The organism is Mobiluncus curtisii ATCC 43063 (assembly GCF_000196535.1).
Lineage (GTDB): Bacteria > Actinomycetota > Actinomycetes > Actinomycetales > Actinomycetaceae > Mobiluncus > Mobiluncus curtisii.
The window spans coordinates 1,953,184-2,068,526 of record NC_014246.1 but is presented as its reverse complement, the minus strand read 5'-3'; the positions used below and the strand labels follow the sequence as shown (position 1 = coordinate 2,068,526).

The 115,343-nt window shown below is 54.4% G+C and carries 99 protein-coding genes, 4 tRNA genes and 1 pseudogene (2 of these 104 only partly in view); 75 read left to right on the top strand and 29 right to left on the bottom strand.

Annotated features, from left to right (window positions below; genetic code table 11):
• Nucleotides 1-2,431, top strand: partial view of a tellurium resistance protein TerC gene (locus HMPREF0573_RS08970; protein WP_236589590.1) — the 3' portion only. It extends 8 nt beyond the left edge of the window; only the last 2,431 of its 2,439 coding nucleotides appear in the window; its start codon lies off the left edge, out of view; the stop codon is at nt 2,429-2,431.
• On the opposite strand, the gene rsmD is transcribed toward HMPREF0573_RS08970, so the two are convergent.
• A complete protein-coding gene (rsmD, locus tag HMPREF0573_RS08965; protein WP_004006665.1) occupies nt 2,403-2,963 on the bottom strand; it encodes a 16S rRNA (guanine(966)-N(2))-methyltransferase RsmD in 561 nt (186 codons plus the stop codon). The genes HMPREF0573_RS08970 and rsmD overlap by 29 nt on opposite strands.
• Nucleotides 2,964-3,001: 38 nt before the next feature.
• Here rsmD and coaD point away from each other — a divergent pair, with 38 nt between their 5' ends.
• The 6 genes from coaD to HMPREF0573_RS08935 are packed head-to-tail and all read left to right on the top strand — an operon-like array spanning nt 3,002 to nt 7,348.
• Complete coding sequence (gene coaD, locus HMPREF0573_RS08960; RefSeq protein WP_004006666.1) at nt 3,002-3,544, top strand: pantetheine-phosphate adenylyltransferase; 543 nt, start codon at nt 3,002-3,004, stop codon at nt 3,542-3,544.
• Nucleotides 3,545-3,552: 8 nt separating this feature from the next.
• The gene (locus HMPREF0573_RS08955) at nt 3,553-4,320 is read left to right on the top strand and encodes a hypothetical protein (RefSeq protein WP_013189624.1); all 768 of its coding nucleotides are present in this window, start codon (nt 3,553-3,555) and stop codon (nt 4,318-4,320) included.
• Nucleotides 4,313-4,954: a YceD family protein gene (locus HMPREF0573_RS08950; protein ID WP_013189623.1), complete on the top strand. Its 642-nt coding sequence runs from the start codon at nt 4,313-4,315 to the stop codon at nt 4,952-4,954. Before HMPREF0573_RS08955 ends, HMPREF0573_RS08950 begins: the two co-directional genes overlap by 8 nt.
• Nucleotides 4,951-5,700, top strand: coding sequence for a ribonuclease III (gene rnc, locus HMPREF0573_RS08945; protein ID WP_013189622.1), 750 nt, complete (start codon nt 4,951-4,953; stop codon nt 5,698-5,700). Before HMPREF0573_RS08950 ends, rnc begins: the two co-directional genes overlap by 4 nt.
• 7 nt (nt 5,701-5,707) lie before the next feature.
• Complete coding sequence (mutM, locus tag HMPREF0573_RS08940; protein ID WP_013189621.1) at nt 5,708-6,673, top strand: bifunctional DNA-formamidopyrimidine glycosylase/DNA-(apurinic or apyrimidinic site) lyase; 966 nt, start codon at nt 5,708-5,710, stop codon at nt 6,671-6,673.
• Between the two features lie 12 nt (nt 6,674-6,685).
• Nucleotides 6,686-7,348, top strand: a complete 663-nt coding sequence (locus HMPREF0573_RS08935) for a response regulator (RefSeq protein WP_004006671.1) — start codon at nt 6,686-6,688, stop codon at nt 7,346-7,348.
• A gap of 38 nt (nt 7,349-7,386) precedes the next feature.
• Here the strand turns inward: HMPREF0573_RS08935 and HMPREF0573_RS08930 are convergent, their stop codons facing one another.
• The 5 genes from HMPREF0573_RS08930 to HMPREF0573_RS08910 all read right to left on the bottom strand — a co-directional run bounded on the left by HMPREF0573_RS08930 (nt 7,387) and on the right by HMPREF0573_RS08910 (nt 15,346).
• Nucleotides 7,387-8,658, bottom strand: a complete 1,272-nt coding sequence (locus HMPREF0573_RS08930; protein WP_004006672.1) for a GAF domain-containing sensor histidine kinase — start codon at nt 8,656-8,658, stop codon at nt 7,387-7,389.
• Between the two features lie 49 nt (nt 8,659-8,707).
• A complete protein-coding gene (gene cydC, locus HMPREF0573_RS08925; protein WP_004006673.1) occupies nt 8,708-10,651 on the bottom strand; it encodes a thiol reductant ABC exporter subunit CydC in 1,944 nt (647 codons plus the stop codon).
• A complete protein-coding gene (cydD, locus tag HMPREF0573_RS08920) occupies nt 10,648-12,441 on the bottom strand; it encodes a thiol reductant ABC exporter subunit CydD (RefSeq protein WP_179943736.1) in 1,794 nt (597 codons plus the stop codon). Before cydD ends, cydC begins: the two co-directional genes overlap by 4 nt.
• A 127-nt stretch (nt 12,442-12,568) precedes the next feature.
• The gene (gene cydB, locus HMPREF0573_RS08915) at nt 12,569-13,723 is read right to left on the bottom strand and encodes a cytochrome d ubiquinol oxidase subunit II (RefSeq protein ID WP_004006675.1); all 1,155 of its coding nucleotides are present in this window, start codon (nt 13,721-13,723) and stop codon (nt 12,569-12,571) included.
• 15 nt (nt 13,724-13,738) lie between these two features.
• Complete coding sequence (locus HMPREF0573_RS08910; protein ID WP_004006676.1) at nt 13,739-15,346, bottom strand: cytochrome ubiquinol oxidase subunit I; 1,608 nt, start codon at nt 15,344-15,346, stop codon at nt 13,739-13,741.
• A gap of 992 nt (nt 15,347-16,338) precedes the next feature.
• On the opposite strand from HMPREF0573_RS08910, the gene HMPREF0573_RS08905 reads away from it, so the two are divergent.
• The 9 genes from HMPREF0573_RS08905 (at nt 16,339) to HMPREF0573_RS08865 (ending at nt 28,527) form a co-directional block, all read left to right on the top strand.
• Nucleotides 16,339-18,147: an Rne/Rng family ribonuclease gene (locus tag HMPREF0573_RS08905; RefSeq protein ID WP_004006678.1), complete on the top strand. Its 1,809-nt coding sequence runs from the start codon at nt 16,339-16,341 to the stop codon at nt 18,145-18,147.
• A gap of 68 nt (nt 18,148-18,215) precedes the next feature.
• Entirely contained in the window at nt 18,216-20,018 is a 1,803-nt protein-coding gene (locus HMPREF0573_RS08900) for an ABC-F family ATP-binding cassette domain-containing protein (protein ID WP_013189618.1), read from the top strand.
• 54 nt (nt 20,019-20,072) lie between these two features.
• Nucleotides 20,073-21,008 (top strand): RNase adapter RapZ, encoded by a 936-nt coding sequence (gene rapZ, locus HMPREF0573_RS08895; protein ID WP_004006680.1) that lies wholly within the window; start codon nt 20,073-20,075, stop codon nt 21,006-21,008.
• 17 nt (nt 21,009-21,025) lie between these two features.
• A complete protein-coding gene (locus HMPREF0573_RS08890) occupies nt 21,026-22,051 on the top strand; it encodes a gluconeogenesis factor YvcK family protein (RefSeq protein ID WP_004010586.1) in 1,026 nt (341 codons plus the stop codon).
• Nucleotides 22,052-22,123: 72 nt separating this feature from the next.
• Nucleotides 22,124-23,104, top strand: coding sequence for a DNA-binding protein WhiA (gene whiA / locus HMPREF0573_RS08885; protein WP_004010587.1), 981 nt, complete (start codon nt 22,124-22,126; stop codon nt 23,102-23,104).
• 73 nt (nt 23,105-23,177) lie between these two features.
• Nucleotides 23,178-25,259 (top strand): excinuclease ABC subunit UvrC, encoded by a 2,082-nt coding sequence (gene uvrC, locus HMPREF0573_RS08880; RefSeq protein WP_013189617.1) that lies wholly within the window; start codon nt 23,178-23,180, stop codon nt 25,257-25,259.
• 3 nt (nt 25,260-25,262) lie between these two features.
• A complete protein-coding gene (locus HMPREF0573_RS08875; protein WP_013189616.1) occupies nt 25,263-26,543 on the top strand; it encodes a methyl-accepting chemotaxis protein in 1,281 nt (426 codons plus the stop codon).
• Nucleotides 26,540-27,721 carry a methyl-accepting chemotaxis protein gene (locus HMPREF0573_RS08870; protein WP_013189615.1) on the top strand — a complete coding sequence of 394 codons (1,182 nt, stop codon included), beginning with the start codon at nt 26,540-26,542 and terminating at the stop codon, nt 27,719-27,721. The genes HMPREF0573_RS08875 and HMPREF0573_RS08870 overlap by 4 nt, the downstream gene beginning before the upstream one ends.
• Nucleotides 27,722-27,738: 17 nt before the next feature.
• Entirely contained in the window at nt 27,739-28,527 is a 789-nt protein-coding gene (locus tag HMPREF0573_RS08865) for an HAD-IIB family hydrolase (protein ID WP_041798085.1), read from the top strand.
• 22 nt (nt 28,528-28,549) lie between these two features.
• Here the strand turns inward: HMPREF0573_RS08865 and HMPREF0573_RS08860 are convergent, their stop codons facing one another.
• The gene (locus tag HMPREF0573_RS08860) at nt 28,550-29,401 is read right to left on the bottom strand and encodes a TrmH family RNA methyltransferase (RefSeq protein WP_004006687.1); all 852 of its coding nucleotides are present in this window, start codon (nt 29,399-29,401) and stop codon (nt 28,550-28,552) included.
• A gap of 203 nt (nt 29,402-29,604) precedes the next feature.
• Between HMPREF0573_RS08860 and HMPREF0573_RS08855 the strand changes: the two genes are divergently transcribed.
• Nucleotides 29,605-30,264 (top strand): hypothetical protein, encoded by a 660-nt coding sequence (locus HMPREF0573_RS08855; protein ID WP_013189613.1) that lies wholly within the window; start codon nt 29,605-29,607, stop codon nt 30,262-30,264.
• A 55-nt stretch (nt 30,265-30,319) separates the two neighbouring features.
• Here the strand turns inward: HMPREF0573_RS08855 and HMPREF0573_RS08850 are convergent, their stop codons facing one another.
• The 3 genes from HMPREF0573_RS08850 to HMPREF0573_RS08840 all read right to left on the bottom strand — a co-directional run bounded on the left by HMPREF0573_RS08850 (nt 30,320) and on the right by HMPREF0573_RS08840 (nt 33,138).
• Nucleotides 30,320-31,366: a quinone-dependent dihydroorotate dehydrogenase gene (locus tag HMPREF0573_RS08850; RefSeq protein WP_013189612.1), complete on the bottom strand. Its 1,047-nt coding sequence runs from the start codon at nt 31,364-31,366 to the stop codon at nt 30,320-30,322.
• 36 nt (nt 31,367-31,402) lie between these two features.
• The gene (locus tag HMPREF0573_RS08845; RefSeq protein WP_004006690.1) at nt 31,403-32,407 is read right to left on the bottom strand and encodes an aldo/keto reductase family protein; all 1,005 of its coding nucleotides are present in this window, start codon (nt 32,405-32,407) and stop codon (nt 31,403-31,405) included.
• A 92-nt stretch (nt 32,408-32,499) separates the two neighbouring features.
• On the bottom strand, nt 32,500-33,138 hold the full coding sequence (locus HMPREF0573_RS08840; protein ID WP_004009679.1) for a DUF3043 domain-containing protein: 639 nt from the start codon (nt 33,136-33,138) through the stop codon (nt 32,500-32,502).
• Nucleotides 33,139-33,221: 83 nt separating this feature from the next.
• Here HMPREF0573_RS08840 and HMPREF0573_RS08835 point away from each other — a divergent pair, with 83 nt between their 5' ends.
• The 6 genes from HMPREF0573_RS08835 to HMPREF0573_RS08810 all read left to right on the top strand — a co-directional run bounded on the left by HMPREF0573_RS08835 (nt 33,222) and on the right by HMPREF0573_RS08810 (nt 38,320).
• The gene (locus HMPREF0573_RS08835; protein ID WP_004006692.1) at nt 33,222-34,595 is read left to right on the top strand and encodes a dipeptidase; all 1,374 of its coding nucleotides are present in this window, start codon (nt 33,222-33,224) and stop codon (nt 34,593-34,595) included.
• A 10-nt stretch (nt 34,596-34,605) separates the two neighbouring features.
• Nucleotides 34,606-35,124 (top strand): hypothetical protein, encoded by a 519-nt coding sequence (locus HMPREF0573_RS08830; RefSeq protein WP_004006693.1) that lies wholly within the window; start codon nt 34,606-34,608, stop codon nt 35,122-35,124.
• A 122-nt stretch (nt 35,125-35,246) separates the two neighbouring features.
• Nucleotides 35,247-35,591: an iron-sulfur cluster insertion protein ErpA gene (erpA, locus tag HMPREF0573_RS08825; RefSeq protein ID WP_004006694.1), complete on the top strand. Its 345-nt coding sequence runs from the start codon at nt 35,247-35,249 to the stop codon at nt 35,589-35,591.
• Between the two features lie 200 nt (nt 35,592-35,791).
• A complete protein-coding gene (locus HMPREF0573_RS08820) occupies nt 35,792-36,676 on the top strand; it encodes an FKBP-type peptidyl-prolyl cis-trans isomerase (RefSeq protein WP_004006695.1) in 885 nt (294 codons plus the stop codon).
• 52 nt (nt 36,677-36,728) lie between these two features.
• Nucleotides 36,729-37,784 carry an FKBP-type peptidyl-prolyl cis-trans isomerase gene (locus HMPREF0573_RS08815; RefSeq protein ID WP_004006696.1) on the top strand — a complete coding sequence of 352 codons (1,056 nt, stop codon included), beginning with the start codon at nt 36,729-36,731 and terminating at the stop codon, nt 37,782-37,784.
• A gap of 131 nt (nt 37,785-37,915) precedes the next feature.
• The gene (locus HMPREF0573_RS08810) at nt 37,916-38,320 is read left to right on the top strand and encodes a response regulator transcription factor (RefSeq protein ID WP_004006697.1); all 405 of its coding nucleotides are present in this window, start codon (nt 37,916-37,918) and stop codon (nt 38,318-38,320) included.
• 5 nt (nt 38,321-38,325) lie between these two features.
• On the opposite strand, the gene HMPREF0573_RS08805 is transcribed toward HMPREF0573_RS08810, so the two are convergent.
• Entirely contained in the window at nt 38,326-38,670 is a 345-nt protein-coding gene (locus HMPREF0573_RS08805; protein WP_004006698.1) for a hypothetical protein, read from the bottom strand.
• A gap of 45 nt (nt 38,671-38,715) precedes the next feature.
• Between HMPREF0573_RS08805 and HMPREF0573_RS08800 the strand changes: the two genes are divergently transcribed.
• From HMPREF0573_RS08800 to HMPREF0573_RS08790, 3 genes are all read left to right on the top strand, one after another.
• Complete coding sequence (locus HMPREF0573_RS08800; RefSeq protein ID WP_004006699.1) at nt 38,716-39,540, top strand: lysophospholipid acyltransferase family protein; 825 nt, start codon at nt 38,716-38,718, stop codon at nt 39,538-39,540.
• Between the two features lie 21 nt (nt 39,541-39,561).
• Nucleotides 39,562-40,761 (top strand): pyrophosphate--fructose-6-phosphate 1-phosphotransferase, encoded by a 1,200-nt coding sequence (locus tag HMPREF0573_RS08795; RefSeq protein ID WP_004010601.1) that lies wholly within the window; start codon nt 39,562-39,564, stop codon nt 40,759-40,761.
• Between the two features lie 100 nt (nt 40,762-40,861).
• A complete protein-coding gene (locus HMPREF0573_RS08790; protein ID WP_013189610.1) occupies nt 40,862-42,256 on the top strand; it encodes a class II 3-deoxy-7-phosphoheptulonate synthase in 1,395 nt (464 codons plus the stop codon).
• An 81-nt stretch (nt 42,257-42,337) separates the two neighbouring features.
• Here the strand turns inward: HMPREF0573_RS08790 and pknB are convergent, their stop codons facing one another.
• Entirely contained in the window at nt 42,338-44,329 is a 1,992-nt protein-coding gene (gene pknB, locus HMPREF0573_RS08785) for a Stk1 family PASTA domain-containing Ser/Thr kinase (RefSeq protein WP_013189609.1), read from the bottom strand.
• A 179-nt stretch (nt 44,330-44,508) separates the two neighbouring features.
• Here pknB and HMPREF0573_RS08780 point away from each other — a divergent pair, with 179 nt between their 5' ends.
• A complete protein-coding gene (locus HMPREF0573_RS08780) occupies nt 44,509-44,880 on the top strand; it encodes an Rv2175c family DNA-binding protein (RefSeq protein WP_004010604.1) in 372 nt (123 codons plus the stop codon).
• A 14-nt stretch (nt 44,881-44,894) separates the two neighbouring features.
• Here the strand turns inward: HMPREF0573_RS08780 and HMPREF0573_RS08775 are convergent, their stop codons facing one another.
• Complete coding sequence (locus tag HMPREF0573_RS08775) at nt 44,895-45,980, bottom strand: polyprenyl synthetase family protein (RefSeq protein WP_013189608.1); 1,086 nt, start codon at nt 45,978-45,980, stop codon at nt 44,895-44,897.
• Between the two features lie 97 nt (nt 45,981-46,077).
• Here HMPREF0573_RS08775 and HMPREF0573_RS08770 point away from each other — a divergent pair, with 97 nt between their 5' ends.
• A complete protein-coding gene (locus HMPREF0573_RS08770; protein WP_013189607.1) occupies nt 46,078-47,769 on the top strand; it encodes an RNA polymerase sigma factor in 1,692 nt (563 codons plus the stop codon).
• A gap of 276 nt (nt 47,770-48,045) precedes the next feature.
• Here HMPREF0573_RS08770 and HMPREF0573_RS08765 read toward each other — a convergent pair whose 3' ends face one another.
• Complete coding sequence (locus HMPREF0573_RS08765) at nt 48,046-48,501, bottom strand: GNAT family N-acetyltransferase (RefSeq protein WP_013189606.1); 456 nt, start codon at nt 48,499-48,501, stop codon at nt 48,046-48,048.
• A gap of 165 nt (nt 48,502-48,666) precedes the next feature.
• On the opposite strand from HMPREF0573_RS08765, the gene HMPREF0573_RS08760 reads away from it, so the two are divergent.
• Together HMPREF0573_RS08760 and HMPREF0573_RS08755 are read left to right on the top strand one after the other, a co-directional pair.
• Nucleotides 48,667-50,778: a DNA gyrase/topoisomerase IV subunit B gene (locus HMPREF0573_RS08760; RefSeq protein WP_004010607.1), complete on the top strand. Its 2,112-nt coding sequence runs from the start codon at nt 48,667-48,669 to the stop codon at nt 50,776-50,778.
• Between the two features lie 89 nt (nt 50,779-50,867).
• Nucleotides 50,868-51,959 carry an N-acetyltransferase gene (locus HMPREF0573_RS08755; RefSeq protein WP_236589595.1) on the top strand — a complete coding sequence of 364 codons (1,092 nt, stop codon included), beginning with the start codon at nt 50,868-50,870 and terminating at the stop codon, nt 51,957-51,959.
• A gap of 81 nt (nt 51,960-52,040) precedes the next feature.
• Here HMPREF0573_RS08755 and HMPREF0573_RS08750 read toward each other — a convergent pair whose 3' ends face one another.
• The gene (locus HMPREF0573_RS08750) at nt 52,041-54,575 is read right to left on the bottom strand and encodes a DNA gyrase/topoisomerase IV subunit A (RefSeq protein WP_013189604.1); all 2,535 of its coding nucleotides are present in this window, start codon (nt 54,573-54,575) and stop codon (nt 52,041-52,043) included.
• Between the two features lie 77 nt (nt 54,576-54,652).
• Between HMPREF0573_RS08750 and HMPREF0573_RS08745 the strand changes: the two genes are divergently transcribed.
• Nucleotides 54,653-55,828 carry an alkaline phosphatase family protein gene (locus HMPREF0573_RS08745; RefSeq protein WP_013189603.1) on the top strand — a complete coding sequence of 392 codons (1,176 nt, stop codon included), beginning with the start codon at nt 54,653-54,655 and terminating at the stop codon, nt 55,826-55,828.
• A gap of 7 nt (nt 55,829-55,835) precedes the next feature.
• Here the strand turns inward: HMPREF0573_RS08745 and sepH are convergent, their stop codons facing one another.
• The gene (gene sepH, locus HMPREF0573_RS08740; RefSeq protein ID WP_004006714.1) at nt 55,836-56,921 is read right to left on the bottom strand and encodes a septation protein SepH; all 1,086 of its coding nucleotides are present in this window, start codon (nt 56,919-56,921) and stop codon (nt 55,836-55,838) included.
• Between the two features lie 139 nt (nt 56,922-57,060).
• Here sepH and HMPREF0573_RS08735 point away from each other — a divergent pair, with 139 nt between their 5' ends.
• The 4 genes and pseudogenes from HMPREF0573_RS08735 to HMPREF0573_RS08720 form a co-directional block, all read left to right on the top strand.
• Nucleotides 57,061-57,366 (top strand): DUF4193 domain-containing protein, encoded by a 306-nt coding sequence (locus tag HMPREF0573_RS08735; protein ID WP_004006715.1) that lies wholly within the window; start codon nt 57,061-57,063, stop codon nt 57,364-57,366.
• Complete coding sequence (locus tag HMPREF0573_RS08730) at nt 57,366-58,076, top strand: DUF3710 domain-containing protein (protein ID WP_013189602.1); 711 nt, start codon at nt 57,366-57,368, stop codon at nt 58,074-58,076. The genes HMPREF0573_RS08735 and HMPREF0573_RS08730 overlap by 1 nt, the downstream gene beginning before the upstream one ends.
• A gap of 26 nt (nt 58,077-58,102) precedes the next feature.
• Entirely contained in the window at nt 58,103-58,360 is a 258-nt protein-coding gene (locus HMPREF0573_RS08725; protein ID WP_004006717.1) for a single stranded DNA-binding domain-containing protein, read from the top strand.
• Nucleotides 58,353-58,970: pseudogene (locus HMPREF0573_RS08720) on the top strand (DUF3159 domain-containing protein); the annotation flags it as partial. The gene HMPREF0573_RS08725 and the pseudogene HMPREF0573_RS08720, both read left to right, overlap by 8 nt.
• Before the next feature lie 12 nt (nt 58,971-58,982).
• Here HMPREF0573_RS08720 and HMPREF0573_RS09675 read toward each other — a convergent pair.
• Both HMPREF0573_RS09675 and HMPREF0573_RS08715 read right to left on the bottom strand, forming a co-directional pair.
• On the bottom strand, nt 58,983-59,792 hold the full coding sequence (locus HMPREF0573_RS09675) for a potassium channel family protein (RefSeq protein WP_004010612.1): 810 nt from the start codon (nt 59,790-59,792) through the stop codon (nt 58,983-58,985).
• Between the two features lie 2 nt (nt 59,793-59,794).
• A complete protein-coding gene (locus HMPREF0573_RS08715; RefSeq protein ID WP_041798081.1) occupies nt 59,795-60,454 on the bottom strand; it encodes a potassium channel family protein in 660 nt (219 codons plus the stop codon).
• A 98-nt stretch (nt 60,455-60,552) separates the two neighbouring features.
• Here HMPREF0573_RS08715 and HMPREF0573_RS08710 point away from each other — a divergent pair, with 98 nt between their 5' ends.
• The 7 genes from HMPREF0573_RS08710 to HMPREF0573_RS08680 all read left to right on the top strand — a co-directional run bounded on the left by HMPREF0573_RS08710 (nt 60,553) and on the right by HMPREF0573_RS08680 (nt 67,935).
• A complete protein-coding gene (locus HMPREF0573_RS08710) occupies nt 60,553-62,409 on the top strand; it encodes a hypothetical protein (RefSeq protein WP_013189600.1) in 1,857 nt (618 codons plus the stop codon).
• On the top strand, nt 62,399-63,913 hold the full coding sequence (locus tag HMPREF0573_RS08705) for a class I SAM-dependent RNA methyltransferase (RefSeq protein ID WP_013189599.1): 1,515 nt from the start codon (nt 62,399-62,401) through the stop codon (nt 63,911-63,913). The genes HMPREF0573_RS08710 and HMPREF0573_RS08705 overlap by 11 nt, the downstream gene beginning before the upstream one ends.
• A gap of 38 nt (nt 63,914-63,951) precedes the next feature.
• Nucleotides 63,952-65,394 carry an ATP-binding protein gene (locus HMPREF0573_RS08700; protein WP_013189598.1) on the top strand — a complete coding sequence of 481 codons (1,443 nt, stop codon included), beginning with the start codon at nt 63,952-63,954 and terminating at the stop codon, nt 65,392-65,394.
• Nucleotides 65,395-65,963: 569 nt separating this feature from the next.
• A complete protein-coding gene (locus tag HMPREF0573_RS08695) occupies nt 65,964-66,509 on the top strand; it encodes a cytidine deaminase family protein (RefSeq protein WP_004006724.1) in 546 nt (181 codons plus the stop codon).
• A gap of 135 nt (nt 66,510-66,644) precedes the next feature.
• Nucleotides 66,645-66,983, top strand: a complete 339-nt coding sequence (locus tag HMPREF0573_RS10150; RefSeq protein WP_338041981.1) for a CD1845 family protein — start codon at nt 66,645-66,647, stop codon at nt 66,981-66,983.
• Nucleotides 66,984-67,069: 86 nt separating this feature from the next.
• The gene (locus HMPREF0573_RS09995) at nt 67,070-67,432 is read left to right on the top strand and encodes a DUF7010 family protein (RefSeq protein ID WP_013189596.1); all 363 of its coding nucleotides are present in this window, start codon (nt 67,070-67,072) and stop codon (nt 67,430-67,432) included.
• Between the two features lie 299 nt (nt 67,433-67,731).
• Nucleotides 67,732-67,935 (top strand): hypothetical protein, encoded by a 204-nt coding sequence (locus HMPREF0573_RS08680; RefSeq protein ID WP_004006728.1) that lies wholly within the window; start codon nt 67,732-67,734, stop codon nt 67,933-67,935.
• Nucleotides 67,936-68,217: 282 nt separating this feature from the next.
• On the opposite strand, the gene istB is transcribed toward HMPREF0573_RS08680, so the two are convergent.
• Both istB and istA read right to left on the bottom strand, forming a co-directional pair.
• Nucleotides 68,218-68,970, bottom strand: coding sequence for an IS21-like element helper ATPase IstB (gene istB, locus HMPREF0573_RS08675; protein ID WP_013189595.1), 753 nt, complete (start codon nt 68,968-68,970; stop codon nt 68,218-68,220).
• A gap of 3 nt (nt 68,971-68,973) precedes the next feature.
• On the bottom strand, nt 68,974-70,176 hold the full coding sequence (istA, locus tag HMPREF0573_RS08670; protein WP_081458848.1) for an IS21 family transposase: 1,203 nt from the start codon (nt 70,174-70,176) through the stop codon (nt 68,974-68,976).
• A gap of 76 nt (nt 70,177-70,252) precedes the next feature.
• On the opposite strand from istA, the gene HMPREF0573_RS08665 reads away from it, so the two are divergent.
• The 3 genes from HMPREF0573_RS08665 to dxs all read left to right on the top strand — a co-directional run bounded on the left by HMPREF0573_RS08665 (nt 70,253) and on the right by dxs (nt 76,230).
• Nucleotides 70,253-70,822 (top strand): GNAT family N-acetyltransferase, encoded by a 570-nt coding sequence (locus tag HMPREF0573_RS08665; protein ID WP_013189593.1) that lies wholly within the window; start codon nt 70,253-70,255, stop codon nt 70,820-70,822.
• Between the two features lie 574 nt (nt 70,823-71,396).
• Entirely contained in the window at nt 71,397-74,081 is a 2,685-nt protein-coding gene (gene acnA, locus HMPREF0573_RS08660) for an aconitate hydratase AcnA (RefSeq protein WP_041798075.1), read from the top strand.
• Between the two features lie 181 nt (nt 74,082-74,262).
• A complete protein-coding gene (gene dxs, locus HMPREF0573_RS08655; RefSeq protein ID WP_414018032.1) occupies nt 74,263-76,230 on the top strand; it encodes a 1-deoxy-D-xylulose-5-phosphate synthase in 1,968 nt (655 codons plus the stop codon).
• Here dxs and HMPREF0573_RS08650 read toward each other — a convergent pair.
• The 6 genes from HMPREF0573_RS08650 to HMPREF0573_RS08625 form a co-directional block, all read right to left on the bottom strand.
• Nucleotides 76,214-77,452: an HRDC domain-containing protein gene (locus tag HMPREF0573_RS08650; RefSeq protein WP_236589597.1), complete on the bottom strand. Its 1,239-nt coding sequence runs from the start codon at nt 77,450-77,452 to the stop codon at nt 76,214-76,216. The two genes, dxs and HMPREF0573_RS08650, sit on opposite strands and share 17 nt — an antisense overlap.
• A 104-nt stretch (nt 77,453-77,556) precedes the next feature.
• Nucleotides 77,557-78,132: a DUF3000 domain-containing protein gene (locus HMPREF0573_RS08645; RefSeq protein ID WP_004010623.1), complete on the bottom strand. Its 576-nt coding sequence runs from the start codon at nt 78,130-78,132 to the stop codon at nt 77,557-77,559.
• Between the two features lie 86 nt (nt 78,133-78,218).
• Nucleotides 78,219-80,363, bottom strand: a complete 2,145-nt coding sequence (gene glgX, locus HMPREF0573_RS08640; RefSeq protein WP_004010624.1) for a glycogen debranching protein GlgX — start codon at nt 80,361-80,363, stop codon at nt 78,219-78,221.
• 52 nt (nt 80,364-80,415) lie between these two features.
• Nucleotides 80,416-81,507 carry an SGNH/GDSL hydrolase family protein gene (locus tag HMPREF0573_RS08635; RefSeq protein WP_013189585.1) on the bottom strand — a complete coding sequence of 364 codons (1,092 nt, stop codon included), beginning with the start codon at nt 81,505-81,507 and terminating at the stop codon, nt 80,416-80,418.
• Nucleotides 81,508-81,797: 290 nt separating this feature from the next.
• A complete protein-coding gene (locus HMPREF0573_RS08630) occupies nt 81,798-81,995 on the bottom strand; it encodes a hypothetical protein (RefSeq protein WP_370446365.1) in 198 nt (65 codons plus the stop codon).
• A 37-nt stretch (nt 81,996-82,032) separates the two neighbouring features.
• On the bottom strand, nt 82,033-82,314 hold the full coding sequence (locus HMPREF0573_RS08625) for a hypothetical protein (RefSeq protein WP_013189584.1): 282 nt from the start codon (nt 82,312-82,314) through the stop codon (nt 82,033-82,035).
• A 313-nt stretch (nt 82,315-82,627) separates the two neighbouring features.
• On the opposite strand from HMPREF0573_RS08625, the gene HMPREF0573_RS09660 reads away from it, so the two are divergent.
• From HMPREF0573_RS09660 to HMPREF0573_RS09655, 4 genes are all read left to right on the top strand, one after another.
• The gene (locus tag HMPREF0573_RS09660; protein WP_013189583.1) at nt 82,628-82,858 is read left to right on the top strand and encodes a hypothetical protein; all 231 of its coding nucleotides are present in this window, start codon (nt 82,628-82,630) and stop codon (nt 82,856-82,858) included.
• Between the two features lie 53 nt (nt 82,859-82,911).
• Nucleotides 82,912-83,049 (top strand): hypothetical protein, encoded by a 138-nt coding sequence (locus tag HMPREF0573_RS09795; protein WP_013189582.1) that lies wholly within the window; start codon nt 82,912-82,914, stop codon nt 83,047-83,049.
• Nucleotides 83,050-83,120: 71 nt separating this feature from the next.
• The gene (locus HMPREF0573_RS08620; protein WP_013189581.1) at nt 83,121-83,396 is read left to right on the top strand and encodes a hypothetical protein; all 276 of its coding nucleotides are present in this window, start codon (nt 83,121-83,123) and stop codon (nt 83,394-83,396) included.
• Nucleotides 83,397-83,421: 25 nt separating this feature from the next.
• Entirely contained in the window at nt 83,422-83,652 is a 231-nt protein-coding gene (locus HMPREF0573_RS09655) for a helix-turn-helix transcriptional regulator (RefSeq protein WP_013189580.1), read from the top strand.
• A 312-nt stretch (nt 83,653-83,964) separates the two neighbouring features.
• Here the strand turns inward: HMPREF0573_RS09655 and HMPREF0573_RS08610 are convergent.
• Nucleotides 83,965-84,039: transfer RNA gene (locus HMPREF0573_RS08610), tRNA-Val, on the bottom strand.
• Nucleotides 84,040-84,281: 242 nt separating this feature from the next.
• On the opposite strand from HMPREF0573_RS08610, the gene HMPREF0573_RS08605 reads away from it, so the two are divergent.
• The 20 genes from HMPREF0573_RS08605 (at nt 84,282) to HMPREF0573_RS08510 (ending at nt 103,120) form a co-directional block, all read left to right on the top strand.
• Nucleotides 84,282-85,280 (top strand): LacI family DNA-binding transcriptional regulator, encoded by a 999-nt coding sequence (locus HMPREF0573_RS08605; RefSeq protein ID WP_013189579.1) that lies wholly within the window; start codon nt 84,282-84,284, stop codon nt 85,278-85,280.
• Between the two features lie 85 nt (nt 85,281-85,365).
• Nucleotides 85,366-85,438 (top strand) — tRNA-Gly (locus HMPREF0573_RS08600).
• A 128-nt stretch (nt 85,439-85,566) separates the two neighbouring features.
• Nucleotides 85,567-85,637: transfer RNA gene (locus tag HMPREF0573_RS08595), tRNA-Cys, on the top strand.
• Between the two features lie 4 nt (nt 85,638-85,641).
• Nucleotides 85,642-85,718, top strand: a tRNA-Val gene (locus HMPREF0573_RS08590).
• Between the two features lie 311 nt (nt 85,719-86,029).
• Complete coding sequence (thrS, locus tag HMPREF0573_RS08585; protein WP_013189578.1) at nt 86,030-88,039, top strand: threonine--tRNA ligase; 2,010 nt, start codon at nt 86,030-86,032, stop codon at nt 88,037-88,039.
• Between the two features lies 1 nt (nt 88,040).
• Nucleotides 88,041-88,598: an HIT family protein gene (locus HMPREF0573_RS08580; RefSeq protein WP_004006749.1), complete on the top strand. Its 558-nt coding sequence runs from the start codon at nt 88,041-88,043 to the stop codon at nt 88,596-88,598.
• Nucleotides 88,599-88,641: 43 nt separating this feature from the next.
• Nucleotides 88,642-89,115 carry a Cys-tRNA(Pro) deacylase gene (gene ybaK / locus HMPREF0573_RS08575; RefSeq protein ID WP_004006750.1) on the top strand — a complete coding sequence of 158 codons (474 nt, stop codon included), beginning with the start codon at nt 88,642-88,644 and terminating at the stop codon, nt 89,113-89,115.
• Nucleotides 89,116-89,173: 58 nt separating this feature from the next.
• Nucleotides 89,174-90,073 carry a pyridoxal 5'-phosphate synthase lyase subunit PdxS gene (gene pdxS / locus HMPREF0573_RS08570; protein ID WP_004006751.1) on the top strand — a complete coding sequence of 300 codons (900 nt, stop codon included), beginning with the start codon at nt 89,174-89,176 and terminating at the stop codon, nt 90,071-90,073.
• 59 nt (nt 90,074-90,132) lie between these two features.
• Nucleotides 90,133-90,759, top strand: a complete 627-nt coding sequence (gene pdxT, locus HMPREF0573_RS08565; RefSeq protein ID WP_004006752.1) for a pyridoxal 5'-phosphate synthase glutaminase subunit PdxT — start codon at nt 90,133-90,135, stop codon at nt 90,757-90,759.
• A 23-nt stretch (nt 90,760-90,782) separates the two neighbouring features.
• Entirely contained in the window at nt 90,783-91,424 is a 642-nt protein-coding gene (locus HMPREF0573_RS08560) for an NUDIX hydrolase (protein ID WP_013189577.1), read from the top strand.
• Between the two features lie 157 nt (nt 91,425-91,581).
• A complete protein-coding gene (locus HMPREF0573_RS08555) occupies nt 91,582-93,021 on the top strand; it encodes an L-serine ammonia-lyase (protein ID WP_013189576.1) in 1,440 nt (479 codons plus the stop codon).
• 149 nt (nt 93,022-93,170) lie between these two features.
• Nucleotides 93,171-93,929 (top strand): YebC/PmpR family DNA-binding transcriptional regulator, encoded by a 759-nt coding sequence (locus tag HMPREF0573_RS08550; protein WP_004006755.1) that lies wholly within the window; start codon nt 93,171-93,173, stop codon nt 93,927-93,929.
• 11 nt (nt 93,930-93,940) lie between these two features.
• The gene (gene ruvC, locus HMPREF0573_RS08545; RefSeq protein WP_013189575.1) at nt 93,941-94,582 is read left to right on the top strand and encodes a crossover junction endodeoxyribonuclease RuvC; all 642 of its coding nucleotides are present in this window, start codon (nt 93,941-93,943) and stop codon (nt 94,580-94,582) included.
• 36 nt (nt 94,583-94,618) lie between these two features.
• Nucleotides 94,619-95,203: a Holliday junction branch migration protein RuvA gene (gene ruvA, locus HMPREF0573_RS08540; protein WP_004006757.1), complete on the top strand. Its 585-nt coding sequence runs from the start codon at nt 94,619-94,621 to the stop codon at nt 95,201-95,203.
• A complete protein-coding gene (gene ruvB / locus HMPREF0573_RS08535; RefSeq protein WP_004006758.1) occupies nt 95,196-96,233 on the top strand; it encodes a Holliday junction branch migration DNA helicase RuvB in 1,038 nt (345 codons plus the stop codon). Before ruvA ends, ruvB begins: the two co-directional genes overlap by 8 nt.
• A 72-nt stretch (nt 96,234-96,305) precedes the next feature.
• Complete coding sequence (locus HMPREF0573_RS08530; RefSeq protein ID WP_236589599.1) at nt 96,306-96,776, top strand: preprotein translocase subunit YajC; 471 nt, start codon at nt 96,306-96,308, stop codon at nt 96,774-96,776.
• Between the two features lie 51 nt (nt 96,777-96,827).
• Nucleotides 96,828-98,993 carry a protein translocase subunit SecD gene (gene secD, locus HMPREF0573_RS08525; protein ID WP_013189574.1) on the top strand — a complete coding sequence of 722 codons (2,166 nt, stop codon included), beginning with the start codon at nt 96,828-96,830 and terminating at the stop codon, nt 98,991-98,993.
• Nucleotides 98,990-100,105 carry a protein translocase subunit SecF gene (gene secF, locus HMPREF0573_RS08520; protein ID WP_013189573.1) on the top strand — a complete coding sequence of 372 codons (1,116 nt, stop codon included), beginning with the start codon at nt 98,990-98,992 and terminating at the stop codon, nt 100,103-100,105. The genes secD and secF overlap by 4 nt, the downstream gene beginning before the upstream one ends.
• Nucleotides 100,102-100,647: an adenine phosphoribosyltransferase gene (locus HMPREF0573_RS08515; RefSeq protein ID WP_004006762.1), complete on the top strand. Its 546-nt coding sequence runs from the start codon at nt 100,102-100,104 to the stop codon at nt 100,645-100,647. The genes secF and HMPREF0573_RS08515 overlap by 4 nt, the downstream gene beginning before the upstream one ends.
• A gap of 133 nt (nt 100,648-100,780) precedes the next feature.
• Nucleotides 100,781-103,120, top strand: coding sequence for a RelA/SpoT family protein (locus HMPREF0573_RS08510; RefSeq protein ID WP_013189572.1), 2,340 nt, complete (start codon nt 100,781-100,783; stop codon nt 103,118-103,120).
• 60 nt (nt 103,121-103,180) lie between these two features.
• On the opposite strand, the gene HMPREF0573_RS08505 is transcribed toward HMPREF0573_RS08510, so the two are convergent.
• Nucleotides 103,181-104,695: a DUF349 domain-containing protein gene (locus tag HMPREF0573_RS08505; RefSeq protein WP_004010647.1), complete on the bottom strand. Its 1,515-nt coding sequence runs from the start codon at nt 104,693-104,695 to the stop codon at nt 103,181-103,183.
• A gap of 150 nt (nt 104,696-104,845) precedes the next feature.
• Here HMPREF0573_RS08505 and HMPREF0573_RS08500 point away from each other — a divergent pair, with 150 nt between their 5' ends.
• The 6 genes from HMPREF0573_RS08500 to HMPREF0573_RS08475 all read left to right on the top strand — a co-directional run bounded on the left by HMPREF0573_RS08500 (nt 104,846) and on the right by HMPREF0573_RS08475 (nt 113,133).
• Nucleotides 104,846-105,556, top strand: a complete 711-nt coding sequence (locus HMPREF0573_RS08500; protein WP_004006765.1) for an MBL fold metallo-hydrolase — start codon at nt 104,846-104,848, stop codon at nt 105,554-105,556.
• Between the two features lie 19 nt (nt 105,557-105,575).
• The gene (gene hisS / locus HMPREF0573_RS08495) at nt 105,576-106,895 is read left to right on the top strand and encodes a histidine--tRNA ligase (protein WP_004006766.1); all 1,320 of its coding nucleotides are present in this window, start codon (nt 105,576-105,578) and stop codon (nt 106,893-106,895) included.
• Nucleotides 106,888-108,585, top strand: coding sequence for a dynamin family protein (locus HMPREF0573_RS08490; RefSeq protein WP_013189571.1), 1,698 nt, complete (start codon nt 106,888-106,890; stop codon nt 108,583-108,585). Before hisS ends, HMPREF0573_RS08490 begins: the two co-directional genes overlap by 8 nt.
• A complete protein-coding gene (locus HMPREF0573_RS08485) occupies nt 108,585-110,456 on the top strand; it encodes a GTPase family protein (protein WP_236589601.1) in 1,872 nt (623 codons plus the stop codon). Before HMPREF0573_RS08490 ends, HMPREF0573_RS08485 begins: the two co-directional genes overlap by 1 nt.
• A 142-nt stretch (nt 110,457-110,598) precedes the next feature.
• On the top strand, nt 110,599-112,398 hold the full coding sequence (gene aspS / locus HMPREF0573_RS08480; protein ID WP_041798072.1) for an aspartate--tRNA ligase: 1,800 nt from the start codon (nt 110,599-110,601) through the stop codon (nt 112,396-112,398).
• A 111-nt stretch (nt 112,399-112,509) separates the two neighbouring features.
• Complete coding sequence (locus HMPREF0573_RS08475; protein ID WP_004009611.1) at nt 112,510-113,133, top strand: L-threonylcarbamoyladenylate synthase; 624 nt, start codon at nt 112,510-112,512, stop codon at nt 113,131-113,133.
• Between the two features lie 3 nt (nt 113,134-113,136).
• On the opposite strand, the gene HMPREF0573_RS08470 is transcribed toward HMPREF0573_RS08475, so the two are convergent.
• Nucleotides 113,137-115,343, bottom strand: the 3' portion of a protein-coding gene (locus tag HMPREF0573_RS08470; RefSeq protein ID WP_236589603.1) for an MMPL family transporter. The gene runs 136 nt beyond the window's last position; only the last 2,207 of its 2,343 coding nucleotides appear in the window; the start codon falls outside the window, past its right edge; it ends in the stop codon at nt 113,137-113,139.

The following is a 115,343-nucleotide window of genomic DNA, read 5'->3' as shown; positions in this document are numbered from 1 at the left end:
ATGGTGGCGGCGTCTGGGAGCATTTGTCGCGATGCTAGCAGTAACGCTGGCAGTACTACTTCCGCAGGCTAGCGCGATGACCGAGGTCGTGCACGAACCACAATTTCCCACCGCGAGGTGGACACAAAACGCTGACGTTATCCTTCCTTCTCCGGATGCCCCCGGCGTGTTGTTTTTAGGGATGAGCGGTCTGAAACCCAGCGATCTTGATTTACAGGGCAATCAACTGGGTCAAATGCTGGTTCCGTTCACATTTTCGGCACTGAGTACCAGGTCTTTTCGGATTTATACCTGCCCCACTGAGGGATGGATGCAACTGCGTGCCCGTGGCGATGTCGCGGACGAAGAAGGACGTCGACTGGCGCAAACTGTGGGGGCGCAGTGCTTGGGGATGAAACTGGTGAAGAGTGACGGTACGACCGCGGAAACCCCAGCGCAGATAACTCCCGCCGCCCCGTCCTTGCCCAAAACTACAGCGGTCACCTATGCACAGTTCAAAGGTCGTACGGAAAACATCACCTGGCCCGCGCGCGGGATTTTTGCTCCGGATGCGTGGGCAGTAGGAAGAAATGCGGGAATTCCGCTGGCGAATCACCGCGGTCAGGTCGCGCATTGGCAACCTTTGCCGGTAATCCCTGAAATGGAGCGGATTAATCCCTCCGCGCTGGATTCTCTCTATAACGAGCGTACCGGGGCTGGTGCCCGAGCTGCCTTTGACGCCAAAGCGCAACAGCCTGTTCCGCCGCTGGGCAAGCCCCTAAAGAACCGGACAGCCCTGGCATCCGCCTGGCAAGAACTTCTCGCTGCTGCCCCCAGCGATGTCGTGGTGGATTTGGATACCGTTGACACCGCCGTTCTGAACCAGAACACTTACGACACGGCAAAGACCCTATCCTTACAGCAACTTTCTGCCATCTTGAGCGCAAATCAGAGTGCAGCGCATCCTCGACCGGTGGTTATTGCTTCTTTGGGAGATTTTGAAGGAGCCAGGTCGCTGCAGCTGCTAGCCGCACAGACTCCGGGATTGGCGCTGACGGATGGGAAACCATCCGCGACCCCGAGGAAAGGATTGACTGAAACCACCGGTGTGCTCTATACCTCCACGACTCATGCTCTCGGCTTAGCAACCCTTGCCGACGTACGCGGTTTAGTGTTCAATGCGCGTGCCTATGTGGAACCCAAGATGGTCCCACCGGCAAATATAATCCTTCCCGAGCTGAGCGTCACCCCGGTCGCCGGCGTCGCTAAGGCTTGTGCCATGATTACTGAACAGCAGCGCCATGCTACCTCCGCCCTGCGAGCCAATTCGCCGTGGTATCAGGTGTTTCACCTGTTTTCCTACCTCGCTATGGGGGCGCTGCTAATTTGGGCTTTCGCTTCGTCTGGCACGCGACGCTTGGCGAACAACTGGTGGGTGGTGCGGCTCCTGGGTCTTGTCGCTTTCGCGATGCTTCCAGCTGCGCTGATCCTGAACTGGATTCCGTGGTGGAACTTGCCTGGTACCGACTCGGCGGTCGGATCAGTCGGGATATCCCTGGCTTTGACCGCGGTGATTACGGCGGTTTTGGTGGCTTCTCTGTGGCGTAACTCTCACGCGGTGGCTATCCTAGCGGGGATTTCGTGTTTCATTTTAGCGCTGGACATCATGCTGGGATCTGCCCACCAACGCAACGGATTCATGGGCTCTCTGGTGCTCAGTTCGCGGCGTTACTACGGTATCTCTAATCGCACCTACATCATCCTCATTGCCGGAGCTTTGCTGGCATTGCTGCCGGTACTGCAACGTTTCTGGGGTCAGCGTCGAGCTGGATGGATTACAGCAGGGCTCGGTGTCGCGGTTCTTTTAGTCGATGCTTTACCCGGTTGGGGCGCCGATTTTGGGGGACCTCCGGGAATTATTCTGGCTTTCGGGATTGTCGCCCTGATGGCTGCGGGGGTGCCGCCACGCTGGTGGCACGCTGGTTTATGGGTGGTGTCTACTCTGGCGGTGATGGGGATTATCGGCTGGTTCTCCCGCGGCTCAGACAGCCATATTGGGAATTTTTGGTCCAATTTGGGCAGCAGCGAAAGCCGGGAGCTAATTGCCGGAAAAGTCCGTGACGTGCTGCGTTCCTTTGTGAACAATCTGGGGGTCGTTATCCTTTTGGTGCTGGTGGTCGCGGTATTAGCGACGACTTTGGTGATTGTGAAACGCCGCCAGGTGTCCTGGCCGCGGTGGGTGTCTTCTTGGAATCAGCTCACCGACCAGCCCGCGCTGCGCGTAGTGGCTTTAGGTATCTTACTGGGCATGGCGGTGGCGGTGCCTATCAACGATTCCGGGATGATGATTGTAAAAGAAGCCATCTATCTGGTGCTGCCGCCCCTTGGTGCCATCATTGCGCAGGGTGCCGCTCAACTGAACCTCAGCTCGACACCCTCTGCAAATAAGTAACCAGGGTATCGCCGTAGTTTTTGGCGGCATAGGCTTGCAGTCCCGAAGGAATTTCAGGAGCAGGAAACTTTTTTGACGTCTCCAAGACCATGATTCCTTCCGGGCTGAGATGCGCGGTCAGACCTGCCAGAATCTCGCAGAGCACATAAGGCGCCAAAGCATAGGGGGGGTCCAAAAAAATGAGGTCAAAACAATCCGTCGGCTTCAGCTCCGAAACGAACTTGGCAGCGTCTTTCACCAGGACGCGCACGCGGTCGCGGTAGCGCAGGGCGTCGATGTTCGCGCGCAACACTTTGGCTGCAGACCCGGCGGCATCTACGAAAACCGCAGACGCCCCGCCGCGGGACAGCGCCTCCAAACCGAGAGCTCCTGAACCAGCAAACAAATCCAAAACGGTGGCACCTTGTGGGAACCCCGAACAAAGCAGGTGAGAGAACATCGCTTCGCGCACCCGCTCCGAAGTGGGACGGGTCCCCGACTTCGGGACATTCAGGCGCAAGCCCCCTTTTTCGCCAGCAACAATTCGTGTCACAGACCACAGCCTAGTCGAATTGCCGGTAATCTGGATACGTGACTCAAGCGCTTTGCCCCGGAACTTTTGATCCCTTCACCTATGGGCACCTCGATATGGTGAAGCAATGTTTAGCTTTTGCCGATGTCGTGGTAATCGGAATTGCTAATAACTCAAAGAAAACTCCACTGCTTTCAGTGGAGAAACGTATCGAACTGGCGCAGACCACTATCCGGGAAGCTAAACTCGAGACGCGTGTCAATGTAGAGACCGTGGAGGGACTGTTAGCTGATTTCTGTAAAGAACATCAGATTGACGTCATCGCGAAAGGGCTGCGCACGTCCCAGGACTTTGATTACGAAAATCCAATGAGTCAGATGAATCGCCAAATCGGAGCTCCGCCGACCGTATTCGTGGGCTGCAAACCAGCGCTGATTCACGTCTCAAGTTCTATGGTTAAAGAAGTCGCCAGTTACGGGGCTGATGTCTATACGATGGTATGTGCGGATACTGCGCGGGCTCTGTATGAGGCTTACCAAGTCAGCCCGCCAAACCGGGATAATAATGTCATTGCAGCCCGTTTCGACAAACACAACAGCTAGGGAGAAAAATGAGCGAGGAAAACAGGGACGACGAGATGAAGGAATCGGCGGATTTACCTACCGCAACAGAGGACAGCGTGGACGAAACCGCTGCCGAGCAGGTAACCTCTGAGACTCTCGGCGAGGAGGTGGACTCAGCAACGCCGGAACAGAGCGATAAAGCAGAAATCGTGGAGCCGGAAGCCCTAACCTCGGAACAAATGGTGGCGGCACTGAACGCTCAGGACTATAAAGGCTCGGAGCTGATGGATGTATTAGCCCAGATAGAAGCCTTAATTTCACAAGCGCGCTCCCTGCCGATGAGTTCATCCGTGCTGGTCAATAAGGCTCAGGCACTCTCCTTGGTGGAATCGGCGCGCGAAGCCATGCCGGCAGATATCCGTATTGCAAACCAGATTGTAGCTGGAGCCAATGCGGTCATCGCCCGTGCCCAAGAGGAGGCAGAGGAAGCCTTGACGCAAGCCAATTCCACTTCTGAACGTATCCAAGCCGATGCCCATGCTCGTGCCGATGAATTGGTCAATCAGGAACGTATCGTCGTTATGGCCAAGGAACGTGCCGAGATGATTATCGAGACCGCGACCCAACAGGCTACTGACCTAGCGGCGGGAGCGGATCGCTATTGTGAGGAAAAGCTGACGGTGCTGGAAGAAACCCTCGACAAGCTAAAGGAACAGTCCGCCGCGGGGCGGAGAGTCTTAAGTGAACGCGCGCGCTTCAACCCCGACGATTTGCCCCACCTGGAAGGGGAGAACGCGGAGGTTAAAAATGACTAGCAGCGTCACAGCGCGTGATGCCGGTAAGCCCTCCGCTCGGTCCACCGGTACGCAGACCGGGTCTGGCTACTGCATCGGTTTAACCTCTCTGCTGGGCAATCCCGGAAAGACGCTGGAACTGCACGATTACCTGTTGCCGTTGCCAAGCACGTGGACGAATGGAGTCGTGGCTTTGCGGGAGCCCGAAGGTAGTTTCGAGGTCAGCTTGCAGTCCCTGCACGAGGGGATATTGGTCAGCTTGCAGGGGACGGTGCCGACCGATGCCCAATGCTCGCGCTGTTTGGACCCGGTTCCAAGTACAGTAGAGGTTAACGAAACGCAGATGTTTTTCTTTCCCGGAGCGCGCGAAGCTGCCCGCCGGGAGGGAGACGAGGAATGGGAAGACATCCTTGAAGTGAGTGCCGAAGACGAGGTGGACCTCGAACCGGTGCTGCGGGACGCTCTGGTGCTAGGCATGGAGACTCTGCCATTGTGCCGACCCGACTGTCAAGGATTGTGCCCGGATTGCGGAGAAAAATTTGAGAATTTGCCCGCCGATCACCATCACGAAGTTTTGGACCCGCGGTGGGCGGCGTTGGGAGATTTAGCGAAAGAGCTGCGCGCCCAGGAAACTGGAGGGGACGAAGCCTCGTGAATCAGTCCCCACGAAACACAGACAAAATTGGCGAACCGGGTCAATCTCGAGCCACCCTAGAACGTTTACTGGCGGACTGGGGACAACCGGTCGATACAGAACTTTTGGTGGTCGCGATGACGCACCGGTCCTTTGCCCACGAACATGGGAAAACTGGCTCAACCGGCACGAATGAACGGTTGGAATTCCTAGGGGATGCGGTGCTACAGATTGTGGTCACCGAATACCTGTTCCGTAACTTCCCCGATGTTCCCGAAGGGGAGTTGGCTCCGATGCGGGCCGCCACCGTCAGTCAAACCCCACTGGCGGAAGTTGCACGACGACTGCATCTGGGCGATTACATCTTGCTGGGAATCGGTGAGGACCGACAGGGAGGTCGAGAAAAGGACTCCATCCTGTCCGACACTTTAGAGGCTCTGATTGGTGCGTCCTACCTCACCTCAGGGTTGGAATCGACGCGCGTCACTATCGAGCGTCACCTCCGCCGATACTTGCGCAACGCGCCGCGCCGGGCGGTCGGGATGGATTGGAAGACCCATCTGAGCGAGTTCGCGGCCGCTAATTCTCTGGGTGAACCGGAGTACGTGGTGCAGGGGAGTGGACCGGACCATGCTCGGGTATTTACTGCTCAAATTCGTATAGCCGGTGAAGTGCTGGGCGAAGGTCAGGGAACCTCCAAGAAATCCGCTGAGCACAGCGCAGCCGAGGCAGCTTTCGAAATTTTGCAAGACCGTTTCGGGGAATAGATAGCATATGCCGGAGCTTCCCGAAGTGGAGACAATTCGCCGTAATCTGGAGCAAACCGTGGTGGGTGCGCGGGTTCTCGGTGCCAGCGACCCCACCCATGAGCGTACTTTGCGCAATCAGCAGGGGGGAATCACAGGGTTGCGCGCAGGACTGGTGGGGGCGCGTCTGGGCGCGGCAGTACGACGCGGAAAGTTTTTGTGGTTTCCTTTGCTAGGGGATACCCCCAGGGAAAAAGGTCCGCTTGCCCTCGTGATGCACCTGGGTATGTCGGGACAGCTGCGAGTGGAATCTAGGGGCGCGACTTTGCACCGTAAAGAGGCAGCCGCGTCACCACAAGCCGCTCCGCAGCATTCGAGAGAGACTCGACTTTTGCCTCATGAACGCCTTCGCTTCACTCTCGACAATGAGAAAGACCTGGTATTTTGCGACCAGCGCACCTTTGGTCATGTCGAACTCCGACCGTTGCAACCCACCGCGGATGGTGCTCCCGGAGGGATGGGTGCCCCGGAACCGCTGCTACCGCAGGGCGTGGAACATATTGCCCGCGATGTGCTCGATCCGTGCCGAGATACAACAGATTTCGTGAAAAAAACTCATGCCAGCACGCGAGCAATCAAAACCAAGTTGTTGGATCAGAGCATTGTCTCCGGTATCGGAAACATTTATGCAGATGAAGGCTTATTTGCTGCCCGGATACATCCCGCTGCTCCCGGTCGGTCGCTCAGCGATAGGAAACTGCGGAAATTGCTAGGTGCCGTGGCGGCGGTGATGGAACAGGCGTTGGTCTTTGGGGGTACTTCATTTGACCGCTTATACGTGAATTCTTGGGGCAATCCAGGCGAATTCGCAAAAGAATTGCAGGTTTACGGACGGGGTGGACAAAGTTGCCACCGCTGCGGGACACGGCTCGATAAGATGATTATTGACGGTCGCTCCAGCGTGTTTTGTCCACGCTGCCAGCGAAAGCGTTAGGAAGGACCAGAGATGACTGAGCTGTCGGAAATTCGCGTCATGATTGTCGACGATCACGAGATTGTACGCCGTGGCATCGCTGAGATCGTGGATAGGGCTGCGGATTTACAGGTCGTCGCCGAAGCCGGCTCAGTTGCCGAGGCCCTCTCGAGAGCCGAGTTGGCAAACCCTAATGTGGTTTTGGTGGACTTGCAGCTGCCCGATGGCACCGGCATTGATTTGATTCGACAACTGCGAGTGATGACACCAAACGCGCGCATGATTGTGTTGACCTCCTTTGATGATGACGAGGCCCTGGCAGAATCCTTGGAAGTTGGGGCGGCTGCTTATTTGTTGAAGACTGTGGCAGGGGTGGAAATCACTAACGTTATCAAAGCAGTAGCGGCAGGCAGAACTCTGCTTGATGAACGCACCGTGACACGCACCAGCGCTAATCGCAGCGGTCCTACCGAACACTTGACCCCTACCGAAAAGAAAATTCTGGGATTAATCGGCGATGGTCTGTCTAATCGAGAAATCGGGGACACTTTGGGAGTGGCTGAAAAGACCGTGAAAAACCACATTACCGCACTGCTGTCGAAGATGGGTCTGCAGCGGCGCACTCAGGTGGCAGCGTGGGTGGCTTCGCAGCGCTCTGCCGAGTGGCGCAAGAATTCTCCGCGTGCCGAACTGTAACCACCACAGCAGTTGACCAGGGGGTACCTCTCGCGTAGCTACTCAAGCGGAATGCACCAGGTCAGAAGGGTTCCGCTGGCTCCGTCAGGGCGTTTTCCGATGCGCATCATCCCCAGGTGAATCGTGGCGCGGGCGGTCATGTTGGCTAAGCCTGAATGGTGATCAATCCTGGAATCAAGCCCGCACCCGTCATCCTGAATCTCTACTCGCAGCATCCCATTGGTCTGGGTGGGCAGGGGAACGCTTGCTTCATTGAGGGCGCAGCGAGGCGGAACCAACCCCGGATTAAACCAAATATCGACTTCCAGACGTACCTCAGTAGCATGAGCGTGCCGAGCCACATTCGTCAGTCCCTCTCGTACTACCGCAAGAACATCAGAGATGAGAGAATCCGGTAACCTGTGGCGCAGCCGTTCCTCCATCCTTTCCATATTGTCCAGAGTGCAAACTTCATTATCTAGGCGCACAATGAGTGACGGGGCAAAGCCGAGGGAGCGGCGAGACAGCGAAGCCTCCATTCGCAACCCACCCAAAAGTTCCGGTTCGGCAGTGTCTTGATCTTTCAGTTCACTGACAATCCGACGGATTTCCCCTACCGAGTCGCCCACTGAATGCAGCGCTTCATCCAGAGTCGTGCGAATTGTCTGTGCCGTGAGTTCCCGATCGCTGAGGTCTTCCTTTAGCGCTTCGAGATGCAGAGAAGTCGCGAACAATTGTTGGATAGCCAGGTCATGCAGGTCGCGGGCAATGCGCTGGCGTTCTTCCAACAGCTCCGCACGATCCTCGGACTGTCGCACGCCGGACAAGCGCAACGCTAGGGTAGCTTGGGCCGCAAAATTCTCGGCGGAGCGCAAATCCGGGACGGTAAATTCGGGGCTGCCGGGATTGCGAAATAGGATAATCACACCGCTGGCAGCACCGCGCTCGCTCATCGGGGCATAGAGAGCCGGACCAAAAATGGACAGTTCCGGAATTCGCAGTAAGTTGGCGCGCTCCATAGATTCCACGATAATGCCAACATTGTTGCGGATGACCGACTGGGCGCGTCCTTCGGGAGGAAATTCCAAACCAATCATCTGTGCGGCTGCCTCGCCGTCAGCAATTTCACAGATGTATTTTCCGCCCAAGCTGGGCAGCACAATCAAGGTCGTATCAGCCTCCGCCACCCGACGCACGGAGGAAGCAATGAGAGCCAGTGCTTCCTCCTCATCGGTATCTTCCAACAGAGCCGTGGTGATGCTTTGGCTCATGCGGTTCCATCGCTGTAAAGTTTCAAGCTCCAAGTTCAGTGCATTAATTTTTTCACGCAAAACAGCATGACTTTCCCCTAAATATTTATTGACCTTGGGGCTGACTCGCTCAGACGTAGCTCTTCTCCTGTTCTAGGTTCCAACGGTAAGTGGGGTTAGTCTCGACCAAACTAGCGTGTGTTCCCCGCGCGGTGATGCGGGTCACCTCGTCATTTTCGCTATCCAGCTTACCGAGCACAATAACTTCATCGGCTTTGTCCAGGGCGCTGAGCCGGTGAGTGACCAACAGCACACCACGTTCCCCACTCTTGCCGGTAGACAGCAGGTCGGAGACAAGCTGGTCAGCCATAGCCCCGTCCAGATGCTCGCCGGGCTCGTCCAGGGCAAGGAGTTGCGCTGGGGTCGCCAAAGCTCGTGCCAACAGGATGCGTCGGCGCTCCCCGCCGCTCAACGCTGCCCCGTCCATGCCGAGTAGAGTGTCCAGACCATCTGGGGCAGCCTGCAGCCACTGACCCATCCCGGCCTCTTGCAACAGCTTTTCCGCTTCTAGGGTTCCTACATTGGCTCGTGCTACCCGAATGTTTTCCAGGGCGGTAGTGGCAAAAATATGGGCGTCCTCTGCGGTCATCACGATTTTTTCACTCACGATGGACCGCGGCAGCGCGGTGATGTCGATTCCTCCCAGTGTCAGGCTGCCACCTCGGGGGGGAATCAAGCCTGCCAAAGTATAAAGCAGTGTGGATTTGCCAATTCCAGAGCGCCCGACAATTGCCAAAGCCTTGCCGGGGCATAGGTCCAGGTCAATCCCGCTGGCAATAATCGGTCCGCCGGGCCACCCAATCTCCAGGTCTTTTGCCACCAGATGAGCCTCAACTTCGGTGACGGGTGAGATTTCCGCGTGGTGCCCTTCCTCGTTGAAGACTGCCTTCGGGGCAGCATTGCTGTTCGGGGCGGCGTCCGCGGCGTAAATCTGTTTCAGGGCTGTCTCGACATAGTCCGCTCCACCCATCAAATCCACCAGCCGGGTCGCGGCGGCACCGGAGGACACCAGCTGTACCGCAGCGGCAGCCAGTTGGGAGGTTCCTTCAAAGGCTGCCAGGGGAGCCAGCACTAAAATCGCCAGGTTTACGTCCCACAGTTGACCGCTGACGACCAGGGGAGTGCCAATCAGGAAACCGCACAGGACTGCCGCGCCCATCGAAATATTGTCAATAAAGGCGGCGATTGCAGAAGGACGGGCAGCCTTGTCTTTAAGCTTTTGGATGACTTGTTCCACCTGGTTCAGGTGGTCTTGTGCGGCTTGCAAGCGTCCGGAAACCGCCAACTCGCTGGCATTCATCAGCAGGTTTTGGGCGCTGGCAGTCAGCTCTATCTGAGCCTGCTGGGAGGCTAACTCGGCGATACGTGCCGAACGAATCGTCAGGAGGGGTCCCACCACGCCAGCCATCAGCAGGCAGATTAGCAGCGTGAGCGCCGCCAGGGGAGCCAGGAACCAGAATAATATAACGGTGGCGATGGCAGTGATAGCGGTAACCATTCCGGGGAGGACAGACTTCACCACGAAGTCTCCGACCGAATCGACATCGCCTCCGGTACGCGCCAAGATTTCTCCGCGTCGCAAAGCCGCGATGTTCTTTGCCGGGCGACCAGCCAAAATGCGGTAAACCGTGTGGCGCAAATCAGCGACTCCCAACAGGGCGACCTTGTGAGACGCTAGGCGCTCCAGATAGCGAAAGAGTGCCCTGCCAATCCCAAAGAAACGTACCGCTACGGCTGCGACCGCCAAATCCATCCACAGAGCGTCAATCTGGGCAGCACGGGCAATGAGCCAAGCCGCCACGACCGACAGCCCGATGGCGCAGACTAACGTCGAAACACCCAAGAGAATAGCCAGAGCCATATTGGCACGATTCAAGCGCATCATTCTGTAGGTCAGGCGCAGGTTACGCAGCTCCTCGCGAGAAATAAATGCGGTATTTGGCATGGCAGAGCTGGCGGACTCAGCAGCAGATTCCATAAACTCGGCGGGAAAAGTTGACTTGTTGCTACTCATGCGCGCACCTCGTTATCAGCAAAATCAAGATTCAAAATGAGTGGGGGCAAATCCTCACGCCCATCCGGTTTGCGTTTGTGTGCTCGGACCTTCGGCTTTGCCGCAGCTGCTGCCTGGGCTTCCTGTTCCACCTCAGCTGCGGTGAAGGGTCTGGTGTCTACCGGAATGGACACATCGGCTACGTTCAGCACTGCTTGACGGTGGGCAATGACAACTACGGTTTTACCTTGGGACTTTAGGGTTTTAATTCCAGCGATTACCTGGGTTTCCAGGTTCGCATCGAGGTGCGCGGTCGGCTCGTCCAAGACGATGAGCTGCGCCTGTTGAGTCAGTGCATGGGTCAGTGCCAAGCGTTGCCGCTGACCGACGGACAGACCCAAGCCACCAGCGCCAAGCTGGGTCAACCAGCCTTGTGACAACCCCTGTACCACCTCGTCAAAGTGCGTGATGCGACTGGCTTCCACTAGGGCGGGACTGGGCTCGGTTCCGGACTCGCCTAAGTTTTCTAACACTGTGCCGGGCAGGATAGCAGGATTTTGAGGAACCCAAGCACACTGCTCCCACCACGAGGCGAGGTCGATTTCGGGCAGTGGTACACTCCCCGCAGGTCCGCTCACCGTCAGTTCCCCCTGGTCGATGGTTTGCAGCCCTAGTATGCTCATAGCAGTGGTCGTTTTCCCGGAACCGCTGGCACCGGTCAGAGCATAAATTTTCCCCGGTTCGAGGTTGGCAGTCAGACTGGAAGGAGCCCACATTCCGCGGGCTTTCACCCCTACGTCATGCAGCTGGATAGTGGCTTTGGTCAGGTCAGGAGCCGCGATATGTCCGGTTTTGGGCAACGGTTCTTCCAAGATAGCAAAAGCGGCTTCCGCGGCGGTAACCCCATCAGAGGAGGCATGGAACTGTTTGCCCACTTCCCGCAGCGGGCTAAACACCTCCGGTGTCAGCATAATGACCAGCAGTCCGGTGAACAGGTCAAGTTGGTTATTCAACAAGCGAATTCCTACTTCGACCGCTACCAGTGCTACACACAGTGTGGTCAAGAATTCCAGGGCACCGCCACTCATAAACGCGACACGTAAAGTCTGCATGGTGGAACGGGAATATTCGTATCCGACTCGTTTTACCTGCTTGGCAGGATCTTGTTCGCGACCCAATGATTTCAGAGTAGCCAGACCAGCCAAGAGATCCACCAGCTGACCGCCCATGCGTTTCATGGAAGCCAAACGTTTATCAGAGTATTCCTGGGTCAAAATCCCGATGAGAATCATGAACAGGGGGATGAGTGGGATAGTTGCCAGTACGAAAATGGCACTAATCCAGTCGAGGTAAACGATTACCAACAATGTCAGGGGAGTAACTGTCACCGAGAGTAAAAGCTGGGGGAGAAAAAAGACAAAGTAGGCGTCGAGATCTTTCAAGGCGCGTACGACTGTGGTGACGGTGTCTTGACCGTGTTGGGTTTGCCAGCGGGGACCGAGCTTCGTGGCATGAGTCAGGACTTTTTGCCGGATTTCCCGGATCGCGCCCGTCGCTGCTCGGTGCGCAAACCACTGTCGAATCAGCAGGGACAAGCCCCTGCCCAAAAGGACTAAGACCAACACGCCGAGGGTGGGAACGATGAAAGACAGAGGCTGATGTTCCATGATGACCGGGGTCGCGGCTTTGGAGATAAGCCAATCTTGCGCGATGATGAAAACTGCTGAGAGAAAACCGAAAACGGTGATAAAGATAATGTATCCGCGGGCGGTTTTGGCGTACTTCAGCAGTCGGGGATCCAGGGGTTTCACCCCCTCAGCTTTCCATATTTTAGAGAAAATCTCCACAGCGAGCTCAGCTAAAAATCCCTGATAAAACTGGTGCGGGCGGGTCACCGTGGTGACCCGCCCGTAACGGTTTAGACCGTCGTCGCTTTATTTAGCCAACCAGGAAGTTCGCGCCTTCGCGAATCTTGCCGGGCTCCAGACCGCCCGCAGGCGCCACGCTGATACGAGCGCGGAACATGTAGACCGACCAGATAGTGTAGCCCAACACGATTGGAACCAGGATGATGGCCGCTACGGTCATCACAATCTGGGTACTGGGAGAAGCCGCAGACTGAGCAATAGTCAGCGAGTATGCCGGATCAATCGAGGACTTCATCACGTTGGGGAAGAGCATGGCGAACACCCAGGCAACGCTCATTGCAATCGCAACGGAGTTGAAAGTGAAAGCCTTAGCCGAAGCGCCCTTGAACGCGAAGAGCAGGCTGACGATGAGGCAGACTGCAGCGACAACCAGGAACACCAGGGCGAAGAGGAAACCAGCGCCCTTGAACGCGAAAGTGCCCCACACCGCAAAGACCGCGGTTAGGACGGTCGAAACCAGACCCAACTTCGGGGCAAGCGCGACTGCGCGTTCCTGTACCGCTCCGTCGGTCTTCAGAGCCAAGAAGTTGGCACCTTGGACCAAGGACAGGGAGGCAATCACCAAACCACCGAGAATTGCGAAGCCAGAACCGCCAATCAGCAAGCTCACCAGCTGGCTGAAGGGGAATTCGCCCAAACCAATGAAGGAGTGAATCTGAGACATACCGGCGTTAGCGATGTCGACGTTCTCAGGACCAACCTCGGTGAACGGAGTCTTGGGATCTGCCACGATAATCTTCATGCCAGCGACCAGGTTGCCAAAGGCTACGCCCAGCAGAACCGGAACCAGCCAAGCTGCGATGGTCTGGATAGTATCCCAAGTGCCACGCCACTGCAGCGTGTCCACCTTGTTACGCCATTCAATAGCCGCAATACGACCAATCAAGCACAGCAGAACCAAGAACAAAGCGATGTACATACCGGAGAACATCACGGCGTACCATTCGGGGGATGAAGCGAAAGTCGCACCACCAGCGGTGAGCAGCCACACTTCGTTGCCGTCCCAGTGCGGACCGATGGCGCGAACCATCTGACCACGCTCGTCATCGGTCTTACCGATGATGCGCAGCAACATGCCCGTGCCCAAGCCGTAGCCTTCGAGGACGAGATAACCAGCCCACAGAACCGCTACGAGGATAAACCAAAGGATTTGCAGAAAAGTCATTGTCTGAATTCCTCCTTAGTAAGCGAACGACAAGTCTTGAGAGGCAGCGTTCGGACCACCATCGGAGGCCGGGGTGTTGATGCCCTCTTTGGAGTAACGAACCATGAGCTTGAACCAGATGATACCGAGCACCAGGTAAACCAAAGTGAACAGAATCAGCGAAATCAAGAACTCAAGCGGGTTGACTACACCAGACAAACCATCGCCAGTCAGCATGAATACGCCGGCAGCGTCGGTCTTAACCGCGAGGTCTGAACCAAAAGCGTCCTGGTTCGGGTACACGATGAAGGGCTGACGACCAAACTCGGTCATAATCCAGCCGAAGGATGCCGACAGGAACGGCATCGGCAGCGTAATCAGGGCGAGATTCTTCAGACCCTTAGAGGTCGAAACCTTGCCACCGCGAGTCTGGTACAGACCAACCAGTGCCAAGACTGCGCAGAACAGCCCCAAGCCCATCATCAAGCGGAAGGACCAGAATACCAAGAGCAGGGAAGGCGAGTAAGGCGCCCAGCTGTAAACACCGGTTTCACCCTTAATCCCGGAGGTGTTAGCGGTGTCGATATTCGGAGCCTTATCACCGAACTTGTCCGCGGCGTTCTCCAACATGGTCTGGGTACGCTCGGAAGAGTCAGCCATACCAGCGATAGAACGGGAGAACGAGTTGTGTGCCACGAAACCGAGCAGACCCGGAATCTTACCGACACCGACCTCGGTCAACGGCCAAGTACCGTCGTCGTTCTTTTGGATGTCCTGCGGGCAATCCGAGAAGGCTAGCAGCGCCAGTGCGCCGGATTCACCGGCACACAGACCCTCAGCGGCAGCCATCTTGGCAGGCTGGTAGTAAACCAGGTGCTGACCTTGCAGGTGACCCGAAGCGATGGTCAAAACACCGGAGACCAACATGATGGTCATGCCCCAGCGGGCAATCGGACGCCAGACTTCGCGAGCTTCGGTATCGCCGATACCGCCAGCGTTGGCGGCGCGAACCATCCACCACAAAGAAATGCCAGCCACGATGGTGGAGGCCAGCAAAATAGAAGAAGTTACTACGTGGAACACCGCGAGCCACATGGTGGAGTTGGTAACAACCTGGAAGAACGCGGTAGCGCCATTCAAGGTTGCACGACCGGTAGCCGGGTCAAAGACTGCCCCTACCGGGCGCTGCATCCAGGAGTTAGCGCCGATAATCCACAACATAGAAGTGTTGACGCCGACCATTACCAGCCAAGACACGACAACGTGAGCTTTCTTGGAGATCTTGCCCCAACCGAAAATCCACACTCCGAGGAACGTGGACTCCATAAAGAACGAGAGCAGAGCCTCAAAAGCCAGAGGAGCGCCGAAGATATCACCGACGAAGCGGGAGTACTCGGACCAGCCCATGCCGAATTGGAATTCCTGCACGATACCGGTTGCAACGCCCAGGGCAAAGTTAACAATAAACAGCCTTCCAAAGAACCGTGTCGCCTTTAGCCAGTATTCCTTGCCGGTGCGGTACCACAGTGTTTCCATCAGTGCTACCAGCAAGGACATGCCAATGGTGAACGGAACCAGGATGAAGTGGTAGACGGTTGTGATACCGAACTGCCACCGCGCCAAGTCGAGGCTTTCAAGCCCCATTGAGACGACGGTCACCTTTTCCGCCTTTCAGTAGAATTTATAGAAATTGCATGAGGACCAGATTTACTTCGTGGTCACGCAGCGTAATCGCCAAGTGAACCTGAGCCATCTCTTAAATCTACCCTAAAATTTTACCAACTTGTACATTTCGGACCTGCGCAGAAGTTTTTTTCTGGGCAAAATTCTCACGGTGCGATAGGATGTCGGACAGAGATAGGAATGTCTTGAGCAGCCCAAGTCGGCGACTCGGAACTTTTTGTGGACGCAGTCTCACGGTTTCATTAGTCCGGTTTATCCCGTCTCTCTCTAGACTTTCCACCGTTTGGTGATGACTGATAACTAAATAGACCGGCAGGTTGCTGGCTGGTCTCTGCAGGAGCTTTATAGTGAATAAGACAACAGAATCTGATGCTAATACGGTTGCTAAAAAAACTTCCCGTAATTCTGGTGCGGCACGCGCGCGTACTCGGGTCTCCGCAGCCAAAGATACGAAAGACGAGACTTTCCAAAAAGTTAATTCCTCAGCCAGCAAGGCAGTAAAGGATTCCAATCCGACTTTCTCTGCTTCGCAAGCGTTGTCTGCCGCCAGTGCGCCCAGTGCCGGGGTAGCTCTGCCTGCTGCCAGTTTGCTTTTCCAGGCCCCGGACCTGTCCAGCTTTGCGCCGGCAGCACCAGCCGAAGAAAAACCCGCTCGTAATTCCCGCTCTAAACAAGGCAGTGGCAGTGGCGCCACAGCTGAGTCGGAAAGCCACGGTCGAAAGAAGTCTGCGGCTACAAAGAATGAATCGGCATCGAGCTCTCGGACTAACTCCAGAACTTCCAGTCGCAAAAAACCTTCGGCGAACGATACCCCAGAGGGAGCTAACTCTCCCGCCGACCGGAAAGACACGACTTCAGAGGACGAGAACAGTACGACGCGTCGGCGCCGTCGCCGGACTCGTTCCGATAGTGGGGAGAACGAGGAAGTCAAGGCTCTCGACGGCTCCACCCGGTTGGAAGCAAAACGGATTCGCCGGAAGGCGGGACGAAAGGAGAGTCGTAAACGGACTCCCATCACGGAAGCGGAATTCCTGGCTCGCCGAGAAAACGTGAAGCGCGAGATGGTCGTGCGCGAACGAGACAATCTGAACCAGATTGCGGTTTTAGAGGACGGCTTACTGGTCGAACATTATGTTTCGCGCCATACCCAAGAGACTGCCGTGGGTAACGTTTACTTGGGCAAGGTACAAAACGTGCTGTCCTCGATGGAGGCGGCTTTCGTAGACATTGGTAAGGGTCGCAACGCGGTCCTCTATGCCGGGGAAGTAAACTGGGACGCCGCCGGTTTGAATGCTAAGACTGGGCGTATTGAGGAAGCCCTCAATCCTGGTGACCTGGTTTTGGTACAGGTCACCAAGGATCCGATTGGTCATAAGGGTGCCCGTTTGACGTCACAAATTACCCTGGCTGGTCGTCACCTAGTGTTGGTGCCCAGCGGTGCGATGACCGGTATTTCACGCAAATTGCCTGAGGAGGAACGTAAACGTCTGAAGGCTCTGCTGAAAACTATGATTCCGGCTGGGTACGGAGTGATTGTGCGGACTGCTGCGGAGGGCGCCACGGAAGAACAGCTGCGTGCCGATGTGGAGCGTCTCACTCGGATTTGGGAAGAAATCGAGACGAAACAGCGCAAGACCCGCAACGGACCGGTCCTGCTGCACGGAGAACCCGAACTGGCAGTGCGGGTCGTGCGTGACATATTTAATGAGGACTTCCGCTCCCTGACCATTCAGGGTGACAACGCATGGAAGACCATTTCCAAGTATGTGCGCGATTTGTCCCCAGAATTAAAGGACCGCCTGAAGCATTGGGAAGGCGAGGACGACATTTTTGCTGCCCATCGTATTGATGAACAGCTCGCAAAAGGCTTTGAACGCAAAGTATGGCTGCCCAGTGGCGGCTATCTCATTATCGATAGAACCGAAGCAATGACGGTCATTGATGTGAACACCGGGCGCTATATCGGGGCGGGAGGCACCCTGGAAGAAACCGTCACCAAGAACAACTTGGAGGCCGCCGAAGAAATCGTGCGTCAGCTGCGGCTGCGAGATATCGGTGGCATCGTGGTCATCGACTTTGTGGACATGGTTATCGAATCGAACCGGGATTTGGTACTGCGCCGCCTGGTGGAATGCTTGGGTCGTGATCGGACTCGTCACCAGGTCACCGAAGTGACCTCCCTGGGTCTGATTCAGATGACCCGCAAACGGGTCGGGCAGGGGCTGGTGGAAGCCTTTTCGACCCAGTGTGAATGCTGTGATGGGCGTGGCTTCATCGTCCACGATGTGCCGGTTGAGAACAATGGGCAAGCCCCGGAAGACGTGGTGTCACATTCCTCTGCCCGACGCGGTTCGGCGTCTGGGACCAGCTCGAAACGTGGTCGGTCCCGAGCGAAATCCGTGAAGGAAACAAATCCGGAAGTGCGTCAGACTATGGCGGCTATCGCTACCGCAGCTCATGCCTCTGAGGAACATGAGTCATCCGCAACCGCCTCGGAATCGCACTCGTCGCGAACTACGGAACCGAAACTTTTGACATCATCGACGGAAAGACCTTCCCTGGAAAAGGCTGCGGAAGAACCCTCCTTAGAAAGGGCCACCGAGAAACCCGCTTTGGATGGTGCACAAGCGCGCCTAGAACTGACTGAAGCCGAGACTCCCACGGAGAATACTGCGCCGCGTCGTCGTCACCGGAGGGCTGCTTCTACCGGGGTCATCAATACGGATTCCACGGACGCCGATATTGTGGTCTCACAAGGGTAGTTTCCCGGTTTTTTCGCAGTTGGTCCGGTTCCACAGAGGGGTACCGGCAGTTTTGAGAGTGAGGCGTCTTGGGTAACCTTTTGGGTGGGCAAAACCTGCATGTGGAATACCCGGACAAGCTGCTGCTGGACGATGTCACGGTGGGAGTTTCCGCTGGGGATCGTATCGGAATCGTTGGTCGCAACGGAGATGGCAAATCAACGCTGCTGCGGGTGCTGTTTGGAGCCCAACAGCCACATTCCGGGCTCGTTACCCGGCGCAACGGGCTGCGGGTGGCTCTGTTGGGACAAGAGGATGTTTTAAGCGGCTCCGACACTGTGGAAACTGTGCTGTTGGCAGGCTCCAAACACCACGAAGTCCTCAGTGACCCGCGCATTCGCGAAGTGCTGGACGGGCTGCTGCCCGCTATCGCATGGGAATCGCCGGTGGAAGCCCTGAGCGGAGGACAGCGGCGACGTCTCGCCCTGGCCAAACTCCTGATTGGCGATTGGGACGTCATCGGGCTGGACGAGCCCACGAACCACCTGGATATGGAAGGCGTAGCGTGGCTGGCGCACCACCTCAATCGCCGCTGGTCCACGCGGGAGGGTGCCCTGCTGCTGGTGACGCACGACCGGTGGTTTCTCGATGCGGTGTCGCGCGATACTTGGGAAGTTCACGACGGTAGGGTGGAGCCCTTTGAAGGAGGCTACGCGGCATATATTTTGGCTCGCGTGGAACGTGATCGCCAGGCCGCCCTCGCTGCCGAAAAGCGTCAAAACCTGTTACGCAAAGAACTGGCGTGGCTGCGGCGCGGAGCTCCGGCGCGAACTTCCAAACCGAAGTTTCGCATCGATGCCGCCAACGCTCTCATCGAAGATGTCCCGCCGGTGCGCGACACGGTGCAGCTGGTGAAACTGGCCACCGGCAGGCTCGGCAAAATCGTCGTGGACCTGGTGGACGTGGATTTTTCCTACGACGGGTCGGACGATTCACGCCCGGTTTTACGCGATGTGACGTGGCGGGTGGCGCCGGGAGAGCGCGCCGGAATCTTGGGAGCTAATGGGGCGGGAAAGTCAACCCTGCTGGGTTTGCTGGCAGGGGAGCTCACCCCGACTCGGGGACGGCGCCGCGAAGGTAAAACCGTCCAGATTGGCATCTTGGACCAAGAGTTTCGGGCACTGCGTGAAATCGCGGAGTACCGTGTCTATCAGGTACTGGGCAAGCTCAAAGGTTCTTTCGAAGTTGAGGGCAAGGAACTCAGCCCCGCCCAGATGCTGGAACGTTTGGGATTCAATTCCTCTCAGCTACAAGCCAAAGTGGGGGCGTTGAGCGGAGGACAGAAACGACGTCTGCAAATCCTGCTGTTACTGCTGGAAGAACCGAATGTGATGATTCTGGACGAGCCCACCAACGATATTGATACGGATACTCTGACCGCTTTGGAAGACTTGTTGGATGCCTGGTCAGGAACGTTGCTGGTGGTCTCCCATGACCGCTATCTCATCGAACGCATTACCGATAATCAATACGCCGTTATTGACCACGGGTTGCGCCACCTTCCCGGAGGCGTGGACGAATATTTGGAGCTGGCAGCTCAGGCGCGGCAAGCCAGCCGACCCAAGTCTGACGAGCCGTTGACGTCACAGACTCCCCTTGTGAACGGAAAAACCAGTTCCAAAGCCGATTACGAAACCCAAAAACGTCTGCAATCCGTGGAACGCAAGATTGCCAAGGCCACCGCGCAGGTCGCCCAGATTGAATCTCAGCTGGCAGCCACAGACCCCGCAGACTATGAAAAACTGGCAGATTTAGCCAAAGAATTGCACGCTGCCCGTGATCAACTCGAACGACTTGAGGAACAATGGATGGAAGCGGCGGAAGAGCTTTAGATTTGGGCGCTTGCAAATCCTGAACTTCCCCCGGCAACTCGATAAGCTGGAAACATGAGTGAAGATTCCACCCCGACGGTTCCCTCCGGTATTCCCCAGTTGGATGCCCAGTCCGTGCGCGACGTTAGCGAACGCGCCCAGATGATGATTATTACCGGGATGAGTGGGGCTGGGCGCAGCCAAACCGCTCAGGTCTTGGAGGATTTGAACTGGTATGTGGTGGATAATCTGCCTCCCCGGATGCTCGGTCCTTTGGCGCGTATGATGACCCCCGGCGGCGAGGGTGTGCACCGTCTAGCAGTGGTCGTGGATGTCCGTTCGCGCAGTTTCTTTTCCGAATTTATGTCGACCTTGGATGCCTTACGCGAAGCTCAAGTCGATCTGCAAGTGTTGTTTCTCGACTGTTCGGACGCGGTGCTGGTGCGGCGCTACGAACAGGTGCGCCGCCCGCATCCGCTGCAGGGGGAAGGGCGGATTATGGACGGGATTGCCTCGGAACGGGATTTGCTCGGACCGATTCGCGACCGTGCCAATATTTATGTGGATACGACCCACATGAATGTTCACGACCTGGCCAGGAGGATTCGTGAAATCGTGTCCGGAGAATCCGTCAATGGTTTGAACGTGACGGTGATGAGTTTCGGGTTTAAATACGGTTTACCCATGGACGCCGATCACGTGGTCGATGTGAGATTTTTCCCTAATCCTTACTGGGTGACGGAGCTGCGGCATCTGACCGGTCGGGACGAAGCAGTGGCGAAATATGTCCTGAGTCAGCCTGGAGCCAGTGAATTTGCCCAAAACTATGTTGATACTCTGGCACCGGTGCTGAATGGCTACCTGCACGAGTTGAAGCCGTTTGTGACGATTGCCGTGGGGTGTACCGGAGGTCAGCATCGTTCGGTGGCGATGGCAGAACGCCTGTCTAACCTGTTGCGATCTAAAGGTTTCCAGGTGCGTACCGCGCATCGTGATATTGGTAAGGAATAATTCGGGGGATTGTAAGCATGGAGACACAAGGACATTATTTTGAACCTCCCCAAGATTCCGTGTGGCCGGGGCGCGCGAGCGGTCCGAAAGTGGTGGCTTTTGGTGGGGGACACGGACTGTATGCTACGCTTTCAGCTCTGCGTCACCTCACTACTGACCTCACGGCGGTCGTCACCGTAGCTGATGATGGAGGTTCCAGCGGGCGTTTACGGCAGGAGTTCGACCTGCTGCCACCGGGGGATTTGCGCATGGCTTTGGCAGCGCTGTGCGATGAGTCTGATTGGGGTCTAACCTGGCGTGATATCCTGCAGTTTCGGTTTAAATCGAACGGAGAAATGAACGGCCACAACCTGGGCAATCTGTTGTTGGCTGGCTTGTGGCAGATTCTGGATGATCCGGTGGCGGGACTGGAATGGATGACCCGGCTGTTGGATGCACAAGGTCGAGTGTTGCCGATGTCTACCGTCCCCATGGCTATCGAAGCTGATTTGGAAGTCAACGGAGAAATCCAAACGATACGCGGGCAATCTAAGATCGCGAAAGCGCCGGGAGTGGTGCGCAGAATCCGTTTGGATCCTCCCGACGCTCCGGTTACGCCGCAGGTCCTGCAGGCGCTCACAAGTGCGGATTGGGTGGTTTTGGGACCGGGTTCCTGGTACACCTCGGTGATGCCACATTTGCTGATTGCAGACTTACGGAAGGCGTTGGTGCGCTCTCCGGCACGGAAAGCGCTGGTGCTGAACCTCAGCCGCCAACGCGGAGAGACACAAGACTTGACCCTTCCCGACCATTTGCGGGTATTGCATCAGATTGTGCCGGAGTTGCGACTGTCTGTGGTCATTGGGGATCCCGTTTCGGTGACCGATATTGATGACTTGCAAGATGCCGCTAACGACCTGGGAAGTCAGGTCATGTTGCGCCAGATTTCAATCGGAGACGGCACCCCACGTCACGATTCCTTGCGGCTAGCGGCTGCGTTCAAGGATGCAATGAGCGGAAACTGGGGAGATTTATCCAGTATCGAGGTCCTCGACAATCATTAGCTAGAATGGTGATTGGACTCACTAATCGGCTCATAAACGTGCCGATTCTCACAACCAGGAGGAAGTTACACTATGTCCCTTACGGCAGCCGCGAAAGACGAGCTCGCGGGGGTTCGCGTCGAATCGCGAGCTGATTTTCGCGCTGAGATATCTGCGCTGCTGCGATTCGCGGGGGGAATTCACCTGGTGGCGGGATCCATCGTGGTGGAAGCGGAACTGGATCATGCCAATAGTGCGAAGCGGCTGCAGTTCGCTTTGCAGAACCTGTATCACGCGGCATCTTCCGTGGTGGTGGTCAGTGGAACCGGAATCCGTAAATCGGATCGTTACGTGGTGCGGGTGGTCTCCGGGGCGGAAAAGCTGGCGAAAGAAACTGGTCTGTTGGATAAGCAGGGGCGTCCGGTGCGAGGTCTGGCACCGGAAATTATCGCCGGGTCCCTGTCCGGATGTGTCGCCGCGTGGCGCGGAGCTTTCTTGGCGCGTGGTTCGCTGACGGAACCAACCCGATCATCGGCACTGGAAGTTACGGCGCCCGGTCCTGAAGCGGCACTTGCTCTGGTAGGGATGGCACGGCGGATGGGAGCGAACGCAAAATCACGAGAAGTGCGTCAACTTTGTCGAGTAGCCGTGCGAGAAAACGATTCGATTCGGGCGTTGCTGACGCAGATGGGTGCGTTAAAGGCTTTAAACGAGTGGGCAGATAAACGTGAAAGGCGCGAAAAGCGCGGGGAAGTCAACCGGTTGGCTAATTTTGATGATGCCAATATGCGCCGATCCACCCGGGCTGCCGTGCTGGCAGGGGCACGTGTGCGCCGGGCTTTTGAAATCCTGGGCGATGACATTCCGCCGCATCTCATTTCCGCGGGGCGGCTGCGGCTGGAATACAAACAGGCTTCGCTGGAAGAACTCGGTCAGCTCAGTGAGCCGCAGCTGACGAAAGACGCGGTGGCAGGTCGAATTCGTCGTCTGTTGGCAATGGCTGATAAACGAGCCGAAGAATTGGGGATTCCTGACACCGAGTCAGGGTTAAATTCAGAAGTGTTGGATTCATGACCTTTACCGGCTATGCCGTGTTGTATCCGGGTCAAGTGCCGCGTGACCCTGTTAACGGCGACGTGAGGTATCCATGAAACCGCAGGATTTCCCCAAAGCCTCCGAGATTCCCATGCAACCGGGGGTGTACCGGTGGCGCGATGAACGTAATCGGGTCATCTATGTGGGGAAAGCCAAGAACTTGCGTAATCGGCTGACCTCATACTTTGTAGATCCGGCACGCCTGCATCCGCGCACGGCGAAGATGGTCGCAACTGCCGCTTCGGTGTCCTGGGTGGTGGTCGGTTCCGAGGTTGAAGCCTTGACCTTGGAATACACCTGGATTAAAGAACACGATCCCAAGTTCAACGTGATGTTTAAGGATGACAAGTCCTACCCGTACTTCGCGGTGACGATGAACCAGGAATATCCGCGCATGGGAGTGTTGCGTACTGCCCATCAACGCGGGGTGCGCTACTTCGGTCCCTACACGGCAGTGTGGGCAATTCGTCAAACCCTCGACCTGCTGCAAACGGTGTTTCCGGTGCGGACCTGCTCTGACGGGGTATTTGCACGGGCTCAAGCCGCTAATCGGGCGTGCTTATTGGGCTATATCGGACGGTGCGCCGCGCCATGTATCGGTCGTGTTAGTGCCGCGCAGCATCGGGAACTGGCAGAAAAAGTCTGCGACTTCATGAGTGGACGCGATGCCGGGTTCCTTCGCGAAATCGAGACTGCCATGTGGGACGATGCCCAGGCTTATCGTTTTGAGGAGGCTGCGCGGAAACGGGACCAACTGGAGGCGCTGCGTAAGGTTTTGGAAAAAAACGCCGCGGTGCTTAGCGATGATACAGATGCGGATTTGTTCGCCCTCGAAGCCGATGAACTTCAGGTTTCTGTCCAAGTGTTTTATGTGCGCGCAGGGCGAATTCGCGGACAGCGCGGTTGGGTGAGTGCGCGGGAAGAGGATCTGGACGAGCCCTCCTTGATGGCACGCGCTTTGGAACAAATTTATGGAGAAGCGGCGGCAGACTTTGCTCACGAGGGGGGAGTCGCGCGACCGCGGCGAGTTGGACCCAGTTCTGCCAACGATACGGCGCATTTTGACACCTCCGTCATCCCTAAAGAAATTTTGGTTTCGGTTTCTCCGGCAGACGTGGGTATGCTGCAGCGTTGGTTGGGTGCCTTGCGGGGCTCCCAAGTGAGCATCCGGGTGCCACAGCGAGGGGCGAAACGTGAAGCTCTCTCGCGGGTACAGCTCAACGCGGTGGAAGGGCTCCGACTGTACAAGACTCGGCGGGCTCGGGATTTGACGCAGCGAAACCTGGCATTGAACGAGCTGGGACGGCTGCTCGAGATTGATCCACCGCTGCGCATTGAATGCTACGACATTTCCCATACCCAAGGAACCTTTCAAATGGGCTCCATGGTGGTCTTCGAGGACGGTGCCCCCCGCAAAGACGCCTACCGGAAGTTTTCGATTCGAGGTGAGGACGGCACGGGGACCCCGGATGATACCACCGCCATGAACGAAGTGTTGCGCCGGCGCTTTGAACGTCTCATTCAGGAAGAAAACGGACAGAGCTCGGCGCAATCCGAGCCTAATGCAACAACTACCGCGCGCGGCACGGACCTGGTAGAAACAAAACATCCTTCCCCCCAGACGACGCCTTCTGTTGCCCTACCCCCCTTGGGAACAGAAAGAGAACCACGACGGTTTTCCTATCGTCCCGATTTGGTCGTGGTAGACGGAGCGCTGCCCCAGGTTCATGCTGCTCGGGCAGCGATGGATGAGGTCGGGGTATGGGACATTCCAGTCATTGGGCTGGCGAAACGCTTGGAGGAAGTCTGGCGGGTGGACGACGATTTTCCGGTCATTTTCCCGCGTACCTCCGAGGCTCTGTACCTGTTGCAATATCTACGCGATGAATCCCATCGCTTTGCCATCAGCGCGCATCGTCAGAAACGCGCCCGTGCCATGACGCGTTCGATTTTGGATGCGGCACCGGGCGTGGGTCCCGCTAAACAGAAGGCGTTACTCAGGCACTTTGGTTCGGTGAAACGGTTACGTGAAGCCAGTGCCGCAGAGATTGCCGAGGTTCCCGGTTTTGGCTTGAAATCCGCGGAAAATCTCGTGGCTTTCCTAAATAATTCTGGGAATTCTGGTAAAAATTAACTTATGTCTGATCACCCAACTGAGCTGCGTCTACGCGGAATTAGGTTTAACCTCTTGGCGAAAAACCTGGTCAGCGGGGTTGCGGTGCTGCTGGCTCCGGGACTGATATTTGTAGTCTCCCTAGTGGTTTTGTTCCGCCTGCTGTTGCGGGTCGGCAACCATTCCCAAGGTGCGCTCAGCGTCAACCTACCGCTTGTGATTAGCGCCCTCGTTATTGTGGGAGCGCTCGGGGCAGCGGGGGCTTGGGTACTTATCAGATTCATCTCGCGTTCCATTACCGACACTGCTAGCTCGGTACAGCGCAGTGCTCAAGCGATAGCGGCGGGAGACTTCACGGTAGAGGCCAGGGGCGTGACCAATGATGAACTGTCCGACTTGGCACAGGTGATGAATGAAACTCGTATAGCTCTCAGCCGGCTGATGAATGAAACGCGGAGCGTATATCACCAAGTTTCTGCGGAACAAACTGGATTGAACGTAGCGGTCAATGCCTTGGGGGATACCGGCGGACAGGTCAGTCAGGAAGTCGCCACGGTTACACCACAAGCCCAGAAGCTCACCAAGTCAGCGGAGGAACTGGCTGCTGCCGCTGCCGAGATTTCTGCATCCCGTAGTGACATTGCTCGCCACACTGAGCAAGCCTTAGCGATTGGGCACAGTGAAGTGCAGGACTTGGTTGAAATTTCTCAGGTCATTCAAGAGTTTCAATCCCACAGCCGGGATATTTCTGTTTCTGTGGATAAAATCGCGCAAATTGCGGAAAGAACCAGCTTGCTAGCTTTGAACGCCACCATCGAATCAGCGAAAGCCGGAGAAATCGGCGCGGGTTTTGCCGTTGTGGCAGGTCAGATTAAAGAACTCGCGGTGCAAACCAGCACGGCAGCGGCGGCGGTGACGGAGGCTTCTACAGAAATTCAAGATCGCTGCGACCGGGCTGTCGGTGTGACTGCCGATGTCACCGAAAAATTGAACCAGATTAATGACTCTCAGGAAGTCTCTGCGCAAGCCGTAGCGGATCAGGCTGCGGTAGTAGCGTCGATGGAGGCAGCTTGCACAGGAGCTCTCGCTCAGGCTCGCGCCTTAAGTGAGGAAATCGATATTATCAATGAGGCTGCTGCCGAATCTAAGACCAGTCTGCAAAATATAGATTCCGAATCTGACAGGGTGGAAGAAATTATTTCCTCCACCCGCACCATGATTCATAACCTCCGGATGATTGCGGAAATGGAGGAGCCTCGTCCGTCAGCATCGGAGGAGTCAGAGGAATCGGAGGAACGGCCATGAGGCAAAAGCTGATTTCCATTGCGGGGCAGTTCCGGTTCACCGCCTTTTTGAGTTTTGGATTCTCCGCGCTAGCGGTGGTGTTGCTGCTGGTGGGATTGCAACGAATCCTCTCTCTGGGAGGTCAGCCTCAAGCCCAGCAGCGTGAGATTTTCACCCAAATCATTATTCAGGTCATCTTGATAGGGATTTTGGCAATTCTGGGAACGATAATCGGCTTTACCATGCGGGCTCGAATCCGTCGCTCGGTGAAATCTGTGTCCCTGACCCTGGCAGATTCCGCGGCGGGCAATTTCACGAAACGCGCCCAGATTTATGCCCAAGACGAAATCGGGGAGATGTCGAAGGCTGTCAACGAAGCGATGGTTTCTCTGTCCTCGCTGGTGGTTAATCTGCGCGGTGGTGTGGACGGACTGCGGAATTTTGCCGCGCTTGCCGGCGACCAAGCGGAAATCGTCAAAACGGGCAACGATCGAGTCTTTGAAAGCAGCAACCGGCTGTCTACCACGGGGACGGAATTGGGACAAACAGCGCAAACTTTGACGGATAACGGTACCGCGGTAGCGGGGGACATCGCGCATCTCTCCGAAATTGCCACCAGCAACGAAGTCTTGCGTTCGGAAGGCATCACTGCCGCGCGCAATCTCAATACCGCGGTCACTGAGCTGAAACACTCGGTGGAAAAAATCATGACTTTGATGACAGATATTTCTGTAATCTCTGAACAAACCAACATGCTGGCACTGAACGCCACCATTGAAGCCGCTCGCAGCACGGATGCCGGGCGGGGCTTTGCTGTAGTTGCCAACCAAGCCAAAGATTTGGCTTCGCAAACAGCTCAAACCACCGGTGAGGTCCTCAGCCAGGTCGCCCAGCTGCAGACTCAGGCAATCGCCGGGGAACAGCGCATTGAGTTTCTGTTGACCCAGCTGGAGGCTCTGAGCACGTCCCAACAGGCTGTCAATCTGGACGTAACCCGTCAAGAAACTGCTTTGTCCACAGCTAATACCGGCATCGAACAGGTGCGTGAGTCCTCTGCGGACCTGTTTACCCACTCGCAGTCCTTAGCGTCACTCTCCCATACTGCCCATACGCAATCTGAGCAGTTCCAGGAACACATGAGTGTGGTGCAGGACGCCGTGTCCACCTTGGACCAGCGAATGGCTCGGTTTACGGTCTAGCTTGCCAGGATTGTCTCGTGAGCTGGCACTGTACCTTTCCTGCTGATTTGCGTCTGGTTGCTTTTGACCTGGACGACACACTGGCGCACTCAAAAATGCCCCTGGACGAAGAGATGGCAGTTGCCCTGGCTCAGCTGCTGAACAGCTATGAGGTCGCCATTATCTCTGGTGGTCAACTCTCTCAGTTCCAATCCCAAGTTCTGTCCCGACTCGCCAATCAACTGGCATCGCAATGCACGCTGCATCTGCTGCCCACCTGCGGCACCCAGTACTACCGGATAGAACCGGGCACGAGACCGGAGCGGCTGGTGCGCGTCTACCGTCGAGATTTGGCGGCGGACCTGCGGCGACAGGCTGTTGAAACCATCGAAAAGACGGCTCGTGAACTCGGCTTCTGGGCTGCCTCGCCGTGGGGAAATATCATTGAGGACCGTGGCACTCAGGTGACATTTTCCGCTTTGGGACAGCAAGCCCCGCTCGCGGCAAAACGAGCCTGGGACCCAGATGGTTCTAAAAAATCCGCTTTGGTGAAAGCTTTGAGAGAACGGCTCTCCCAGCTGGAGGTACGCAGCGGTGGGGCGACCTCGGTGGATGTCACAGCTCGTGGAGTGGACAAAGCCTACGGCATCCGTTCCCTGCTGGAATCGACCGGATATACGCCGCGCAACCTTGTGTTCTTGGGTGACCGTCTCGATGAACGGGGCAATGACTATCCGGTGTTGTCAACCGGGGTGCCGTGTCAAGCGGTGAGCGGTCCCGAGGACACTTTGGACTGGCTGCAGCGGTTGTTGGCGTCGAAATCATAAGTTTGGGTTGGCGAGCAGCCGTTTACGGGCGGTTTGTGGCGGTCGCCCAGCAGGCGATAGCGATAGCACCTGCCACGTTGAGAGAATCGACTCCGTGAGCCATCGCGATGCGCACCACTTTATCGGCGCGAGCAATCGTCTGCGGTTTCAATCCGTCCCGTTCAGCTCCCGCAATCAAAGCTACTTTTCGACTCGGAGCAGCGCCCAGTTCCATCGCGTAATCTCGCAAATCCTGGGAGTCCTCCCTCAATGCCAGAGCAGCCAGTTCAAACCCCGCCTCGTGGAATAGTGCCGGATCAGGCCAGCGCTCCAGCCGGGTCCAAGGCACTTGAAAAATCGTGCCCATGGAAACCCGTACTGCCCGGCGATACAGGGGGTCAGCGCACGAGGGAGTGACCATTATTGCGTCATAGCCGCAGGCCGCGGCGCTGCGCACCGCTGCTCCCACATTTGTGTGATCCACCAAATCTTCCAGAATCAAGACCCGCGAGGCATGTTTCAGGATTTCACGCGGATTTGGGGCAGGTTTGCGGAGCATTGCCGCAATAGCCCCGCGATGCAAATGGAAACCAACCAAGCGTTCCAACAGGTCTTCTGAAGCCACGAATACAGGAATGGGACCACCATCGGGGGCAAATCCGGTGGCGGGGCTGGCAGCGAGAAACGGGCGGATAATCTCTAACCAATGCGGAGCCAATAGCAGGGAACGCGGAGTAAACCCGGCGCGCAGGGCGCGACCGATGACTTCGTTTGATTCCGCCATGAACAGTCCCTGTTCGGCTTCCAGACTGCGGCGCAGATTCACGTCTTTTAACTGGGTATAGTCATGGAGATATTCCGGGTAAGCAGTGAGGGAATCCAAGTCAATCAGCACGCTTAATTGTGCCTGTTATTCTCTATAAATCCCAACTTTAGACCGAAAATACGCGGATTTGCTAGGTTTTCCACAAGGGCGGAAAAATCTGGGTTTTCCACAGGTAACGAAATATTTTCTCGACATTAGTACTGGTTACGAGAACACTGAAAACCGAGAAGTCACACTACCGCCGGGTCTGGGGGAAACAGAAGGGAACATCTATGGCGACTTTGGAAATTATGCAGGAACTGCGCAATTGGAGGGCAAAGGAAGTACCGCATCACGACGTTAGCTGCGATTGTGAGCGCTGTAACTTAGCAAAGACCATGTCTTTGGAAAGTTTGCGGGGACTCATCGGCAATCCGCTGCTGGACCCCGGCATCTATGGTCCTCGGGGTTGGACAGTGATGGAAGGAGTCACCACCCTCACGCTGCCTTACTCGGATTGGATGTGGTTCGACATGGCACGGGAATATCCCGATGTGGAGGTGGAGGAAATGGTTGACTATCTGCCTTACTCGGACGGGGACGCGTGGTTAGCGACTCAGCTGTTGAAAGTGATACCGCCCAATGCATTGGACGAGCGGCAAAACTACGCTCCGCGGGTGGAGGATCTGTTGCAGTTCGTGGCGAAGCATCCCGGTGAGGCGTTCTTTTCAGGCTACATGATTGGACCCCAGCGCTTTGATGAACGGTTGAGTATAGATACTATTTTCGTCTCTCCGCAGCTGCTGGAGCTTGCAACGGACAACGAAGATGCACACGCCGCCTATGCCGGTTTGAAACGATTTGAATTGGGAGAGGACGCTTGTCCCGATGAAATCAACGCCTTTCATAACCAACATCTGAATCAGCAGCTGTGGCGTTTTTGGTGGGATTAGGCGGGAATCAGACTCGATACGTGTGGGGTGCAGGCTGTTTCTCCCCGGTCAGTAGCTAGCTGTGGGTCAGTTCCCGATTCAGGTGTGCTGGCCAGGCGGGACCCTCATAGATGAATGCCGAGAATCCTTCAATGAGGTTCGCACCGGCAGCCAGCATGGCGCGGGCGTCCTCAGGAGTGGTGATACCGCCGACCCCGATAATGGTTTTTTCAGGACTCAGGTGTTCTCGCAATAATTTCACGACCTCCAGGGCGCGGTTTCGCAATGGCTCTCCAGACATTCCACCGGCTCCCAAATCGTGCTTAATAGTCGTGTTGGTCGCTACCACCCCAGTCAAGCCTTCATCCATGGTCAGCTGTGCCACCGCGGCAATGTCCTCATCGACCAAATCCGGAGCAATTTTTACAAACACGGGCAGCTCGGATAGCCCTTGGGACTCCAGTTCGCGCTGCACCGCTTTGACAATGGGAAGCAAGGAGGAAACTGCCTGTAGGTCACGCAATCCGGGGGTATTGGGGGAGGACACGTTGATGACCAGGAAATCCACCAAGGCAGCCAATACCCGCGTGACTTTACGGTAATCTGCGGGAGCTTTTTCGGGGGGAGTGACCTTATTCTTTCCGATATTAGCTCCGATGATGATTCGCTCGCCGTATTCGGCTCGCCAGCGGCGAAGCCGGCGGGCTGCTGCACGGGCACCTTCATTGTTGAAACCCATCGCATTGCGCAGGGCACGCTGTTGCGGGATACGCCACAAGCGAGGACGGTCATTACCGGGTTGCGGCAGGGGAGTGATGGTTCCGATTTCCATGAACCCGAAGCCCAGCGCGTCCCACATGGCGATTGCACGGGCTTCTTTGTCCATGCCTGCTGCCAATCCCAGGGGACCGTAAGTCCGGAACTTGGTCCCCGCAGGGGCAGAATCGAAGTTAGGACGAGGCAGGGGCCAAGTAAAAGTTGGTTCGCCGCGGTGGACTATCCGGGCAGCCACCTGGCGGGTCAACCCGAAACGCCCCCAAAATTCCAGCCAGTCAATAGCGCGCCGGTGGACCCACTCGGCATCGAGTTTCACGAAAAGGTGACGAAACACAAACTTGTACATAATGGCAAGTCTAATCGGGACGGTCGAGAAACGGCACTAGGGACGCTGCAACGGCGACTTGGGATGATCTTCGGGTTGCGTATGAACCACGAATTTACCCAGTACATCGTCAATAAGAGCGTTCAAATGGTCATCAATAGTTACGTCTAGGGCACCTACATTGTCCTCAATCTGAGATGCTTTGGAAGCTCCGATGATGACGCCGGAAACATTGGGACGTGCCAGCAGCCATGCCAAAGCCAGCTGATTCATGCGGCACCCGGCTTCTTCCGCCACTCGGCGCAAGCCTTGTACCGCTGCCAGCAGGTCGTCCTGCATCCACCGGCGCATGAACTTGGCGCCAGCTTTGTGGGCAGCGCGCGTCTTTTCTTTCGGAGTCTCTCCCGGACGGTACTTGCCAGTCAACACCCCTTGTGCCAGAGGAGAAAAACACAGGTGTCCCATGCCGTTGTGTTCGCAAGCCTCGACGACCCCGTCCTCGACGACTCGCCACAGCAGAGAATATTCAGCCTGATTGGAAATTAGGGGAATCTTTAGTTCGCGAGCCAAATGCGCGGCATCACGAATCTGGTCGGGATACCACTCGGAAACCCCGACATAAAGAATCTTGCCGGCGCGCACCAGGTCAGCAAAAGCCAGCATGGTTTCTTCCAGCGGAGTTTCGTAATCGAAACGATGGGCCTGATAAACATCCAGGTAATCTGTGCGCAGTCGTTTCAACGAGTTGTGGCAAGACTCGAAAATATGCTTGCGGGACAGTCCGGCGTCATTCGGACCGAAGCCCTTGACCGGCCAATAAACCTTGGACATCAGCACCAAGTCCTGACGATCCACGTCCCGCAAAGCCCGACCCAAGACTTTTTCGGCAGCGCCATTGGCGTAAACATCGGCGGTATCGAAAGTAAAGATTCCGTTTTCCAGAGCAACCCGAACGGCTTTTTCAGCAGCCTTATCATCAACTTGAGCGCCATGGGTGAGCCAGTTTCCGAGAACCAGCGAAGAAATCTTAAGTCCAGAGTTACCTAAAAAACGTGTTTCCATGATGCCCAGTCTATAAGTTTTAGGACCGGGGCGGAGACTCTTGCCGTTTCGCTACCGCTGAAATTACGGTGTTTTAATAAAAACCTGTGAAATTACCGGGAATTTTGCTGTTGCTTAGCAGCTTTGCCCCGCGCTACTTGCGGCTTCGGGCTGCGCCACCGGCGAATCATGATGGCGCGGGTAAAGGCGTACCAGCGCAATCCACGTGGGATATTTTCCAAGCCCAGGCGCTTGACGCACTGTCGGTGGGCTCGCCCTGCGATGATACCGCCATCTAACATGCCCAGAATCAAGACTGCGTAGGAGCCAAACAAGGTCCACGTGTTGACCTTTTGTGCTAGTTCAGTGTCTTGTCGGTTCAAAATAGAAACAGCAATCAAGCTGAGAGCCATGAGCACCAGCATCGTGACCAGCATAAATTCGGCAAAAGAATAGCGGGAATCGATGAAATCACGGGTCATCCGACGAGCCTGACCGCGATGTTGATAAGGCAGCAAATCCTCGCGACCGGTGCGTAAGCCTTCCTGTTCGCGTTCATAGCGACGGCGGGACTCCTCACGTGCTCGTTCTTTCGCGATTTTCTTATCAACGCCTAGCAGCCCTTGATAGTTGCGGGCTTCCTGCTGTTTTCGGGAGGGGGTTGGTCCCTTCTTTTGGCGTGGATTGGTGGAGGATTTAGATTCCCCTGGGTTTTTAGATTCGCTGGGCTGTGGCTTTTTTAATAGACTCATGATAGGCAAATCATGCCACAGATTTTTTATGTTGGAAAACCGGGAAAGCGACCGGCAAATGAATAAAGGGAAAGGAAAATGCGGTGGAGGAAGTAACCTTGCGCGAACGCGTAACTGCCGATTTCAACAATGTTGTCGAGTTCTTGAAAGACCTGGTGCGGATTCCCGCGGTGTCCTCGCTGCCGGAACATGCCTCGGACATGCAGGTCAGCGCGGAATACATCGTGAAAAATTTGGAAGCAGCCGGCGCGACGGCACGCATTGTGACCGTGACAGATTCGAAAACCGGGCTGGTTTCTCGTCCCGCAATTTTGGCTGAAAAGTCCGGACCAGCTGGGGCTCCCACCGTGCTGCTCTATGCCCACCATGACGTGCAGCCCACGGGGGATTTGGACAAGTGGGACTCGGACCCGTTTGAGCCAGTGGAGCGCGACGGACGCCTCTATGGGCGCGGTGCCAGTGATGATGGCGCGGGGGTAGCGACCCATTTGGGAATGCTGCGCGCGTGGGGAGACAAACTGCCCGTCAATGTGAAAATTTTTATCGAAGGTGAGGAAGAAGTCGGCTCTCCGACCTTTAACGCCTTCCTGGAACAGAATCGGGAATTCCTGCAAGCCGATGTCATCATCGTGACTGATTCCGGGAACTGGGACGTTCACCAGCCAGCCCTGACCACGGGTCTGCGCGGTGTGTTGAGCGTAGACGTGAACGTCAAAACTCTGGATCACGCCGTGCATTCCGGAGCTTTCGGTGGGGTCACCGTAGATGCCTTGACCTGCCTGTGCCGGCTCCTCGCTACTTTGCACAATCAGAAGGGCAGTGTGGCGGTTCCCGGATTGGTGACGAAGACGGTGGCGGACGTGGACTATCCGGAAGATGACTTGCGGAAACAAATGGGAGCCGTGGCAGGTCTGGAACTGACGGGGACTGGGGACCTTGCCTCCCGCCTGTGGACCCAGCCGGCTATCAGCGTCATCGGGATTGACGCGCCCAGCGTGGCGAACAGCTCTAATACCATCATTCCGCAGGCGAAAGCACGAATCTCGATGCGTATCGCGCCCGGTCAAGATCCTCAAAAGGCGGCGCAAGCGCTGTCGGATTACCTGGTAGCAAACGCTCCTTTCGGTGCCGAGGTCAGTGTGGAATGCCTGGAAACTGGACCAGCTTATGCCGCCAACCTGGACTCTCCGGTGCTGGCTTTGATGCACGGAGCCCTGACTGATGCTTTTGGGGTCAAGAGCGTCAATATCGGTCAAGGCGGTTCGATTCCGTTCATCGCCACGTTCCAGGAATTCTTCCCCGCTGCCGAAGTCCTCGTGACCGGGGTCGAGGATCCCTACACCAACGCTCACTCTGAGAACGAGTCCCAAGATATAGCGGATTTGCAGGGAGCAGTGCTTGCTGAGTCTCTGTTATTGGGACGTCTAGCCAAGGATGCGAACACGCCCCAGAATTAGGTGGCACTCGGTGCGGATACAAATCCTGGCGACCCCCGAATTCGCCGAATTTGCCCAGGACTTTTGCGGCGCTTGGAGCCAGAACCATCTGGCTGACACCCTGCACCTAGAGGTGGCAGATTTACGGTCAACGCAGTCGTCGCAGCCGGTGAAATCGAGAAACGCGAGTCCCGCCCTAACCACGCCAGCCAATCCCGCCCCGAACAGTGGCGGCACGGCGCTTGTGAGAGGACTGACGATTGCCAGTCCTCGGCAAGTCCAACTGGATGCGCAGGCGGATTTGTACCTGGTCATTCAGCCGGAAATCACCGACGTCCCCGACCCGACTGACTTAGCGAACCTGGTCGTCGCGAGGGCGACGCGGCGAGGTCTTCAACCGGTGGTGGTTTTGGCTGCCGATTCCCCGCTGTCACGTCGCCAGCTGCAGGAATCTGGCATCGCGCAAGCTTACTTCCTCGCCGAACACCCCGCACGTAGTGCCGCGCAGTGGGGGCGTATCTTGGGTCAAACGTGGCGTTTGCCCGATTGAGAGAAATCAAATGCCTACCGGCGCTGATATTTCCAGTTCGGGAGGGTACAGAAACCGAGGAAGAAAAACGGCGCAAATAAGGTTAAACTAAGTTGCAGTGTTTTCTCATGAAAGGAATATAGATGGAGACTTCTCCCTTGACCCACGAAGTCACTTTAACAGATGCCGCCGTAGCCAAGATTAAATCCTTACTGGAACAGGAAGGTCGCGATGATTTGCGGTTGCGCGTGGGCGTAGCTCCCGGAGGCTGCTCCGGCTTGATTTACCAACTCGAATTTGACGATGAACTGTCCGAAGACGATGCGGTGCGCGATTTTGATGGCGTGGAACTGGTTGTCGACAAAATGAGCGTGCCCTATCTGGCTGGTGCCACCGTAGATTTCCAGGACACCCTGGCTCAGACCGGGTTCGTGATTGATAACCCGAATGCTGCCAATACTTGTTCTTGCGGAGGATCTTTCCACTAGATTCCATTAGAGAAAAATCAACCGGAGGTTACGGCGAGCCTGGTTCTGTAGGCTCGCCGTTTCTCTATCGTCGTAAGGCAATCCAACGGAACGGGAAACACAAAGTTGCAAAGTCAATGACGATTAGGTTCGAATGTCGGTTGGTTCAAGGTAAAATCGGGTTTGGACAATTCTGAACTTGAGTATTCCTGGGGAGTATTGTGTTACGTAAATTTGCTTTCGCCCTAGCGGCTGCCAGTCTCGCGCTGTCGCTGACTGCCTGTTCTAAACCTGCTGGTAGCGAGATGCCCACTGTGGCTTCACCTCAGTTCGGGACGATACCGGAGATTAATTTCCCGGCAGCCCCGCCTCCGGAAGCGCCCGTGATGAAGATTCTCGATGATGGTGACGGGAAAGGCGAAGAAGTCAAAGACGGTGACCTGGTCGTCGTCGATTATTACGGCAAAGTTTGGGGCGGAGCCGTAATGCCCGATTCCACCATTACTGATACTGCCGGTCCTCGCGCGATTTCACTGGCTCACCCGCCAATCGAAGGCTGGAAAGAACTCCGTGGGGTCAAGGTCGGTCAACGGGTGTTGATGATTTTGCCTCCGAGCCAGGCATACGGTGAGATGGGTTCCAGCAGTATCGGGGTTAAAAAGGACGATACGCTAGCTTACGTGGTCGACGTGCGTTTAGCAGTGTCTCCAGACGCCGCCTCCAAGTTCCAAGTCACTCCGACCAATAACCCGCTGCCAAACGGTATTAGCATCAACCCGGACGGACAGGGAGCTTACACTCTGAACACTGCCGCAGCTGGGGCATATCCCTCTGCCCAAGACACCGCAGTCTACGCCACCGGTGACGGTCCGGCGGTTAAAGCGGGACAGGGCGTCATTGTGAAGCGGGTCAGCACAGATTGGAACGGACAGACCACCGCTGCGGACTGGAATGCCAGTGAGATGATTTCAGTTTCAGCTGATTCCATGGGACTGGCTGATCTGCCATTGGGAAGTCTGGTCTTGGTCATCACTCCGGCTACGCCCACTGCTGACCCCCAGGCAACCTTGTTACAGCTGGTTGCCGCTTACGATTCCAGTCGTTAATACCGCAGCGAGCGGGACACAAAACCTGAATTTTGGAAAAAGAGGAGCAATCTTGCAATACCTACAGAAGAGACTAGCGGTACTTTCCCTGTTTGCTTTAGTGGTCGCGGGTTTGACAGCTTGCCAAGAGACCCCTAAGGAGCAAAATGCTCCGCTTGCCAATCCGAAAAACTGTGTGAACACCATTACCCCAGCCACGTCTGCGGAACCCGCAGCGGTTAAGCCGGTGGAAAATGGACCGGTTCCTGCCGTCGACCCTTCCGATGGTTTCGGAACGGAACCGAACATTGCGGCGGGGACAGGACCGGCTCCGAAAGATTTTATCCGTACGGTCTTGCATGAAGGCACCGGGACAGTAGTTTCGGCAAACGCAGACGTCATCGTCCACTACAAGGGACAAAAGTGGAACGGTGAGGTTTTTGACGACTCCTGGCAAAAAGGTGAACCCGCTTCTTTCTCTCTGGGCAGCAACATTATTGAAGGCTGGAGATGGGGTCTGGCAGGACGCAACGTTGGCGATCGGATTGAGCTTGTCATTCCGCCGCGCCTAGCCTACGGGGAGCTTACGGAACGGGAACAAGCTGCCAAAGACGCCGGTCAGCCTCTGCCGGGCAAGAATCACCCGTTAGCCGGTGAAACCTTGGTTTTCGTGATAGACATTCTGTTCGCGCCTCCCGTGATGGAGGAAACCCAATTGGCCGCCTACACCCAACTTTTGGGGCAGTCAAAGCCCACCGGGGCAAAACTTCCTGACGGTCTGCGTATCTATTGCGGACCCGGCACCGAACCGCAACCGGCTTATATCGAAGGTTCAAAAGTTCCCGGCAAGCCTTTTAACGTTTGGACTTTGGAAGGTCAGGGACAGCCTATTCAAGCTGGCGACCAAGTGGGATATGTGGTTGTTTCTGGTTCTTGGGGTGACAAACCCACTTCTACCTGGATTAACGGTAAGGGAGTTTTGTGGGCGGATGCGGAAACCATGAAAGCCGTGGGGAAAAATGTCGGTTCCCGCCTGGTGATGGTGGGACCTCCGAACAAATCCGCGCCGCGCGGAGTAGTCCAGATTGTCGATATTGTAGACGCTATCGCTCTTCCGACCCTGGGATAGGGCGGACGTCACAAGGGTTTTCGGCTCGACCGGAGGGGTGACACCCGACGGTCGTGGGGGATGCTGAACTGTTTGGTGTGCACCCAATAGGTAGGTAAAATGTTTATGTCTTCAGTAAAGGAGCGAATTCTATGGAAGCAAAAGCTGGCACTGATGCCGTGCAAGTCATGCTTTTCAGTGGCAATCCCCATACTCGTCAAGCTGTCATGGATGCTGCCGGACTCAGCGGTAGTTTTGATATGCCACCGATTGAATGGCAGGAAGTAGCGACGTCGGATGCGGTGAAACAAAATTTTGCCGAAGACCGCTACGCGGCACTGGTGCTTGACGCAGAAACCTATCAGGAGGGTGGACAGTCAGTGGCGCGTTGGCTTAATATCCATGCGGATAAGGTCCCGCCTATCATCATGCTGGTGGCTCGTCAACAGGACGAATGGATGTCACGCTGGTCTGGAGCGAGCTATAGCGTGCCCGCTCCTTATGAGGCAGACGCGGTGATGGCTGCCTTGCGACAGGCTCTTGCAGAGACTGCCTGAATGCCTTAGTGACGGCGGAGGGGCAGCAGCAAACCTAAACCCACCGCTAGGGCAATCAAACACAAAGTAGCTGCCACTGCCGAGTAAATCGGCTGGGTAATTCCCAAGACTACGAAGCCGATGATGGCGGCAGCCAGCAGCAGCCAGCCGACCTTGGTGCGGGTCCGCAAAGTCGGTAATGGGGGATTGGGCGCTACGAAACCTTCGGTGTCTTCCACTGGGGTCCAGTCCCGAGGTCCGAAACCTCCGAGTTCAGGAGTAGCCGCCGCGAGTTGCTCGAAACGACGGTTTACTTCCTCAGGGGTTTCCTCATTGCGATCCTTGTGACCGCTTCGATTACGAAACGTCATAATTGAACTATACATGAAGCCCTGTGGGCACTGGAGGTATCGACTGTGTACAGATTTCCAAAGTTTGTCGCTGGACCGTTGTTGCACCTCTTGTTTCAGCCGTGGATACGCGGAGCAGATAACATTCCCGAAACCGGTCCGGCAATTTTGGCTTCCAATCACCTCGCGGTTATTGACTCAGTGTTCCTGCCATTGATGATTAAACGGGAAATTACTTTCGTCGGGAAATCAGATTACTTTACCGGTACCGGTATAAAGGGCTGGATTACCAAGCATTTTATGCAGTCCGTGGGGGTCATTCCAGTGGATCGTTCCGGTGGTAAGGCTTCCCAGGTCGCTTTGGATAAGGGACTGCAAGTTTTGGAACGCGGCGACCTATTCGGTATTTATCCCGAAGGCACGCGTTCTCCGGACGGCAGGCTTTATCGCGGTAAAACGGGGATTGCCCGACTGTCTCTCATCAGTGGCGCTCCGATTATTCCGGTGGCAATGGTGGGAACGAACAAATCGCAGCCCATCGGCAAGACCATCCCGAAGCTGGAACGTATCGGTGTCATCATCGGGAAACCTCTGGATTTTTCTCGCTACAAGGGCATGGAAAACAACCGCTATGTGCTGCGTTCCATTACCGACGAAGTCATGTATGACCTGATGCTGCTGTCCGGGCAGGAATACGTGGATGAATATGCCGCCAATGTGAAAAAGCGTTTGGAGATACAGCGCAAAACCAGCAAGGAAACCAGCAAAGACTCCGAAACCGCCGCTAGTGAGGTCGGTACGGCGGAGGCATCTCCCGCGGAGGGACAATCCGATACACAACCAGATGTAGCCGCCCAACCAGGCGACGAACCCCAGAATGTAAAGAAATAGGATAACAAGAAAGGCAGAAATATGGCTCTGAAACGAGTGGCTCTGTTGACAGCGGGCGGTTTTGCGCCGTGTCTGTCCACCGCGGTGGGCATGTTGATTGAACGGTACACCGAGTTGGAACCGGAGGTGGACATCATCGCGTACGAGCACGGCTATCACGGTCTGCTCACCGGCAAATACTTGCAGATTGATGATGATGCCAGGGCTAATGCCGCCCGGTTGCAGCTCTACGGTGGTTCACCCATCGGGAACTCTCGGGTCAAGTTGACGAACACCGCCGACCTGGTGAAGCGCGGTCTCATCAAGGAAGGCGAGGATGCGCTGAAAGTCGCCGCGGACCAATTGGTGAAGGACGGCGTAGACGTGCTGCACACCATTGGGGGGGACGATACGAACACGACCGCTGCCGATTTGGCAGCTTATCTGGAGGAGCACAACTATCACCTCACTGTGGTGGGGCTGCCCAAGACGATTGACAATGACGTGGTGCCGATTCGCCAATCCTTAGGTGCCTACACCGCGGCAGAAAATACTTCCATATTTGCCCAACACATCATTTCGGAATCCCGGGTATCTCCGCGGATGTTGATTGTCCACGAGGTAATGGGACGCAACTGTGGCTGGTTGACGGCTTACTCGGCAAAGCTGTATCGCGAGTGGCTGGACCAGCAAACCTTTGTGCCTTCGGTCGGGCTGGATCGCAAACACTGGGATATTAACGGCATCTATGTGCCGGAAATGCACATGGACATTGAGTCCGAAGGCAAGCGCCTTAAGAAAATTATGGACGAAAACGATACGGTCAACATTTTCCTGTCTGAAGGTGCCGGGGTCATGGACATCGTGGCAGAGATGGAAGCCCAAAACCAGGTCGTCAATCGTGATGCGTTCGGTCACGTGCGTCTGGATGAAATCAATCCGGGACAATACTTTGCCAAACGTTTCGCCCAGGCAGTCGACGCGGAAAAAGTCTTGGTTCAAAAATCTGGCTATTTCGCCCGTTCTGCCCCGTCCAATCAGGCTGATTTGCAGCTCATTAAAGGCATGGTGGACCTGGGTGTGCAGTGTGCCATCGCCGGAGAATCCGGGGTTATTGGGCATGATGAAGAAAATGGTAACCGTCTGAGCTGTATTGATTTCCAGCGCATCAAGGGTGGCAAGCCTTTCGACGTGAACCTGCCGTGGTTCCGCCAGATGCTCCAGGAGATTGGTCAAGCCTAGGCTTTTTTAGGTTTTCTCACTCGCCGCGCTCCGGGTTAAACTGTAGAAAGTTGCCCGGAGCGGGGCTTTTTAATGGCAAACACGAAATGGAAACGCGAAAATGGTCTTGAATGCACTTAGAGATTTTGAAACTGTGTGGCGTGGCGCACCTGCCCTCCAGCAGCCGCGCTATCCTGACCCAGACCAGGTCTCTGCGGTCTGTGCAGCATTGAAGCAGCGTCCGCCACTGGTTTTTGCCGGGGAAGTCAATGAACTGCAACACTTGATGGCACAAGCCTGTGTCGGGGAGGCTTTCGTGCTGACTGGCGGAGATTGTGCCGAAACTTTTGCTGAATCCACTGCCGACCACTTGAAACTGAAAATTCAGACCATCCTGCAGATGGCAGTCGTTTTGGCTTACGGTGGGGGACTGCCCGTCATCAAAATGGGTCGCATGGCGGGGCAGTATGCCAAACCCCGTTCTGCTGATACAGAAACTCGTGACGGCGTGACGTTAGAGTCCTACCGAGGCGATGCCGTCAACGGACACGAGTTCACCGCAGAGTCGCGTACTCCTGACCCGCACCGGCTGATGTCCTGCTACCAGTATTCAGCTGCCACACTGAACCTGATTCGGGCCTTCACCCAGGGCGGTTACGCCGATATGCGCCGAGTTCACGAGTGGAACAAAGGCTTTATGCGTAACCGGGCGTACGCAAAATTCGATGACCTGGCTACCGCGATTGACGCGGCAATGCAGTTCATGAAAGCTACCGGGGTTCCCTCCGATGCACTGCGAACCACTGAGTTCTATTCCTCGCATGAAGCGTTGCTCCTGGAATACGAAAATGCCCTGACCCGCGTGGATTCCATCAGCGGTGATTTGTATGACACTTCCGCACACTTCCTGTGGATTGGAGAACGCACCCGTCAAGTGAACGGGGCGCACGTGGCTTTACTGTCACAGGTGAAAAATCCTCTGGGCGTTAAGCTCGGACCGAACTCGACTCCCGATGATGTGAAAGGGCTGGTGGAAAGGTTAAACCCGGAGGGCGTGGCGGGACGCCTGACTTTCATCACCCGGATGGGAGCCAGCAATATCCGGGAAAAACTTCCCCCCCTGCTGCAAGCCGGCAAAGACACCGGCACTCCTCTGGTGTGGATGTGCGATCCGATGCACGGCAACACGGTAAAGACCGGTTCGGGCTACAAAACTCGTCACTTTGAGACGATTCTGGACGAGGTGCGGGGATTTTTTGCCGCTCACGAGGCTATCGGGACAGTTCCGGGGGGCATTCACGTGGAACTGACGGGCGAGGACGTGACCGAAATTGTTGGCGGTACGGAAACTATCGACGAATCCGCCCTGGCAAACCGTTACGAAACCCTGGTGGATCCGCGTCTGAACCACCAACAGGCTCTAGAACTGGCTTTCTTAGTGGCGCAAATGCTGGCGCAAGCGAAACCGGGCATCCAACCGGCAGATTTAGAGAACTTCCCGGCGCTAGGTTTTTAATCTGTCACCGGTGGCAACGCTTTAACCTGCCGGAGACTCTGAATGGCAGTCGCGACGCCGGTCCGCCGGGTTTAAGTTCGTTCAGAACAGAGTAATCGTTACCGTGGATCCGACTTTAGCTTGGGTTCCGGCGCCTGGATTGGAATTCAAGACCCGCTTGGAATCTCCGAAAGTACGCTTTACATTCACCGTGAATCCAGCTGACTCCAGGGCAGAGCGGGCCTCGCCTTCGCTTTTACCAAATACATTTGGTACTGCTGCCATCTCTGGACCTTTAGAAACCACCAGGGTCACTTGGTCGAGACGGTGGAGGGTCGTGTTGGGAGCCACACTTTGGCTGATGACCTTGCCTTTGGGAACGCCATCCGAGAATTCTTCCTTAACCTGTGGCTGTAAACCAACCTTGGTCAATTCACTTTGAGCTTCCGAACCTGGTTTGCCGACCAAATCTAGCATCGTAACCGGCTGACGACCTTTGGAAACCGTAACTTTAACTATCGTGTTGTGCGGCACACTGGCATTGGGTGCAGGGTCTTGGGCAGAAACCTGCCCCTCCGGCACGGTGTCATGGAATTCCTCGCTGATCTGCGGGGCGTTGAAGCGAGCCTTTTTCACCAGCTCCAAGGCATCTTCCTGAGTCTTTCCCGTCAAATCGGGCATCGTCAGCATTTCGACGCCCTTGGAGACAAAAATCTTTGCGGTCTGGAAACGCCCCAAGGGTTTACCCGGCGCTGGATCGGTACGGGCTACGTTCCCGGCAGGAACGTTGTCATCAAACACATCCACACGTTCAAAAGTTACGTCGGCGGCAGTGAGGGATTTGGAGGCATCCGACCACTGTTGGTTGACCACGTCCACCATGGGTCGATACGAACCCGGTCCCCACATAAAGAACCAGGTCAGGATAGCCGCTAGCAGGACTATGGCGCCGATAATTCCCCCAATTAAGAACCACCGCGTCTTTCGGTGGGAAGTATCTGTGGATGGGGTATCAGAGTTACGCACGGAATTTGCCCGACGTTCCCGGCGGCGCTTCCACCAAGACTTGTGATGCGTAGGGGAGCCAGGGGCACCGGGCAGGGGAACTTCGTTGAGAGTCGGCGTTAATTCCTGATCCGAGTCGACCTCAACAGTGTCGGGTGCGGGCTGAGCGTCGCCGTGCAGCGCCATTTCGGTGGGACTCAGCCCAGCAATGGTTTCGTCAACCAGTTCCAGGGCAGCATCCCCGTTCAAAGGTCGCTTGGCAGGATCCCGTGTCGTGAGTTTCGCAATCAGGTCATCGACGGACTGTGGCACCCAGGGCTGGGTCTCCCTGATGCGTGGAACGTCTTGGTTCACGTGGGCGTAGGCGATTTGGATGGGAGAATCGCCGGAAAACGGGGGGACTCCAGCCAAAAGCTCGAAAAGCATGATGCCGGTGGCGTAAACGTCCACGCGGGAATCTGCGGCTGTTCCCGACACGGTTTCGGGAGACAGGTACGCCACTGTCCCCAAGATTGAACCGGTAGTGGCAGCGGTAACTTCGGAGGCGGCACGCGCCAAACCGAAATCGGCGACCTTTACCTGACCGGTTTCTGGCAGCAGCACGTTTTCCGGTTTCACGTCACGGTGAACCAGACCGGAGCGATGCGCAGCGGCGAGGGCTTGGAGAATTTCCCTGGTGATTTGGAGGGCTTCACTGACCGGCAGGCACCCCCGTGAACGCAGGTAGGTACGCAGGTTAGGACCCTTTACCAGTTCCATCACCAGGTAGCTAGAGCCTTGGGCACTACCCTGGTCATACACCGCGACCACACCGGGATGGGTCAGTTTTGCTGCCGCTCGAGCCTCCCGGCGAAACCGGGCGACGAAGTCCTGGGACTCTGCCAGGTGGGGGTACATAATTTTCAATGCTACCGGTCGGTCCAGGCGCGTGTCTCGTGCCCGATACACGGTAGCCATCCCACCGCGGGCGAGTCTCTTTTCAATGACGTAACGACCATCAATAGTCTGTCCCACCAAGTGATCCGTAGGTTCCCGCGGCGCCTGAGGGCTGGTGGGGGTGGGCTGGGCAGGCGGGAAAGAATCGGGCATGTTGCCGTTGGAGTGACGTCCTGTAGAAGTGGGTTTGGGTGCTGGTACCGCGGTCGTTGCTCCGGTACCGTCGAAATTTTCCGTTTCTTTGTCACTCACGCCCAAAAGTCTAGGTTAAATTGTTCCGTATTTCTGTGTCCCTCCCCGTGACGCGCCGCTTTTTGCATTAGTTTTGCATTGTGAGTGAAATCTGGAAGGAATATAACTGGCTGACTATCAGCGAAGCGGCGGCTTATCTGGGTGTGGAACCGAAAGCTATCCGCTCCTGGCTCAAAGAATTATCTTTGCTAGCGTTGCCCTCACCAGAGGATGGAAAGCTGCGTATTCCCCAGGTCTTCCTGGTGCCAGCTGAATCGGCGGGAGATTATTGCGGACCCTTGGAGGTCCTGCGGGGTACCTTAATCCTGTTGCGTGATGGCGGGTTCAGCGATGTCGAAGCAATGAACTGGATGCTCAGCGTGGACGACAGCCTAGGGGACACCCCGTTGAATGCACTGCGGGCGGGACGCAAGAAAGCTGTGCGTCGGGTGGCAGGAGCTTTGGCACTCTGAATAGTTAGTGCTGATTAGCTGGCGCGGTTCACCAGGGAGGAACCGAAAGCGGCGAGTTGTCGTTTCACCTCTGCGTCGCACGGCATAGCGTCTAGGAATTCCTGGGATTGCTCCAGGTGCTCATTCATCAGGTCAGAAATCGCGCGTCGCGCTCCGGAACCGGTGATAATGGCGCAAATGTTGTCGATGATGGGTGGGGTCAAGTCCGGCGCTCCCCAGTAGCGCATCAAGTAGTCTCGCCCTCGGTCATCAGTCATTTCCCAAGCGAGAGCGAGCTGTGCAGTACGTTTCCCAGAACGAATATCGTCACCGGAGGGTTTTCCGGTCAGTTCTTGATCTCCGAAAATCCCCAAATCGTCGTCACGCAGCTGGTAAGCCACGCCCAAGGGAGTGGCGAATCCTTCCAATTGCTCAATGAGGGAATCATTGGCGCCGCGCAACGCCGCTCCCAACAGCAGCGGTATTACTACAGAGTAACGCGCGGTCTTGTGCTTGATAATTTCCATAGCCGCCTCCCGAGAGGGGGGCATATCAGGTGAGAGCTCACGAGTCTCTGCGGAAAGGTCGAGGAACTGTCCGTAAGCCACTTCGGCTTGCATCGTAACGAAGAAATTACTGGCTCGATGGGCATTTTCCACAGAAAGCGTGCTGATGGCCTGGGAAAAGTAAGAGTTTGCAGCCGCATAGAGCAAGTCTCCCCACAAGATAGCAGCGGAATCGCCGAAACGAGGTCCACCCATGGGGAAAGACGTCATAAATGCGATTTGCGCAGCAGGTAGACCGCGACGTTTTATGGCATTGTCGATGATGTCGTCATGAACCAGAGCTGAGGTTTGAAACAGCTCGAGACTGGCGCCCAGGTCCAGCAGTTGGTCGGGAATCTCACCTGTCCGCAGGGGACCGGCGGCGCTAATCCAACCCATGTAGGCGGCGATGGCTCGGAAACGCTTACCCCGGGTGAGTAGTCCGCTAGCGGGGGCAGAGAATCCGTCTAGCTGCGCGTTTGTTAAGGCTTTGCTGTTGCAATATTTCCACGGCTCGGCAAGTCGGGCGCTGACTCCGGAGCGCACGTCAGCTATCAGGGAAATTTCCTCGAGCATGACCCAAATTTACCATGTCATGAGCAATTTTGTTAGTATGAAATTATAATTGTGCCTTGTACGTTTTGAAACAATTCCTCAATGCGAAAGGTTCTCGGTGTCTACCAGCGAAAAGTCCCTTGAAAATCAAGGCGAAACCAGCCCTACTACCACTCGGAAGACTGCCGGCAAGGCAGCAGGCGCCAAAGCTGGTTCCACCACTCGGAAAGCTAGCACCAAGGCGGGACAGAAAGTCTCTAAGGCGCAGTCGGAGGCGAAATCAACCGCCAAATCTGCAACGAAATCTAAGGCATCGACCGGATCCAAGAGCGCCGCAGCGAAGGCTACCAAGACCGCTGCTAAATCTGGCGGGAAAGCTAGCACAAAGACTGGCGCTAAAACTGCAGGGAAAACCGCGGCGAAATCCACCACCAAGACCAGAGCAAAATCCAGTGCCAAATCAGGTGAAAAGACCACCACTCGGAAAACCCGGACCTCCAAGGCAAAAGCCACGGAGACGAGCACGGGTACGAAGCGGAGGAAGTCTGCAACCAATCAAGAACTACCTGAAGAGTCTGTAAAATCTCCGGAACTCGAAGTCGAGGACGAAATCGAGGAAGAAGTCGAAGATAAGGACAACGAACCTGATGAAGGCGAGCTGGAAGACCCGGAAATCGAGGATTTAGCAGACCTCGAGGGCGACGACGAAGAAGATGATGCAGACAGTGAGGAAGACGCTGAGGATACTGAGGACGACGAGGACGAGGACGCTTCCCACGAGGATAAATCGAAAGATACCAAACTAGGGTCTAAAGCTAAATCCTCGACCAGTGCGGAATATACCCTCTCCGAAAAAGATGATGCGGACGAGCCGGCTCAAAAGGTGACCGTAGCTGGGGCGACTTCCGATCCGGTCAAGGATTACCTGAAGCAAATCGGCAAGGTCGCGCTGTTGAACGCGGAACAGGAAGTGGACCTGTCCAAGCGCATCGAAGCTGGTCTGTACGCGGAGCACCTGTTGAAGACTAAGCAGGAAACCATGACTCCGAAACAGATTCGGGAACTGCACTATGTCGTTCAAGACGGGCAGATGGCAAAGAATCACCTGCTAGAGGCAAACCTGCGCTTGGTAGTGGCTCTGGCAAAGAAATATACCGGACGTGGTATGTTGTTCCTTGACTTGATTCAAGAGGGCAACTTAGGTCTGATACGTGCGGTAGAAAAATTCGATTATTCCAAAGGTTACAAGTTCTCTACCTACGCCACCTGGTGGATTCGTCAGGCCATCACCCGTGCTATGGCAGACCAGGCGCGTACCATCCGGATTCCGGTACACATGGTGGAAGTCATTAATAAACTGGCGCGGGTGCAACGCCAAATGCTGCAGGATCTGGGACGCGAACCCACCCCTGATGAGCTGGCGCAAGAACTTGAAATGACCCCAGAAAAGGTCGTGGAAGTCCAGAAATACGGTCGCGAGCCGATTTCCCTGCACACCCCGCTGGGTGAGGACGGTGACTCTGAATTCGGGGATTTGATTGAAGACTCCGAAGCAGTAGTGCCTGCCGATGCCGTTAGCTTTATGATGCTCCAAGAACAGCTACAACGTGTTTTGGACACGTTGAGCGAACGAGAATCTGGCGTGATTGCCATGCGTTTCGGTCTCAAGGATGGTCAACCCAAGACTCTGGACGAAATCGGGCGCCGCTACGGGGTCACCCGCGAGCGTATCCGCCAGATTGAGGCCAAGACAATGTCCAAGCTGCGTCACCCGGCTCGTTCTCAGTCTTTGCGCGATTACTTGAACTAACCGCGACTCCCGTTAGACGAGTGTGCTATCGCGTTGATGGCGGGGATGGCGTATCAGCGACGTCTGGGGGACGTCGCGCCGCTGTAGCCCTGAGCTGAGTGATGAAGCGTCCTGGGTTTTGTTCCTATCTGTTTTTGAGAGGATTGGAACATATCGCAGGGGTGTTCGCTGGAGTTTAGGAATCGTGCGGTGAGGATGGTTGGTGATCGTCTGTCTGATGATAGGTCGTGTACGCAGTGGCGGGCTATCAGCGAGATTGCTCCACGGCTGGGTACATCAGTTGAGTCGTTGCGCCGCTGGTATGAGCAGCATCTTGATGTGGGGGATATTGTCCTCCAAGTAGGGCTCGGAGATCTGACGGAACCCGAGGTTTTCATAGAACCCCTGGGCATAGACCTGTCCCTCCAGATAGATGGCTTCAGCGTGGAAATGCTCTTGAGCCACGCGTATTCCCGCTTTCATGATTTCAGAACCCAAGCCCTGGCGGCGGCGCGCAGCAATGACGCGGCCAATCGAGACATATTCGCTCTCCACGCCGCGATCCAAGACGCGCAGGTAAGCCAGAATCTCGCCGTCCTCTTCCAACCACACGTGCAGAGAATCCTCATCTCGCCCATCAATTTCCGGGTAGGGGCAAGCCTGTTCGACCACGAAAACATCCACCCTGAGTTTCAAGATTGCATACAGTTCCGTGTTACTGAGTTGCGCAAAAGTCTTAACCTTCAGCTCCAAAGGCGACGCCTCCTGTGTCGTGGGTTTTCATGTGTTATCAGCGTTTTAGTCTACCAGCGGTTTACTGTGGCGACACAGCGTGAAAACCGGGGGCGCGGGGGCAAAAAGCGCGAAGCCCGGCAAGGCAACCTGAACCGGAGCGCCACGGCGCATAGGATATAGCCCGTGGTTACAGCTAAAGATGTCTCTGATTACTCTGCCCACCACCTTTCCGTCTTGGAAGGGCTGGAGGCGGTGCGCAAGCGTCCCGCTATGTATATAGGCTCGACTGATAAGCGCGGGCTCATGCATTGCCTGTGGGAAATTATCGATAACTCGGTCGATGAAGCTTTGGCTGGGTTCTGTGACCACATCGAAGTCGTGCTTTATCCCGATCATTCAGCGGAAGTGCGCGATAACGGTCGTGGCGTGCCGATAGACGAAGTGCCCGGCACGGGCTTGAGCGGTGTGGAAGTCGTCTACACGAAACTGCACGCGGGCGGCAAATTCGATGCCGGACTGTACAAGGTCGCGGGAGGTTTGCACGGGGTGGGTGCCTCGGTGGTCAACGCCCTGTCCGCCCGTATGGACGTGGCGGTCGACCGGGATGGTTACACCCACGGATTGCAGTTTCGTAGGGGCGAACCCGGCGTGTTCAGCGACACGGAGGAACTGAACCCCAACAACGCTTTCCTACCTTTCGAGGATTCCTCCAAGCTAACGAAGCTCGGCAAGGTTAAGAAAGGTACCACCGGGACGCGGGTACGCTTTTGGGCGGACTACCAGATTTTCCCCAAGGAGGTTGACTTCAGCTACGAGGACCTGTCTAATCGGGCGCGCAAAACCTCGTTCCTGGTTCCCGGTCTGGCCATCACCATCACCGACCTGCGTGGAGAGGAAACTCTCACCGATACGTTCTTGCACAAGGGCGGTACGGTCGACTTTGTGGACTATCTCGCGCCGGACCGTGCCATCACTGACACTTGGCAGTTACAGGGGAGCGGCACCTTCATGGAGATTGTGCAAGTGCCGAACCAACAGACGGGTCATTTGGAGCCTAAAGAGATGGAGCGCACCTGTGAGGTCGACGTGGCGCTGCGCTGGGGAGTGGGCTATGACACTGTGGAACAAAGCTACGTAAACATTATCGAAACCCCGGTCGGTGGCACGCACCTGGCGGGCTTCGAAGCGGGGTTGGTGAAAACCCTGCGCGCGGCAATCCAAGCCAACTCACGGCGTCTGAAACTGGGCGCTAAAGAATCGAAAATCGAGAAAGAGGACATTCTGACAGGCATGACCGCCGTCATCACCGTGCGCTTGCCCGAACCCGAATTTGAGGGGCAAACAAAAGAAGCCCTGGGCAGCGCCAAAGTCAAGCCGATTGTGACCAAAGTCGTGACTGAGGAGCTGGAAGCAAAGCTGAACTCCCGGAAACGCGAGGATAAAAACCAGGTTTCCGCCCTTCTGGACAAAATCGTGGCAGAGATGCGTTCACGCCTGTCCGCTCGGCTGTCCAAAGAGATTACGCGACGGAAAAACGCGCTGGAAACCTCGACTCTCCCGACGAAACTTGTGGATTGCCGCAGTGACGACGTCGAGAAATCCGAGCTGTTCATCGTGGAGGGCGATTCTGCGCTGGGCACCGCGAAAGCTGCTCGGAACTCCGAATTTCAAGCTCTGTTCCCGATTCGCGGCAAAATCCTCAACGTGCAAAAGACCGGCACTGCCCAAATGCTGGCTAACGCGGAATGCGCGGCGATTATCCAGGTCCTCGGGGCTGGGTCGGGGCGCACTTTCGACATTTCACAAGCCCGGTACGGCAAAGTCATCATGATGACGGATGCGGACGTGGATGGGGCGCATATCCGCACGCTGCTGTTGACCCTGTTCTTCCGCTATATGCGACCCATGATTGCCGCAGGTCGAGTCTTTGCTGCCGTCCCGCCGCTGCACCGGATTCAGGTCAACGCGAAAGGCAAGACGCCCGGCGAATTCCTCTACACCTATTCAGAGGATCAGCTCCATAAAGAGCTGGGGAAACTGGAACAGACCGGACGAACCTACAAGGAACCCATTCAGCGTTACAAAGGCTTGGGCGAGATGGACGCCGACCAGTTGGCAGAAACGACCATGGATCCGCAACACCGCACGCTGCGGCGAATCCGTTTAAGCGATGAAGCCGCTGTCAATCGGGCAGAAGAGGTCTTTGAGTTGTTGATGGGTTCGGCAGTGCCACCGCGGCGAGAATTCATCATCGAGGGAGCTTCGAAGTTGGACGCCGAGATGATTGACGCCTAGAATCGTCAGATAAGCTCCGGATTGGTGTCCGATTTCACCAGGAACCAATCAAAGTCATGGCAACGGCTTCTAACAAGCGAGGGGGAGATTTGGCTCAACTTTTTGCGTACCCAGCTTCCACTCCAGGACTCACCTGGAAACCGCTGGAGGTCACGCATAAGCCAGACCTGATGCGACTCATTGTCGAGATGGAACGTATCGACAATCCGCCCTACCGGACTTCCCCGGCGGAAGTTGATTCAATCTTTCAATCTGAATTTTGCGGACTAAGCGCCTGGGATCAGGACTCGCGGATGGTCGCCTACGCCATCGTGCGTATCGACGAAACCGACGGAGTACAAGCGATTTGCTCCGGAGGAGTGGGAGCGAGCTGGCGGAATCGTGGGGTCGGTTCCATCATTTTCCAGTGGGAAGTCCAGACTGCGCACACTATGCTGACAGACAAGCCGCGTCCTGCCCAGATTGTGTGTTTCGTGGACCAGGCAGCCAGTGGTGCCGAGCCACAGCTGCGCGCCAGCGGTTTTCTTCCCGCCCATACTTATCTGGAATTGCGTCGTGATTTGGCAGCTCCGGGAGAACTGGTAGCCCCCGGTCAATATCTGGAAATTATCCCGTGGTCACCGGATTTTGATGACCATGTACGTCGGGCTCACAACGAGCTGATGTCTTTAGCAGCCGGCGCGCCCGCCCAAGATATGCAGACTTGGCAGTCTAGCCGACCCTTCTTTGCCCCGCAATGGTCATTTATTGCCTTGGACAAATCCAGTGATGTCGCCGAAATAGCCGGGTATTTGCTATCCGCCCGCTATGAGCAAGATTGGGAGGCAATGGGGTTCACCCAAGGTTATACCGAAATCCTGGGGGTCCTGCCTGATTACGCGGAAACGCAGGTAGCGGCGGCTTTGCTATCTCATGCCATCGCTTCATACCAAGAATCGGGAATGCAATACGCCGCGGTGGGATTGGATCAGGAAAACCCGACTGAGGTTGCACAACTCTATACTGATTTCGGGTATGAAGTTACGGGAGGTTCGACTGAGTGGGTGGTGAACCTGCCTGCCGAAACTACAGACCCTGCGGATGCTTCCGCCTTGCGAGAAGAAGTCGCAAAAATGAATCGCGAGTCTGCCACGGCGCTACTGAAGCGAAAAAGAGAGAAAATCGGGCGTAAATCTCAGTAAAGACCCTGCTTGCGGGAGCGTCTCTCGACGTCTCAGACTCCGGCGCAACGATGAGGATAGAAAATATACTGCAATCGAGTATTAGCCAAAATAGGCGATATTAGATTTCAAGTTCGATCCAGAACCATCCCTACGTTCGTCTAATTCTGGCAGTTTGACTGGCTGACCGTGGGCATCGATGGCGTGTATTGGATCCGGACCCACAAAAGCCATATCGAGCGCATACTCGCCCTTTAGGAAACGCTGCACTCGCACCCCTTGTGCGCCCCGACCCTTTACGGGATAGCGATCCAGCGGTGTGAGTTTAATGGAACTTTGATTCGCCCCCGGCATCGCGTTCATAATGGCAGAGACAGTGGCGACGGTAGTAGCTGCAACCAGCTCATCAGGGACGATAGCTCCGGCAATGACCTGCGTGTGTTCTTTCAGACTCATACCTGCGACCCCGCCGGCATTGCGCCCCTGGGGGCGAACTTTATTAGCGGGAGTTCGCAGCAGCTGGGCATCCGTTGAAATCATCACGATTTGAGCGTCATCCGGGCAAGCTCCGGCATAAATCAACTGGTCCGTACCCTCCAGATTGATGATGCTGAAGCGGTCTTGGGTACTGGGATAGTCCGGTCGCATCCGTTTCACGATGCCGCGTGCGGTCATCATTCCGACCGTTTCGTCTTCATCCAAGGTGAGGATACCGACCACAGTTTCCCCGTCCTCCAAACGAGCTGCAGCTGATAGTTGCGGGGCGCCGTCAAAAGACCAGAGGGGCGCACTTTCCGTGAGACTCAACTCTATATCCTCAGTTTCGGTTGAACCTGCGGCAGTTGCGCTACTAGCGCCGGCAGAGTCAGCCAATGAGGACTTTTCCCCCGGAGGAAGACTCAACACGTCCAGACGCACCACAAAACCCGATGAAGTCACGACTCCGAAAGACCCTCGCGTATGGGTCAGTATAGAGCCGGCGATGGTGCTGTTGAAACCCTCTAAACGGGTCACGGGACCGGTATGTGTCAAACGGATAGCTCGCCCGTCGGCACCCAGGATAATCCGGCACGGTACATCGGGAACCTCCAGGGGCACATCCGACACCGTCATCGCCCCCAAAACCGGCAGTGCAGCGTCTTTTGAAGCCGCCACAGCTGAACCGTCCTCTTCCAGCAACACGGTACGACGTGGCGTAGACAGACGCGCCGCGGTCTGACGCATATCGGAACGTACCACGTCATGCAGTTTTTCGGTGGATGCCAAAATTTGTTCCAGTTCGGCAATCGCTTGTCGCAGCTCATCAGCTTCCGCCTCCAGCTCCAGGCGGGAGAACTTAGTCAGCCGCCGCAACCGTAGCTCTAGGATGAACTCCGCCTGGGCTTCGGACAAATCGAATACTGTCATCAAACGTTGACGAGCCGCGGCGGAATCATCCGAGGTCCGAATGACCTCGATGACCTCATCCAGATTCAGCACGGCAATGAGCAACCCATCGACCAAATGCAGGCGTTCTTGCTTTTTCTTCAGACGGAATTCGCTGCGCCGTCGAGTGACCTCCACACGGTGGTCGACAAACACCTGCAGTGCTGCTTTCAGACCCAGCGTGCGCGGCTGGCCATCGACCAGGGCGACGGTATTAATGCCGAAAGATTCCTGCAGGGGAGTGTACTTATACAGCGAAGCCAAAACAGCTTCGGGGTGAAAACCGTTCTTAACCTCGACCACCAGGCGCATTCCGTGCGTCCGATCGGAGAGGTCCTGCCAGCCCGAAACGCCTTTGACCTTTCCGGAGCTGACAGATTCTTTCAGTTTTTCCGCGACTCGCTCGGGACCGACCTGGTAAGGCAGTTCAGTAATGACAATGCCACGCTTACGAGCCGTGACCTGTTCGATGGTCGCCCTGGCACGAGTGATAAAAATGCCTCTCCCGTTTTCGTAGGCTTCACGGATTCCGTCCAAGCCCACAATAATTCCGCCTCCGGGAAGGTCCGGACCGGGGCAGTACTTCATCAGTTCCGCGGTGTCGGCTTGCGGATGATCCAGTAAGTGAATGGCGGCGTTAATCGTTTCGCCCACGTTGTGAGGTGGAATGTTAGTCGCCATGCCTACCGCGATCCCGTTCGCGCCGTTGACCAGCAGATTCGGGAACTCAGCTGGGAGTACCGCAGGCTGGGTGAGCTGATTGTCATAGTTTGGCACAAAATCGACAACGTCCTCGTCCAAATCGTCCACCAGTGCCAAAGCGGCGGGAGCCAAGCGAGCCTCGGTGTAACGCGCGGCGGCGGGGCCGTCATCCAGCGAACCGAAGTTGCCGTGACCGTCGATAAGCGGCACGCGCATGGTGAAAGGCTGTGCCAGACGCACCAGGGCATCGTAGATGGCAGAGTCCCCGTGCGGATGCAGCTTACCCATGACATCACCAACGACACGTTGCGACTTAACGTGCCCTTTATCAGGTGTCAGACCCATTTGTTTCATCTGAAACAGGATGCGACGCTGGACTGGTTTCAACCCGTCTTTCGCATCTGGTAGGGCGCGCGCGTGAATGACTGAATAGGCATATTCCAGGAAGGAATGCTCCATTTCCTCGTTGATGTCGATGTCTTGGATGCGTTCGAGGGAGGAGTCAGACATGACATCAATTCTTACGATTTTTCCTGCTCTTACGCCGCTTGCCACACCGGCGGGGTCGGAAATGATTGAATGGAAGGGTGAGCAACACGGAATTTCACATTGAAATCATGGCTGCGGGCGATGCTGATTTACGCCTCGATGCCCTGCTGGAAAGCGAATTTGCGGCTGCTGGCTGGTCCACCTTACCTCAGCAGCCTCCCTCCGCCCCGGATTCGACTGATAGCCCTGCCGGAGCCCCAGTCGTCCTCGTCCTGATTGACGGTCTGGGATGGTGGAACTTGAACGAATACCTGGGACATGCACCGAACTTACGTGCTCTGGTGAAAGCCGCCACAGCCTCGGGACAGACCTTAACCGCTCGCAGCGTGTGCCCCTCCACTACTGCAGCCGCGATTACTTCCACTCTGACCGGGCTGGCTCCCGGACGGCACAATATGCTGTCCTACCAGCTGATAGACCCGGTGGCACAGGCGAAATTTAACTTGATTACCTTCGAGGATTATCCGGGACGGACCGAAGAATTCCAACCCGAATCGACTTGGTTTGAGCGACTGCACGCGGCGAAAATTCCGGCTTTTGCTTTGGGACCGAAAAAATTTATCGGTGGCGGACTGACTCGAGCTGCCCTGCGGGGCGCGACGTATGTGGCTTCTGAAAACCTGGAGGCACGAGCCCATGATGCCGCGAACGTGTCGAAACAGGGCGGAATGACGTATTTCTATATCGCAGAAGTCGATCATGCCGGACATGGTTACGGGGTGGGATCCGATAAGTGGGTGAAAAACTTGGAAAAGGCTGATCGCGCCATTGGAATCATGCTGGATAGTCTGGCACCAGGAGTGAGGGTCATCATCACCGCAGATCACGGCATGTTGAACACGTCCCCTGAAGTCACCGTGGATTTGGCAAAGACTGCGGCGGCAGAATTTATCGCTGACGCCAGCGGGGAAGGACGCGTCCTGCACGTCCACGCCCAGCCGGGAGCGGCAGCGGTGCTGCAAGAAACGCTGCAGACACTGCTGGGGCCAGCCAAAGTGCTGAATCGCGACCAGGCAGAAGCCTTATTTGCTGCCTACAACGGCACCCCGGTGCGCCGGAAGGAACTGTTGGGAGATGTGGTCATATTTGCAGCGGGGACAGGTCAGACCTTGGACTCGCGATTTTTCAAAGAACAGGTATTCCAGATGAAAGGTCTGCACGGGGGCTTGAGCGAATCAGAAATGCGCGTTCCGCTGCTGCGTTATGTCAGCTGAGTCTCTCTCAGTCTGCCTTAGAGCCAAACAGAATCTCGTCCCAAGAAGGCATGGCAGCACGCCCCCGGCGTGTGGTGTGTCTACCTGTGTCAGCGGCAGGCTGAGCTGGATTTGGCTGCAAATCTTCCATCCCCGGTAACACGCCACTATCTGTGGGCAGTGCGGGTGACTGGGCAGCTGGAGGAGACTGGCGTTTCGCGGCTTCGAGGGACAAAACGTCCGCATCTGGGAGCGGCGAAACAGCGTCTGGAGTGGGTGCGGCTGGCGGTGCAGTCTCAGCATCCGGGGCAAACCCGGACGCAATGGCTGCCTCCATCGCGGAAACATCGTCTTCTTCGTCTCCGGTCACCACGGAAAGCCGGGTTCCTCGAGCAGCGTTCAGCTCTTCGAGCAGAGCTTCGGTAGCGCTCGTTTCTGGAGATTGTTCCGGGATGGGTTTGGTGGTTGGAGAGGGGGAAACCTCAGTCTCTGGGGCAGAACCGAAGCGGAAATGTCCTCGGCTCAGCAGGGTGTCGGAACCGGCGGGGGTAGCGGTCTCTGTCAGCCAGCGTGCCTGTTCGTCCAATGCCGTCAACGTGCGGTTTTCGTGGTCAAAGTCCCAGTTTGCCTCCAGGGCTTTGGCGTCCTGTACGAACTCCAGGTGAACCAGCCAGTTTTCGCCGGGTTGCCGGGTGGCATCCCAAATCAAGGAAGTGGGGCTGACTCCGCGGGTCGCCAAGCGGTCGATAACCAACTCGCCCAGAGCCGGGGCATCTTTATCAGGCGAAACCCGAGTTTCCTGAGCCTGACGGGCAGTATAAATCCGTTCTGCCAAAACCGGAGCTTCGTAACGTTTCACCTGAGCCAAGTCCATGCCGGCGCTGGTGGCGACCTCTTGGGCGGACGCGCCACCGCGAATCAAAGTTTGAATGTCTTTGGGGCGTAAATCCTGGGTGTTGGAAGCGGATAGCGCCGCCACAACTTTCCGACGCTGCTGGCGCACTATGGAGCGCAGCTCTTCGTCGAGAGGTAAAAGGAAGCGTTCACCTTCTGTGTCAACTAACACAAGGTGTTCGCCGTCAGTATGAATTCCAAGCAAAGAAAGGCTGCGCATTTTTCCTCCTGGACTAAACATTGCCAAAATCGGGGGCAGTTTTCACGTCAACCCGCCGTAGCGTTGCCGACAGGTCGCAATTTCCTTAAAGTAGTGCTAATATCGCGACGCACCAAATCGTTTATTTTAAGGGAGTGCAATGGCCACCGATTACGATGCCCCGCGCAAGCGAGATGAGGAAAATCCTGAGGAATCCATCGAGGAGTTAAAGACTCAGCGAAAGAATTCCGAAGATGCTTCCGTTGATGAGGACGAGAATGAAGCTGCCGATTCCTTCGAGCTGCCTGGCGCGGATTTATCCAATGAGGAACTCTCAGTTCGGGTAGTTCCCAAACAGGACGACGAGTTCGTGTGTTCACAATGCTTTATTGTGCATCATGCGTCACAACTGGCTGGGGAGGAAAACGGTCAGCCGGTGTGCATGGATTGTGCGGGTGTAGCCTGATGGGACTGTTTTTTAAGCGACGTCAGAAAACTGCGAATGCTCGTGAGCTTCAAGACGATTCCACCAGTGCGGTAACCTCGGGGACACCCGATTCAGCTCCGGTATCGTCCGAGGCTGTGGAGACGAAAGACCAGCCCGCAGGTCCCCGGGACGTCAAACAACTTGCTGACCAGGACACCTCCCAGTACGCAGACTTCGGAGTGTTCTTGCTGCCTCAAATTCCCGGTCTGGCGGTGCATCCGGAATCTCCGCTGGATGAAAAAACTTTTGGTTCTCTGACCATGCAGATTGGTAAGGCAGCGGTAGAACTCCTGGCAGTTGCCGCGCCGAAATCAAAGCGCTTGTGGCCTGAACTGCGTGCGCAGGTGCGCGGAGAGACCACCGCTGCGGGCAACACTTGTGAAGAACGCGAAGGAAGCTTCGGTACCGAACTGTTCGTACAGTTAGTAGCACAAGACGCTCAGGGCAACCGGGGACGCGTACAGGTTCGCTATTGCGGAGTGGACGGTCCGAACTGGTTTGTGCGCTTGGTTTTTAACGGCATGGTGCAAGCTGATGACCCGGATTTGCAGGCGTTGGAGAAAGCTGTCCGTCAGGTCGTGGTGGTGCGCGGTTCCCGACCGATGAGTCCACGCTCGGTCATCCCCGTGGTTTTGCCTGACGATTTGGCACGTCAGTTGGCAGCTTTGCGCGAGCAGCAGCAAGCCTAATCGCGCGGCGAGCAGACGAGTTAACCATGTCACCACGTCAACAGATTACGCGTGTCGGCACCGTGCTTTCCACGTCTTTCCTGTCTCCCGCCGACGTACCGTCTTTCCGGATATGTCTGGAAACTGCCGGGGGATTCATTAACGTGCGCTGGCTGGGGCGGATGGAGGTTCCCGGAGTGACCTTGGGGCGCCGTCTGCAAGTGTGCGGCATTCCGTTACAAGGGTCGGACGGTGTAGAACTGATTAACCCTGACTATCACCTCTTGGGAGCAACGAATGAGTAAAGAAAACGACCAAGAAGCGATTATTGCCGGGCTCAATGACTTCAAAGATACCCTGGGGCGGAACATGGGGGGCAAGCTGGATGCGGAAGAATTCTCCCTTCGCCAAGCCGTAGGGGGGTGGCGCGGCATTATCGAGTCCATCGGACCGACGCTGGTTTTTGTGGTGGCGTTTGTGGCAGGCTGCGATGTCCTGAAAGCCGGTGCGATTTCGTTGGGCTTTGCTGTGGGCTTGATTATCGCGCGGCTTATTGGTCATTCCTCGATTATGCAAGCATTTGCAGGATTCTGGGTCGTCATCATCGGTGTGCTGTGGGCCATGTTCAGCGGCAAAGGCGAGAACTACTTCTTGCTGAGCCTGATTATTAATGCGGTTTATGCCACCGTGATTTTGGTGTCGATTTTGGTGCGTTTCCCCGTTATCGGTCTGTTAGTCGGATGGTTTCGTGCCCAGGGTTTGCGCTGGCGGACAAATCCGAGACTGAAGGCAGATAAACAGGCATATTACGCGGTGACAGTCATCTGGCTGGGAGTATTCACGCTCCGTCTAGCTGTGAAAACACCTCTCTACCTGGGAGGAAACGTGCCCTGGCTGGGAACCTTCCAGATTCTGTTGGGTGTGCCGCTATTCGCCGTGGCGCTCTACCTGAGTTGGCTCCTGCTGCGTCGCACTCACGGGAAGTTCCTCGACTCCGGTCTCGCTGGCGTCGGTTCCTCCGACACCGACGCTGCCCACACCCCCGACAGCGCTTGCTGAATCCGCGGCGTCCGTAACTGTCAGAAGCTTTCCGACCTGGGCAATCGCTTCTTCATTCTGCTCGGGGAACAGGAACAACAGCTGATCTGAAGCACGTAAACTCGCGACCAGGTGCGGAGCCAGCGCTGTTCCGTCTTGCATGACCGCAGTCAGCAAAACCCCCGTGGGCCACTCAATTTCGCCCGGGTTCCTGCCCAAAACTGGGGAATCAGCGGAAAGGACTATAGAAAATAATCCGTTGTGGGAGTTATTGAACCGGAATATCGGCACCAAAGTACCAACGCTCAAGGCCTCCTCGACCAGGGCAGTCATCATCCGGGGAGTAGAAATCGGCACGTCCACGCCCCAAGACTCATTGAACATCCACTCATTCTTGGGATTATTAATCCGACCCACCACCCGAGGTACCCCGAACTGGGTCTTGGCCAGAAGTGCAATAACCAGATTAGCCTGGTCGTTGCCGGTAGACGCAACGACCACATCGGCTTGCGCTGCCCCCGCCTGTTCCATGGTCTCGGGAGTGGATAAATCTCCCAGAATCCAGTTCGCCTCTGGAACTGAGGAAACTTTCATCGCCTCGGGGCTGGAGTCGGCAATTGTGACCTGATGCCCCCTGGCTAGCAGCTCCCTGGCGATGGAGCGACCGATTGAGCCCGCCCCGGCAATAACAATCAGCATGATTACTCCTTGAAATTCCTCGCCAAACGGGATGCCACCGCTTCACGTTGAGACTCGGCAACGAAATAAAACAACTCGTCGTTTTCCTGTAACACGGTCGAAGCCTCAACCATCAGCACTTTCGAAAAACGCAGGACATAAGCCGCTCGAATCCCCAGCTCAGCCTCTAAAGCGGAAATCTCGTGCCCGACCCAGCTGGGGCCCACGGGCACGCGGCACAGACTCAAATATCCGGTGTCCTCGGTATATACGACATCCGGGGGTAGCGGCAAGACTCGCGCCAGCAATAATGCGGTGGTGCGATCCACCGAACCGACAGTGGGGATACCCAACCGTTCATAGACTTCAGCGCGACGGGGGTCGGAAATTCGTGCCACCACTTTCTTTACATGATAAATTTCGCGAGCCATGCGTGCCGCCAGGATATTGGCATTGTCATCATCAGCCACCGCCGCGAAAGCGTAGGCGTCCTCGATGCCAGCCTGGAGCTGGGTGTTGCGGTCATACCCTTCACCAGTCAGCTTTTGCCCCTGAAAATTTTTGTACAGCCGGCGGAAAGATTCCGTGTTGTTGTCAATAATTGCCAGGGTGTGCCCCCGGTCCTCAATCGCTTTCGCCAGCGTGGTTCCGACGCGTCCACAGCCCATGATTACAAAATGCACTCTTAAAACATAACCTGAAAGGCTTAAAATCGGCGACATTTCAGGGGTTCGGGAGGTAAATTCTTTCCGGTTTGAATCCGAGCGGCTAAAGTTGAGACGTGTTGAAGAATCTGACTCCTCGAGAGGGCTGGCGGGAGAACTTTATCCAGCTGGCATTCTTTGCACCAAAATTTTGGTTCCCTGCCCTCATTGCGGCTTCGGTATTCCCCTCTTTGATTGCATATTCGGGACCGATTTTCTCCGCAGTAGCCCTGTGGATTGTAGCGTTTATGCTGATTGCTGGGTTGATAACAACGCTCGCCCACGGGTATTCCCTGGGGCAAACCCACCGTTTAGATTCCACAGCCGCCTTGGTGCAAGCCAACTTAGGTTCGTTTCTCGGTGCCCTCACCGCGGCGGCGTCATTGCTGGCGATGGTCGTTGCCGTAGCTGCGTTGGTCTCTACCGCTACCACGTTCATCGTGGTTTCCGTGGGGCTGCCCGAAAGTTATCGGGTGTGGATTTTAATTTCCGGTTTCGTCTTGCTGTTGCTGGCGCTGTTTCGTCCCGAACCTGTCCGCAAGGTGATTCCGTGGCTCACCCTGATTATATTCGTGGTTGGTTTTCTGCTGCTGGCATACGGTTTCTGGCATTACCTGCGCAATGGAGCCAAGCCCGGTTTGCTGGAGTTGCTCAGTTCCACCACGAAAGCCAAGAACGCCGTCGCCGATGCAAATCTGGAGTCTGGGTGGAGGGCTGCTGCTGTAGCCGCGCTGCTGCTGGTGCCCGTGACCCCCGCGGTGACTTTGTTCCGCAACGAGAATCGCCAGCCGCTTTCGGGGCTGATATTCCGGATTCTAGGTGGTTCAGCAGCAGCCATGTTTGCCGCTACGGTCTATCTGTCGTTTACGGTTGCCGGATTCCATTGGACCCGCTTGGATACGGTGATTCAAGGACCGGGCAACCTGGCTTTATTGCTGGGTGTTTTGCTGGACAAGCATGGGTGGTTGGTCATCCCGGTCATGTCTCTGTTCGCGGTGGGATGCTTGATAAGTGCTTACATCTATATCTCCAGCGCCTCCACTTTGCTCGCTGATTTGAGCAGACATGACCTGACGGTACATCAGGTTCCCGTGTCGTGGATGCGCCGAGGTCGTTCGGCTTCAATTTTGATATTCATGACGGTCACGTTCGGGGTAGCGCTGACGGTGCACAGCCGTATGGGAGTGGCGGCGCTGACCTGGGTGACCTTCGTGGCAATCTCTAGCTTCCTAGGTCAGGTCGCGCGGATGCGCATGTGGCGTTCTCGGTTCCACAGCGGGGTTACCTTCGCGCAGCGGCGTCAATCCAAGCGGTATTACCGGATTGCCATTATCAGCGTCATTATTAGCTTGATTATCCTGATTGTGGTTTCGGTGGCGTTTAACTCATTTTTTGAGTTCTATGTGCTGGCCACCTGGGTCGGACTGGGACTGCTCATTTACATACTCAACTTTTATTACCGAAGGGTGCAATACAAAATGTCGCAGCTCGAACACGCCGAAACCCCGGTGAAACATACTCTCGCCCTCGTGCTGGTGTCGCGTTTTAATGCGTCTGCCCTAAAAGCCATCCGTTACGCGTGGGCGGCGCATCACCCTAATGTCGAGGTAGTACACGTGCTTGAGCCAGATGAGGATGAAACGGCGGTGCGTCACCAGTGGCAGGAGTTAGGAATCACCGCTACGTTGACCCTGATTCCGAACGAGGGCGGTAACCGCCTGCAGTCGGTTCAGAAATATCTCAACGCGAAACTTGATATGGATCCGCTGACCTCTATCTCGGTATATTTGCCGAGATACGTGCCGAAATGTAAAGCTTTGGGATTGCTACACAATGCCGCTGAACGCACTTATGCTCGTCATTTGGTGCGACTGGCACGAGTGACAATCACCTGGGTCAGCTTATTGGGGGGAAAGGAATCTGATGCAAACTGAAATCATTACGCTGGGCGGACCGGCTCACGGTGGATATTGCGTGGGGCGTCTGGCTGCAGGCAAAGTCATCATGGTTCGAGGGGGACTTCCGGGAGAAACGGTAGAGGTAGAAGTTACTTCTGAGCGGTCCAAAGTTGCCTATGGGCGAGTCGTGCAGGTGAAAACAGCCAGTGCGGATCGGGTCCCACACATCTGGCCCGAGGGGGAGACCAAAGACTTGGGCGGGGTGGAACTGGGGCACGTTGCTTATCCCGCTCAGTTGCGTTGGAAGCGTGACGTGGTGCGCGACGCCATCCGGCGAAATGGCAGTTCGGAACTATTGGCGGAACTGGATCAGGCGCATCCCGGTTGGGAAGTGGAATCGTCTGGTTCTGAGCCGGGTCGTACCCGCGTGAGCTTTACGGTCTGCGAAGGCGGGGGGCTGGGCATGTATGAAGCTGCGGCTCACAATGTCCATACGGTGCGTTCTTTTCCGCTGCTGGTGCCTGAGTTGGTCGACTTGGATTTGTTCCGGCGGCATTGGGAGTTTACGCCGGGAACCCGTCTGCGCGTCATTGCTCCGTCAAGCTCCGCGCCGGTACTGTTTGTCGATGGACAGACTTTGAGCGTGGACGGAGAGCCGACAACCTCGCGGGTGCGGGAGACGGTCCACGTGGATGACCTGACTTTTACATACCGAATTTTTTCCGGGTCATTTTGGCAGACTGACCGGCGTGCCCCCGCAATCCTCGCGGCGGCACTTCGGGATGCTCTTGGTCAGATAGAGGGATTTGAAGCGTGGGAGCTCTATTCCGGTTCAGGGCTGTTTTCACTGTTCCTGGCTCAGGGGCTGGGCGCAAAAGGGCGTTTGACCACGGTGGAAGGTGACGGTCCGGCGACGAAATCCGCTGCCTACAATTTAGCGAAGGCTGGTTTTGACCAGGTAGAGGTACGGCGCGGTGATGTTTCCCCACAGTTGTTGCGTTCTTTGCCGATGGGAGAGATGGTTAGTCAGGGCACGTTGGTGGTGGCTGATCCGCCACGATTGGGTTTGGGTAAAGCGGTGGCACGAGCGATTTGTGCGCAGCATCCGGATTTGGTGGCGTTATTTTCCTGCGACCCGGTTAGCTGTGCGCGGGACCTGGAAACCATGCGTCAGTTGGGTTACCGGGTTAAGACTTGGCGAGTCTTCGATTTATTCCCCTACACCAGCCACGTGGAGACGGTAGCACTTTTGTCCAAACTCGATGTCGAAAAGCACATAAGTGTTGAAATTGAGCTGGATGAGATGGATTTGACAAGTGCGGGGAGTAAGGCAACATATAAACAAATTCAAAACTATGTTTTGGAAAAGTTTAGGTTTAAAGTATCTACTCGGTACATTGCACAAGTTAAGAAAAAGCATGGTTTAGAAGTTAGAGAACACTATAATATTCCAAAGAACGAGAAGCAGAAAGTTCCACAGTGTCCAATTCAAAAAGAAGAAGCTATTTTAGATGCGTTGAAGCATTTTAAGATGTTGTAATGTTATACTAAATATATGTTTAAGTTGAGGAAAAAATAATGAATACTAATGTATTGAATAAATTATCCTTTTACTGTTCTGAAAAAGAGAATCAATTTTTTGACAGAAAAAGCGCTAAAATTAAACCTTTAGACATTTTAAAGCATTTGGTTGCATTTTCCAATGCAGAGGGTGGGCAATTAGTTATAGGGATTGAAGACGATGGGACGATTACGGGCTTTAATTATGAAGGTGCTCATTCGATTGATGAGTATAGAAATATATTTATAACTGAATTAAAAGAAACTCCAATAAATCCCCAATTTAATATTTTAGATGTAAAAAATAATAAAGGTATTGATGATAAGATATTGGTCATATCTGTAGATGTTTCTACAGATAGAGTTATAAAATCTTATAATGGAAAAGTTTTCCTTCGACAAAATGATAGATCTATAGAATTAAATTTTGAGCAGATTCTTCAATTACAGTATGATAAAGGACAAAGGTATTTTGAGGATGAAGTTGTTCAATTATCAAGTATAGATGATATAGATGATGAACTAATAGATGATTATAAGAGAATTTTGAACATAGATGAACTTTCTAGCGAAGAAGTGTTGAAAGCTAGAAATTTAATGATTAATGGAAAACTGACTAATGCGGGGCTTTTGCTATTTGGGAAAAACCCTTCTAAATTTTTACCACAGGCAAGACTAAGAGTTATTAAATATAGTGGAATGTATCAAAGGGTTGGTACAGAAATAAATATCATTAAGGAAAAAACATTTGATAAAGCGATACCTAACATTATTAGAGAAGCAAGAGTATTTATTAATACGCAACTAAGAGATTTTCAATATTTAGATAAAGATGGAAAATTTAAAATAATGCCAGAATATCCAGAATTTGCATGGTTTGAGGGAATAGTCAATGCTTTGACTCACCGAAATTATGCAATCCGAGGGGAGCATATTAAGGTGTTAATATTTGACGATAGGCTAGAAATACTTAGTCCCGGGCTACTACCTAATATTGTAACCATAGAAAATATTCTAAATCAAAGATATTCAAGGAATCCAAGAATTGCAAGAACTCTATGTGAATTTGGATGGGTAAAAGAAATGAATGAAGGCGTTAAGAGAATATATTCTGAAATGGAAAAGCTGTTTCTAAAGGAGCCTAAATATGCAGAACCTAACAATAGTGTTTTATTAGTTTTAGAAAACAATATTTTAAATAGAAGTATTAGAACAATAGATAAAATTAAAGGCAAAATTTCTGAGGAGGTGTTTGATAAACTAAGTCAAGATGAAAAAACTATTATACATTTTATGTATAACAGTGGGGAAAAAATAACTACAAAAATGGCGACAGAACTTATTGAAAAAGGTTCAACATTTTGTAGGAAGTTACTTAAAAATCTTGCTGATAAAGATTTATTAGAGTGGCATGGTACTTCTCAAAACGATCGTACACAATACTATACTCTAAAATTCTAAGAAGAGTTGAGAAGAACGCAGAAGAGTTGAGAAGAACGCAGAAGAGTTGAGAAGAACGCAGAAGAGTTGAGAAGAACGCAGAAGAGTTGAGAAGAACGCAGAAGAGTTGAGAAGAACGCAGAAGAGTTGAGAAGAACGCAGAAGAGTTGAGAAGAACGCAGAAGAGTTGAGAAGAACGCAGAAGAGTTGAGAAGAACGCAGAAGAGTTGAGAAGAACGCAGAAGAGTTGAGAAGAACGCAGAAGAGTTGAGAAGAACGCAGAAGAGTTGAGAAGAACGCAGAAGAGTTGAGAAGAACGCAGAAGAGTTGAGAATATAGGTTTGGACAATGGTGAGCACGTTGAGAGCGTTGTGTTGATGTCAAGAGTCGAAGGGAAATAGTCGTGAAAGATTAAGTATCCGGCGGTTTTTGGGCAATCGGGCAAATTTGGCGTTGGGCAGGACGAACGCTTCTCGGAACTTATCCACGGGCAGATCAGGTCAAAAAGTGTGAGAGTTGAGTTGCCTTAATAGATGTCACTATGTTGAGTTGTCGAGTTAGATGTTGGGGTAGTTGTGGCTGTGAGATAGATGTCTAATTCGGATAATAGTTTTCGGCAGGAAAGACATGATGAAACTGTAGTATATGCAAATAGGAAGGTCTATGCGATAAATTCAGGTATTTTAGGAGAAAAGGAATATATGGATATTTGGGATACAATGTATGAAAAGGTGAAGGCACAATTTCATCCGGAGGAAGTTTCTCCATTCATTTACGCACATCATGTTGTATGTGCAATAGAAGCTGAAAACGGAGAAATTTTCAGGGGTTTCTGCATTGAGAGCTGCAGTGGTGTTCTTAATTTGTGCGCAGAACGCGTGGCCGCTCTTAATATGTATGTGAATAGTGGACAGACGAAGGTGAAGCGCCTGATCGCATTCCGCGACAAGGCACCTTATGGAGCGGGAAGCGGTATGCCTTGTGGAGCGTGTAGAGAATTCTTTTATCAATTGAATGAAGAAAATGAAAAAATGGAGATTATGGAGGACTTTGAACAGCGGAAGACTGTCACATTGAAGGAGCTCATGCCAAATTGGTGGGGCAAAGATAGATATGCTGAAGCAAAAGCAAAATGACCGTCCCGCTTGTATAGACAGATTAAGTCTCCCGCACTGCCATCCCGGTTTCAAGCCTTCGTCATGATCTTATGGATCGAGCAAGGAGAATGGCGAGAGTGAATACTGAGCACCATCTGTGGGTTGACATGACGGATGAGGAAATGCTCAGAAGCTGCGGACTCATACTTGAGAATCCGGAAACGAACAAGGAAGGTATCACACTTGCGGCAGTCTTACTCTTTGGTACGAATAGCCGTATCATGTCCGTGTTACCTCAGCATAAGACAGACGCTATTTTCAGAGTGTTCAATGTTGATCGTTATGATGTTCTGCATATTTGGGGCGTTAGCTTCTTTTATTCAAGGAGAAGTTGGAATAGGTATATCTGGCTTTGTTATCGGTTTCCTATTTAGTCCCTATGGGCTTCCGATGATAGGAGCGACTGTGATAGAGTTTATTGAATTGATAAATTATAAGATTAAGTCGGTGTAGACAAATTTGAATTTCTGGAGGAGAAAATGGTGGATGAATTAAGAAAAGAAATTGCAATTTAGCAGAAAAAAGGATTGCCATTTATCATGGCATCGGTGATTATATGGCTTCTGATAGTACTTGTGTCAGTTTTAGATATCAATATGGATATGAAAAATTTATTGGTATTTTGCTGTTCATGCCCATTATTACCGCTGGCTTGGCTCATTGGTAACCTTATAAAGGTGGATATCTTTTCAAAACAAAATCCACTTGGACAATTTGGCTTCATTTTCACCTTAAATCAAATGATTTATTTATTAATCGTTATGTGGGTGTTTAGTGCGGTTCCGGAAAAGATGATTATGGTATACGCTATTGTGTTTGGAGCACATTTATTTCCCTATTCATGGTTGTATCAATCAAAGGGATATACAGTTGCTGCAATTTCCATTCCGATGATTCCTTGATTTTAGGATGTGCATTAAACGGTACAACGGTTGCTGTTGTGGCATGTATTATTAAGATAGTATTTGCTTGTGTATTACATATGGAATTAAAGAAAATGGGAGATAACTACAACAAATCCCAGTTTGTAGAGCTTAGCAAGGATCAAGTTTCTATGAAATAAAAATCTAAATCTAAATACGTTATGTGTAAATAATTAAGGCGGTAGTAATACCGTCTTTTTTGATGCCTAAAAAGGTTTCAGAATTCAAGGCTAAAGTTTCAGAGTTCAAAGCTAAGGTTTCATTGTATCCAACACGTAATGAAACTATATACGAAAACTGTCAACGAGATTGATGAACTGAAAGGTAAGAAACAGCAGCTTCTTATAGAAAAAGCAGGTCAAGAAGATGCTAAAAGACGAATCAGAGAAATGGAAGATTTTCTGAAAAGCGAGCGACACGAGCTTAGTGAATATGACGAGAAGCTGGTAAGAAAGAGCATCATAAAAGTCAAAAGGCTGTAAGCGTCTGAAACGTTACACAATCCAACCTAGGGGGAACCCTCTCTAGGCTGTTTTTATGCTCAAAAACCAAGTTATCAAGCCAATCTTAAACCTTTTAACGATAGCTTTTCCTATCGTTAAAAAGTGCACCCACTATCAATAGTGTGCACTCAAAAAAGTGTAGCTATACTTGGGTTCTCTCAATCCATGTGGAGAGTTTATGCTTGCTATCGGCTCAGGTTAGGTAAATTGTCGGTGGCAGTTGAAAATGGTGCGTTTTTGGCTGTTGAATTTTGAGCAGTTTTATTTTACTGGGTTTGGTTGGTCGTGGTTGCGTAGTCGGTAGGATTTTCCGCTGGTTTGCAGGACTTGGGCGTGGTGGACTACGCGGTCGATTATTGCTGTGGCTATGGTTGTGGAGCCTAGGATTTCTCCCCATTGGCTGAATGGTAGGTTGGAAGTGATTATTAGCGAGCCTTGTTCGTAGCGGTCTGAGATGAGTTGGAAGAACAGGTTCGCGGCGTCCGCATCGATTGGGAGGTACCCGAACTCGTCAATGATGAGAAGGGGGTATTTTTTCAACCGTTTTAATGCTTGGGCTAGCTGTGCGTGGTTGTGCGCGGTTTGCAGGGTTTCTATCCAGCCTTGAGCGGTGTTGAACAAAACGTTAGTGTTTTGTTCTATCACTTTCATTCCCCGGCTTACAGCGAGATGGGTTTTCCCGGTCCCGGGCGGGCCTAGGAGGATAATGTTTTCCGCTTTAGCGATGTAGGCTCCTGAAGCATTGGGGAGTATCTCGTTCCTGATTTGGGGCTGGTAGTCAAAATCGAACTCTTCCATGGTTTTGCGGTACGGGAAATGGGCTCGTTGTAGCTTGTTCTGGATTCCTACGGCTTGACGTGCTGAGACCTCGGTCTCGAGTACGACCGCGAGGAATTCTTCCATGGACCAGCCCTGGTCTTTAGCCATGTCTATCATGTGTTGGAAGGTCTTGGCTATGCGAGGTGTTTTCAATGCGTGAGTGTAAAAAATGATGTCTTTAGTTACCTGGGTCATTGGTTATGCTCCTATCTTGAAAACCCGGTCGTATTCTTCTAACGTTGTCTGCGCAGTGAGGACAGGCTTGGGATTGTGTTCAATCAGCCGGAGTTTCTCCCTTAACTGGCGGGCTTTAGCCACATGGGCTGGGTCTTTGATGGTTATCCCAGAGCCCCACGCTCGCCGGTGTTTAGCAACCAGGCTTCCTTTGCAGGTAACGCTAACAGTGTTCAGGTCAGCCCTGACCTGGACGAGAGCGGCTATGCATTCCGGACTCACGGAATAATGGTTCCCGTCCAGGGAAACATAATAATCCCGTCCCAGCCGGACTTCTTTGAACCAGCCACACTGTGGTTTCACGGGTGGTAACGACGCGAAATGAGTCAGTTCCTCCTGATACATTTCAGCAGGTATAGCATGTAACGTGGCATGCGTACGACCGTTAGCTTTCACCATCCAATCATCGAGCTGAGCCTGTAAATCCTGCGGGGAAAGAAAATGCCGTCCTGGCATGAATGATGTTTCTGCGTACCTATTAAACCGCTCGATAGTCCCTTTGGATTCCGGGTCTCTGGGAGGGAGCTGTTTGAGCGTGGCTCCAAGTACTCCCATGAACCCGCTAACCCCTGCAGCGAGATGATTACCACGCCCGATACCAGACTCGTTATCCCAAATGAACCGGCGTGGTACACCACCAAAACGCTGCACCCCTTCCCACATACCCTGTAACAGGTCAGCAGTTGTACGTGTAGGAATCACCACGCATACCGTGTAACGTGAATACGCGCAAGCCATCACAAAAACCGGAACTAGACATTCCCGCCCGTCATCCAACGGCACTTTGTACGGAGGAAACCACAAATCACACTGGACAGCGTCCCCGATATCCCATTCCAGCCGGTCTGCCGGATCAATAGGTAAGAACTCAGGACGTATCAAAGCAACATGATAACGTAACAACCTCCCAGACCGCGGCCAGCCAATCCGTTCCGCGATAACCGTTGCCGGCATACGCGGTGTTTCCTGAAGCAACGAGCGGACCCTGGCCTCGTAAGCATCAAAACACGAACCCCTCCCAGAACGTTGATAACGCGGCAGCGAATCCGCCCCAACAGCACGCGCCACCGTGTTACGCGCCAACCCCAAATCCCTAGCAATCTGCGCTTTCGGAACACCCGACCGCGCCAAAGACCGAATAACTTCCCAATCATGCAACGAAATCACACTCCTAATCTGACAGAAGTGCTCAATTTTCAAATGCCAAAACTGCTCAAATTTCAGATGCCACTAACATAAATGTATGCAGCTTATCGAAACACCCCGCATGGTACTGCGGAAACCTGAACTATCTGATTTAGAACCCTTATTTCAAATCCATTCGGATCCAGCTACTAATCGCTATAACCCAGCCGGACCAGTGCGTGACCGTGAGACTTTTCAACAAGAATTGAAGACGTGGATTGAACACCATGAGAAGTACGGTTTTGGGTATTATGTCATTATCGATAAAAGCGATAGTGGTTACGTGGGTGTCTGTGGGCTTAAACACGTCTTTATTCAAGAGCAGCGCTATTTGAATCTCTATTACCGGATTACTCCAGAAAAAATGCGCCGCGGATATGTTAAGGAAGCCGCCAGAACGATTATTGATACTGTGCTTCAATCTGATGGGTCAGATAGGGCTGGCGAGGCGGAATGTCCTTCGCCGCAATCTCGTATAGTTGTTGCCTTGACCTTGAATACAAATCTACCTTCCATTCGTACCGCGATGTCACTCGGTCTGAAACATTATCCTGGATTAGATGATTATGCGGGTGATGGGAACGTCTATTATTTTAACTCTGAATATTTTGAACAAAAAGAATCTTAAATGACGGGAAACGGTTAATACCTGAGTTTCACGATTATAGTGCCCCAGTACGCTTCAATCCGCCTTATGTTATGCAATCGTGTAGAGGAAACCCGTCTTCCATAATGATAGGTGCGCGGGAAAATATTAATGGCATCGGCGACAGTGATACGAAAGCTGCTGAATAATTTGTCGGCTTCAGGTTTTATTTCAGGTTCTCTACGAAGGATAATATTTGCGGTTTTGGCCCTGAGTTCTTTGACTGGTACCCCTTCAGGGCTTTCTTTGAGCTGGTTTTTAGAGTCTCGAACCCGGACCCAGAACATTTGCGCAACAAGAGTTTTGCGTATTGGGCGCACTTCAGGAACGTGAAAACGTCTCGCCCCACCCTTGTGAAGTTGGTCGATGATTGCCCCAGAAGCTGTATGTGCCGGGCATAACACCAGATAGCAGGGGATTCGACATTTGATGTCTGGCAGTATTCAAAAAATGTATGCCAACCAGAATTGTGCGTGTTGTGAATTTGCCAAATAAAATATATCTTGATGTCGAGATAAATTTTGTGGCGTTGGCGCCACCTCAGAGGAGGTTATTAATGGCCAGTTTGAACAGCTTAAATGCTCGCAAGACATTGCAGGTGGGAGATAAATCCTACGAGATTTTCTCTCTCGATGCCGTGGAAGGCTTAAAACAACTTCCTTACGCCCTGCGCATTTTGGGTGAAAACCTGCTGCGTAACGAAGACGGAGCCAACATTACGGCAGACCAAATTAAGGCTTTGGCAGCATGGAATCCTGACGCGCAGCCCAGTACGGAAATTCAGTTCACCCCGGCTCGCGTGGTGATGCAAGACTTTACCGGCGTGCCCTGCGTAGTTGATTTGGCAACCATGCGCGAAGCCGTGAAAGAGCTGGGCGGAGATCCCAAGAAAATCAACCCGTTAGCTCCGGCGGAAATGGTCATCGACCATTCGGTCCAGATTGACTACTTCGGGCGCGTTGACGCGCTGAAACTCAACACGGACAAGGAATACGAACGTAACTCGGAACGTTACAAGTTCTTGCGCTGGGGACAGGGTGCCTTTAACAACTTCCGCGTAGTGCCTCCGGGGACCGGCATCATTCACCAGGTCAACATCGAGTACTTGGCGCGTTCCGTGTTCACCAAAGAACTGCCCGATGGCACGGTACAGGCTTATCCTGACACCTGTGTCGGTACTGATTCCCACACCACCATGGTCAACGGGTTGGGTGTGCTGGGCTGGGGAGTCGGCGGTATTGAAGCCGAAGCCGCTATGCTCGGGCAACCGGTGTCCATGCTGATTCCGCGCGTGGTCGGCTTTAAGCTCAGTGGCTCCATCCCAGCCTCCGCTACCGCTACGGACGTGGTGCTGACCATCACCCAGATGCTGCGCGAGCACGGCGTGGTCGGCAAGTTTGTGGAGTTCTATGGCGAGGGTGTCACGCAGGTGCCGCTGGCTAACCGCGCCACCATCGGCAATATGTCTCCCGAATTCGGCTCGACGGCAGCCATCTTCCCCATCGACCAGGTCACCGTGGATTACCTGCGCTTGACCGGACGTGACGAAGAACGCTGCGCTCTGGTGGAGGCTTACGCTAAGGAACAGGGTCTGTGGCACGATCCTAGCTTCGAGCCGAAGTATTCGGAGTACCTGGAACTCGATTTGTCCACCGTGGTGCCTTCCATTGCCGGTCCGAAGCGTCCGCAAGACCGCATTAAGTTGAGCGATGCCAAACGAACTTTCGAGCAGACCCTGGTGCCCACGTATGCTCCCGAAGCGCATAAACGCGTAGAACTAACCACCGCTGACGGCACCAAGACCGACCTGGATCATGGTCGCGTTGTCATAGCCTCCATTACATCTTGCACGAACACCTCCAACCCCTCGGTGATGATGGCTGCCGGTCTGCTGGCTCGCAACGCTCGTGCCAAAGGACTGAAGTCGAAGCCCTGGGTTAAAACTTCGGTGGCTCCCGGTTCCCAAGTCGTCACGGACTACTTTGATCAGTCAGGTCTGTGGAAACCATTGGATGAGCTGGGATTTAACTTGGTAGGTTACGGCTGTGCGACCTGCATTGGTAACTCTGGTCCTCTTTCTCCCGAAATCTCGAAGGTCATCAACGACAATGATTTGGCAGTTACAGCGGTGCTATCAGGTAACCGTAACTTCGAGGGACGTATCTCTCCTGACGTAAAGATGAACTACCTGGCTTCTCCGCCGCTGGTTGTGGCATACGCCCTGGCTGGCACCATGGACTTCGATTTTGCGACGGAGCCCCTGGGTCAGGATCAGCATGGCAACGACGTGTTCTTGCGTGACATTTGGCCCGACCCCACTGAGGTGCAACGGACTATCGACGAAACCATCAACCGTGATATGTACACGAAAGATTACGCAAACGTGTTTGCTGGTGACGAACGCTGGCAGTCCTTGCCGACTCCGGAAGGCAGCCGCTTTACCTGGGACGATGCCTCGACCTATGTGCGCAAGGCGCCTTTCTTTGACGGAATGAAGATGGAGCCCGAACCGGTTCGGGACATCCACGGGGCTCGGGTTTTGCTGAAACTGGGCGATTCCGTCACGACTGACCACATCTCTCCGGCTGGCGCCTTTAAGCCCGAAACTCCCGCTGGTCAGTACTTGACCAGCAATGGGGTGCAGCCCAAGGACTTCAACAGCTACGGTTCGCGTCGTGGCAACCATGAAGTCATGATGCGCGGCACGTTCGCGAACATCCGCATTAAGAACCAGCTGCTGGACGGGGTGGAGGGCGGTTTCACCCGCGACTTTACTAAGGATGGCGGTCCCCAGGCTTATGTGTATGACGCCTCGATGCACTACCAGGCTGAAGGAATTCCACTGGTCGTGTTGGGGGGCAAGGAATACGGTACGGGGTCCAGCCGTGACTGGGCTGCAAAAGGCACGCGCCTGCTGGGCGTGAAAGCCGTTATCGCGCAGTCCTTCGAGCGTATCCACCGCTCCAACCTGATTGGGATGGGAATTCTGCCGCTGCAGTTCCCGGAAGGAGAATCTGCGGACTCGCTGGGGCTGGACGGGACGGAAACCTTCGATATCAGCGGTGTAACTGTCCTGAACGAAGGAAAAACTCCAGAGACGGTGAAAGTCTGTGCCACTAAGGCAGATGGTTCCAAAGTTCAGTTCGACGCGGTGGTGCGTATCGACACCCCCGGAGAAGCTGACTATTACCGCAACGACGGCATTTTGCGTTACGTGCTGCGTAACTTAGTAAAGGCCTAAGTCGCCGCGGCACAATCGTCAACAGCTCCCCGAATTGCCTTTTGGTCGGTTCGGGGAGTTATTTTGACAAATTCATAGCAAAAACGTTGCCGTGCCACCGTTCCACACTGGAAAGGTATGAAAGGAAACACAGAAACCGGATAGAATGAAGCAGCATCTTTTTGAGGAGTTTCACGATTTTATGTCCCAACTTGAACCCGTACGTGCGCAAAATGCCGACTTGGTGTCCCTGCTCCTGTTGCCGACGATTTCTTCGCCACGCGATTTGCGGCACCTAAACCACCAGGAACTCAATCGTTTATCTGGGGAAATTCGTCAATTCCTGGTGGAATCAGTCGCCAAAACGGGGGGACACCTGGGACCGAATTTGGGCGTAGTCGAGCTGACCATAGCCTTGCACCGCGTGTTCGATGTCACTCGAGACACTTTCGTTTTTGACACGGGACACCAAACTTACGTTCACAAGCTTCTGACAGGGCGGCAAGATTTTTCTCGACTGCGTCAACGCGGAGGGCTATCAGGTTATCCTTCCCGGGCAGAATCCGAAACTGACGTGCTGGAAAACTCTCACGCCTCAGCCGCGCTGTCCTGGGCGGACGGGATTACCAAGGCAAACCGTCTGACCGGAAATCAAGGCTGGGTCGTGTCGGTCATCGGTGATGGGGCGATGACCGGCGGCATGGCTTGGGAAGCCCTGAACAACATTGCCGAACAAAACGAAGGTCGGCTGATTATTGTTTTGAACGACAACGGGCGTTCCTACGCTCCGACTATCGGCGGACTGGCACATCACCTCGATGCGCTGCGAGTTACCCCCCAGTATGACAAGGCTCTGAAATGGGGTAAACGAACTCTGAAAGGTGGCGGACCCGTAGGGAACCTGGTGTATTCCGGGCTGCACGCCGCGAAAGCCGGGTTGCGTGACATGGTTGCCTCCGCTGAGGGGGTCTTGTTTGACGAGCTGGGGATTACCTATACCGGTCCGATTGATGGACACGATATTGCCGCCCTAGAATTTAGCTTTACCAGGGCAAAAGCCGCCAATAAGCCCGTATTGGTGCATGTCATCACGCAAAAAGGGCGTGGCTACACCCCGGCGGAAGAAAACGACTCTGACCACTTCCACGCAATTGGACGGATTCACCCGGAGACAGGATTGCCCATCGAACCGAAGCGATTTGAATGGACACAGGTTTTTGCCGACGAAATCTGTAAGTTGGCACGTGAGAACGAAAAAATTGTCGCTTTGACCGCCGCCATGCTCCGCCCGGTGGGGCTGTGCCCAATGCAACGAGAGTTTCCGAACCGAGTTTTCGACGTGGGCATTGCCGAAGCAGACGCCCTCGCCACCGCTGCTGGTCTGGCTTACGGCGGGATGCATCCAGTTGTTGCGTTGTATTCCACGTTTTTAAATCGGGGCTATGACCAGTTGCTGATGGATATAGCTCTGCATCGGGCAGGGGTGACAATTGTGGAGGACCGTTCCGGTATAACGGGAAACGACGGTGCCAGCCACAACGGCATGTGGGACTTGGCTCTGGCGGGAACCGTGCCCGGTCTGCGTCTGGCTGCCCCGCGTGATGCTGTGACCTTGCGTGAAGAACTCCGGGAGGCTCTCCAGGTTGAGGACGGTCCCACCATCGTGCGCTATCCGAAAGGTTCGCTGCCTGAACCTTTACCTGCTTGGAAACGAGCTCATGGCTGTGACGTGCTGTGGGAATCTGCAGAGTTCGTGGGCCCCACTACCCAAACTCGTGAGCCGAATGACAGCTCAAGTCGCCCCCAGAACATTCTGATTGTGGCAACCGGAGCATTTGCCCACTTGGGGGTGGAAGTCGCCAAACAGCTCGATGCCTCCAACGATTTGGCAGTACGCGTAGTCGATCCGCGATGGCTGATTCCCGTGCCCGCAGATTTAGTGGCGGCAGCAGGCGCCTACGACTGGGTCGTAACTCTAGAGGATGGTCTGGTAGAAGGTGGCTTTGGTTCTCAACTGCGCAATGCTGCAGCGGCATTGGACATCTTTACTCCGGTGCTGTCCTACGGGATTCCGAGACAATTTCTGCATCACGCCACCCGCGATGAAATCCGAAAAGAACTGGGTCTAACCCCGCAGGCGCTAGTCGATTCTATTAATTCTCGGATTTGAGGGCTTGCACCAGCGAATCCAAAGTATTTTCAATTTGCCAGGGTCGTGCCTGGCTGGCCTGCAGCACCTCGAGGACTTGGGACTTTGTGGCGTCATCAGGCAGCATCCAAGCCAGCCGGCGGATAGTTTTCGGTTCCAACATGGCTTCGTGGTTGACGTCTAGCTGGGCTGCCACGCCTGCCACGGATTCACGCAAACGCCGCCACCGGTCGGCTTCTTGCGGATGATTATGTGTGAAAGAGCGCGAATCTGGAACGTCACCGGGAATGCGTGGGGCGCGCCGTGGGGGGAGCTCTTGAGGGGACAATTGGTAGGACCTTCGCAAAGCTGCAAACCAACGGTCAGCTCGTTTTCGTCCGATCCGGTCATGGCGAAAATCCTCCAAAGCCGCCATGTAACGTTTCCCTTTTGGCAGCCCTACCGCGAGGGCAATCATGGCAGCGTTCGTCAACACTTTGGTCGGCGCCAAATCTTCTTGCTGTGCCAGGTCATCACGGGAATACCACAGTTCCCGCAAGGCGGCGAGATTGCGTGGGGCGTGAACCTTTCCAGAACCGGGGACGTGGCGCCACGGATCAGGTTTAGGAGCGGGTGGCTGAAAGTCCAGCAGAAAGTCGAATTCTTGCTCTGCCCAATCGTCTTTGTCTGCGTCTTGCAGCTGTAACCACAAATGATTGCGCAGGTCAATGAGGTAATCTACGTCCAGTGCCGCATAGGTTTGCCAATCGGAGGGCAGGGGACGGGTGGACCAATCCGCGGCGGAATGTTCCTTTGCCAAGCTGATACCCAGTACCTGTTCCAGGACCGCTGCCAAACCAAATCCCTGAAAATTCAGCAGCTTCGCCGCCAGCTCGGTGTCGAACAGCAACTGTGGACGCATCCCCAGTTCCAACAGATACGGCAAGTCTTGAGTGGCGTCGTGCAAAATCCACTCCGCCTTGCCAATAGCCCGGCTCAACGGCTCCAAATCGGGAAAGGCTATAGGGTCGATGAGGAACGTCCCCGCCCCTTCGCGGCGCAGTTGCACCAGGTAAGCGCCTTGTGAATAGCGAAAAGAACCGGCTCGTTCGGTATCGAGAGCCACCGGACCCGTGGCATCGGCGATAAGTTCACAGACTCGCGCCAGGGCTGCGGAAGTATTCACAATCGGAGCCAAAGGCTCACGAGTACGGGTAACCAGTCGCGGGGTACTGGCTTGTGACATTGAGGTGGTGCTCGACATAACGGTTCTATGTTATATAACCTGTCGCGTTTACGCCCGTCTAGGCGCACCGTGTGAGTATTTCCGAGAATTCTATTTAGTGCATAAGAGCAGCGGGGAAGGTCTTAACGGCGCAGTTGCGTGACGTTTTCCTCGGGGGAGAGCCCGGTTGCCTGCAGCATTGTATCCAACCACGCCAGGAAATGGGCGCTCAAATCGGGGCTGCCTGGAGTCCAAGAAGCGCGAATCTCCAGAGTGGCAGAGGTGGCACGCAGTGCGAAGCCCTCAAAAGAACGGTTGATGGTGGTGGTGGCAGTGCCCACCAAGTGTCCGTAATCAGCGTCGCGACTCGCCAAACATTCCCGCAGCCACGACCAAGCGACTTCTCCCGCCAGGGGGTCTTCCCCTAAAGCTAGCTCCGTATCGGTCGCCACCAAAGCAATTACCCGAAACTCGCCGCCCCAACCTTCTTGGGTCTGCGGATCGTAGAGACACACAAACCTACCGGTAGCGGGAGCTTCCGCCTCCACATGCAGTGCGGTTTCCGCGCTTATTGCCACCGCGTAAGGGGCAATCTTTGTCGGGGCAGGAACCTCGTGAATGGAAACGCGGGGCGGCACCGACGCCTGTCGCAGTGACAAGAGAGCGAGCTTCCACGCCGGGGGTACCTGCGCCTGCGCCGCTGAACTCGCCTTGCTCACTCTCTCAGCGTAAGCGAGAGAACCGGAAAACCGACCGTACCACGCCCTACAGACCCGAAATACCTTCTGACCGAGAGACACCCGACCTAGAGTGTGCGCTCAGCCATAGGTGACGCTAAAACCATAATGGAACGTGAACGCACCGTAATGGTCTCAGGAGAACCCAACAGTTCTGCCCGCACGAAATCTGTCTCAATAGGCTCTGGCGAGGTCGTGTCAATCACCCGATACCACTGCAAATCGTGGGTCCATCGCGGCATGGTGAACTCCAAGTCCTTTTCAGAGGCATTGAACATCAGGATAAAATCATCATCCTGCACGCGCTCGCCACGCTTGCCCGGCTCGTCAATAGACGCGCCGTTCAGAGAAATCGTCAGGGCTTTGGCGTAAGCTGTGGTCCACTCTTCATCGGTCATATGCTCACCGTTCACACTGAACCACTCGATGTCGCCGCGGTCTGATTCTCCGCCACGTGCCGCATCTCCAGCTAGGAACCGGCGACGGCGAAACACCGGATGCTCGTTGCGCAGGTGAATCAGGGTGCGGGTAAAGTCAAACATTTTTTGGTCGCGCGCATCCTCATCCCAATGGATCCAGGTGATTTCGTTATCCTGGCAATACCCGTTGTTGTTGCCGCCCTGGGTACGCCCTAACTCGTCTCCGTGAGAAATCATGGGAACCCCTTGGGATAGCAGCAGGGTGGTGAGAAAGTTGAAGCGTTGGCGCCGGCGCAGCTCATTGATTGACTCGTCGCTGCTGGGACCTTCCTCCCCGTAATTCCACGATTTGTTGTTATTATCGCCGTCAACCCCGCCTTCGCCGTTGGCTTCGTTGTGTTTTTCGTTATAGGAAACCAAGTCCAGCAGGGTAAATCCGTCATGCGCAGTCACAAAGTTGATGGAGGCCACCGGCAGGCGCCCCGTGTGGGCATAGAGATCTGCCGAACCGCTGAACCGAGACGCGAACTCGCCCAGCTTTGCCGGCTCGCCACGCCAGTAATCTCGCACCGTGTCACGATATTTGCCGTTCCATTCCGACCACAGAATCGGGAATCCGCCCACGTTGTAGCCGCCTTCACCGACATCCCAAGGCTCGGCAATAAGCTTAACCTGGGAAATAATCGGGTCTTGGTGGATGATGTCAAAGAACGCCGAAAGTTTGTCGACCGAGCTGAGTTCCCGCGCTAGGGTCGATGCGAGGTCAAACCGGAACCCATCGACGTGCATTTCGGTAATCCAGTACCGCAGGGAATCCATAATCAGCTGCAGCACTGCGGGGGAGCGCATCAGCAGGGAGTTGCCGGTTCCAGTCGTGTCGAAGTAGTGTGCCCGGTCGCCTTCAACCAGGCGGTAGTACACTTCGTTGTCCAAGCCACGGAAAGACAGAGTCGGTCCCAGCTGGTTGCCTTCGGCAGTGTGGTTATAGACGACATCGAGGATGACTTCGATGCCTGCCGAATGCAGGTCTTTGACCATTTGCTTAAATTCTTCGACCTGGCGGTCGCCTTGACGATTTGAACAATAGGCGTTATGTGGAGCAAAGTAACCGATAGTGTTGTAACCCCAATAGTTTTTCAAGCCTTTTGCCTCTAGGGAAGGATCGGTAACGAATTGGTGCACGGGCATGAGTTCCACCGCGTTCACACCTAAATGTTTCAGATAGGCAACGGTGTTCGGATGCCCCATCCCCGCGTAAGTGCCCCGCAGAGGTTCGGGAATGGCAGGATTCAACATGGTCATACCCTTGACATGAGTTTCATAAATGACCAGGTCTGGGTAATCCAAACAGGGATGACGGTCATTGCCCCAATCAAAGAAGGGGTTGATGACGACGGAATGCATCGTGTGCGCGGCTGAGTCCGCCTCCGAATAACCGTCCGGTTCTCCGGCAGGATAAGCGAAAATCGACATGTCGCCGTCTAAGTCTCCGGCGATGGCTTTGGCATAAGGATCCAGCAACAATTTGCTCGGATTGAAGCGTTGCCCGTTAGCAGGGTTATAAGGACCGTAGACGCGATATCCGTAGTGTTGCCCAGGGCGGAGATTGGGGATGTAGCCGTGCCACACGTGACCATCAACTTCATCCAAAGTGAAACGTTCGGTTTCTCGTCCGTATTCGTCTACCAAACAGAGTTCCACTCTTTCAGCGTTAGCTGAATAAACTGCAAAATTTGTTCCGCTCCCGTAATAAGTTGCCCCCAGCGGATAAGGTTTTCCTGGCCACATTTCCATAACTTAAATATCTCATACTCCCCCTCGGTGCGCTGCATGGGGTTTGTTAGGGTTACTTTTCGTTCGGGGGGATGTCGACTTTGTCGGCGGATTTAAGTTTCAGAAGTCCGCTCCACAGGTTAGCGCGATTGTCCTCAGTTTCGTCGGGCAGCGGGGGAATTTTGTCGGCAGTCGAGTCTTGCCACCAACCACGTTTCTGCAGCAGCGGTTCGACCATGCGGACGAACTCGGCGGCAATCTGGCGATAGGTGTCGGTGTTGGGGTGGAAACCGTCCTCGGCTCGAATCATGAGAGTTCGCCAGAGTGGCACATCTCCCAAGTGGCGAATGGGAACCAAAATATGGTCTGACTCGGAAACGACGCGAGTCAGGATATCGTTCATTTCGATGGCACGTTTATCTGCCGGTAGTGGTTTTGCCGGGGGAACTTCAGAGATAAGGGCGGGGGCAGGTAGGCTTTCAACGATAATTTCCATCTGCCGTTGGAAATTTTTAGGGTTTTGACCCTCCGCGGAAAATACGTCGTTACCGCCTATGTCCAGGGTGATGATGTCTGGCGTCAGACCCGTGGCCAGCATCTGCGGAATCTGCGCGTTCACCACAGTCGAGGCGACGGCCCCGGAAATGGAATAATTCAGCACAATCACCCGACGCTGTGTGGCGCGTCGCAGATAAGAGGCAAACAAAGCCACGTAAGAGTCGTGTACGTCCTCGCACCCCACCCCTTGTGCAGCGGAATCACCTAGAGCAACGTAAACCAGGGGAGGAGCGTTTTTGATCTTGGAGGGACGGTGTAGTTTCTGACCGGTTTGCGGAAAGATGAGTTTGTTGGAGTACCAGTCGCTACGGTGCAGATAGTGTTGCGCCCCGTTGGAGAGCAGCGCAAAGCTGGGGGCGTAGATTTCCGGATTTGTCAGCATTCCCAGTTCGTTTAGTTTAGCTAGCCCGGAAATGACGTGGTCTTCCCAGAACCAGCGGTGACTGGAAACCTCTTGATGGACCTTCCACATCCCCGCCGCCGCAGTGCCCGCCCAGACCAGGGACGATGACGTTCCCAGTGCCGTGAGGGCAGAAACTTTTGCCGAAGCGGGCAATTCTCGAAACAGCTCGAGTACCGTCTCAACAGAAATTTTTTTGGCAACCATAGTTTCAGCTTACTCGGCTCGCGCTGTTTTAAGCGCGCCAGAACGTGTATGGTGGGCCATACTGGGATCGAACCAGTGACCTCTTCCGTGTCGCCTGGTGTTAACGACACACCCCTAAGAGGGTGCTGGTTGGGTAGTCACGGTATGCCCCAGATAAGCGGGCATAAGAAAACCGCCCTGGCGTATAGCCAAGACGGTTCAGATATGCGTTGAGGCGGTAAGCCTGCCCGTGCTACTGCGTAGCCTGGTGGGCTGGCCCCGCCTCAACGACTAAAGTATCTCATTAAACCCTAGGAAATGGCATCCAATATGTCTTGGTAGTATTCCTCGTCGAAAAAGGGTTTAAGAGCAAGGATTTCATCCAACACATCAGCAGGAATGTCTCTTGACGAGTTCTCTACCACGGCACTTATTCCTGCATGTGCAGCAAACGTTCCATCATTGTCGATGAAACTGTTCATGTCCTCTAGCTCTTTTTTGGTAATCACGTTTCGTTCATACATGTGCTGGAGGACAGCTCTTGTTTCAGATTCGCCATTCATGTTTCTCCATATGCTGTTGTATCCAGTTGAGGGTTCTTAGCTGAAGTTCTTCGTCCCACGATGTGTTCACTTCGTATTCGGTATCGCGTAAGAGTTTCTCGGGTACTTCAACGGAATCCAATAAAGCGAACTGAAGAAAGTCGTCTATCTCCATCCAGGAATCGCCTTCAGCGCGATCACTTTCGATTAGAGATTGTGCCTCGTCGGACAGATGACTGAATAAATAGGTGTCGTAGTCTTTCAGGATTTGTATCAAGTTAGACATTGCGCTCACCTCTGCTGCATTTTATCCCGGTTCGCAGGACCTTTTCTATTTTACCCGATTGGGTATTGACGTAGAATCCCTTACCGGTTACCGGGAATGCTAATCTGAATTTTGTGTATGTGAACTGCACCAGAACGTGGAAAACTCGGGGATGACATCGTCGAAATCTTTATCAGTTTGCAACGCTCTCAGGGCGTGTCGCGACGTGGACTCTCCCGAGAGTCTGGCGTGAAGTTAGGTCGGCTTGGAAATATTCTGTCGCGCAACTACACGCTTACGATTGACGAAATCGGCGCTATCTCAACAGCGCTGAATGTGTACGCCTGGGAGGTTGTGGCTGCTGCGGAGTGGTGGTGTACGGGCAGCCCTCGGCAGGACTCACCAGCAAGGGCAAATCGATGTCGCAGCGCTCATCGAGGCTGCAGCCCGCTACCAAGATAAAGACTGCGCCCCAACCTCAGCAGCCCCGAAGATAACCCCACTATTCTCTGACCGGCGCAACGACGGCTTCTACGGCTACGAAGCCCTGCCCCGCAGGGCATAGCATCCAGGCAAGTTTTCTTGACGCTGGATACTTTTGTCAAGTATGATTGACGTATGGAGTTTAAGGAAAGCGCCTTCAAACACGGATACAACCGCACGGAAATCACCCACGCTATCCGCAACGCTTGGCGAATCCTTGACCTCGACGAAGGCGTAACCCTATTCCTTCGGGAAACATCCTTGAAATACTAACCAACAGAGACGGCACCGTATTCCATGCGATGCAAGCCAGACCAAAATTCTTCCAATAAAAGGTGATAACAATGGAAACCAAAACAAAACTAAGTGACGAAGAATACGCCTTACAGTTCATCAAGTCAGACCCGCAAGACATCATCCGAAACGTCAAGGCAATCCACGAGGGAGAAATCCTACGTCTTATACAGACCGCTCGCGATAGGAAAGAAGCTGCCGAACATGACCTCGTAGACGCAGTACGCCAGGCTCGCGCCGAGGGCGTTACTTGGCAAGCCATTGGCGGGCTACTCGGCATGAGCCGCCAAGGCGCACAATCCTTTTACGCCGAACGCATCGCCTAATACTGTAAAGAAAGGACTAACATCCATGCCCGCCCGTTATCTGGCTCTCACTGACGTTGCCAATCGTATCGGCATAGCTGAAGGCACTATCCGCTCTTACTCGGCTAAAGGAATGCTCCCTGAACCTGACGCATACACAGGTACGGGTGCCCGGGCTGTGCGTGGCTGGCTACCCGAAACCATAGACGCGTGGAACCAGGCACGCCCAGGACGCGGGAACTGGGGTAATAATAGGGGCAGTTCAGCGGATTTGTAATATTATGACCCGTTTTGAAACATTACCATCGTAAATCTGACCTATCCAGTGGTCTCGTTGTGTGTCATAGTAGAGACTTCCGGTGCCGTATGTGCGGTTTTTTCATGGTTGCCGCTTTTTCTTTTTTAGGAAGTGCTACCTTGACGCTCTGACTGGGGTTTTGGGAACGCTATTTTTGGGTGCCTCCACCGGTTTTGTGGTGCTATTGGTGGTGCTTTTTTAGCGATTATTTCCGACTATTTCCGATTATTTCAGAAATAAAAATAACAGCCCCGAAGCCCTTATTTGCTGGGGTTTCGGGGGTGTTTTTCCTGGTGGGCCATACTGGGATCGAACCAGTGACCTCTTCCGTGTGAAGGAAGCGCGCTACCGCTGCGCTAATGGCCCAAGGCTTATAAAGTTTAGCCTTATGTGGCTCGGAACGCAAAACGTTGACGGAATGCGGGAGAAAGGACGGTATCTGGCACTCGGTGGGGTTAGGGAACGTTGAGTCGAGCCGAAAAATCTGCGTGGAATCTTATTCACTAGTTTTAGCCGAAACTGGTCGCGAGAGAAACAAACTGGTACATGTTAAGAAAAATGCCCAGACAATTATCAGAATTTCTACAGCTATCGTTTAGAATTCTAATATGTGTGAGGTTTCAGATTCTGCTGTTCTCGTTAAAAAGCGCGTAACTTTGGATGATGTGGCAAAGGTGGCACACGTGGCGACCTCTACCGCTTCGCGGGCGTTGAATCGTCCGGGGCGTATCAATGCTGAGACAGAAGCCCTGGTGCGCCAGGTTGCGATTGAACTAGGTTACGAGAGGCCCGAAAATTTTTGGTTGCGGACGCACGTACTGACCCAAAAAGTTGGGGTCGTGATTGCGTTGGAGCAGTATCGCATGTTGGCTGCGATACAGGACAAATTGATTCTGGAGCATTACTTGCCGGTCTTGTATCCCACTGTTCCAAACCAAAGCGCGCGAATTATCAAGCGGGAGTTCAATAATGTAGACGGTCTGATTATCGATAATCCGCAAACACCCGGACGTATTCACTTGGAAATCCCTAATACTGAGCCACTGGTGGTGACGAATTGCGTGATTGACGAAGCGACTTGTGTCGTGCCGGATACGGAACAGGGAGTGGCGGTCTTGCTGACGCATCTAAAGTCGTTGCGTCATCGGTCGATTACCTACTTTTACGCAAAGGATTGCTGGCTGGGCGAGAGCATTTTGCAGGCTTTGCAGTCTGGATGTGAGCAAGCGGGAGTGATTTTGCATCCGGTGGGAAACGTGGGAAATAACCTGGAGGCTGGCGCTCGTGCAGTCGCGGCGTGGTGCCGGCACAAGGACAGTGCGGCGGTTTTTTGTGGAGATTATTCTGCCCTCGGGTTTATGCAAGAGCTGAACCGTTCGCTAAAGATGCTGGTGCCTGACGATGTTTCTGTCGTTGCCATCGGTGATGCCTTTATCGGACGTTTATGCCCTTCCGTCACCACGACTCTGGAGGTTCCGTACCGGAGAATTGGTACTGAAGCGGTGCGCCAGTTGCTCAGTCAGATTTATCATCCGTCCGGTCGCGAAAGACGGGTGAAACCGATGAAAATGAGCCTCGTAAACGGTGGTACTACAGGCATTTCTTGATTTGAGTGCCGGCTGGCTCCGTGCCGTATTTGCAACCTCTGGTGACTTATGTATAAGATACTGGGGTTGGTTTTTCCAGCGTGTTGCGGATGTAGCTCAGTTGGTAGAGCATCACCTTGCCAAGGTGAGGGTCGCGGGTTCGAGTCCCGTCATCCGCTCGGTTTTTGGGGGAATCGAGCCTCGGTTCGGTTCCCCTCAAAAATTGGCTGTCTGAGGAGTCCTACCGGGTGCGTAACAGGTACTGGGTTTGGGCTTCTTTATAGAGTATGATACTCAAGACCACATTGGTGGGTTGGCCGAGTGGCTAGGCAGCGGCCTGCAAAGCCGTATACACCGGTTCGAGTCCGGTACCCACTTCGACGGGCGGTTGGCGCAGCTGGTTAGCGCGTTTCCTTGACACGGAAGAGGTCGCAGGTTCGAGTCCTGTATCGCCCACCACGACGCAGGTCGAGGATAAAGCCACGACCTGCGTTTTTTGGTTTTATGAGCCGGGCAAGCTTGCTTGCAAAGGCTCATAAAACCAAAAAACGTTAGCGGGGGACCCGCTGGTGGTTTTATCCGAGACCAAGGAAGTGGCGCGCAATTTTGCGGAGCAAAATTGCTGGCACCTCGGCGCGGGTTTGGTTGCTATTTTGCGGAGCAAGATAGCTGGTACTTAACATGGCTGCTAAATCTCCCAGAATGTTTTTCCTATTATTTCCCGCGCGTATAAGATTGTCTCAGTAAACCAAGACTGAGAAAGGCGCAAAGTGTCCGAGATCAACGTCACTATTGACGGGAAAGCAACCCAGATTGAATCCACTATCACCGGTGAAGATTTGTACCGGGATCGTAAAGAAGTCATTGCTTACTTCATCAACGGTCAGGCACGTGACCTGTATCGCGAACTCCATGACGGGGACACAGTTGAAGCCATCACTATCGACTCTGAGATGGGCTTGAACATCTTGCGACACTCCTGCACTCACGTGATGGCTCAGGCAGTCAAGCAGGTTCGCCCGAATGTGAAGTACGGCATCGGTCCTTTCATCGAAAACGGTTTTTACTATGATTTCGGTGTCGATGAGCCTTTCACTCCGGAAGATTTGAAAGCCATTGAGAAATACATGGCGCGGATTTGTAAAGAAGACCAGAAGTTCGTGCGCCGGGTCGTTACCGAAGATGAAGGTCGCGCTGAACTCGCCGATCAGCCTTACAAGCTGGAATTGATTGGCTTGAAAGGAACAGACTCCGACAATGACCAGGCTGCCGCCGGAGCTTCGGTGGAAGTCGGGGGCAGTGAGCTGACGATTTACGATAACGTGCGCAACAACGGTGAGGTGGCGTGGAAGGACTTGTGCCGTGGTCCTCACGTACCTTCGACCCGGCTCTTAAACGGCGTGTTTAAGCTGATGAAAGTATCAGCCGCGTACTGGCGCGGTGACCAGGCAAATGACTCTCTGCAACGTATCTATGGCACCGCTTGGGCGACTAAAGATGATTTGAAAGAGTACGTGACCCGCATGGAGGAGGCTGCCAAGCGCGACCATCGCCGGCTGGGCAACGAGCTCGATTTGTTCAGTTTCCCGGAGGAAATCGGATCTGGTTTGGCGGTGTTCCATCCCAAGGGTGCGATGGTGCGTATGGAAATGGAAAACTATTCTCGACGTCGCCATCTGGAAGAAGGGTACTCTTTCGTTTACACCCCGCATGTCACTAAGGGTCAGCTGTTTGAAACGTCGGGGCACTTGGAGTGGTACAAAGACGGTATGTTCCCGCCCATGCGTGTGGATGAGGAGTGCGATGATCAGGGCAATGTCACCAAGGAAGGCTTCGACTACTACTTGAAGCCTATGAACTGCCCCATGCACAACCTCATCTATAAATCTCGTTCGCGTTCCTATCGGGAGCTACCGCTGCGCTTGTTTGAGTTCGGAACGGTCTACCGTTACGAGAAATCTGGTGTGGTTCACGGTCTCACTCGCGGACGTGGCTTCACCCAGGATGACAGCCATATCTATTGCACGCGCGAACAGATGAAAGACGAGCTGACAAAACTGTTGACTTTCGTGCTGGATTTGCTCAAAGACTACGGGTTGGATGACTTTTACCTGGAACTTTCTACAAAGAATCCGCACAAGTTTGTGGGGTCTGACGAGATTTGGGAGGAAGCGACCAATACGTTGGCGGAAGTTGCCACAGCTTCGGGCTTGGAACTGGTTCCGGATCCAGAGGGAGCGGCGTTCTATGGTCCCAAGATTTCCGTGCAAGCTCGAGATGCAATCGGTCGCACATGGCAGATGTCGACCATTCAGCTGGACTTTAACCTGCCCGAACGCTTTGATTTGGAATACACCGCGGCGGATGGAAGTCGGCAACGTCCCGTGATGATTCACCGTGCCTTGTTCGGTTCAATCGAACGCTTCTTTGGGGTGCTGACTGAGCACTATGCGGGAGCATTCCCGGCTTGGCTGGCGCCGGTGCAGGTGCGTTTGGTGCCGGTGGCAGAGGCATTCAATGACTACTGCGAAGACATTGCGAACCGTTTGCGTGCGGAAAACGTTCGGGTCGAGGTGGATACGACCGATGACCGTTTCGGTAAGAAAATCCGCAATGCTGCCAAGGATAAGATTCCTTTCACTCTCATTGCTGGTGGGGAGGACGCTGAGGCAAACGCGGTGTCTTTCCGCTATCGCGGTGGGGAGCAAAAGAACGGTGTCCCAATTGACCAAGCGATTGCGGAAATCCTGGAGGTTATCCGCAGTCGCAGGAACGACTAAGATGACTGACTTACCCGCGGAATCAAGCGAAAATTTCGGTGCGCAAACTGACGGGATGGAACGATTGTGGACCCCTCATCGCATGGTGTACATCGATGATGGACCGCATCGTGATGTGAAAGCCTGTCCGTTTTGTGAGGGTCCGAAAGGCGAGGACGAACAGAGTCTCATTGTGTATCGAGGCAAGACTTGCTTCGTGGTGATGAACCTGTTTCCTTACAATCCCGGTCATGTTCTGGTTTTGCCCTATCGGCATATTCCCGATTACACCGATTTGGACTTTGCGGAACGTGTCGAATTTGGCGAACTCACCGCGCACACTATGGAGGTCATCCGTCAGGTCAAAGCTCCGCAAGGGTTTAATCTGGGGATGAATCAGGGCGCGGTCGCGGGAGCAGGAATCGCGGGTCACCTACACCAGCACATCGTGCCGCGGTGGGCGGGGGACGCGAATTTCTTTCCCATCGTGGCGCGTACCAAGGCAGTTCCGGAGCTGTTGGGTCAGACTCGTCAGGTGTTGGCTGAGGCTTTCGGCGATTGGCAGCCGCGCGAAATCTGAAACTTTCCCGGTATGGGACTTGAGAAACTGTTGCTAGATCACAATGAAGACCACCAAGACTAACGCCATGCGACTGTTGGACGGTGCCGGAGTAGCTTATGAAACGTCGAGCTACTCCACGGAAGGGGACGTCGGCGCGCTCCATACTGCCGAAGTCCTGGGGATTCCCCCTGAACTCATTTACAAGACCCTGGTGTTGGAAGATGGGCAGGGCGGTCACTATGTCGCGGTCGTTCCCGCCGATGCTGAGCTGGACTTGAAAAAGACTGCCACGCATTTCGGCGTGAAACACGTCCAGCTCATCAATTGGCGGACCCTGCGGGAAGTGACCGGCTATATCCGCGGAGGATGTTCCCCTTTGGGAATGAAAAAATTGTTTCCCACGGTCATCGAGGAAACTGCCATATTGCTCGATAAGTTCTATGTTTCGGCAGGGCTGCGGGGCTTGCAAATTGTGGTTAATCCTCAGGATTTGGCACCAGTGGTGTCGGCCGGTTTCGCGGATATAGTGCAGTAATAGCTAAAATGGGGACGATTGAGAAATTTTAAGAGTATGTACAAGGAAAGAAGGAAAAATGTCTGATCAACTGGCGCAAGGCACTGGAACTGATTTAGTGAAGCGGGGTATGGCGCAGATGCTCAAGGGCGGTGTCATTATGGACGTCGTAAATGCCGAGCAAGCCAAGATTGCCCAAGATGCCGGTGCCGTGGCGGTGATGGCTCTGGAGCGCGTTCCGGCGGATATTCGCGCCGAAGGTGGAGTCGCCCGTATGAGCGACCCTGATTTGATTGATGAGATTATCAATGCGGTGTCTATTCCTGTGATGGCAAAAGCCCGAATTGGTCATTTTGCGGAAGCTCAGGTGTTACAGAGCCTGGGTGTGGATTACATCGATGAATCCGAAGTTCTGACCCCGGCTGACTACAAGCATCACATCAACAAGTGGGATTTCACCGTGCCTTTCGTGTGTGGCGCCACCAACCTCGGTGAGGCTTTGCGTCGTATCAGTGAGGGCGCTGCCATGATTCGTTCCAAGGGTGAAGCCGGTACCGGGGACGTGTCCAACGCGGTGACCCATATGCGCACCATGACTTCTCAGATCAACCGTTTGACCACCATGCGTCCCGATGAGCTCTTTGACGCCGCCAAGGAATTGCAGGCTCCCTATCCGCTGGTCAAAGAGGTTGCGGAAACCGGGAAGCTGCCGGTCGTGCTGTTCACCGCGGGCGGTATCGCCACCCCGGCTGACGCGGCGTTGATGATGCAGTTGGGTTCCGAGGGCGTGTTCGTGGGCTCCGGCATCTTTAAGTCCGGTGATCCGGCGAAGCGCGCGGCGGCGATTGTGAAGGCTACGGCTCGCTACAACGAACCGGAAGTGGTCGCTGAGGTGTCCCGTTCCTTGGGTGAAGCCATGGTCGGCATCAACGTTCACGATATTCCTGACGAGGCACGCCTAGCTCAGCGCGGTTGGTAAATCGCTGGCTCGGTCGTGAGCCAGCATGTTCGCGTCTTTAGGAAAAACCACAGAAAAGGATGATTTTGGATCAAAAACAATGGCGCGTAGGCGTCTTGGCTCTGCAGGGTTCGGTGATTGAGCATGTCCGAGCCCTGCAGGCTTTGGGAGCCCTTCCTGTGGAGGTAAAAGTTAGCGCTCACCTGCAGGATTTGGACGGTTTGATTATTCCCGGCGGGGAATCTACCACCATGTATAAGTTGGCGCGAGCCTTCGACCTGTTCGATTCCTTAAAAGCCTTTGTTCACAGTGGAAAAGCCATTTATGGCAGCTGCGCAGGCATGATTATGCTGGCTGACCACATTGTTGACGGTATCGAGGGGCAAGAGACGCTGGGAGGATTGGACGTGGTAGTGCGACGTAACGCGTTCGGTCGACAGGTCGATTCGGCGCAAAGTTTCGTCGACCCCGGTTCCTTCGGGGGCGACCAGCCCCTTCCGGCGGTATTTATTCGCGCTCCTTGGGTGGAGTCGGTCGGATCGGGGGTGGAAGTGCTCTCGACTTGGCAGCAAACTCCCCAGTCGACTCCGCGAGTGGTGGCAGTACGCCAAGGTCCCTTGTTGGCGACCTCATTCCACCCCGAAGTAACCGATGACCTGCGAGTACATAGCTACTTCTTGAACCTTGTGAAAGCTCAGACCAACTGAGAGCCACTAAAAGGGGAAAGATCATGGACGAAGTCTGGCGTTCGGCACAGCACTGTGATGCTGTGCCGAACGCGGGGTTCGAGAGTGATACGCAGACCTCTCTGGAGGACTATTTCCTGAATGAATGGCCCCAGGATGAGGACGGCTATAACCATCGCCAGGCCGCACGAGTCGTGGCTTTCAACAGTCGTGACGAGTTGCTATTGCTGCGTGGGCATGACTTTTCTGACTTCGACCACTGGTGGTGGTTTACCGTCGGCGGCGGACTGGAGATAGGGGAGGACCCGCGAGCTGGGGCAATACGGGAGTTCTTTGAAGAAACCGGTTACCGTCTGCAGCCAGACGCGTTGGTTGGTCCGGTGCTATGCCGGCACGCCACCTTCGAGTTTCACGCGTTGACTTGCCGCCAAGACGAGCTGTTTTTTCTGACCTGGCTGCCTGGAGAACCCGTGTTTGTGCGAGACGGGTTTACCGCCGTCGAACAGAAAGTCTTGGATGAAATGAGATGGTGGAACCTCGCTGCATTACAGTGCGAAATCGCTGATGGTGCGGTGGTTTACCCGCAGGATTTAGTTTCCCTGGCGCGCGGCTGGCTGCGGGGCTGGGATGGGACCTGCCCGGAAATCAGTGAAGGTACCGTGGGGAAGCGCCGCCCTGCTGGTTAAACTTTTGGTGCCTGATCACAGAACAGGCACCAAAAGCATTTATTTTGACCGAAGTCAGTAATGAAAGGCGTTTTCGGTGCCTCCGATTGTGGGGTGTGCAGGTTCGCCGTGGCATGCCGCTATCCCTAGGCTAGCTTTCAGGCTAAAATTTGTAGCCATGCTCGCGTCCTCGCTTTCCGTGTTTGATGTCATCCAAGTCGGTGTCGGACCTTCCGCTTCACACACCGTCGGGCCGATGCGCGCCGGTGCGGATTTCGTGGCACTATTGCTTGATTCTGGGCAGCCTTTCCGGCGTCTGGAAGTTGAGCTCCAGGGTTCTTTGGGTGCCACTGGTCGCGGACACCTCAGCGATGGTGCGGTGCTGGGAGGTCTTTCCGGTTTCGTTCCCGCTACGGTACAGCCCGGCGCGGTAGCGCGTCTGTTGGACGCGGTGACTCCGGAAGGGGCACTAGTCTTGCCGGGCGGGTTGACGGTGCCGTTCTGCTTTAAGCGGGATTTGCTTTACCGACCGCAGACGATAGCCCCATTCCACGCGAATTCTCTCGTGATTAGAGCCTACGATGATGCTCAGGTTACCTTTTCGAAACGCTACTATTCCACCGGTGGGGGGTTCGTCACCCGTGACGAGGCAGATTTCGGGGAACCCGGTGAACTGACCTCCCTCGATGAGGGTACCGCCGCAGCTGACGTGCCCTACCCGTACAACTCTATGGATGACCTTTTGCAACTGGCGCAAAGTGAGGGAAAATCCCTCGGCGACCTGGTGCGAGCCAATGAGCTAAGTCGGATGACCAAGACTGAGCTGGGGCAAGGTCTGGACAACCTGCGCAAGATGATGAACAAATGCATAGATAACGGCTGCACCAGCACGGAAACCATTCTGCCTGGCGGATTGTCCGTGCCGCGCCGAGCGCACCGATTGTTCCTCCACTTGCGAGCTCGAGATGGCAAGCCCGGCACTCCGGCGATTTGGCGTAGCTTCGCGCAAGACCCTATGCGCGCAATGGACTGGGTGAACCTGTGGGCGCTGTCCGTAAACGAGGAAAACGCGGCTGGCGGAATGGTGGTGCGAGCCCCCACAAATGGTTCGGCGGGTATCGTGGCAGCGGTGGGGCGTTACCTGCAGTGGTTTTGTCCCGAAGTGGAACAGAAATGTGGCTCGGCGCAGCGCGACTACCTGACGGTGGCAGGGGCGGTAGGTGGAATTATTAAAACGAATGCCTCTGTCGCTGGGGCAGAAGTCGGCTGTCAGGGTGAAGTCGGATCCGCGGCAGCTATGGCAGCGGGAGGCTTGGCTGCCGCTTTGGGGGGCAGTCCTCACCAGATTGAGAACGCCGCTGAAATCGCGATGGAGCATCATCTGGGCTTGACCTGCGACCCTATCGGCGGTCTGGTGCAGGTTCCCTGCATCGAACGCAATGCTATCGCTGCCATCAAAGCTATTAACGCCGCCCGCATGAGCTTGTGGGGAGACGGAACACATCGGGTCAGCTTTGACGAAGTTATTGAGACTATGCACCAGACTGGTCTGGATATGAACTCAAAATACAAAGAAACCGCCACCGGGGGGCTGGCGGTCAACGTCGTGGAATGCTGAAAAATCAGCGTTTAGAAATCGAAATTTGGGTTTCATGCGGCTACGGTCCGATGATTGTGTCGGAATTGCGGTAATCTCAGTTGGACGATACGAGGAACGTTTTATTAAACTGTCTTCGTTATAGGCAAGAAGTTTAAGGAGATACACCAATGTCGGGTCACTCAAAATGGGCCACCACGAAACATAAGAAGGCTGCCATCGACGCCAAGCGCGGCAAGCTGTTTGCGCGCCTGATTAAGAATATCGAAGTGGCGGCGCGTACCGGCGGCGGTGATCCTGCCGGTAATCCGACCCTTTTTGATGCCATTCAGAAAGCCAAGAAATCCTCCGTTCCTGCGGATAACATCGATCGCGCGGTGAAGCGCGGCTCTGGTGCTGAATCCGGTGGTGCAGACTGGCAGTCCATTACTTACGAAGGCTACGGACCTAGCGGGGTGGGCTTCATCGTGGAGTGCCTCACCGATAATAAGAATCGCGCGGTGTCTGAAGTGCGGACTATCTTTAGCCGTAACGGTGGCAATATCGCCGATTCTGGTTCCGTTTCTTACCAGTTTGCCCGCCGTGGGGTCATCGAGGTCGCCAAAGTTGACGGCTTGGACGAAGACAAGATTCTGGAAGCGGTGTTGGCAGCTGGCGCTGATGATGTGGAAGATGCTGGTGAAATTTTTGTAATTGAGACTGAACCGACGGATTTGGTGGCGGTGCGTACCGCTTTGCAGGATGCTGGGATTGACTACGACTCGGCGGAATCCCAGTTCGTTCCTTCGGTCAAGGTGGGCTTGGACTTGGATGCCTATCGCAAGGTCATGCGCCTGTTCGACGCTCTCGAGGATAGCGATGACGTGCAGAACGTGTACATGAACGGCGATGCTTCCGATGATGTCATCGCACAATACGAAGCCGAATAGTAAACGTCTCTATGCGAGTTTTGGGCATCGACCCCGGTATCACCAGGTGTGGTATCGGGGTCGTTGACTTTGATACGAGCCGGCGGTGTACTTTGGTCTATGTCGATGTGGTGCGCAGTGACCCGAACACTGCCACACAGTTTCGACTCTTGAAAATTTCACAAGGGGTGGCTGAAGCTATCAATCGCTTTCAGCCGGACATTGTGGCTTTGGAGCGTCCTTTTGCAAAGGAAAATCGTCAATCTGTAGCTACCACTATGCAGGCGATGGGCATCGCCATGGTTGAAGCAGCGCGTCAGGGGCTCCCTGTAGCAGTACACACGCCCTCGGAGGTGAAAGCAGCTGTGAGTGGTAATGGGAGCGCCTCTAAAGCGCAGGTACAGGCTATGGTGGCACGGATTTTGCGCTTAGATAAACCACCAAAGCCCGCCGATGCGGCTGACGCATTAGCTATTGCTATCACTCAAGCCTGGCGTGGCACGGGGATTCTCGGAGCGGGTGCGGATGGAGACTTTAGTATCAGTTTGAGTGGGAAAGTGAAAACGGCAGCCGGCACTCACTTGACTGCTGCCCAACGCTTGTGGGCAGAAGCGGAAGCAAAAACTCGACGTTCCGGCGCGGTGGATCCACGACGACACCAGAAACCGCTATAGTACAAATGTTCGAATTTTCAACCACGAGGACAATTAGTGATTTCTGTAATTAAAGGGGAGGTCGTCTCCAAGAAGCTGGACCGAGCTACGGTGCTGGTGGGGGGATTGGGATTGGAATTTCTTGCCACCCCCAATACCTTGGCAACTTTGGTTCCGGGAACGACCGCCACGGTGCAAACATACCTGGTGGTTCGCGAAGATTCCTTGACTCTGTATGGATTTGCTTCTCCCTCGGAACGTGATACTTTTGCGACTTTGATGCAAGTCAAAGGGATTGGTCCCAAGCTCGGATTAGCGGCCCTCTCAGTTTTGAGCCCCGAAGCCCTAGCTGCAGCGGTGGCTAACAGTGATGTGGCGGCGTTGCAAGGCATTCCCGGTGTGGGCAAGAAGTCCGCTGAACGGATGATTCTGGAAATCGGGGACAAACTCGGTGGCGTATCTGGCGTGGCAGCATCCACAGGTGCGACAGCCGGTTTTAACGCCAGTACCGTCGTCGAAGCGCTGAGCAATCTGGGTTACAACCAAGCCCTCGCTACCGAAGCGGTCAACGCGGTATCAGCCAGTGATGCTCCCACCGCATTGCGGGAAGCCTTAAAGTACCTGGGGAGCAAACGTGGCTGAAGATACAGATTTCTCTCATGAGCAGCGTTTGGTGGATTCCTCCGCGCCCGATGCGGAACGCGCCGCCGAAGCGGCTTTGCGCCCCAAGACGCTCGGTGATTTCATCGGTCAGGAAACTGTCAAGACCCAGTTGCAGCTGGTCCTTTCGGCAGCAAAAGAACGGGGTGAGGCTGCCGACCATGTTTTGTTAGCGGGTCCTCCGGGGCTGGGTAAGACGACTCTGGCAATGATTATCGCCGCTGAAATGTCATCCTCACTGCGACTGACTTCCGGTCCTGCCATCGGTCACGCTGGTGATCTAGCGGCGATACTGTCTTCTCTGCAAGAGGACGATGTCCTGTTTATTGACGAAATTCACCGGTTGGCACGTCCTGCCGAAGAAATGCTTTACCTGGCAATGGAAGATTTTCGAGTTGATGTCGTAGTGGGCAAAGGACCTGGCGCCACATCTATTCCTCTGACGCTGCCACCCTTTACCCTGGTCGGAGCCACAACTCGGGCGGGTCTGCTCCCAGCACCCCTGCGTGACCGCTTCGGTTTCACCGCGCATCTGGAGCCCTACCAGCCCCCAGATTTGGCACTCATCGTGAAACGTTCTGCCAGTTTGCTGGGGTCTGAGATTACCGAGGACGCTGCCAGCGAAATTGCCCGCCGTTCGCGTGGTACGCCTCGGGTAGCGAACCGTCTGTTGCGCCGGGTCATTGACTTTGCCCTGGTTCATGGTCATCCCCGGTGTGATTTGGAATCGGCACGTCGTGCCTTGGAACTGTTCGAGGTCGACGAGCTGGGCTTGGATCGCTTGGATCGCAGTGTTTTACGTGCGGTAATAGAGAGATTTGCGGGAGGCCCGGTTGGTTTGCACACCCTCGCGGTGTCCGTCGGGGAGGAACCAGAGACGATTGAAGAAGTCGTGGAGCCGTTCCTGGTGAGAGAAGGTCTCTTGATACGTACCAATCGAGGTCGCGCCATCACTCCGAAAGGTTGCGAACACTTAGGCGTTACTCCACCGGCGGAAAATGCTCTGTTTTAGCGGGTATATTTTCCGTTTTTATCGTGCAGGCTTTAGACTTGGACGGTCGCCTAATTTAAGGAAGGTTTATCTGTGCTGCCATTTCAAAATGCCGCAAGCAATGCCCAAAATCCCATGATTACTTGGGGGATACTTGGTTTAGCGTTTTTGTTGATGATTATTTTTATGCGCAGGTCCGGTCAGAAACGCTTGTCTCAGATGGAAGAGCAGCGTAAGTCTATGGAACAGATGATGACTCCGGGGACTTGGGTGCGTACCACCTCCGGTTTCTTTGGCAAAGTCGTTGAAGTTAGTGGGGAAGTTATTACCTTGGCTAATCTGACCGGTGAGGAAACCTTGTGGGATATTCGAGCTATCGCCAAAGTGGAGGATCCGAACTTTGGAACCGTTAGTGACTCTGATTCCGTGACGGAAACGGATTCGGTAGCTGCTGACCCGGAAGCACCTGAAACCAAGCCAGAGGAATCAGGATTTGGCTCCAACGTGGAAGATAATTCCACACCCGGTGAGGACACTGAAAAAGGTGAGGGTCACACCTTTTGACCCCGAGACTTTTACGACACACATTGAAAGCTAGATAAAGAAGGAAAATCTGTGGCTGCCAAGAAGACTAAGAACAAGGCGTTGCGCACACTCATATTTTTCGCCGTGATTGTGGTGGCTCTGGCGGGGACCCTGGTTGGTTCGACCATTTTCTCAAATGGCTCGTATGCCCCGAAGCTGGCTATCGATCTAGAAGGTGGAACCCAGCTGATTCTCACCCCGAAAAATACAGAAGCCAAGGCAAAAGCCATCTCTGACGCCGATATTGAACAAGCTATTGAAGTCATCCGCCAGCGTATCGACGCCTCCGGTGTCGCCGAGGCCGAGATTGCGCGGAATGGTCAAGAGAACATTTCGGTAGGTATCCCCGGCAACCCCAGCGAAGAAACTTTGGCACTGATTCAACAGTCCGCAGTCATGCGTTTCCGTACCGTGCTGCTGAGCGCGCCAGGTAATGCTACTAATAATGAGGATCCCCAAGCGCTTCTGGGACAGTTGACGGGGGCTGCGGCTCCTGCCGGACAGGGGCAACCAGCCGCCGGAGAAACCGGTGGTCAACAAACTCAGACCACGGTGGGCGAAGGCAATAATACCGTGACGATTCCGCCTTCTGCGCCGACAGAAAAGGGTCAAACACAGTCTTTGGTCTTAAACTCTACGGATCCCAACGCTACTCCTGCGCCGACAAGCGATCCGGGCAAGCCGGCACCCACACCGGCTGCTAAACAGCACCCCTCCGCCGCGATTCCTTTCGATGAACTCATGAAACAGGCGGAAAAATATCCCGATACTCCCGCCGGTGAGTCCAAAGTCATCAACGACCGGAAACACATCACGGTACGGGATATGTTCATCTTTAATCATTTGGATTGTACCGACCCGGCATCTCTCAAAGGTGGTTCCCTGGACGACCCGAAAAAGAATTTGGTGGCTTGCTCTAAGGAAGGTTACGAAAAGTACATCTTGGGTCCCGAGGTACTTTCCGGTACCGACTTGGTCTCCGCGTCTTCCGGAATGGGCACTAACCAGCAGGGTAACGCTACCGGTCAGTGGGAAGTTGCGCTGAAACTTGATGCCGATGGCGCCAAGAAATTCGATGCCGTGGCAAAGGTTCTCTATCCCAACCAAACTCAGGGGAGCAACCGTAATCCTGACAATAACCGTTTCGCGATTGTGCTGGACTCCCTGGTCGTCAGTGCTCCGGGGGTAAACGCTCCCGCGTTCGGGGGCTCGGCATCTATCTCCGGTTCCTTGACGAGAGAATCCTCCGCCACTTTGGCTAATCAGCTCCAGTTCGGTTCGCTGCCTCTGAACTTTGAACAGCAATCCAAGCAATCCATCTCGGCGACCTTGGGTGGGGAACACCTGAAAGTCGGGTTCTATGCCGCTATCGTTGGCTTGATTCTGGTCGTGCTGTATCTGCTGCAGCAATATCATGCTTTGGCAGGTTTGGCGACGGCATCCCTGCTTCTGGCTGGCGGCATCGTGTACTTGGCAGTGGCTATTCTGTCTTGGTCGATGGGATACCGACTTTCGCTGGCAGGGGTGGTCGGTTTGATTGTGGCAGTCGGTGTGACCATGGACTCGTTCATCATCTATTTCGAACGTATCCGCGACGAGGTTCGTGATGGCAAGCCCCTGGCAACCGCGGTGGAAACCGGATGGAACCGTGCGAAACGCACCATTGTGGTGTCCGATATTGTGAACATCGTGGCTGCGGTGGTTCTCTATGTTCTGGCTGTTGGTGGTGTGCAGGGCTTCGCATTTACCTTGGGTCTAACCACGTTGGTTGACTTGGGAATTATCTTCCTGTTCACTCACCCCATGATGTCGTTGCTCATCAAGACTCGTTACTTCGGTGAAGGTCGGAAGTTCAGCGGTCTCGATCCCCTGCACCTTGGTGCCAGCAGCGACCGCATCTATATGCGTTCCACCGCAACCGCGACTTCTTCTCGTAAAAAGAAATCTGCGCAAAAGGTCGCGTCGCCAACTATCTCTCTGGCTCGCCAAAAGGCTGGTTTGCTGCAGACAGACGAGGAAGATACTGCAGATACAGCTGCCACTCCGAACGCGAATCTAGAATCGGATACTCCCGCGACTGAGTCTGCAGCGGAAACTTCCTCGACTGAATCGCAGTCTGAGACTGCGAAATCTGATGAGAGCGGGGACACCACCTCGAAAGACGAACCCACTCAGACAGAGGAGGACGCGAAATGATGAGTTATGCCCAGTGGGGTAATGCGCTTTACTCCGGAAAAAAGTCTTATGGAATCATTAAAAATCGACGGATTCCGCTCACTGTCGGAGCTATTCTGATGGCAATATCCGTTATCGGAATCGCGATTTTCGGGTTGAACCCGTCTATTGAATTCACCGGTGGCGCTGAGTTTGTAGTCACGAACACCGTGAAAAATCCGCCTCAGCAACCTGCATATAACGCGGTCAAAGCTGCCGGTCTGAACGAACAGACTAAAGTCGCGCAGATGGGCACGAACGGTCTGCGCGTTCAAACCAGTCAGCAGCCCAACGACGTGGAGCTCAAGATTCAGCAAGAGCTGGCAAAGGCTTACCACGTGGACATTAAGAAAGTCTCCAAAACTTCCATTGGTCCGTCTTGGGGTGCTTCGGTGTCCAAGCAGGCTTTGGTTGGTTTGCTGGTATTCATGGGCATGATTGCTGTGCTGTTGATGGCGTACTTCCGCACCTGGACCATGTCCTTTTCCGCGCTGTTTGCCTTACTGCACGACTTCCTGATTACCTTGGGCGTTTTTGCCTACACACATATTGAGATTACTCCGGCAACGATTATCGGCTTGCTGACGATTCTGGGGTATTCACTCTATGACACGGTGGTGGTATTCGATAAAATCCGCGAAAATACTCGTGATATGTTCAATCAGTCGCGCTCCAAGTACAACGAACTGGCGAACCTCTCGATTAACCAAACCATGGTGCGTTCCATCAACACCTCCATCACCGGTATTCTGCCGGTGTCGGCGATTCTGTTCCTGGGAGCGGCGCTACTGGGTACATCCACTCTGTTGGATATCTCGATGCCGCTGTTTATCGGCATGATTGTGGGTACCTTCAGCTCCATCTTTATTGCCACCCCGATGCTGACGCTGATTCGAGGACGTTCCCAAGCAATCAAAGACCACAACGCCAAGGTGGATAAGGCTCGCGCTGCCGCGGTGGAATCCGGTGCCGCTACTCTCAAGGAAGACGGTACTTTCCAAGAAATTACTCCCGCGGTGGTAGCCGCTCCCATGGTTCCCGGACACCATAAGGGACAAGCTTCTCAGCCGAAACGGAAGAAGAACAAGAAATGAATACGGCGGTTGATTTTGACCCGCGGCTGCACCAGATTATTACTTCGCATCTGGCAGAGATTCCTGATTTTCCTCAGCCTGGGGTTCTGTTTCGTGACTTTTCCCCGCTACTGGCTTCGGGGGATCCTTTTCGGGAATTGATTGCGGGGATTGCCCAGCATTATCGCGGTCGAATCAACGCGGTTGCGGGGTTGGAGTCACGCGGTTTTATTCTTTCCTCGCCTTTGGCTGTGGAACTAGGTGTGCCCATGATTATGGTGCGTAAGGCAGGGAAACTGCCCGGTCACGTAATCAGTGAATCCTATGACCTGGAATATGGTTCGGCGACAATTCAAGTCCAACCGGAAACAGTGCAAGGCTTTGACAGTATCTTGGTAGTGGATGACCTGTTAGCGACGGGTGGTACTGCCGCCGCGTCCGTGAAACTGTTGGAAAAAGCCGGGGGACATGTCAGCGAGATCTTGGTATTGATGGAGCTGAAAGCGATGAACGGACGCAAGCACTTGGGCAATACCCCATTCCACTCTCTCGTTGAACTGTAAACAGATTTATTCCTTTTGGGGTATTTCGAATTTAGCTGGTCAATTCGTTGAATTTACGTTTGATTTTGGAAAAAAATCCAGGTCACGCCCAATTCAACTAACGCTCATCGGGTAAAACAATTAGAATCTCTGTATGGAGCAAGCGCCGGAGATTGTCAATGAGCCCAGTGAGAGCACTGGCGCGTTGCGGGGTTCCCTGTTTCGGCTGGTTCGTTCCCGGAGTCCTTACCGGGAGCTAGAACCCGTAATCCGGGCAGTCAAAGAAAACCACCCGAAAGCAGACTTCGACCTCGTGGAACGGGCTTATAAGACTGCTGAACGCTACCATCGGGGTCAGTTTCGAAAGTCCGGAGAGCCTTACATTACTCATCCGGTGGCAGTCGCGACCATCCTCGCTGAACTGGGTATGTCGGAAACGACGGTTGCCGCGGGTTTGCTGCATGACACAGTCGAGGACACCGACTATTCTCTGGAACAATGCCAGCGAGACTTTGGTGAGGACATTGCCGCTTTGGTTGACGGGGTCACCAAACTCGACAAAGTAAAATACGGGGATTCTGCACCTGCTGAAACCATCCGAAAAATGCTGGTAGCGATGGCGAAAGACATCCGGGTCCTGCTGATTAAACTCTCTGACCGTCTGCATAATGCGCGTACTTGGCGCTACGTTAGTAAAGAAAGCGCAGCGCGCAAAGCCAAGGAAACCCTGGAAATTTATGCCCCGCTGGCGCATCGGATGGGACTCAACGCTATTAAGTGGGAACTGGAGGATTTAGCATTTAAAACCCTCTATCCCCAGATTTATCAAGAAATCGACAAACTCATTCAGGAAGCTGCCCCCCGGCGAGAAGAACAACTCAGCGCCATTATCCAAACTATTGAAGGCGACTTGCGGGAAGCGAAGATTAAGGGGACAGTGAACGGTCGCCCGAAGCACCACTACTCGATTTATCAAAAGATGATTGTGCGTGGGCGTGACTTCAACGACATTTATGACTTGGTGGCAGTGCGTGTCCTGGTGGAATCTGTGCGAGATTGCTATGCCGTGCTGGGGCTGATGCACTCTCGATGGTCTCCGATGCTGGGGCGGTTCAAAGACTATATCGCGATGCCGAAATACAACCTGTACCAGTCGCTGCACACCACGGTGATTGGACCTAAGGGGAAACCCGTAGAGATTCAGATTCGTACTTTTGAGATGCACCGCCGTGCCGAATTCGGGATTGCTGCGCACTGGAAGTACAAGGAAAACCCGAACGCTAAATCCTTAAAGAAGTCCGAGGGCGGCAAGGTCTTGGACCTGGAAAATGAGATGGGTTGGTTGCGTCAACTGGTTGACTGGCAAAAGCAAACCCAAGACTCGGGGGAGTTCCTCGACTCACTGCGTTACGAAATTAACTCTGCGCAAGTTTACGTCTTCACCCCGAAAGGTCAGGTTGTGGTGTTGGCTGCCGGATCCACACCGGTCGATTTCGCCTATTCCGTGCACACCGAAGTAGGAAATAAGACGGTCGGCGCCAAAGTCAACGGCAAACTGGTTCCTTTGGACTCGAAACTGGAAAACGGCGACACGGTGGAAATCTTCACTTCTAAGTCTCCCGGTGCCTCTCCCAGTCGAGACTGGTTGTCATTTGTGGCGACCCCACGTGCCAAATCCAAAATTAAAGCCTGGTTTTCAAAGGAACGCCGTGAGGAATCCATCGATAAAGGTCGCGAAATCCTGGCAAAAGAAATTCGCAAACAAAAGTTGCCGTTACATCAACTCGCCAGCCACGAATTTTTGGAAACAGTAGCCAGTCAGCTGGGATTACCAAATGTTGATACTCTTTATGCGACCATCGGGGATGCCCACGTCAGCGCGCAGAATGTAGTGGAACGCCTGCTGACCTTTACCGGTACTCTCACCGATGATGATGAGGACACTTTGGCAGAGGAAGAAGTCGTCCCCACTCACGCGCCTACTTCTGAATCTCGTACCGGGGGATCCGGTGTATTGGTCGACGGTCAGGACGCCGATGACCTCTGGGTGAAGTTGGCAAAGTGTTGTACCCCGGTTCCCGGTGACGAAATTATGGGATTTGTCACGCGAGGGCACGGTGTTTCCGTGCATCGCGTGGACTGTGTGAATGCAAAGAATCTCGATGCCTCACAACCGGAACGTGTCATCAAAGTTAATTGGGCGCAACATGCCAAGACCCCGTTCCTGGTTCAGGTACAAATCGAGGCTCTGGACCGCGGGGGATTGTTGAGTGACGTAACCAGGGTTCTCACCGATAATCACGTGAATATTCTCTCGGGTAATATTTCCACCACTCGCGACCGGGTGGCGTATTCACGTTGGGCTTTTGAACTCGCCGAGCCTTCTCACCTGCAAGACATCCTCAATGACTTGGGACGTATCTCGGGAGTTTATTCCGCAACGCGCGTGACTCCTGGGAAAAACGGAACCATAGAACCAATCCCGCAGTCTTAAACTGCAGGGGAATCCCAGTTACGGGAAGACTTTATCTCTGGCTACGGTAATTCGGGGAGGTTACTCCGCCGCAGCTTTACGAGCCTGGTCCAGCCAACCCTTCCGGGCTTGCAAATCTTCTTCCAGTTTTTGGGTGTCCTTGCCGGCTTGTTTCGCGGCAGCAATCTTGCTTTCAAGTTTGGCGATTTTTTCTTCGAGCTGACCGACCAGACCCTCAGCACGGGCTTTCGTCTCGGGATTGGACTTTACCCAGGCATCGTTCTCAGCTTTCGCGATGGCCTGTTCCACGGAACGTAACCCGTTTTCCAAACGCTGCATATCTCCACGGGGGACCCGTCCAGCCTCGTCCCACTTATCCAGCAAGGCGCGGAATTTTGCCTTGGTGGTTTCCAGGTCCTTCACCGGCATGAGGGCTTTCGCTTGTTGCAGCAGCTGTTCTTTCACCTCAAGATTAGCTTGTTCTTCGGTATTGGTCTTGGCATTGTCAGCGCTGCGAGCATCGAAAAAGACCTGCTGGGCGGCACGGAAGCGTTCCCACAGAGCATCGTCATCTTTTCGGGAAGCCCGTCCGGCAGCTTTCCATTCCGCCATCAAATCTCGGTAGGCGGCTGAGGTCCGCGCCCAATCAGTCGAGTTGGCAAGCTCTTCAGCACGCTTAATCAGGGCTTCTTTAGCATTTCGAACTTCCGCCCGCCGAGCATCAAGTTGGGAAAAGAAAGACTTGCGGTGTCGATCAAAAGACGTGCGAGCTGCCGAAAAGCGTTTCCACAAGGCATCCTCAGTGGTGCGATCGATACGTGGACCCTTGCGTTGGGAGTCTTTCCACGATTCCAGCAATTCGCGCAAGCGTTCCCCGGATTGTTTCCACTGGGTGCGCTCCGGGTCTTGGGCAGCAATCTTTTCTGCCGTTTCCACAATCTTGGTACGGGCTTCCAGAGCCTGCGCCTTAGCGACTTCGCGTTCTGCTGCCAGCTGTTCTTTGCGGGCGGTACCCAGCTCCCGCAGTTTTTCAATACGCGAACGCAGCCCAGCCAGGTTGCCTACTACCATTGGGGATTCCATGGCCTTGTCCAAGGACTTCAGCGTGGCATCAATGTCGTGGGCCTTTAACGTTGCCAAACGTGCTTGTGCCAAATCGACTTGGGCTTGCAGGTCGAGGAAACGACGCACGTAAAGCGCTAGAGGCTGTTCTGGAATTCCGTCCGCGTATTGACCGACTTCCCGTTCGGTGTCGCCGTCTTTGACAAAAACTCGACCTTGGTCGTCAACACGACCGTATTTGGAGGCTTCGTCCATAGCAATTTTCTCTACCGACCCCACGGACTTGTTCTGATTAGCGTTCTCAAGATGTACCGGGGTGAGCTGCGCGGGTTTTTCTGCAGACTGGGGCGCTGGTGTTGCGGAGGATACTTCGCTGGCTGTTGATTCGGGAAGGGGAGCGGCTGGTGACTCAGTTTGAGGTTGGCTGCTCGCTGCAACTTCAGTCTGGGTAGGTCCTGTTGAGGTGTCACCAGAGAGATTTTCCTGGGGTTCCTTGATTCCGCTGGTGTTGGATTCCTGTTCAGACGTGACCATGAATTTTTCCTCCTGACGGGGTTAGTGCCGCGGCACTTTCCGTACGCGTTGGTAAGTATATTTCCAGGATTACTTTACTTGAAAAGACGCACTTTCGGGAAACTGGGTGAAAGAAAATTCGTGATGAAAAAAATCAGTTAGCCTTGAACCATGGACGTGTTACGGATTGTTTCGCCAATTTATGGGGAAAATTGCTATGTTGCAGTAACTGCTAACAAATCCGCGCTGGTCGTTGATCCCGGCGCAAAAACTGCCCCGCGTATCAAAGCACTCTTGTCAGAGCTCGAAGCCGAACTGGCTGCGGTATTGCTGACTCACGGTCATGCGGATCACCTGTGGAACACAGCCCAGGTGGTCGCCAGCAACCCGGAGGTTCCGATTTATTTGGCAAAACCCGATCATTTCTGGATGGATGCACCCGGTCCAGGGGTCCAGCTGGGAGTAGACAATTACTTCACAGAAATGGACGGAGCCTGGGAACCAGTGACGGTCCAGGCTCCCCCTGATGAATTATTCACGGGCGGGGGAGCACAAATTATTCCCGATTTGACGCTCCGCGCCTTGCCTGCCCCCGGTCATTCGCCTGGTTGCACCATGTTTTTTGGGGCGGCAAAAGGCGAAGATCACGGTCAAGGACTTGGCTTTGACGGTCGTGAGGACCAGACATTTTGCTTTTCCGGTGACGTGATATTTAAAGGCTCAATCGGACGCACCGACTTACCCCATTCTGACCCTGAGGTGATGACGGAAACCTTGCGAACCCTCAAAATCAGCATCAATCCGGACACCCTACTGCTGCCCGGTCACGGAGAAAGTACCACTTGGGCAGCGGAACTAGCGACCAACCCATTTCTGAGATGACATGGGAAAATGAGAGAATATGCCCATGATGACATCACTTTCAGGTTTTCCTGAGTTCACGCCGGAGGAAAAAATCCTTGAGGACGAGCTGATTTCTCGTCTGACCAAAGTATTTGAGCTGCACGGATTTTCTCATTTAGAGACGCGCGCTATAGAACCTCTCAGTGAGCTGGAACGCAAGGGAGAAACCTCCAAAGAGGTCTACGTCCTGTCTCGCCTGCAAGACAAGGAAGGCAAAGAGGACCGTAAGAACGGACTGCACTTTGATTTGACTGTGCCGTTGGCGCGTTACGTGTTAGAAAACTCGCACTTGCTGCGGTTCCCATTCAAGCGTTATCAGATTCAAAAGGTATGGCGTGGCGAGCGTCCCCAGGAGGGTCGTTTCCGCGAGTTTGTTCAGGCCGATATTGATATGGTGGCAGCCGAAACTTTACCGCCCCAATTTGAGATTGAGGCTCCGTTGATTATGGCGCAGGCTTTGGACTCCCTGCCGATTCCCACCCCGGTGGTACACGTGAATTCCCGCAAGATTTTGCAGGGTGTCTGCAACGCCTTGGGTATCGCACACGTGGAGGGGGTCCTGCAAGTCATAGACAAACATGACAAGGTCAGCCCCGATGATTTTGCAGGAATGCTCAGTGAACTCGGTCTCGATACGTCCCAAGTACAGACCCTGGTGAACTTGGCAGACATTTGTGGTGCTGATGAAAGCGTCATCCAACAGGTGCGTGATCTGGGACTACAAGATGACCTGTTGGAGGAAGGCCTGGAGGACGTGGCGCGGATGCTGCGCAGCGTTCCCGACCACGAGAAAGGCAACGTGGTCGCTGACTTTAAGATTGCCCGTGGGCTCGATTACTACACCGGCATGGTTTACGAAACATTCATCACGGGAGCTGAATCTTACGGTTCCATCTGTTCCGGGGGGCGCTACGATAACTTGGTTTCGCAGGGTAAACGCCACTTTCCGGGGGTGGGTATGTCTATCGGCTTGACCCGTCTCATCTCGATTATTCTGGCTAACGATTGGGCTAAAGTGTCCCGTCAGGTTCCGACCTGTGTCTTGGTTGCGGTAGATAGTGAGGAAACCAGAGGACAAGCCGAGAACGTGGCTTGGAAGCTGCGGGCTCGCGGTATCAACACGGAAGTCAGCCCCACCGCTGCCAAGTATGGCAAACAAATCAAATACGCGGTGACTCGTGGTATTCCCTACGTGTGGTTTGTGGAATCCGGGGAAGTTAAGAATCTAATTAACGAAACCCAGGAAAGTGCCCAAGCCGACACGTTTACGCCCGCGCCCGACCTTCTGAAACCGCAGGTGATTGCCAACTATGAATAAATCGCCAGCGGTAGCTTTGGATGAGTTGGCTCAGCAGCTGGAGGACCTAATGTTTGGTTTTCCGGCAGCGCAGGCTGCCGCCACAAAGCTGCGAGACTCGGCGATTTCTCGGCTGCGCGAACATCTGTGCGCGAGAGGCACTGATTTGGACGGGCCTCTGGTAGCAGTGCTGGCAGGCTCCACCGGGGTGGGCAAATCGACCATCCTGAATTCCTTGGTCGGTTCCCAAGTCCCGACTTCCGTGAGACGCCCCACGACCCTCACCCCAGTGCTGGTGTACCATCCCGATGACGAGCTGTGGCTGGCGGCGGATCGTATCTTAGGGGGCTTTGAAAAGATACGTCTGTTAGAGGACGACACGTGGGACGACCCCGCAACCTTAGATTCCCCGACAGAACAGGCGAGAGCGGCTAGTGAAGACTCTGGGACGGCACCCCGACCCCAGCTGATTCTGCGCGCGACTCCAAAGATAACCCCAGGTATATGCCTCATTGATTGTCCCGACTTGGATTCCTATCTGGACACGAACCGAGATTTAGCACAGCACCTTTTGGAAGTGGCTGACCTATGGATTTTTGTGACTACCGCCAACCGCTACCGGGATGAACCAGGACTGGAACTGTTGCGGAAAGCTGCCAGGCGCGATGTTGCTATTGGCGCGGTGCTAAATCGGGTCGCCAAAGGTGCCCTCCTGACGACAAAGCAGGATTTCAGTGCGGAAATTGCAGGCAGCAACCTCAAAGATGTCCCGATTTTTGCCATCTTGGAGACACAAATCGCCGACGGAGAGCTGCCTGCCGAAGATTTAGTTCCCTTGCGTAACTGGCTGGATAATCTGGCGGGGGACGCCTTGCTACATTCCGCCATGGCTCGCCAGACCCTGTTCGGTTCTCTGCAGGAAGTCTTGGATTCGAGCGAAGAAGTGTTCGCTGCAGCCGCCGCAGAGACGCAGCTGCGCAGCGATGCGGAGCAAACCGTGGAGCGACTGGAACAACAGTTACGAGATTTTGTTGATGCGCAGATCGCGGATCCGACTTGGTTCCAAGGAGAGCCTGCGGATTTGTTGGAGCCTTGTGTGCGCCACCATCTCGAGGAATACCGGGCTGAAAATAACTGGGTACGCCAGCGGCTGAAATGGAAAAATGCTTGGCTCAAGCAGCAAACGCAATTGGATTTGGCGCTAGATTCAGTCCAGCGAGCAGTGGCAAGTAGTGTATCCAACCTGGACTTTCAGATGGAACAAATGATTGCCCAGAGCATTCAGCATTCCACTTTGCCAGTGCCAGACCAGCTTTTCGACAACACAGCCTCGCCCCTGGATGGGGGCGAACTCTTGGAACAGTGGTCTCTCACGCCGACGGAGTGCTATCGCCAAATGGGACAGAACCGGGATGAGGAGCTTTCCGCAGAGGAACTCCAGATGCTATTCTTGGCGATCCTTTTCGCGGGGGTAGCGTCACCCGAAACCTGCGAGTTCACCGGGGTCGACCAGCTTTTGGGAGATTATTTTGATACCGAAATTCTTATGCAGCTGCAATCGTGGAGCCTGGCGATGCTGCGCAATGGGCTGTACGCGCGGGTCAACCAGCATATTGTCGCCTTGCGCCAAAGCATTCCCCATCCCGCCAACTCAGAGGTAATCGCCACGGGACGAAAGACGCTGCGTATCCTGCGAGAGGAGTGGTCCTAGTGCCTCGGAACAATCCCGAACAACGCAAAAATCGGATGCAGGCAGCCCTCCAACGTGCCTTGGAATGCCTTGCTGACGCTCAGGTTACGTCCAGTGCCGAGACCTTCCTGACCCGGACCCACGAAGACTTACGCCGTTTGGAGGAGCAGCTAGCACGCCGAGACGCCTTGGATCCTCAGGTCACGGTGGTGGCGGTAGCTGGACCAAGCGGTACTGGAAAATCCACGGTAGTCAACACCTTGCTCCGCCGCAACGGTCTGGTGCCGACCGGGACACACCGTCCCACCACGACGGAACTGGTCGCATATGTTGACGCGGAGGTGACTGGGGCACCATTTTTGGAGCTGAGTGGAATTTCTCGCAGCGTCAGTGTGGAGTTTTGCTCTACCGGGTCCAATCTTGTCGGGGAAAACCAGCGCGAGGCTGGCGAAGCTCATCAGGTGCGTTCGTCTCGGGGAAATCACTTGATTGTGGTTGAAGTGCCCGATACATTGTTAGTCCCGGAGCTGACCTCAGCAGTGTCGCAGGTATTGGAAACGGCGGATTTAATCTTGTGGACCACAGATTCCCAAAAATATGCCGACGCGGCTTTTCACCGCCAGATTTCCACCTTTCCGCGGCAGCAAAATTCGTACTTTGTTTTGACTCACACCGAGGGCTTGACCGCGAGTCAACAAGGGACTCTAAATCAAGAGCTTGCTGCTATTGCGGAACGGCTCGGGGTTAGTTCCGAAATCTTGCAAATTTCGGTTTATGAAGATTCAAGTTTGGCACAGTTCCGGGAAACCGTAGCTGAAATTTCTCGTGCGCCGGAAGCCCGTTGGAGGAGCGAACAAGCCGCGATCAGTCGTATCGCCATGCGGTCGTGTCAAGACTTGGAACTGAAAATGAATGGAGAATCGTCTCCTCTGTCCGATTCATCCCCGTCTGACTCTGCGTCGCCGAGCACAGCCGAAAAAAAGCTGGTTGACCAGGTGGCTCAGGTCAGTGGTCTCGTGGCAGTGCAAACGAACTTTTTCAAACGGTACCTGCAGGCAGGAGGATTTTGGACCCTGTGGCCGGTGCTGAATTGGCTAGCCGGTATCAAACCGCTGGCTTCTTCCAGTGAGAATTCTGCAATCACGGTGGGCGAAACTGCTGCGGATGAACCCGTCGACGACAACTCTGTCCAGAGCTCTGCGGACTCTTCTGCAGAACACCCGTCAGAAGATAGCACAGCTGCAGCCTCCACGGACGCTTCGACAAGCACGGGTGAGGTCGAGGGGTCAGCAACCCCGCAAGCTGATTCGCTAAACCGAGTTTCCACCCAGGTCAACACCGCGGGAATTACAAGTGCAGCTCGTGCCTATGCCGTGGTTGTCAGCACGGATCGTCCTTCCAAATGGATTAACTTTGCCCAACTTAAGGCAATAGAACTGTCCGGCAATCTGGCTAGTGCTCTCACTTTGGCTCTGGAATCGTGGAAATTCCCGGCGCGTCCCACCCGGACCTGGTGGCGGATCTGGCGTATAGGACATTGGTTCTGGTTAGCAGCGCTGCTGGGGGGTCTGCTGTGGAGCCTCATTGCGGGGGTTGCCTTCCTCGGAGGAGCCGGCACTAGCGCGGTCGGACGGATGGTAGGACCGGCGCCGTTGCCCCTCGTGATTTTCGCCGTGGCCATCGTGGGTACCTTGGCATGGAGTTTGGCAGGAGCCAAAATGCTGCGCCGCGGGGCGCAAAACTACGGGAAAGAATGCGCTGATAAATTCCGCGCCCTCATTCTGGAAGTGACTCGTCAGGCGTTCCTGGTCAAAATGAATCAGAATTTGGATGTGTATCCCCAGCTGTCCGAGCTGTTTTTGGAAATGCGCGGGGAAGCGCAATCCTGTTAGCTTTCTCGGCTGCACGCCACAGGTTATTTTCTAGGGTTTTCCCTCAGCTCAGATAGGCGTTAAACTTTAGACAGCCCACTTGCTGGGGTCGGGGTATCGCCCCGGTGTTTACTTGAGACGATTTTTCAAAGGAAGGCATAAGTTGCTGCGAAATCACAAATGTGCGGAATTGAACCTGAATCACGATGGTCAGACCGTCACCCTCTGCGGTTGGGTGGATCGTCGCCGAGACCACGGTGGAGTAGCTTTCATGGACTTGCGTGATGCCTCCGGGATCGTGCAGCTGGTCGTCAGCGAAGAAGTGGTACGGGAAGTCCGTAATGAATACGTGCTCAAGGTCACCGGTAAGGTGCGCAAACGCCCCGAAGGTAATGAAAATCCCGATATTGCCACCGGAGAAATTGAGGTTATGGCGGACGATGTCGAGATTCTTAATTCTTGCGCGACCCTGCCTTTCCAAGTTTCGGAACATGCTGAGGACTCCAAGGTAGGCGAAGACATCCGGTTGCGTTATCGTTTCGTTGATTTGCGTCGTCGTCAACTGCATGACAACCTGGTGCTGCGTTCTCGGATTTCTCAAATCGCGCGGCGGGTCATGGAGGAACATGAGTTTCTTGAGATTGAAACCCCGACCCTGACGCGTTCCACCCCGGAAGGGGCGCGCGACTTTGTGGTTCCCGCGCGGATTCGACCCGGCTCGTGGTATGCCTTGCCGCAGTCACCCCAGTTGTTCAAGCAGCTACTGATGGTCGGTGGAATGGAACGCTACTTCCAGTTGGCTCGTTGCTACCGAGACGAGGATTCCCGCGCCGATCGCCAGCCTGAGTTTACGCAGCTCGATATGGAAATGAGTTTCGTTGATCAAGACGATGTCATCGAGGTGACCGAACACCTGCTGAAAGAGATTTGGAAAGTCATCGGCTATGACCTGACCACTCCGATTCCGCGGATGCCTTTCCAGGAAGCTATGGATCGTTTCGGCTCCGACAAGCCGGATTTGCGGTTCGGATACGAGCTTGTGGATTTGACCGACTTTTTTAAAGACACCCCGTTTAAGATTTTCCAAGCGCCCTACGTGGGAGCGGTAGTCATGCCCGGAGGTGGTTCCCAGCCACGCCGTACTTTTGACAAGTGGCAAGAATGGGCGAAAGCCCGCGGCGCGAAAGGTCTGGCATACGTGACCTTGGATGAAAAAGGCGAAGCTGGCGGTCCGGTGGCAAAGAATATTTCAGATGCGGAAAAGGTCGGTTTGGCAGCTGCCACCGGAGCCCAACCGGGTGACTGCATTTTCTTTGCCGCGGGGGACAAGACCGCTTCACAAACGTTGTTGGGGGCAGCACGTTTGGAGATTGGCAAGCGCTGTGACCTCATCGATGAAAAGGCGTGGGCTTTCACCTGGGTGGTGGACGCGCCGCTGTTCAAGCCCTCCGGAGAGGCAGAAGCGGAAGGTGACGTAGCCCTGGGACACTCCGCATGGACCGCTGTACACCACGCATTTACTTCGCCGAAACCGGAATGTCTCGATACTTTTGACACCGATCCGGGCAGCGCCTTGGCTTATGCATATGACATTGTGTGCAATGGGGTGGAGCTCGGCGGTGGTTCCATCCGTATCCACCGTCGCGATATTCAGGAGCGGGTGTTTAAAGTTATGGGCTTCTCTCAGGAAGAGGCGCAGGCTCGCTTTGGGTTCTTACTCGATGCTTTCAAGTACGGTGCCCCGCCGCATGGCGGTCTGGCTCTGGGCTGGGATCGCATCGCCGGGATGCTGACGGGTTCTCCGTCGATCCGCGACGTTATCGCTTTCCCAAAGGCTGGCGACGGTTTGGATCCGCTCACCGGTGCGCCCGCTCCGATTACGGACGAACAACGCAAAGAAACCGGCGTGGACTACGTGCCGGAAGAGGACGAAGACGACGAGTCAACTGAGGTCAGCAAATAAACGCTGTAGACGGCGCTTCTGAAAAGAATCACCGCGAGTTGTCTCTCCACTGCCAGCTATCCCTTCTAAAATGGATGGGATAGCTGGCAGTTTTTTACCAAAGGGAAAATAATGAGTGCGAAAATTTTTGAACTGCATCCGGAAAATCCGCAGGCTCGTTCGTTGCGCCAAATTGTCGAGATTATCCAAGACGGTGGCATTATGGCGTATCCCACTGATTCTGGATATGCGTTGGGCTGTGCTTTGGCTAACGGGGCTGGTCTGGAACGCATTCGGAAAATTCGTCAGCTTGATGACAAACACCATTTCACGCTGGTATGCCACGACTTTTCTCAGCTGGGTCAGCTGGTGATGGTGTCGAATTCTCAATACCGGCTGATTAAATCGCTGACTCCGGGTCCCTATACGTTTATTCTGAAAGGCACCAAGGAAGTACCTCGCGCCACGTTGAACAAAAAGAAACATACCGTAGGCGTGCGGATTCCCGCTCATAAGGTTGCGTTATCACTGGTAGAAGCCCTGGGAGAGGCCATTTTGTCCTGCACCTTGCTGTTGCCCGGCGATACGGAACCGTTGAGCGACCCGGTGGAAGTTATTGCCAAGTTGGGACATCTGCTGGATGTAATCGTTGACTCCCCAATTGGTTCGGATCAGGCAACTACCGTCATCAACATGGAGGACGATGTGCCCATCGTGACCAGGGAAGGAGCCGGTCCAGTTGATTTCTTGGAGTAGCGATTAGTCGCTTGCCTCCGCAGCGGTACCGTTGGCTTCAAGGCTCTCAAGGGCAGGTGCGCCGTCTATTGCGTTGGGTTCGCTCTGGTCTGGAAGTTCATCTTCCCAAACCAATTCGGAGTCTTGTGACTTTCGCGCCGGGTAAGTCTCCAACAGGGGAGAGAGGAACAGTCGGCTGAACAATACGTTGAGCAGCACCACGATGACGAGGGCGAAAGCCGACTGTTTCACGGGCATGGCGTGCATCGGCAGGAAAGCCAGAAAAATCGCCAGGTGAACCACAGAGCGAGTCCACAGGGCACCACGGGTTTGAGTTAATTCGTTTAGCAACGGGTCATCGTCCAAGTCCGCGAGTTCCTCAGGGAGGTGGTGTTTCGATTTATTCATGGCATAGAACTGATAATCCAGGGATAGCGCGAAACCGAAACCTGCCAATAAAACTGCCACGTTAGGGTCGACTCCTCCGGAACGCGCCAGTTTAGGCAAGAACGCGCCCCACCCGTCTTGGAAAACTAAGGTTGTCAGCCCTAACGCCACCAACAGATTCAAGGAGTTCAGCAAAGTCGCCCACACTGCCGCCCAGACATGCCTGGTGGCGCGCAAAATGACCAAGAAAGTAGCCAGGACCATAACTCCTGCCAGCGGGGGGACAAACTTGATTAGCTCGGAGGCGAAATCAACCTGGTTGGCGGCCTGTCCAGTGGTCCATTTTGGAAATTTCGAAGGTAGTTTGCGGATAGTTTTCACAATCTCTCCGGCTTGCCGGTTGGTGATACCCGGTTTCAAATCAACGTTCAAAACGCTGAAGTCTCCAGCGATTTCGGTGTTACCCGCAGTCATTGCCGCCACACCGGGGATTTTCCCTACTGCCACCGACCAGCTTTGCATATTTGCGGCGGTAGTTTTACCGAGAATCTGAATATCAGGGGTAGCAGCCGTGGTACCGTAATGGGCGGCACGCAAAGACTCAAATTTTGCGGCATTTGTTCCCGGGGGGAAAGTGGTTTGTCCTGATGTATGCCAAGTAATCCCAAAGGTGGGAACAGCCAGCACCAGCAGAAACACCACCAGGACACCCGTCAAAATCGGTCTGGCAGGCTTTCGTGAGGCAAATGGCGCCCACAGCCGGGTGCCCAGAGAACGTATCCGGGAGGAAACGGCACTCAAGACCTGTCGATGCCATTGCGGACGAGGGCAATCCAACCAGGTGATACCGAGGTACAGCAGCGAGGGAATTAACGTGGCTCCGATTGCGTAGCATTCCAGAATCGAGAACATGCTGACCAGAGCCACCCAGCGCAGGCTGCTGGCAGGGAATATGGCGACCATAATCAATCCCAGCACAATCAATGCCGTGGAAATCAGCATGGCAGGCGCCGAATGTGCGAAAACTTCATCTAAGGGGGTGAGTGAGTCGCGACGCTTGCGCAGCCGTCGTCCACGAGGCTTGGAAACGCGCGGAATCTCGGCAGTGTATTTCATGACTGCTAAACGAGAGCGACTGCGGCTGATGAGAAACACCGCATACCCGGTCACCACCCCTAGTGAAAGCATAGTGACCAGGGCAGAGTCACCGGGAGCGGGTTTGACGACGAGGGAAACTAGCGTAGCGATGGTGCGCGTCACAATCCACCCGCAAAGGCTCGGAATGAAAGCGAGCAGAGCCAGGCGCAGACGTCCCATAGCCCCAAACAGCACCGTGAAAATCAGCAGCAAAGCAATCAGATTAGCCTGGAGAGAATCGTGATGCGCATTGAGAGCCACTTCGCGATTATTCAAGTCTTGATCTGTGACGAGTCCCGTGGCGTGGGGCGCAAATGAGCGCATGTCACCGGCGATTTGGCTTAAAGCGTGCTCAGTCATGGCGCGGATATCATCGGCACGTTGGGGAAACTGGGTCAGATCCAGCAGTACCACCATCATGAAACCGTGCTTATCTTTTGCAATAAACTTGTCCATCAAAGTTTTCGCGTCGGGGTTATTGACGTCGTCACCTTTCGCGAAGGGATACAGCACCCCTGCCGGAATTACCCCCGGAACCTCGCTGAAACTCGCCGCCGCGGAGTCCAGCACATTCTTAACTTCCGCACGTTGCTTATCCATGTCCACGCCGGTGACGATGAGGTACGCCTGATAGTTCGAGCTACGGCTGTCATTGAGGATTTGCGATGCCACGTAGGATTCCGAACCGGGGATTGATACCAGGCGGT

Coding starts and splice junctions, on each gene's coding strand:
- HMPREF0573_RS08955 (WP_013189624.1), top strand. CDS start 3,553: ATGAGCGAGGAAAACAGGGACGACGAGATGAAGGAATCGGCGGATTTA.
- HMPREF0573_RS08950 (WP_013189623.1), top strand. CDS start 4,313: ATGACTAGCAGCGTCACAGCGCGTGATGCCGGTAAGCCCTCCGCTCGG.
- mutM (WP_013189621.1), top strand. CDS start 5,708: ATGCCGGAGCTTCCCGAAGTGGAGACAATTCGCCGTAATCTGGAGCAA.
- HMPREF0573_RS08935 (WP_004006671.1), top strand. CDS start 6,686: ATGACTGAGCTGTCGGAAATTCGCGTCATGATTGTCGACGATCACGAG.
- cydC (WP_004006673.1), bottom strand. CDS start 10,651: ATGAGTAGCAACAAGTCAACTTTTCCCGCCGAGTTTATGGAATCTGCT.
- cydB (WP_004006675.1), bottom strand. CDS start 13,723: ATGACTTTTCTGCAAATCCTTTGGTTTATCCTCGTAGCGGTTCTGTGG.
- HMPREF0573_RS08910 (WP_004006676.1), bottom strand. CDS start 15,346: ATGGGGCTTGAAAGCCTCGACTTGGCGCGGTGGCAGTTCGGTATCACA.
- rapZ (WP_004006680.1), top strand. CDS start 20,073: ATGAGTGAAGATTCCACCCCGACGGTTCCCTCCGGTATTCCCCAGTTG.
- HMPREF0573_RS08890 (WP_004010586.1), top strand. CDS start 21,026: ATGGAGACACAAGGACATTATTTTGAACCTCCCCAAGATTCCGTGTGG.
- whiA (WP_004010587.1), top strand. CDS start 22,124: ATGTCCCTTACGGCAGCCGCGAAAGACGAGCTCGCGGGGGTTCGCGTC.
- uvrC (WP_013189617.1), top strand. CDS start 23,178: ATGAAACCGCAGGATTTCCCCAAAGCCTCCGAGATTCCCATGCAACCG.
- HMPREF0573_RS08875 (WP_013189616.1), top strand. CDS start 25,263: ATGTCTGATCACCCAACTGAGCTGCGTCTACGCGGAATTAGGTTTAAC.
- HMPREF0573_RS08870 (WP_013189615.1), top strand. CDS start 26,540: ATGAGGCAAAAGCTGATTTCCATTGCGGGGCAGTTCCGGTTCACCGCC.
- HMPREF0573_RS08855 (WP_013189613.1), top strand. CDS start 29,605: ATGGCGACTTTGGAAATTATGCAGGAACTGCGCAATTGGAGGGCAAAG.
- HMPREF0573_RS08850 (WP_013189612.1), bottom strand. CDS start 31,366: ATGTACAAGTTTGTGTTTCGTCACCTTTTCGTGAAACTCGATGCCGAG.
- HMPREF0573_RS08845 (WP_004006690.1), bottom strand. CDS start 32,407: ATGGAAACACGTTTTTTAGGTAACTCTGGACTTAAGATTTCTTCGCTG.
- HMPREF0573_RS08840 (WP_004009679.1), bottom strand. CDS start 33,138: ATGAGTCTATTAAAAAAGCCACAGCCCAGCGAATCTAAAAACCCAGGG.
- erpA (WP_004006694.1), top strand. CDS start 35,247: ATGGAGACTTCTCCCTTGACCCACGAAGTCACTTTAACAGATGCCGCC.
- HMPREF0573_RS08810 (WP_004006697.1), top strand. CDS start 37,916: ATGGAAGCAAAAGCTGGCACTGATGCCGTGCAAGTCATGCTTTTCAGT.
- HMPREF0573_RS08805 (WP_004006698.1), bottom strand. CDS start 38,670: ATGACGTTTCGTAATCGAAGCGGTCACAAGGATCGCAATGAGGAAACC.
- HMPREF0573_RS08795 (WP_004010601.1), top strand. CDS start 39,562: ATGGCTCTGAAACGAGTGGCTCTGTTGACAGCGGGCGGTTTTGCGCCG.
- HMPREF0573_RS08790 (WP_013189610.1), top strand. CDS start 40,862: ATGGTCTTGAATGCACTTAGAGATTTTGAAACTGTGTGGCGTGGCGCA.
- pknB (WP_013189609.1), bottom strand. CDS start 44,329: ATGCCCGATTCTTTCCCGCCTGCCCAGCCCACCCCCACCAGCCCTCAG.
- HMPREF0573_RS08775 (WP_013189608.1), bottom strand. CDS start 45,980: ATGCTCGAGGAAATTTCCCTGATAGCTGACGTGCGCTCCGGAGTCAGC.
- HMPREF0573_RS08750 (WP_013189604.1), bottom strand. CDS start 54,575: ATGTCTGACTCCTCCCTCGAACGCATCCAAGACATCGACATCAACGAG.
- sepH (WP_004006714.1), bottom strand. CDS start 56,921: ATGCGCAGCCTTTCTTTGCTTGGAATTCATACTGACGGCGAACACCTT.
- HMPREF0573_RS08735 (WP_004006715.1), top strand. CDS start 57,061: ATGGCCACCGATTACGATGCCCCGCGCAAGCGAGATGAGGAAAATCCT.
- HMPREF0573_RS08730 (WP_013189602.1), top strand. CDS start 57,366: ATGGGACTGTTTTTTAAGCGACGTCAGAAAACTGCGAATGCTCGTGAG.
- HMPREF0573_RS08725 (WP_004006717.1), top strand. CDS start 58,103: ATGTCACCACGTCAACAGATTACGCGTGTCGGCACCGTGCTTTCCACG.
- HMPREF0573_RS09675 (WP_004010612.1), bottom strand. CDS start 59,792: ATGCTGATTGTTATTGCCGGGGCGGGCTCAATCGGTCGCTCCATCGCC.
- HMPREF0573_RS08705 (WP_013189599.1), top strand. CDS start 62,399: ATGCAAACTGAAATCATTACGCTGGGCGGACCGGCTCACGGTGGATAT.
- HMPREF0573_RS08700 (WP_013189598.1), top strand. CDS start 63,952: ATGAATACTAATGTATTGAATAAATTATCCTTTTACTGTTCTGAAAAA.
- HMPREF0573_RS08695 (WP_004006724.1), top strand. CDS start 65,964: ATGTCTAATTCGGATAATAGTTTTCGGCAGGAAAGACATGATGAAACT.
- HMPREF0573_RS10150 (WP_338041981.1), top strand. CDS start 66,645: ATGAGGAAATGCTCAGAAGCTGCGGACTCATACTTGAGAATCCGGAAA.
- HMPREF0573_RS09995 (WP_013189596.1), top strand. CDS start 67,070: ATGGCATCGGTGATTATATGGCTTCTGATAGTACTTGTGTCAGTTTTA.
- HMPREF0573_RS08680 (WP_004006728.1), top strand. CDS start 67,732: ATGAAACTATATACGAAAACTGTCAACGAGATTGATGAACTGAAAGGT.
- istB (WP_013189595.1), bottom strand. CDS start 68,970: ATGACCCAGGTAACTAAAGACATCATTTTTTACACTCACGCATTGAAA.
- HMPREF0573_RS08665 (WP_013189593.1), top strand. CDS start 70,253: ATGCAGCTTATCGAAACACCCCGCATGGTACTGCGGAAACCTGAACTA.
- acnA (WP_041798075.1), top strand. CDS start 71,397: ATGGCCAGTTTGAACAGCTTAAATGCTCGCAAGACATTGCAGGTGGGA.
- dxs (WP_414018032.1), top strand. CDS start 74,263: ATGTCCCAACTTGAACCCGTACGTGCGCAAAATGCCGACTTGGTGTCC.
- HMPREF0573_RS08650 (WP_236589597.1), bottom strand. CDS start 77,452: ATGTCGAGCACCACCTCAATGTCACAAGCCAGTACCCCGCGACTGGTT.
- glgX (WP_004010624.1), bottom strand. CDS start 80,363: ATGGAAATGTGGCCAGGAAAACCTTATCCGCTGGGGGCAACTTATTAC.
- HMPREF0573_RS08635 (WP_013189585.1), bottom strand. CDS start 81,507: ATGGTTGCCAAAAAAATTTCTGTTGAGACGGTACTCGAGCTGTTTCGA.
- HMPREF0573_RS08625 (WP_013189584.1), bottom strand. CDS start 82,314: ATGTCTAACTTGATACAAATCCTGAAAGACTACGACACCTATTTATTC.
- HMPREF0573_RS09660 (WP_013189583.1), top strand. CDS start 82,628: ATGTGTACGCCTGGGAGGTTGTGGCTGCTGCGGAGTGGTGGTGTACGG.
- HMPREF0573_RS09795 (WP_013189582.1), top strand. CDS start 82,912: ATGGAGTTTAAGGAAAGCGCCTTCAAACACGGATACAACCGCACGGAA.
- HMPREF0573_RS08620 (WP_013189581.1), top strand. CDS start 83,121: ATGGAAACCAAAACAAAACTAAGTGACGAAGAATACGCCTTACAGTTC.
- HMPREF0573_RS09655 (WP_013189580.1), top strand. CDS start 83,422: ATGCCCGCCCGTTATCTGGCTCTCACTGACGTTGCCAATCGTATCGGC.
- HMPREF0573_RS08605 (WP_013189579.1), top strand. CDS start 84,282: ATGTGTGAGGTTTCAGATTCTGCTGTTCTCGTTAAAAAGCGCGTAACT.
- HMPREF0573_RS08580 (WP_004006749.1), top strand. CDS start 88,041: ATGACTGACTTACCCGCGGAATCAAGCGAAAATTTCGGTGCGCAAACT.
- ybaK (WP_004006750.1), top strand. CDS start 88,642: ATGAAGACCACCAAGACTAACGCCATGCGACTGTTGGACGGTGCCGGA.
- pdxS (WP_004006751.1), top strand. CDS start 89,174: ATGTCTGATCAACTGGCGCAAGGCACTGGAACTGATTTAGTGAAGCGG.
- pdxT (WP_004006752.1), top strand. CDS start 90,133: ATGATTTTGGATCAAAAACAATGGCGCGTAGGCGTCTTGGCTCTGCAG.
- HMPREF0573_RS08560 (WP_013189577.1), top strand. CDS start 90,783: ATGGACGAAGTCTGGCGTTCGGCACAGCACTGTGATGCTGTGCCGAAC.
- HMPREF0573_RS08555 (WP_013189576.1), top strand. CDS start 91,582: ATGCTCGCGTCCTCGCTTTCCGTGTTTGATGTCATCCAAGTCGGTGTC.
- HMPREF0573_RS08550 (WP_004006755.1), top strand. CDS start 93,171: ATGTCGGGTCACTCAAAATGGGCCACCACGAAACATAAGAAGGCTGCC.
- ruvC (WP_013189575.1), top strand. CDS start 93,941: ATGCGAGTTTTGGGCATCGACCCCGGTATCACCAGGTGTGGTATCGGG.
- secF (WP_013189573.1), top strand. CDS start 98,990: ATGATGAGTTATGCCCAGTGGGGTAATGCGCTTTACTCCGGAAAAAAG.
- HMPREF0573_RS08515 (WP_004006762.1), top strand. CDS start 100,102: ATGAATACGGCGGTTGATTTTGACCCGCGGCTGCACCAGATTATTACT.
- HMPREF0573_RS08510 (WP_013189572.1), top strand. CDS start 100,781: ATGGAGCAAGCGCCGGAGATTGTCAATGAGCCCAGTGAGAGCACTGGC.
- HMPREF0573_RS08505 (WP_004010647.1), bottom strand. CDS start 104,695: ATGGTCACGTCTGAACAGGAATCCAACACCAGCGGAATCAAGGAACCC.
- HMPREF0573_RS08500 (WP_004006765.1), top strand. CDS start 104,846: ATGGACGTGTTACGGATTGTTTCGCCAATTTATGGGGAAAATTGCTAT.
- hisS (WP_004006766.1), top strand. CDS start 105,576: ATGCCCATGATGACATCACTTTCAGGTTTTCCTGAGTTCACGCCGGAG.
- HMPREF0573_RS08490 (WP_013189571.1), top strand. CDS start 106,888: ATGAATAAATCGCCAGCGGTAGCTTTGGATGAGTTGGCTCAGCAGCTG.
- HMPREF0573_RS08475 (WP_004009611.1), top strand. CDS start 112,510: ATGAGTGCGAAAATTTTTGAACTGCATCCGGAAAATCCGCAGGCTCGT.